The following is a 115,343-nucleotide window of genomic DNA, read 5'->3' on the forward strand; positions in this document are numbered from 1 at the left end:
GCTATAAACAGATGTTGAGCTGACAAAAAGAACCTTCTTAACCGTTGATTTTTCTATAAACGGAATCAGGGTTTTGATTTTTTCTACAAAAACTTTCTTTTCAGAATCAGGATTTACTGCTCTTAATTTTGGCGGAATATCGATGATTAAGATTTCGCTTTCTGCTAAAAAATCAATACTATTTTCAGAAATACTTTCGCTTTCCAGTATAACCAAAAACGGATGAATTCCTAAATCTTTTAAAACAGGAAGTTTAGTTTCTGAAGTTGTGGACCCGTTTACTGAATTTCCTTTTTCAATCAGCTTTTTGGCTAAAGGCAATCCGAGCCAGCCACAGCCCAATATGCTTATTTGTGTCATTTTTGTGAGGTGCAAAGTTTCTGAGATTCTGAGAAGCAAAGATACAAAGGTTCTGAGTTTTTGTTTTACACCGATTTTTTGAAATTTAAATGTGCCGAATCTGTCCGAAACAAAAAATCACTTAATATTCCATTGCAGGTTAATTTCGGTCTGCAGAAAATTGATAAAGTGATTAAAATACGCTGGATAGGTTTCATTGGCGCGTGTGGCGATGAAATGCTTTCGTTTCAAGCCGTTTTTACCCACTTTTACGGCTTTAACCGGATTGTTTTGTAAATAGGGCAGCAATGCCCATTTTGCCATCGACATAACGCCCATATCTGCTTTGACCATTTCAAGAGAAGCTTCGGTTAAAGGCATTGGTGTTATTTTCTTTGGAGATACTTTGGCCGGAGCCAACAGAAACTGATGAATCGTTACGGTTTCCATCGGAAGGGAATGAATGATCAAATGTTCTTCGGCAAAATCCTCTGCAATGACATATTTCTTTTCTGCCCACGGATGATTTTCGGAAACTACCATTACGACTTCATCCTGAAAAAGTTCGGTATATTTTATATGATTATCCTTAATTTGGTCGCTTACAATGGCAATATCAATGGTGTTGTCTAATAATTTCTGCAGCGGAATATGAGTGGCTTCGGTGATAATTTTAAGTTCAACATTTGGATACAAGAGATGAAATTGCTTTAAAACCGACGGAAGCCAGTGATAACTTGAGAAACATTCGGTACTGATTCTGATTTCGCCGTATTCGCCAAAAACCATTTGTTTGATTTGCGTTTGGGTTTCGGTGAGTTTGTTTAGGATTTCATTGGCGAGTTCGTAGATTTTTTCGCCCGCTTTTGTTAGTACCAGTTTTTTGTTGGTTCTTAAAAAAATCGCTGTACCTAATTGATATTCTGCCTCTTTAAGCTGATGGCTCAAAGCCGACTGTGTCAGATGAAGTTTGTCGATCGCTTTTGTAATGCTTCCTTCTTCGACAATTGCTTTTATCAGTTTTAAGTGGCGTATTTCCATTTTTGAATGTATTAATACACAAAGTAACAAAATTCCGGACTGGCTTTTGCATGAAAAAAAGTAATGCTCTGCATGAATTCTTTTCGTTTTTATGAGATTGTAAATCAATATACTTTTGGAAAAACAAAATCAGTAAAACAAGATACTATGGAAGCACAAATTAAACATTACGAGAACAAACTGGCATTTGAAATGGACCCGTCCGATTTGTTCGATGCTTTAAACGACGGGGAGAACATTATTGTAATTGATGCCCGAAAAGCTTTTGGTTACGATGAAGAACATATTCCGAATGCCATTAACATCCCGCACCGCGAAATGAATTTAGAAACCACAAAGCATTTAGATAAAGAAACTTTGTATGTTACGTATTGTACCGGAATTGGCTGCAACGCCTCTACAAAAGGAGCTTTAAATATGACGAGATTAGGATTTAAGGTAAAAGAATTAATGGGCGGACTGGAATGGTGGAAAATAGATGGTTTTGCAACCGATGGAACAAAAGGAAAGAACGAAGGATTAAAAATAGAATGCGCCTGTTAAATAAAAAAGGCAGACTTTTAAAAGTCTGCCTTATGTTTTTCTATTGTGGCTGAGCAGCCGGTTTTAAACTGTCATTTACAATAACCGTACTGTCTTTTACCGGAGCCGTTTCAATTGGCTTTATCGGTTCTGTATATCTTTTTATTTTCTGCCGAATCATAACGGCATCATTCAGTACAAAAGGCGTAGGCATCATCCAGTCGCTTCTTGGTTTTACATTAAGGAGCGGGTTGGTCATTAAATCGAAAGAGCTTTCGATTAAATCCATATCAAAAATTGATGATTTATTGATGATAAATTCCATTTCCAGCGGTTCGTTGCTTACTACATAATAGCATAAAATTTTAGCATCTTCTCTTTCGAGTTTATTCGATTTTTCGCCTGAGGTTGAAACTCCGTTTGCCTTGAAATTGTAAAACGTCATTTTTGGATTGGCATAAATGTCATAACGATTTACTTTTCTATTTGGTGTAATTCGTATTTTCATATACCTTTTACTGCCAATAACGCTGTCTCTTAAAAACGCAATTGTTGGTTTAGGAATATCTACAACCGGTGCAATAGCGCTATTGGTAAAAGTTGTATTGTATTTGCTTGCCAGAGGAAGACTGTTTAATCCAACAGCTTTCTGGTTTTTCTCTCCTAAATAGGTTTTGGTCCAGTCGTCGAGGTTTACATCGTAGGTTGCCCAGACTGCCGAATTTGTATTGGCGTTGTAGATATACAACAAACTGTTTGATTTTGCTTTTCCGTGTTCATAACCTGAATTAACACCGGCATAAATAAAAAATCCAATAGATGCTGTAAAGAATACTATAATCCAGGCTCCTTTTCTAAAGAAAGTGTTGAATATCGGGAGAAGCAGTCCAAAAAGAAGGACCGTTAAAACGGCGCTTCCAAAAAGTATCTTCAATCCTAAACCAATAGGAAACATAACAATAAAAGGCGCAACAATGGCAAGAGCCGGAATACTGAACAATAAATTCAGTCCCAGACTATAGTGCTGCGTAAGAACAAAAATCCCGAATAAAAGTATCCCGAAGTAAACCGGAATAATCAAAAATCCTGCTCCGGCTAAACTGTTTGCAATAAAAGCATTAATGATGATCCATAAAAGCAGCGGTGCTACAAAATGATTCATCGTTATTTTTGAATCTGAAAAATGATGGTAGAACGCAAAACAAATGGCAATGCTTAAAGTAACAAAAGCCCCAATATAAGCATGTCCGTTATAGGTAAATCCGTTTAAAAGATCAGAATACTGCGGGTAAATTTCTAGAATAATCTTCCAGCCCAAAAAGGTTACCAGACCTGATACGATGATAGATCCCAAAAGCGGTACAAATCCTTTGAAAATTTCTCTCAAAGAAATCATTCGTTTGGCTTTTCCAATAAACATAAACAGAATTAAAAGTCCCAGAGCGATCAGGGTCATAGGCATAACCCATGAAAAAGGATAATTTATAAAAGCAAAAGGAACATTAAAGTAAACATTGTCTTCTGTAGAATCTGTTTTAGTTAAATCTGTATTAGCGAAGTATTTTAAAAGAGGCATTAAGTATGAACCCTGGTGAGCCAGTGTCGTTTTACTTAAATGCTGTACATCGTCCTGCTGTGTGTGATAATTGTAATGACTGTCTATAAAAGCAAAATTAAAACCCTGAATATTGCCTTGTTCTCTAAAAACAGTTAAGTCGGTATCGTTAGGAAGCATTTTGTAAATACTGTACATAAGTGAGTTTGAAACCGGATACGCCGCTTTTGCATTTGTAAATTCTTTTACTAAAGCCTGATTTCCCTGATTGGTTTCCATCAGCATATAACTTGGTCCTGATGTTCCTCTGGCTTCAAAGTTTAAAACCAGTCCAACATCTTTTGCCCACGGATGCTGGTTTACAAAAAGTGCCGCGCCGTTTAAACCCAGTTCTTCTGCATCTGAAAAAAGAATAATAATGTCGTTTTTCTGCGGATGCTTAGAATATAAAAAAGCTCTGATTCCTTCAAGAATCGTCGCCACTCCCGATGCGTCATCACTTGCACCTTTTGAAAAAGAATGCGGTGCACTGTCGTAATGAGAAAGTAACAAAAGTGCTTTGGAATTATCAGTTCCTTTAATTCTTGCAAGAATATTTTTAGATTTTACAAGAAGACCTTTATCGTTTAATGTAAAACCTTCCTGAGTAGTTGTCTCTAATCCAATCCTGTTTAACTCAAGTTTTAAATAATTGGCTACCAATTCGTGATTGGTTGAACCAACATAATGTGGTTTTTGGGCGATTATTTCGACCTGATTTAAAGCTCTTTCAGTAGAAAAATCAGCGAGGGCCTCGTCGTTTTTAGAGATCCATTGTGGCATAGTCGTGGCATAAATAATGCCAAGGATCGCTAGTATACAAACGATTGCAAGAATTGAGGTTGGGTTTTTTCTCATTACAAATACAACTAAATTTCTTTTTTAACAAGCATATAATAATCATTGTCCAAAGACCGATATCCCTGGTCATACAGGAAATAGTAAGTATTACCCGTTTTGGTGTGCAATATATTAGTAAAGAAATCAAAATCAAAGCCTTTATTGATCATTTTCTCCCGTGTTGCTTTCGATTTTCCATCAACATTTAACTCTGACAAAATACGGTAATTTTTTCGTAATTTATTATTTACATTTCGCATGTAATTATTGCTGTCTTTGTTTATTTTGTTGTTGTACGCATTCCGGCAGTTATCTGAGCAGAACTTTTTATCTTCCCTGCCTACTAATTTTTCAGAACATTCGAGACACGTTCTCATTTGCTTGTTTTATTAATTTGATACAAATCTGTTCGTCTATCTTTTAAAATCCTTACGCTTCCGTGTTCATGAAGGTTTTTTAGTAAGTTTAGGTCGATATCTACAATTAAAGTCATTTCTGTGTTTGGCGTTGCTTCTGCTTTTATTCCGTTACTCGGGAAAGCAAAATCAGACGGTGTAAATACCGATGCCTGAGCATACTGAATATCCATGTTGTTTACTTTTGGAAGATTCCCCACGCATCCGGCGATGGCCACATAACATTCGTTTTCTATAGCACGTGCCTGCGAACAATGTTTTACACGGGTGTAAGCATTTTGTGTATCAGTTAAAAATGGCACAAAAAGAATATTCATTCCTTCATCTGCCAGTAATCTTGACAGTTCAGGGAATTCGACGTCATAACAAATTAAGATTCCAATTTTACCACAGTCGGTATCGTAGGTTTTAAACTCAGAGCCACCCTTCATTCCCCAATGATGAACTTCGTTTGGTGTGATATGGATCTTGTAATACATTTCAGAAGTTCCATCCCTTTTGCATAAAAATCCAACATTGTATAAAATCCCATTTTCGAGATGAGGCATGCTTCCGGTTATAATATTGATGTTGTAAGAGATGGCAAATTCCTGAAAACGCTTTCTGATAGGATCTGAATGTCGTGCCAGTTCCCTGATTGCTTCGGCTTCAGACAAATGATTAAAATCTGCCATTAACGGAGCGGTAAAAAGTTCCGGAAAAAGAGCGAAATCACTTCCATAACCCGAAACGACATCGATAAAAAACTCCGCCTGTTCAAAAAGTGCTTCGACATTGTTCAGCTGGCGCATCTGCCACTGGATAAGACCTAAACGAATAATACTTTTTTCAGAATTAATCAGTTTTGGATTTTCTTCGTAATACACATTGTTCCATTCCAGAAGAACCGCGAACTCTTTTGATTCTTCATCGCCTTCAAGATAATTTTTGATGACACGAAGAACGTGGAAATCATTGCTTAACTGAAAAGAAAGCACGGGATCATGAAGTTCCTTGTCTTTTACTTTTTCAATATAATTTCTGGGCGAAAGCTTTTTAGCATATTGATTGTAATTTGGGATTCGTCCGGCAAAAACAATGGCTTTTAAGTTCAGCTGTTCGCAAAGCTCTTTTCTGGCATCGTATAAACGCCGGCCTAAACGCAGACCGCGGTAATTAGGATGGATGAATACATCGATTCCGTATAAAATTTCACCATCAGGATTGTGGGTAGAGAAAGTATAATCGCCGATAATTTGTCGGTAATTGTGTCTTTTGTCAACTAATTTTTCATCGACAATCAGCGATAATGCCGATCCTACCACGACGCCGTCAACCAGGATTACCAATTGTCCTTCAGGAAAAATAGAAAGCAGTTTTTTTATATCATTAGATCTCCAGTAGGAGTTTGCCATTTCAGGATACGATTCAACCATTGAATTTTTCAATTGTTTGTAATCTTCAAACGCAAGGTTTCGTAACTCAACTTTTTTAATTTCTGTCTGCATATATGTACGATTTATCTCAAATATAGCGAAAATAATTTCCATTTACAAACGCTTACAAATAATTACAACCGAAAGTAATTAGTTTACAACCGAATAATTCTGAGGGATCAGCGCAATTTTGCAGTGTTGAATCTGATCAACGATTTTATATAAACATTTAAAATAATATACGCCATGAATGCAATGAAAAACAGAGTACAATTAATTGGTAATGCAGGAAACGATCCGGAAATTAAAACTTTAGAAAACGGAAAAAAACTCGCTCATTTTACGATCGCGACAAATGATTTTTACAAAAATGAAAGAGGAGAAAAAGTAGAGCAGACCGAATGGCACCGCTTAACTGCCTGGGGAAAAACAGCAGAAATTATCGAAAAGTATGTGGTAAAAGGTAAAGAGGTCGCAATAGACGGAAAATTAACACACAGAAGTTACGATGACAAAAATGGAGAGAAAAAGTACGTTACCGAAGTAGTTGTAAACGAAATTTTGCTGTTGAGTAAATAAGATTAAACGCCGCAAAAAATTGTTTATAAGTATCAAACCCGACAGGTTTTTAAAACCTGTCGGGTTTTGTTTTATGCTGAAACATATTTATAAAATCGAAACTCCGTTTGTATCGGTTGTAAGCACTTCGCTCATATAATCAAAAAATGGTCTCATGTTTTTGAATGTTTCCAGAGCCTGTCCTAAAAATTCATAGCTCAATACTTCATCATCTGTAAAGTGTTTCATGATCAAAAACTGTTTAAACCGGAGCAGATCAATTGCAGGATGATTAGGATCAAAACCTTTAGGCGTCGTTTTAAGCTGTTCACCTTGTAAAGTTCCAAAAGTGTTTTTAAAAGATTTTGAATTTAATATTTTCTGAAACGTTTCCGGATCAAGATCAAATTCAGCTCTAATGCGTTTTAAATCGGCTGCGTTGGGACCCCAGAAACCTCCGGCAAGAAAACTGTTTCCTTTTTCCAGATGAAAATAGTAACCGCCGCGTCTTGCTGCGGTTGCACGTGTGTAACTGCCTCCCCAAAAAGTTTTAAAAGGCGTTTTGTCTTTAGAAAAACGAATGTCACGATAAATGCGGTATACGCTTTTTTTGCCGGATGCATTTTCAAGTACATCCGTTTTAGAAAGCGCTTTCAGCAAAGCATCGGCAAAATTCTGAATATGATTTAATTCAATCAAATATTCAGGTTTATGTTCATCAAACCACGGTTTGTTGTTATTAAGTTTAAGTTGTTGTAAAAAATCAAGACTGGATTTAGGTATAGTAATTGGGTTTTCCATATAAAATTGAAATCTTTAAATTGAAAAGATGATGCAATTTAAAACTAAAAAACCCACCAAAGAAATCCGGTGGGTTTTTGTTATATTGTGTTAAGCCGTTTTTTTAAGTAAATCAAACATAGGACATCGTGAGCAGCGTTTCTTTTCACTTTTTTTGTATTTCTCACAACAAGAAGATTTACAATTTTCAATCTTCTTGATTTTGTCAAGGATATCTTTATTCTTTTGTTTCTTTTTATCCTTTTTTTTGTCCTTATCTTTTTCTTTCTTGCTCAATTTTCCTCTGGTATTATGTAAAAACAGAGACAAATATAAATGAAAAAAGTTATTTTTATGTGTTCTAAATAAACTTTAACTATTTTTATTTTGGATTAATAGCAATAGAACTTGTAACTGTTAACTGCTGAATATCACGGTCAAACAAATAAAGCCCGCCTTTGTCTTCACCAATCAGGTTAATTTTGTCCAGAATAGATTTAGCTGTAGCTTCTTCCTCGATTTGTTCAGAAACATACCATTGTAAGAAATTATGTGTTGCATAATCTTTTTCTTCAAAAGTAATGTGTACCAACTCGTTGATAGATTTCGAAACAAAAAGTTCATGATTGTAAAGCTCCTCAAACATTTCTTTGAAGGTGGAGTATGATATTCTAGGCGCTTTTAAATCTGTAATCTGAGCGTGTGCTCCACGTTCATTTACATATTTTACCAATTTAAGCATGTGCGCTCTTTCTTCGTCTGACTGTGTGTACATAAACTGAGCGATTCCCTCTAATCCGTGTACTTCAGCCCAACAAGCCATAGAAAGATAAGTTTGCGAAGATTCTGCTTCTATGCGGATTTGCTTGTTTAAAGCTGATTCAATATTTTTTGATAGCATAATTTGTGTCTTTTTGGTAAAATTAAAAAAAATAATCCGAACCATTTTTTCAAAGTCCGAAAACATGGCAGCATTTGAATTAAATCCAGATCATTTACGGCTGTTTAATATCCTCAAAAGATGCCGGTCTCGAAAATATTGACTTATTCATGATCGGGTTTCCGTTGTCTTCGTTCACAAAACCGTTTGTGAATTTCCTCATGATAAATTGTTTCGAAGCAATATCGTAATAACTTAAAATATAATAGTCTTTAAGCTTCAGGCTGTTTTGCAGCATCATGCCTTTGTTGACGTTTAAGTAATAAAACAAATTGTCTACCGCCAATGGTTCTGATTTTACATCTTTTACAAAATCGTAGTTTTCATTGAGCATTGCATCAAAATAGACCATTCTGCTAAGTGAACGCATACCTGAAAAATTAAAAATTTCATCAGTATTGTACATATAATCAGAATCGACATATTCTACAAAACCGCCAAAGGTTATAAAATTGTTTTTGTTGTTTTTAATAACCGAAATTCCGGCGCTCAAATCAGCTAAGTTCCTCAGGAATTTAGCTGTCGTTTTTAACTCCTGGGGCCTATTGTTGTTGTTTTGAATAAAAAACGGTGAGTTTTTAAACTGTATCGTATCATTTTTTGAAATAGAGCTGCTTTTAATTGTCTTTCCGGTATCATAATCTTTGATGGTAAACAAAAACTGATCTTTGTTCGCCGTCATTTGAAACAGTTTTTTATCGCTGTAAAATGAATTTGCAGTTCGGGATGGTTTTACAGAAACAGGAAGGTCGAACGTTTTTTCGGTAATTTCTGCCGTTTCCATGTTAAGATCAAAAACCTGTGTTTTTTTTGAATTATAATCCAATGTCAGGATAAGGCGATCATCCAAAACGTATAATTTGTTGATATTAGAAGTTTTGTCGATCGAATTAAAATCGTCTGACTCCATCATCTGAATTGGATAATAGCGTATCAGTGTGGTGAATGAAAAGCTTTGACCTCTTCCGTTCTGAAAGGTAAAAGGCGAGAAGTCGAACATTTTTATTTCGCAGTTTCCGTTTTCGAATTTATACAGAAGAAGGTGCTGTTGGGCTTTTTCTTTTGCCAAAATATAGAAAATATTGTTTTTTTGGAAAGAGGCAAGTATATAATCATGTGCTTCGGGGAAATCAAAATTTAGGGATCTTGTTGTTTTGGTTTCGGTAAAATATTTGATTATTCTGATGTTTCTCAAGTTAGACGAACTCCAGTACAACAACGGGGCCTTATCTGCTCCAATACTATAACCCAGCAAAACACGGTCTGCGGCATATCGTATAGAATCTGTAAACTGACTGGTGAGAAATAAGGATTGATTGTATTTTAAAATATTGATGTTCTTGTTGTCTGAGGCAAAAACATATACATCATGTGTTTTTACATCTTCGATATTCAAAAGCTGTGCTTCAGACAGATTGAGATTCAATGGAAATGAATTCAAAACGGTCTGACTAAACAGAATGGATTGAGAAGACAAAAGAAAAAATAGGAATAGTTTTTTCATGTTTTTACAGGCACAAATATTATTCCAAATTTAATGAAATAAAACCGGCAGAAATGTACGCAATAAAAAAAGTCCGCAAGAATTCATCTCGCGGACCTGTTTTTTGGTTTTAAAAGAAATTATTTCACTTTAAAAGTTACTCTTCTAGCCAGTCTTCTAGCTTCTTCAGAATCTTTTTGGATTGATGTGTCAGCACCACCGGCAACCACATTTAATCTTGAAGATGAAATTCCAGCTTTTTCAAGAATAGTTTTTACGTTTTGAGCTCTTTTGTTTGACAGTTTTTCGTTGTATTCAGAGCTTCCAACCTGATCTGCATATCCAATGATGTCAAGATTCGCAGATGGATTTTTTCTTAAATAAGTTAAAACTGCATCAATCGCAGCAGTTGAGTTTTCAATTGGCGTAGCTTTGTTGAAATCAAAGTAAACACTGTAATACTTGCTGTCGATCATTTCTCTTACGATATCTTTATCGCTTACGATAGTCGTTGTAACAGGTTTTTCAACAATCACTTTTTCAGGAACTTTTTTAACTTGTTCTTCAAGCTGTGCCACTTTATTTTCTAGCGCAGAAAGATCAGCGTTATTTGAATTGTTATCCATTACAACCCAGTCAGCATGTTTGCTGTGTTTTCCTAAATACACATTCAAACCTACAGTAGCGTTGAATAATACTCCTGAGAATCCTCTGTTGTCTGGAAGATAAACGCCGTCAAAAGAACGATCCTGAGATGCATTAAAAATTGCAGAGAAATCTCCGGTTAATGCAATTCTGTTTGACAGTTTGATTTGTCCCGTAACACCAGCAATAAAGTTAAGCATTTCGTCAGCTCCGCTAAAACTATCACTTCTTAATTGAGAGTAGCCAAAACCGGTATGTCCTAATAATCCGATTGTATTAGTCCAGGTTTCAAAATTCATAATGCGTCCTAAGTTTGCAACGGCTTGTAAGTCTGCTCTGTAGTATTTTGAATTAAATTCTAAAGAGTTTTTTTTGTTTGTTAAACTGTTGTAACCTACATCGGCTTTTAAACCAAATTTGTTGTTAAACATATAACGAATTCCAAAATCACCAACCCACGGACTTGGAGTACTTGTGTAGTAACCATCAGAAAAAGGTTTTTGAGGTTTATTTACCCCGCCGGCCAATTCAAGAGACCACTTATTAAAATTTTTCGAAGTATTACCTTCTGTCTGCGCATTCATACCTGTAAGGCCTAGAGCAAATGCAAGAATAATTACAGATTTTTTCATTGAAATTTGAGTTTTAAATTTTTCCTCAAACCAACGACATATTAGGGCTGGATTTGTACACTAAAAGTTATTAGAGTATCAAAATAAGACATTCGATGTGTTAAAGTTATTTTGTGTTCATCTGTTCCTGAAAACAGTCTGCTAACCTGCCCAGATGTAAACCGTCCATTAATCCATGATGAACGTGCACTGACATGTTCATAGTACGTTTTCCTGACTCGGAAGTCATCATTTTTCCAAAAGAAATCTTGGGGCAGCTGTCCGGAAAAGTAAAGCTTCGGGCATGAGAAAGCGAAGTAAAGTTTAACCACGGAATAGCCGAAAAGTGAATCAGATTATCATCATCAAAAGATCTGGTAAAAAGTCCGGTAGTGTTTTGAACGCGTTTGATTTCGGCTAAAGCATTTTTTTCAAAGATTTTATAATCGGGATTATATTCAATTAAAGAAAATCCAAAAGTGCCGTCTTCGCGGCCAATAGTGGCCGATGCATCGATACGATCGTTGATGTATATCTGGTTTTCTGAAATTCGGTACTTGAAATTCTCAATCGAATTTACAGCGGTTAAGGTTTTATGCAGATAGAAAATGAAGAAAGAAGTGTTCATTTCTTTGGCCGTTTGGTAAGCTTTAGTACAGTCAATTTCGACAGTGGCACCAAAAAATGGTTCTTCCATTTTGCTGAAATGGGCAAAATGTTCTTTTCTGTTCCAGTTTTCTAAGTCTAAAAGTGTTTTCATTATAGTAAATTGTGGACTACCTCGGTAATCTTTTCAAAGGAGCTGAAATGTTTATGCTCGACTTTATGGTTTATTTTTTCGTGTTCCCAAGTGGTGTGAAACGGAATATGAACGGCATATCCGCCAATACCCAAAACCGGAAGCACATCTGATTTTAATGAATTGCCTATCATTAAAAATTCATGTGCCTGAATATCCAAACGGCCAAGGAGTTTTTGATAGTCGATTTCCTGTTTGTCTGACATGACTTCGATGTGGTGAAAATAATGCCCTAAACCGGAACGGTGCAATTTACTGTGCTGATCTTTTAAATCGCCTTTTGTAGCCACAACCAGTTTGTATTTTCCGTGAAGTGCCTGCAGCGTTTCTTCGATTCCGTCCAAGAGTTCGATGGGTTTTTCAAGCAGTTCTTTTCCGTACTGAATGATTTTTTCAATGACTTCAACAGGAATGGTATTGTTCGAAATATTCATTGCAGCTTCGATCATCGAGAGGATGTAACCTTTGATTCCATAACCGTATAAAGGCAGATTGGCTATTTCAATTTTGAATAGTTCCTGCGAAATTCCCTGATGCGAAAGATAATCTTCCATCAAAGCGCAGAATTTATGTTCGGTTTCCTGAAAGTAGGGTTCGTTTACAAATAAAGTATCATCGGCATCAAAGGCGATTACTTTTAAGTTTGGTATTTTGCTTTTATGTAACATTGTTTTTTTGTTTCAAGTTTTTACTTGTTTCAAGTTTCAGGTTTTTTGCCACGACCCGAGCGATAGCGAACAGGCAAAGCAATTCACGAGTTTTTTAAATCTGCGTGAAACTTTTTAAGCTATATCTCACGAATTTGGACTAGTTTTTTTAAATTAAATTTACCCAAAAGGAGACAATATTTTAATTAGCTTTTAGAAAACAATCTTTTTAAAGAAATGGTTTTATCGTAAAAAGTAATTCGGATTCCGAAAAGTAATATGATACCGCCAAAAACCATTTGTAAAGTTATTTTTTCTTCTAAGAACATCCAAGCCAAAACAGACGTAATTACGGCCTGGCTTAATAAACTTAATGAAACTCTCGTGGCACGCATGTGCTGTGTGGCATAGCTGATAGAAAGCCAGGCACACAATTGACAAATTACAGCTTGTAAAAGAAGTACAAACCAGCCCGTATCTGAAAACCCGGTGAAAGGCTGATCCAGACTCAGGCACAAAATACCCAAATAAATACTTGAAGCTGTTAAACTGATGGTCATAAACGACAAGACATCAACTTGCGACAATACGTTTTTGCTGATTAAAAGGTAAATCGAATACAAGATTCCTGATAAAACTGCAAACAAAAACGCCTGATTAAAATTGAGTTCGATAAAAAAATCAAAACCAACCAAAGTGATCATTCCTAATAAGGCAAAAAGAGTCCCAATCCAGAAATTTACGGCAGGTTTTGTTTTTAAAAAGAAGAAAGACCCAATGCCAACCCAAACCGGAGATAAATTAGTCAGCAGCGAAGCCTGGGTCGCGCTTGATTCCTGAATGGCGATATTCCAAACTGCAACATCTGAAGCAAACAAAATACCGCAAAGTGCTGCCAAAAGTGTAAACTTTAAAGTCGGAATTTTAAAGCTTCTGCTGAAAAGCACATAGGGCAAAAGCAGTGTCACCGCAAATAACATTCGGTAAAAAGCCGAAATTAATCCGGGTGTTAAACGCAGTTTTACCAGTATCGGAAAAATCGAAATGCAGAGTATACCGCAGATTAATGCCAATCTAGGTTTGGTAATTTTCATTGTGAATTTATTCTTGTATTAATTTTCAAAGATAGTTGAGAAAACGAATACTTTGAAAGTAAAAAACGCGAATCAATTAAAAATGGTAATTGGTTCGCGTTTTGATTATAACATATATGCGTTTCTACTGATCAGTAAATTTTCTAATTGTATATTCTTTGGTTTTATTGTCATAATAACCAACGTAATAATTGTCATCCATTTTAAATAAAGTCTGCGAAGATATATCGGTGTTTTTCTCAAAAAAAGTTCGGATTTTATCGTAGGCTAATGTTGGGACATCTCCTGCGATATGATTATTATCTCTATCAAATAAAGCATCAATTTTAACTACTTTTCGGTTTGCATACGAATTAAAACTGTCCATTGTTGGGTTTGTAAGGGCAATATAAAGAAGAGCGCCAACAAGACCAAATTGACCAAGAACCGCTTGGGAACCACCGTTTCCTGCTTCAGAAACACTTCCAATTGTAATTAAAGTTTTGTCTCCTAACTGATAACAGGAAAGACCAGAGTTGAGGTTGTTTAGTTTTCTAATAAACTGAGAGCTGTTTTCCAGAACCCTTTTGCTTCCGCTGCTTTCCTGATTTATTTCTGAATTTTTAAACTCGATTGGTTTAGATGCGTAGGCTGTAAAATCTTTCAATACATTATCATCTAAATCTTTTATGCTGAAATAGAAACGGTCAGATGACGATTTAATCTGGTAGATTTTTTTGTCAAAATAAAAAGAATTTGAATTCAGATCTGTGCGGTAATCAGACTGGATTAGAGGTTTTTTTAGGAGTTTTTCTGTACCTGTAAAGTTTTTAAGATCTAAGATTATTACTTGTGTATAATCGATGTTTGTATCTATGGTAATTACAATCTCTTTGCCGTCAAAATAACATTTTCTTTTGAAAGCACCATCTGTTATTGATGTCAGGTTTTCCGGGGCAATGTATTTGAGTGAAAACGGCGCTTCAAACGGAAGAAATTTTTCTTCTAAAACACCGTAGAGATTGGTTCTTTTATACATGGCGTCAAAGAAATGAAAATCTTTTAATTCGATTGATTTTTCTTCATGTTTACCATTTTGGTCGAAAATATGTAATTTAAAAGTGTTACTTTTTTTAAGAACACTCAAAAGGTAGAACGTATCATCTTTACTGAATTTTTGCAGGACTTTCTCGTCTTTTAAAGGCAGTGTGTATTCCTGAGTGGTGATTTGGCGGGAAGTAAAGTCGAAATACTGAGAAAATATTTCGTCGAAATCTACAGATGACCAGTACAATCTTGAGTTAGTATTGTTTAGGTTGTAGCCAATCATGCGGACATATTTTTTGATATTTGGTCTTGGAGCCGAAATACTGTCTGCAATCTGCATTTGGCTGTTTAAGCGGATAGCCTTTACTTTTTCTTTATCACTGACAAATAAGGTTGTTTCTTTTGTCTGATTATTAACGATTTGAAAAACATCTCTGTTCTTCTTAAGGGCGACAGGAATAGAGTTTACAACGTCTTGGGAGAAGCCCATTATGCTGCTTAATACTAAACAGCTGGTTAGTAGTTTTTTTAACATTGGTTATGTTTTTGGTTTTCTGAAATTTTAAGCGAATATCTGACTTTTTTCTTTAACAGAAATAGATGCGAAAATATATTTTCAGTAAAAAAAACGCGAATCAATTAACAGGATTAATTGACTCGCGCTTTTTTATTTTAAGAAAGAAGTTTTACTCTTTCGTTTCTTCAACCTCAATAGTTGGAGGAACTTCCAGTGCATCTTCGCCTTTTAAATAACTTGGTAAATTTAAACCGGCCATATTGAATAAATCGTTTAATGGCGGAACGGTTTTCATCATGCCCGAAACAAAGTTGGCTGTGGAGCCGTTTTCGCCCTGACCATTTCCTGAATCCCAAACGGTGATTTTATCGATTTTGATATTTTTAACCGCTTCAACCTGAGTTTTAACCAGTTCAGGAAGTTTTTCCAATAATAAAAGCTGGAACGCTTTGCTTGGATCTCCGCCCGCCGCAGCCACAACATCTTTGTAACCTTCGGCTTGTTTGGTTAAGATTTCAAATAATCCTTTTGCTTCGGCTTCCATTTTTGCAAAAATAGCATCGGCTTCTCCTTTTGCATTTTCTCTAATAGTTTCGGCAGCGGCCTGTGCTTCGATAATTGCTCTTTGTTTAGCAATTTCGGCAGGAACCACAACGTTTGCAATTTGGGTAGAACGTTCTCTTTCAGAACGTGCCAGCTCAGCTTTCTGTTCAGCAATGTACGATTCTTCTAAAGCTTTTGCTTGTTGTACTTTTTCGGCCGCTATTGCGACACGCAATGATTCTGCTTCTTTTTCTCTACGAAGCGCCTCAGAATTGGCAATGGCAATTTTGGCCTCGTTTTCTCCCTGAATTGCAATCGCATTAGCTTCAGAAGTTTTTACCCTTGTATCTCTTTGTGCTTCTGCTTTTCCAATAGTTTCGTCTCTGGATGCTGTTGCAATACTAATTTCTTTATCTTTTTGGGTAATTGCGATTTTTACATCACGATCTCTGTGTGTTTCTGCAATTTGTGTATCTTTTTCTCTATCGGCAAGAGCCTTACCAATTTCCCCGATTTTTTCCTGCTCAGCCACACTGATTTTTGCTTCGTTGATCGCTTTTGCAGCAGCTTCTTTTCCTAAAGCTTCAATATAACCTGATTCGTCTCTAATATCGGTAACGTTTACGTTGATTAATTTTAAACCAATTTTTTTAAGCTCACTGTCAACGTTTTTCGAAATATTGTCAAGGAATTTATCACGGTCTGAGTTGATTTCTTCGATAGTCATGGTTGCGATAACCAAACGCAGCTGACCAAACAGGATATCTTTTGCCAGTTCCTGAACCTGCTCTGATGATAAGCCTAATAATCTTTCGGCGGCAGTGTTCATACTGTCTGATTCTGTCGAAATTGCAATGGTAAATCGGCACGGAACATCGACTCTAATATTTTGTCGGCTCAATGCATTGGTTAAGTTGGCTTCGATCGAAAGCGGTTTTAAATCCAGAAATGAATAATCCTGAATAACCGGCCAGATAAAAGCACCGCCGCCGTGTACACATCGTGCAGAGGTACCGCCGGTGCGCCCGTAAATAACTAAGATTTTATCTGAAGGACAACGTTTGTACCTCGATATTAATGCCGAAATTGTTACGAATAATACGATTGCCGCAACTGCAATTAAAATAATTGGGTTCATGCTATTTATGTTAAATGGTTTCTACAATTAAAATGTTGTTTTCGATTTTGATCACTTTTACTGCTGCGCCGGACGGAATTCTTTCGTTTTCGGTCATGGCTTCCAATTCATGATAGGCACCGTTTACGCTGATCATGATTTTACCTTTTCCGGTTTTGTGTTCTGGAATTGTTAAATAAACTTCGGCAGTTTTGTCTAAAGTACTGGTGATTTTAAAAGAATTGTCTTCGGCCAGTTTTTGCACTTGTTTGATTACGAAGAAAAACAAAAGCACAAACAAAACGCCTACAACAAGAGATAAAACAATAAGAAACCAAGGCTTTTCGCCAATTGTTGAATAAAATGAAATTCCGGTCCAGCTGAAACCTAAAAGAAAGTTGACGAGGTTTCGCAGCGAGAAGACCTGAAAATCCATATCTCCATCATGAAAATGCCCGTCAAAATCGGTATCGAGACCATCCGAAATATCGAGACCCGAAAAGGTAATGATGGTTTGAATAAGAAAGATTAAACTTGTTGGAATAGCGATATACCAAAAGGATTTAAGTAAGGCGGGCAAACTTTCTAACAGCTCCATAATTATCGGGTTTTTCGAATAACATTTGGTTGCTAATATCTTACTTTTTATGAAAGAAAACTAATTTATGTTAAAAATCGATTTTCTGTGTGTTTCTTCTTTTTTATGAGACAGAAAAGTTAAACCATAAAACAAACAAACCCCCTGCTTTAGATGTATGAGAAATATCCAAAATGAATTTTTTTCCCTAGTTTCCATAGGACATCATGGCAGGGGAAATGTTGTTTTTATTATGAAAAAAGAGGGATTAAATTTGTTTTTGAGTGGTATTATGCGGTGAGCATTTTTTGGTAAGCTTTCCTGATTTCCAGATCCGAAAAAGGTTCAAGTGCTTTTACCAGTGTTTTGATCGTGTTACTGCAGTTGATCATTTTGATACGAAGATCTTGATAATCGCCAACTTCAGTTACCAGAATGGCGTCGAAAATTTCGGCCATTTGTTCCGGTTGATCTCTAATTTCATCTTCAAACCAAATGTCTGATAGAAATTGTGCCATTGCTGTCATTACAGCCGTTTCTGTTGTTTTTTCATTTTCTTTTTGCATATCGAAAATATTAAACGCACGAAACCCTCGCTTTAGATGTGCAAAAATACCCAGAAGGATAGATTTCCCGAGTTTCCATAGGGGCATCATGGCGAGGGTTCGCTTATTTTGACTTTAATTAAGTTCAGAATTACTTCTGGTATTTTTGCAAGACAAACATACAATTATAAACTTATATAAAAGTAAAAAACATGAGAAATTTCTCATGTTTTTAATATTTCGATTCTAGAAAGAACTTCTTAGTTCACTGTAGCACCATTTGGCGCATCAGCATCCGGGTTTACAAAAACCAGTTTTCCTTCTGCATTGGTTGTCATCAGGATCATTCCCTGACTTTCAACACCGCGTAAAGCTCTTGGAGCTAAGTTTGCTAAAACAGAAACTCGTTTTCCGATGATTTCTTCAGGAGAAAAACTTTCGGCAATTCCTGAAACAATCGTACGAACATCGATTCCCGTATCTACTTTAAGAACTAAGAGTTTGTTTGCTTTTGGCATTTTTTCTGCCTCAAGAATAGTTCCGATACGAATATCCATTTTCGCAAAATCCTCAAACTGAATTAAATCTTTTTGCGGTTCAGCTTGTTTGTTTTCGGCAAGATTTGCTGTTTTTGTTGCTTCCAATTTATCTATTTGTTTTTGTATTTCTTCGTCTTCGATTTTAGCGAAAAGTAATTCTGCTTCGCCAATTTTATGTCCAGATGCAATTAATTCTGAATTATCTGTAACATCAGACCATTTCAGGTTTCCTTCATTTTTAAGGATTCTTGAAAGTTTAGCAGCTGTAAAAGGTAAAAACGGTTCTGCTAAAACGCTCAAAGCGGCAGCAATTTGCAAGGCCACATACATTTGAGTTTTTACACGCTCCGGATTGTCTTTCATCACTTTCCAAGGCTCTTCGTCTGCCAGATATTTATTTCCTAAACGGGCAACATTCATTAATTCGCCAAGAGCTTCGCGGAATCTGTAACGCTCAACCGAACTTGAAATCACGGCCGGATATGCTTTTAATTCAGCTAAAGCTGCTTCATCAATTTCAGTCAATTCGTTTGGAGTCGGGATAACACCATCGTAATATTTGTTGGTTAAAACCACAACACGATTTACAAAGTTTCCGAAAACAGCAACCAATTCGTTGTTATTTCTCGCCTGGAAATCTTTCCATGTAAAATCGTTATCTTTTGTTTCCGGCGCGTTTGATGTTAAAGCATAACGCAGAACATCCTGCTTGTCCGGGAACTCTTCTAAATATTCGTGTAACCAAACGGCCCAGTTTTTAGAAGTCGAAAGTTTGTTTCCTTCTAAATTCAGGAACTCATTTGCCGGAACGTTGTCTGGTAAAATGTAGCTTCCTTCGGCTTTTAACATTGCCGGGAAAATAATACAATGGAAAACAATATTGTCTTTTCCGATAAAGTGAACCAATTTCGTTTCTTCATCTTTCCAATACGGTTCCCAGTCTTTTCCTTCGCGCGCTGCCCATTCTTTTGTAGAAGAAATATAGCCAATTGGGGCATCAAACCAAACATAAAGTTTTTTTCCTTCGGCACCTTCAACCGGAACGTCAATTCCCCAGTCAAGGTCACGTGTTACGGCGCGAGGCTCAAGTCCTGCGTCGATCCATGATTTTACTTGTCCGTAAACATTGGTTTTCCAGTCGTTTTTATGTCCGACCAAAATCCATTCGGTTAAAAAATCAGTATATCTATCTAAAGGTAAAAACCAGTGTTTTGTTTCTTTTAAAATTGGAGTTTCTCCGGTAATAGTCGATTTTGGATTGATCAAATCGGTTGCGTTCAGGGTAGATCCGCATTTTTCGCACTGATCTCCGTAAGCTTCCGGATTATCACATTTAGGGCAAGTTCCCACAACAAAACGGTCTGCCAAAAACTGATTTGCTTTTGCATCGTATAATTGTTCTGTAACTTCTTCAATAAAATCTCCTTTATCATACAATGTTCTAAAGAATTCCGAAGCCGTTTCGTGATGGATTTTTGCAGAAGTTCTTGAATAATTGTTGAATGAAATTCCGAAATCTGAGAATGATTTACGGATAATTCCATCGTATTTATCTATAACTTCCTGTGGTGTAACTCCTTCTTTTTTGGCTTTCATCGAGATTGCAACCCCGTGTTCATCGCTTCCGCAGATAAATGCTACATCTTTTCCCTGCAATCTTAAATATCTCGAATATATATCTGCCGGCACGTAAACCCCCGCCAAATGTCCAATATGGATTGGTCCATTTGTATAAGGCAAAGCAGCCGTAATGGTATATCTTTTTGGATTCTGTGTCATTATATGAATTTTATTGAGTGCAAAAATAAGCAATAGAATTGAGATTTTATTGACATGAATATTTTTACCGTTGAGATTGGCAAAGTTTTTCGCATTTTTTACCACAGAGATGCGCAGAGGTTTTTCGCGGAGTTTCGCAAAGAGATTTTATTTGAGAGAAGAAATAATCTCTCAGAGCCGCAAAGGCGCAGAGTTGCAAAGGAATTTTTCAGCCGGCTTTAGCCAAAAAATAAGTTTGGCTAAAGCCTTTTTAAAAATTAATTTCTATGATAACCTCCAGCTAAAACTGGAGGCAATTGAAAATCTCTTTGAGGATCTCTGTGGTAAAAACGAATAGCAGAACCAAAACATAAAATAGAACCAGTTTAAACTAGCCCATCATATAAAATCTTCAAAATATATTTCGCAATCTTTGCCATCCAAAAAAACAGCAAAAACAAATTTTATGAGCAAGACAAAATTAATAATCAACAAAAACGGGTCGATAAAAATCGAAGGCGATTTTGAAATCATGGACCCTGAAGGAGCACTTTACGGTTTACAGGGAAGATCTGCACTTGGTCTTTGCCGCTGCGGATTATCTGCAAACAAACCATTTTGCGATGGCGGACACAGAAATAACTTCGAACACGATTCTGTTGCGTTTGATTTACCGCCAATGAAAACGAATTAAGTGTTTTTAGTTTCGATATAAAAAAACTGCATTTTCAGGATGCAGTTTTTTTTTGTTTTATAAATAAAGTTCCCCTTTCATGGTTATAATCGAAGAACCTCCAACCAAGATATCATTTTCACGGTTCATGACTTCGATAATTGAGGGCTGATTTAACTTAACGCCTTGGAGAATTTTATATTCCTGATTTAGTTTTGTGTATTTTTTTTGGGTTAGAAATCCAATCAGTGGACCTGCTGCAGTTCCGGTTGCGGGATCTTCATTGATTCCTATTATGGGATTGAAAAATCGGGCTTCGGCAATGTTGCCCTGATTTTGGTCTGAAATAGTAAAACAATAAAAACCTTCAGACTGGTATTCTTTCGAAATTTCAATCAGCAGTTTGTTATCGGGAACGAAATCGTTCAGGATACTGCTGTTTTTAATAGGAACCATCATGTGTGCCGCTTCGGTTTTTACAATTGTGGGCACAAAGTCGCTGCTGTCTAAGTCTTCAATTTTAAGACCCAGTGCTACAGCCAGTTTATAAGTTGGGATTTCTTGTTTGATAACAGCTGTTTTTTGATGCATTTGTACAACCGGATATTGTGTAACGGGATCAAAACTAACCGTTACCGGAATTGGCGAATGGTTCATTATTACAAAAGTGCTGTCCTTGGATTGTTCGTCAAAAATGGGCATTTTTTTTAGCAGTGCGCCGCAAACAGCCCCCAGTAAATTGTGTCCTGCGCCGTCGATTTCGATTCCGGTTGGGGTAAACGAACGTACTTTTAAAGCTTTTTGTTCTTTTGAGTAGTAAATGAAAGAAGTTTCGGAATAGCCAAATTCTTTTGAGATGTCCTGATAGATTTCTAAATCCAGGTTACCATCTGTAAAAACTACAGACAAAGGGTTGCCTTTGTAACTTTCGTTTGAGAAGACGTCTAAAACGTAATATTCTAATGCTTTTCTTTCCTTCATTCTTTCCTGTTTTGGCGCTAAACACTTTTTGAAGGAATAAAATTACGGTTTATTCTTGTATTTACTTGTAGGATTTATTTTTTATAGGTTATTTTAGTATTACTTTATGATTAAAAGCAGGCTTTCAGAATCAAAGGTTTCAGGATCAGTGGTTTTTAAAATAAGTTTTTCGCCACTCTCAAATGCAATGGTTATTCTGCTGTTGTTTTGCTCGGGTTCGCACCAGATTTTGGCGATTGTTCTTTCGAAAAGATTAAACTCGGAGGTTTTGTCGATATAACTAAAACTGTCATCTTCTTCAATTTCAAGTTCGTCAAAATTCCAGTCTTCCCAAAAACCAATACCGATATCAAGAAAATACTGATGCCAGTTATGATTCTCAACTTTTAAATAAACAATAACGGGTTCTTTGGTTTCCGGATTTTCACAAACGACCAGTTTCTGTAATTTTAGACCGTCAAATTCAGTAAATAAGAAAGTATCATCCTGAAAAATTCTTCCTCGTTCTTCTTCCATATTTATACTATTCGTTTTTGTTCTGCGCTGAACTTTATTACTTTCTCTAATCTCGAAATTCTGGTTTTTTCCTGTTTGGCACTCATAATAATATGAATTACTACTTTTCTGTAGGATGGTGCCTGATTACTAAAATATTCCCACGCTGTTTTATTGGCTTTAAATTGTTTTTCGAGTTCCGGATCAAGAATATAAGCTTCGTTTTCGTGCGAATAAATTTTGGATCTTTCTTCAGATCTTAATTCGAAAGCCTTTATACCTTCGGGTTTCATTAATCCGGCTTTGGTAAGATTTTCGATTTTTTTGATATTGATGGCACTCCAGATGCTGGTTTTTTTTCTGGGAGTAAACCTGATAGAATAACTTTCTTCATCAATAGATCTTCGGATACCATCGATCCAGCCAAAACAAAGTGCCTGATCTACAGATTCTGACCACGACATAGATGGTTTTTTGCTCTTCACTTTATAAAACCCCACTAAAAGTTCGGTTTCGTTTTGGTGATGCTTTTCTAACCATGCTCTGAACTTTTCCTGGTTTGAGAAGAAAGTTGGATTCATTAATAATGACGTTTCGATTTCATTGTATAAAAATATAATAAAACAGCAGTAAACAAAAGTGTACTGCTGTTTTTTACGACTTTATATATTTTGACATTCTATTCGAAAACCACTTTTTTATTGCTTTTGGGCATTTGAACAATATGATACGGCTGTGTAATTACAGTTCCTAAACCTCCGGGTTTTAATTGTTTTACTTGAACAAATATGCGGTTATTGGTTTGAGTAATTTTGGTAATATCTATAGAATAACCACTATAGTTTCTCACCTGATCAATAACAGCAATAATTTGATATTTTTTAAAATCAATATTTAGAGGCATACTGTTTTCCCAAGATTTAGGCTCCAGCTTGTATTTTTCCATTAAAATATCCAATTGTTTTTGGTTTTTAACGACAAGATTTGCTTTTTGATTAGTGTAATCTCCGCTGAAATGATCCCCATAAAAAACACTTGAAAATTCTACGTTTAATGGTTCTGATTCATCACTGCTGCAACCCGTAAGGATAAATAAAATCGTGAAAATAAATAAAATCTGTTTCATGGTTTTTGGTTTTTTAGTAATTAGCCTTAATTGTAAAATGCTATTTATTAAATAGATGTGATTTTTTTTAAAAGTTGCGTGCTATTTTAAAATATTAATATTTGATAAAACTATTCTCCATCATTATCTGAATTTTCAATTAATGCTTTTTGAGCTTCTAATATTTCTTGATATTTTAAAAAATGTGCTTCTTTGGTTTCTTCGTAGATGCCTTTTATAAAATCAAAACAAATTCTATCTCGAAGTCTTCGTAATTCAAACAGCAGCAGGTTATTACTTTTACCCTTTTCTTTAAAACTAAATAATCCCTCCATTGCCGCTAAGACTGAAATTGAGGCACTAATTATTAAAATACAATTTTCGCTGTCAAATGGAAGATCGTTTTTCCAGCCAGTTAGAATTGTAATTACTGCTCCAGCAATAAAAACAACGACTCTTGTTGTTCGAAAAAGGGTAATGTTAATGTTTTTTTTTGCTTTAATGCTGTCAATTCTGTTTTCAATATCAGAATATAGGATGTCTTTATTTAATTGTTCTATTTTCATAGTTTTTAGTTTTGATGTTTTTTAACTGTCAAATAGTTTATTTTCAAGCAAGTATATTGATAATTTGAATTTTTTAAACAAGTATTTGTACGCAATTTTTTGGAACAGAAAGCAATTAGTTTTTCATCATTACAACTTTTAATAAGTTTGTTATGAGTATTTCACAAGGCTTTGGTTCTTAGACAGAAACAGCTAAGAAAAACTTTAACAATAGAATGTGTTCGAAATCAAAAGATAAATCGTCGTTTTTTTACAACTTTGCACATTAAATCTGTAAACAAAACAAAATGGAGGAATTCGGCAGAATATTAGTTTCAGAAACGGCATTGAATAGCGAAAATCTTCAAGATGTTATTCATTCCAATATTTCGATTATCAATTTAATGCGCGAAGAAGGTGTCGATGATGAATTGATTCACGAAGATGCCCTTACGAGTTATTATCTTGATTATTATTTTTCGCAGTATACCGAGGGGAATTTTTCGCAGTTTGTTTACAACTCAGGCTGGAATAAGGAATTAAACGAACTTATCGAAGAAGGCTTGGCGCTGATTGGTGCCGAAAAACATCTGGAATTGTTTCAGGAACAAAGCAAAAAAGTAAGGATAATGAGTAATATTAAACTGGGGAAATTTCTAAAAGGGAAATTAGATGGCGTAAACCCGGTTCGTGATGCATTAAACAACAATGCTTTTTTTGAATTAGAAGAAAACCTGATGGAACTTAATGCGGCTTTCTTAAAAAACCATCCCGATTTTCAGGCGCTTCCGGTAGAAGAAATCTTCAGGACATTAGAAGAATTTACCGGACATGAAATAAAAAGGGGATAGTTTCGCTGTGAAAATTGTGCGGAATTAGAGTATAATTGAATATGTTTTAATGAATTATCCGGCAGTATAATTATTTTGGATTTTTAAATAAAACTTTGCGAATCTCCCTGCGTTTTTGTGAATCTTTGCGAAACAACTCTCACAACTTTCTGATTTTTTTGATTTTATTTAAAAAGCTTAGACAGAATATTTTATATTTGGATGCCCCTAATTATAAAATATAAACCCAATGAAAATTAAATCCTACTTAATTATCAGCGGCATTTTTCTTTTTTTCAGCTCCTGCGGAAAGAATGAAAAACAAAGTTCTGATGAAATAACTCCAACGCTGGCAGTTCAAACCGACTCCAAACCCAAAGCTGTCGAAAAACTGATTTTCAAAAAAAGCGAAGACATTGTTCCTTCGGATTTATTGAATCTGAGTCTGCTGCGAAAAACCGCCGAAAACTTAAAAATCAAATATTCCAGTATTAAAACAGAAGATGTCAGTTCTGTCAATTACAATGATAAAGTGACTTTTTTTGTAATCTGCACCATCAATAAAACCGAAAAAGCAAAAAAAGGTGAAGAGAATCTGGGCAATTTTTATGAAAGAAGATACGTTTTTGTAAATAATGAAGACGGTAAAATACTGGCCGAAGAAATCGATGATAATTTAGGTTATTATGAAAATGAAGGCCTTAGGGTTTCCAAATCTCATATTCTGAAAGATTTATTGCAGCTTAATGAAACTACATCAGCCATTGCTATCAGTACCGAAGTGTATTCGAACAGCAGGGTAGTAATGTATTCCGAAGAAAAATTTACAATCGTGACTTTTGACGGAAAGCAGATAAAAAAAGTCTTATACGAATACCCAATACGAATGGCGAATGGCGATTCAAACGGAAGCGGAACCTATCAGATTGAAACTCTGGAAACAGGAATCAGCGTTTCGGATACTCAAACAAATGGGTTTTATGATTTGCTTGTTTCTAAGGTTTTTACCTATGAGGAAGCGGCAGAAGCAGATCCGGAACATGAGATAGAACAAAAGAACGATTTGAAATTTAAAAAAGAATTTCAAAGATTAAAATACGACGGGAACTCATATTCCTTTAAAAAAGATCATGAAAACCGGTTTTTGTAATCCAGAAACCGGTTTAAATTAAAATTACAAATGTTTAGAATAACGGCTTTTATGGTTTTTCTTTTTCCTGTTTTCCTTACAGCGCAGGAAAAAGAAGAAACAGCCTCTGAAAATGTTACACGCTATTTTTATGATCACAAAGCGGTTTCGGTTGCGATTTGGTTCGGTGAAGACAAAAAGCCGGACAGCTCGAAAACGTATTATTCTAACGGAAAACTAAATGAAGTTTTTTATTTTGATAAAGACGGATTAAAAGACGGCGATTGTTTTCAGTACAATCCTCAGGGTGAAAAACTCGTTACGTGGAATTTCCTCCACGGAAAAATGACCGGCAGGACAGATCATAAACTTCCTTTTAATAAAGACAGGGAAGAATCGGTTAAAAAAGCTTTAAAGCTTTTGCGGGACATTAATACCAAAACCAATTTTAATCCAGCCAGCATTAATGATCTTTACAATCGTGGTGTTCTGGGGGTGAGTCTGGGAAATAATACACTTGCAATTGAAGATTTAAAGAAGGTTGAATTTGCGATAGACAAAGATCCTGAAAACAAAAAAATGGTTTTGTCTGATTCGGCTCAAAAGAAAACTGCTGCTTTTAGGAGTAAGCTTTATGACCGTATGGCAAGTGTATATGCTGTACTCGAAATGGAAGGCTCTGCTTTTCACTATTATTACAAAGCCATATCGAATGCGCCCAATGATTACCGCATTTTATACAATTTTGCAACATTATTGCAACAAAGAAAATCCTATGATTTAGCGCGTTATTATCTGGAAAAAATTGTAATCGAAAACCCAGATCATGCTCATGCTTATTGGGCATTGGCCAGATTGTACAGCGACACGGGCGAATATCAAAAAGCATTCGAAAATATCGAAAAAGCATTTAAGTATGAAAAGTCGATTAAGGAAAGAACATCTGCAAATGGCGGCAGGGATTTACGAACAACCCGTGGTCTGATTTATCATAAACTGGGCGAATCTAAAAAAGGGATTGCTGATTTGAAAGCAGCATTAGAAACAGATAAAAATAATTCGTTTGCTATGAAAAATCTCGGAATCATTTATCTCGATCAAAAGAAATATGATGATGCCTGCGCCTTATTCCAAAAAGCAAAAGAACTCCATTATACTTTAGTTTACGATCAGTTTGACTTAGAGAATCTTCTTGAAAGCGCCTGCAATAAACGACAGCTGGAAAAACAAGCCGAAACGAAGGCTTTTGTTTCTCCAAATCCGGCAAAGACTCAGATTTCGGTTGAAAATTTTATTTCCAAAACCTTCGACTTTGAGTTTTTCGATTTCGAATCCAAATCGGTTTTAAAAGGAAAATCAAGTGATGGATCAATAAACGTCATCGGATTAAATTCCGGATTTTATGTTTTGAAAGTAACTTCAGGTGAAAAAAACGCTGTTTTTAAATTGATAAAAGAATAGGATTCTACATAATTTGAATATAGTTTGTTCTAAAATAATTCTTTGTGAATCTTGGTGTATTCTTAGAGAATCTCTGCGAAATAACTTTAAGAATAAACTTTGTCTCAATCTTCTAAAACATTTCCTTAAATTTGCTTCCGTTATAAAAAAATACAATAGTTATAAAAATCAAGCTATGTTACAAATTGCATTTATTAGAGAAAATCAGGAGAAAGTAATCAAGGCTTTAGCAAAACGAAATATCGATGCTAAAAGCGTTGTTGAAGAGGTGGTTAAATTAGACGAAAATCGTCGTGCAGCACAAGTAGAGCTGGACAACACTTTGTCTGAATCTAATAAATTGTCCAAAGATATTGGCGAATTGATGAAAGCAGGCGAAAAAGCCAAAGCCGAAATCTTAAAAGAAAAAACAGCTTCATTAAAAGAAAAAAGTAAAGAACTTAACGAAAAAGCAGAAGCTCTGGCAGTTGAGTTAACCAATAAATTATACACTTTGCCAAATCTTCCGGCAGATATTGTTCCTGAAGGAAAAACTCCGGATGATAACCTGAATGTTTTTCAGGAAGGCGATATTCCGGTTCTGAACGAAGACGCACAGCCTCACTGGGAATTGGTAAAAAAATACGATATTATCGATTTTGAACTGGGTGTAAAAATAACAGGTGCAGGATTTCCTGTTTATAAAGGAAAAGGAGCCCGTTTACAGCGTGCTTTAATCAATTACTTTTTAGATAAAAATACTGCTGCCGGATACAACGAAGTTCAGGTGCCGCATTTGGTAAACGAAGCTTCAGGTTACGGAACAGGACAATTGCCGGATAAAGAAGGGCAGATGTACCACGCAGGTCTTGACGATTTATATTTAATTCCAACAGCTGAGGTTCCGGTTACGAATTTATTCCGTGACGTTATTTTAAACGAAAGTGAACTTCCTGTTTTGCAAACTGCTTATACGCCATGTTTCCGTCGTGAAGCGGGTTCATACGGAGCACACGTTCGCGGGTTAAACCGTCTGCACCAGTTTGATAAAGTAGAAATCGTTCGTATCGAGCATCCGGATAATTCTTATGCAGCATTAGACGGAATGGTAGAACACGTAAAAAACATTCTTCAGGAATTGAAATTACCATACAGAATATTACGTCTTTGCGGCGGCGATATGGGATTCACTTCGGCTTTAACTTATGACTTCGAAGTGTTTTCAACAGCTCAGGACCGCTGGTTAGAAATTAGTTCTGTTTCTAACTTCGAAACTTTCCAGGCAAACCGTTTAAAATTGCGTTTCAAAGACAAAGACGGAAAAAACCAATTGGCACATACGCTAAACGGAAGTTCATTGGCACTGCCACGTGTTCTGGCAGGAATTTTAGAAAACTACCAGACTCCGGAAGGAATCGTAATCCCGGAAGTTTTACGTCCTTATTGCGGATTTGATATTATAAACTAGTTTTTAGTTCCAGTCACAGTTTTCAGTTTTCAGTCTCGGTTCAAAGACTAACTGAAAACTGAGACTGAACTGAAAACCGAAAACTGTTACAAATGAAGAATGGAGTAGTATATTGGAACGTTGATCCTGTAATTTTTTGGATCACAAATAGTTTTCCTCTCAAGTATTATGGGGCACTTTTTGCCTGCGGACTTCTTCTTGGGTTTTATATCGTCAGAAATATTTACAAAAAAGAAAATCTTTCCTTAGACAATCTCGATACATTACTTATTTATGTAATTGTTGGAACCGTTTTAGGTGCCAGACTCGGACATTGTATCTTTTATGAACCGGGTTATTTTTTACAGCATCCTGTAGAAATCCTTTTACCCATTCAGAAAATAAATGGTGCTTACGAATTTGTAGGGTATCAGGGACTCGCAAGTCACGGCGGATCGATTGGTGTTTTAACGGCTATGATTTTGTACTGCCGTAAATACAAAGTGAAATTCTTTTCACTTCTGGATAAAATGTCAGTTGCCGTTCCGGTTACGGGAGCTTTTATCAGATTTGGGAATTTTATGAATTCTGAAATCTACGGAAAACCGACTAACGGAAGCTGGGGAGTTGTTTTTGAAAGAGACGATTTAATCCCGAGACATCCCACTCAATTATACGAAGCCTTTGCGTATTTATTGATCTTCGGAATATTATTTTACATGTATAAATCAGAAACTATTCGTAAAGCACACGGATTAATCTTTGGAAGTTTCTTAACTTTATTGTTCCTTGCCCGGTTTATAATTGAATTTTTCAAAGAAAATCAGGAAGCTTTCGAGAATAATATGCTGATTAATATGGGGCAAATCCTGAGTATTCCGTTTATCATTATTGGATTGATTTTGATTATCTGGAAATCAAAAAAAGAAGTAACAATTTAAGTTCCGGTTTTCATTGACCGTTTTTAAGATCAGATTCTGACTGAAAACAACAGCTGAAACCGAAAATTAATTGAAAGACTGAAATATGAAAAATATCTTTAGCTATATCATTTTGTTGTGGGCCGGTTTTGCATTTTCGCAGAACGAACAATTAGCGAACAATTATTATGATAAAGGTGATTTTGAGAAAGCCAAAATTATCTACGAAGACCTTCTAAAAAGTTCGCCGTCTAATACACAGTATTTTTTAAGAACGATCGATTGTTATCAGCAGTTACAGCAATTTGATATTGCCGAAAAAACAATTCAGGAACGGTACAATAGATACAAACAAGGAGTTTTTCTGGTTGAATTAGGGTATAATTACCAATTGCAGAAAAACGAATCCAAAGCAAGGAACTATTACGAACAGGCTATAGAAAAAATAAAAACCAATCCGAATGATGTTTACGGAGTTGGAAATGCTTTCGAAAAAAAGGTTTTGCTGGAATATGCTTTAAAGGCATATCAAACTGCAATGCAGGTACAGCCCAATTACAATTTCAATTTTCAGATTGGGATGCTGTACGGGCAGTTGGGTAAAACCGATTTAATGATTGATCTTCTGCTTACAGAATCATATACAAATCAGCAGAATGCCAATTTGATCCAGACGCAGTTATCCCGTTTTATGAACGGTGAAACCGATAACACGACTTTTAAAGATGCCATGAGAAAAGCGCTGATCCTGAAAACACAAAAAGATCAGGACGTTTTCTGGAATCGTTACTTAAGCTGGTTTTATGTACAGCAGAAAGAGTTTGGAAAAGCCTTTATTCAGGAAAAAGCGATTTACAAACGCGAACCCGAATCTTTAATGAGTATTGTAAATTTGAGTCAGTTTGCACTCAATGAAGATGATACCGAAACGGCTTCGGAGATTTTGAATTTTATTCTTCAAAATACAAAAGACCGTGATCTGCTCATTAAAACAAATGCGAGTTTAATGCAGATAAAGATCGATAAGGCGCAAGAAAAAGATTATCCTGCCATTACAGCCGAATTACAGCAATTACTGGCAACGTATGAAATAAATCCTTTTACCTTATCTTTACAGTTAATTCAGGCGCATTTTCTGGGCTTTAATTTAAAAAAGACTGAAGAGGCCAAAACGATAGTTAAAAAGGCTTTAGAATTAAATTTAAATGCCTATCAGCAGGCAGATGCCAAAATGGAACTGGCGGATATTCTGCTTCTGGAAGAAAAGTTCAATCAGGCGTTAATTTATTATTCGCAGATTCAGCTGGATTTAAAAAATGATGTCATGTCCCACGAAGCCAGTTTAAAAGCAGCGAAGACGAGTTATTTCAAAACTGATTTTGAATGGGCTTTAAAACAATTTAAAGAATTAAAATCGGCGAACACACAATTAATTGCCAATGACGCTCTTGAATATTTTCTGTTGATTAATGATAACACCGCCGCCGATTCGACACAAACGGCTCTGAAACAGTTTGCCAAAGGTGACTTTTTACTCTATCAGAATAAAAAACCGGAGGCGATAACGCAGTTTCAAAATATTCTAAAGAACTTTAAAGGACAGGAAATTGAAGCGGTAACTTTGCTGCGATTAGGTAAAATTTATGAAGGACAGAAGGATTTTACTTCGGCTTTAACCCAATACCAGCAGATCATTGACAATCACAGTGACGGAATTTATGTAGATGAAGCGTTATTCTTTTCGGCAGAAATTTACAATGATGAACTAAAAGATACAGAAAAGGCCAAGCCATTATACGAAAAGGTAATTTTTAACCATCAGGACAGTATTTACTTTGTCGATGCCAGAAAAAAATACCGCGAACTGAGAGGAGATAAGAATTTGTAGTTTGGTTTAAGCGGTTAATCGATTAACCGCTTAACCGAAAAACGATTAAACAAGAAAACATGATTATTTACAACGTTACCACTAATATACACGAAAGCGTTCATGACCAATGGCTAAAATGGATGCAGGAAAAACATATTCCTGAAATTCTGGCAACAGAAAAATTCTCTTCGGCACGAATCGTAAAAGTTTTGATTGAAGAAGAAATGGGAGGCGTAACATATTCGGTTCAATATACAACCGACAGCAAAGAGACTCTGGAAAAATATTATCTGGAAGATCAGCCAAAATTTGACAAGGAAGCTCTGGAATTATTTGCAGATAAGATGCTTTCTTTCAGAACAGAACTGGAGGTAATTTCGGAACACTAGTTTTTAGTTGTGTTTTTAATTAGAAAAGAATAGAATCTGTTGCAAGGATAACTTTTACAAGACAGGGATATCTGCTTAATACCTAAAAAGGGTATATTTGCAAAAAAATAATTTCTAACTAAAAATTGTGCTTATCCACTCATCTTGTTTATGAAAAACCTGCAAATGAAACTTGTTTTATTTTTATTACTAAGTCTTAATGTTTGTTGTCAAATTAAAAACGAGGTGCTGAATCAAGAAGAAACGACAAAACCTATTGTTTTACAGCTTAATGAGTTTAGGGAAATTGAAGGTGTTTCGAAAGAAATCTTGCAAAATGTAGTCTTTTCTAAATATGAAGTGTTAAAAATAAAAAATGAAGAGTCGCCTAAATCATTTGGAGAAATGACAGGATTTGCAACGCAGATTTATTCTACGGGTAATGAAATTAATGACTACATTAATGAAATTAAAGCTGAAATTTCTGAAGAGGACTGTTTTGTAACAAACGAAACAATACTTTATGATGCATTTGTTAAGCAAGAATATGCTGTTTTAAAAAACAAAATAGACAAGTTTTACAAACAAAATAAAGTAATTATAGCGTCTTCAAGAGTTTATGATTCTTTGAAAGAAAACAATGAAAAAGCGTTTAATACTAATAAAACCTTCACAAATAAAGAAAATAAAAGTGTAGATTTTTTAAACTATAAATTCGGTTATAAAGCCAATATTGGACTGCTGACAAGTTTAGAAAAAATTCAATTTGAAATTGTTCATTTTCAATATATGTTCATGAATACGATTATGGGGTCTGCTCATTAAAAATTACATCAGTAAATTAATAAAAGCAGAAAGCAAACAACAAATATGGAAAAAGTAAAAGCCAAAAAACATTTAGGGCAGCATTTTCTTAAAGACGAAAGTATCGCAAAAGCAATTGCCGATACTTTGAGCCTGAAAGGATACGAGGAGGTTTTAGAAATAGGACCGGGGATGGGTGTGCTTACTAAATATTTACTTGACAAGCCGATTATAACCCGAGTAATCGAGATTGATACGGAATCTGTTGCGTATTTGGATGCCAACTATCCAAAATTAAAAGACAAAATTATTTCAGAAGACTTCCTGAAATACAATATAAACAAGGTTTACGAAAACAAACAATTTGCCATAATTGGCAACTTCCCTTATAACATTTCATCTCAAATTGTATTTAGAACATTAGAGTTTAGAGATCAGATCCCGGAATTCTCCGGAATGTTCCAAAAGGAAGTAGCAGAGCGAATTTGTGAAAAAAAAGGATCAAAAACCTACGGAATCCTGTCTGTCCTGGCACAGGCTTTCTATGATACTGAGTATTTGTTTACTGTAGACGAAAATGTTTTTATTCCTCCGCCCAAGGTTAAATCGGGTGTGATGAAAATGACCCGAAAGGAAGATTACAGCCTTCCTTGTGGTGAAAAGTTATTTTTTACGGTTGTAAAAACGGCTTTTCAGCAGAGACGAAAAACATTACGTAACAGTTTGAAAACATTAAATTTATCTGATAAACTGCGAGAAGACACTATCTTTGATAAACGTCCCGAACAGCTTAGCGTTGACGAATTTATCGTTTTGACTCAAAAAATAGAAGCCGATGGAGTTCAAAGTTAGCAGAGAATTTATACAGCAGTTAGAGGAGCTGATCGTTAAGAAAAATGATAATGAACTTGAAATTTTACTTAATGATCTTCACCATGCCGATATCGCCGAAATTCTTGAAGAATTAGATTTTGACGAAGCAACTTACATTTTTAAGGTTTTAGATAGTGATAAAACCGCAGAAATCCTTCTTGAATTAGAAGATGACCTGCGCGAAAATATCTTAAGCCGACTTTCGCCAAAGGAAATCGCGGAAGAGCTTGACGAGCTTGAAACAAATGACGCCGCCGATATTATCGCTGAACTTTCGCAGGAAATCAAAGAAGAGGTAATTTCTGAGTTAGTCGATGTTGAACACGCAAAAGACATTGTCGAATTATTGCGCTATGACGAAAACACGGCGGGTGGTTTGATGGGTAAAGAGCTTGTAAAAGTAAACGAAAACTGGAATGTTCTGACCTGTGTAAAAGAAATGCGGATTCAGGCCGAAAATGTTTCAAGAGTACACTCCATTTATGTTGTCGATGATGAAAACCGATTAAAGGGGCGTTTGTCTTTAAAAGATTTACTGACTTCATCGACCAAAACCCAGATTGGGGATGTCTATATCCGAAAATTAAATTTTGTAAAGGTAGATACCGAAGATGTCGAAGTCGCACGTATCATGCAAAAGTACGACTTAGAGGCAATTCCGGTTGTAGATGAGCTGGGTCGTTTGGTAGGAAGAATTACGATCGACGATATCGTAGACGTAATCAAGGAAGAAGCCGATAAAGATTACCAGTTAGCGGCGGGTATTACACAAGACGTTGAGTCGAATGACAGTGTTCTCGAGCTCACAAAAGCCCGTATACCATGGCTGTTGATTGGAATGGTGATTGAAATTGTAGCTTCTTTTGTTTTGAAAGATAATGAAACCGCTTTTCAGAAATATTCAACTTTAATTATTTTCGTACCCTTACTTTCGGCTACAGCAGGAAATATTGGAGTTCAGGCATCGGCAATCGTAGTTCAGGGTCTGGCAAACGGAACACTGAAAGAATTCAGCCGAAGTTATTTCAGCAAAGAAATTACCGTTTCGATGATTTCAGGAAGTATTATTTCGTTGCTGCTTTTGGGGTATCATTCACTTATGTATCAACAGTATCTGGTGGGAGTGGCTATTTCAATTTCGATGATTGTGGTTATTATGTTTGCAGCGACTTTGGGAACTTTAGTACCGCTTTTTCTTCATAAAAATAAAATCGATCCGGCAATTGCCACAGGACCGTTTATCACAACAACCAATGATGTATTTGGAATTATGCTTTATTTTGGCGTAGCCAAAATGATTCTTGGGTTTTAAATTTTTGCCACAAAATAATAGATTACAGTGATTTAAAATCTCCAAAATCTGTGTAATTTGTGAGGCGAAAAATCTACTGTAAAACAGCTGCTATAAATTAAAACCAGGAAGAATGAAAGTACATATTATTGGAGGAGGAAACCTTGGCGTTTCTATTGCCCTGGGAATTGCTAAATTCTCAAAAAACAATCAGGTAACCGTTACAAGAAGAAATACAGCCTCGATTCAGTATTTGTCAGAATACGGAATTACGGTTTCTAATGATAACAAACATAATATTCAGGAAGCCGATGTGGTGATTCTTACTATAAAACCGTATCAGGTTGATACTGTTTTAGGCGAAATACTTCCGGTTATTCAAAATAAAACCATTGCTTCGGCTGTAAGCGGTTTGTCGCTTGACATGCTTAAGTCCAAAACAAACAATGCGTATCCGGTTGTGCGTATTATGCCCAATATTGCAGCACAGTTTGGAGAATCGGCAACTTGTATTTCTTTTCCTGAAAAATATAAAGAAAATGCTGCGCCAATTGTAGACTTGTTTCAGGATTTAGGAACAGCTCCTGTAATCGACGAAAAGTTAATGGATGCGGCGACTGTTTTAGGCGCATGCGGAACAGCTTATGCATTACGCTATATTCGTGCTTCTATGCAGGCCGGAATCGAAATAGGATTCGATTCTAATACCGCTCTTGCCATTGCGGCGCAAACAGTAAAAGGGGCAGCAAAAATGCTGTTGGAAGAACGAGTGCACCCGGAACAGTTAATTGATCGTGTAACAACGCCTCAAGGCTGTACAATTGTTGGTTTAAATGAAATGGAACACAATGGTTTCAGTTCATCTTTAATAAAAGGGATAAAGACTTCTTTGAAACAAATCAAAGGTTAAGATTATAAATTTCAATATTTAAATTCCAAATTCCAATTCTTATTGGGCTTTGGAATTTTTTTGTTTAAAGATTTGTGACCGAGTTATTTTTATTAATTAGAATTCGATATTTGGAATTTAAATATTGAGATTTTACAACTTAACCATTTTCTTAGATAAAATAAACTTTAAGTAAACGAATCCAATAATTCCGGAAATCAAAGACGCAATTAGAATGGCAATTTTAGAGTACAGAATAATCTCAGGAGTTTTAAATGCCAGAAGCGTTATAAAAATCGACATAGTAAAACCAATACCCGCCAGCATTCCGGCGCCAAGAATATGTGCCCACCTTAAGTTTTTTGGCAATGCGCATAATCCCGCACTTACCCCGATAGATGAAAACAGAATAATTCCTAAAGGTTTGCCTACAACGAGACCTAAAAAAATGCCGTAAACATTTGTATTGTTTAACCCCGAGTACCAGTCAGAATCAATTGCAATGCAGGTGTTAGCTATGGCAAACAGCGGGAGAATAAAAAAAGCAGCGGGCTGATGTAAAAAATGCTGCAGCCTGTATGATGATGTTTTTTCGCCTCCATCACCAAACGGAATCACAAATGCCAGGATTACTCCTGTTATGGTAGCATGAACACCCGAATTCAGCATAAAATACCACATAATAATCCCCCCAATTAAATACGGAATGAGATTATGAATTTTCATTCGGTTTAAAATAAAAAGCAGAATCCAGATTCCTAAAGCGATTCCGAGATTTAGAAAAGAAATAGAAGTAGTATAAAAAATGGCAATTACAATTATGGCGCCCAAATCATCAATGACAGCCAGTGCGGTTAAGAATACTTTGAGAGATGCCGGGACTTTATTTCCTAAAAGCGATAATATTCCAATTGCAAAAGCAATGTCCGTTGCCATAGGAATTCCTGCTCCGTTTTGAGTTCCTGTACCAAAGTTTAAAGCCAGAAAGAACCCCGCCGGTACCAGCATACCTCCAAATGCGGCTATAATAGGAAGTGATGCATTTTTGATATTCGACAATTCACCGTGGTATATTTCGCGTTCCAGTTCCAGACCAATCAGTAAAAAGAAAATAGTCATTAAACCATCGTTTATCCAGTGCGTAATCGAATGTCCGGCGATGTCTTTTTGCCAAAAAGCAATATAAGGATCTGCGATAGAAGAGTTCGCCAGATATAATGAGATAATCGTAACAAATAATAAGAGTAATCCCCCTGATTTTTCGTTTTCAAAAAAGGCTTTAAAAGTCTTGGTTAGTTTCATTTTGGAGGGTTATGAAGATTTAATACAGAGTTACATAATTCCTTGCACTTTCAAAGTTAAAAAAAATCTGACCAATAAAAAATTTTGACTTGTTGGAGGTTGTTTGCTGCTAAACCGGAAAGACATGAGGTTTTTGTTTTTTGAGTCTGATTCACCAAAATGTGATTTGAGTTTGAGGAGTTTCTTTTTTTAACGATTATTTAGCCCGCCGGTGTGTTTTTTAAAAACTTTTAATGAAGAATATGATGTATTTTTGTTTGATATTAAACACAATAAAAATGAGCATAAAAATTCTTCATATCGACAGCAATCATCCGGTTCTTTGGAATCAGCTTGAAGAAGCCGGTTTTGAAAACCACGCCGATTTTAAATCTTCTAAAGAAGAAATAGAAGCCAAAATTCAGGACTATAACGGAATCGTAATTCGCAGCCGTTTCAAAATCGACAAGACTTTTTTAGATAAAGCTGTAAATCTGCAGTTTATTGCAAGAGTAGGTGCAGGTCTCGAAAGTATTGATTGCGACTATGCTTCGGCAAAAGGAATTCATTTAATTGCGGCGCCTGAAGGAAACCGAAATGCAGTTGCAGAACATTCGCTTGGCGTAATCCTGTCGCTTTTTAATAATCTGAATAAGGCAGATATGGAGGTAAAAGCAGGACAGTGGAACCGCGAAAGCAACCGTGGTCATGAGCTGGACGGGAAAACGGTTGGAATAATTGGTTACGGAAATATGGGGAAAGCCTTTGCTAAAAAACTCCGTGGTTTTGATGTTGAGGTTTTGTTTCACGATATTTTGGATGGAATAGGAGATGAAAATGCCAGACAGGTTCCGCTTAGTGAATTACAAAAGAAAGCAGATGTTTTAAGTCTGCATCTTCCATGGACGCCGGAGACCGATAAAATGGTAAATGTCGATTTTATCAATGCATTTGAAAAACCATTCTGGATTATAAATACTTCGCGAGGTAAAAATATCGTAACAGCCGATCTAGTTGAAGCGATGAAATCAAAAAAGGTTTTAGGTGCAGGTCTTGATGTTTTGGAATACGAAAAACTATCATTTGAGACACTTTTTCAGGATAAAAACACACCCGAAGCATTTCAGTATTTATTAGAAGCGGATAATGCTTTACTAACACCTCATATTGCAGGCTGGACTTTCGAAAGTCATGAACGTCTTGCGCAGGTAATAGTCGATAAAATCAAGGCTGTGTATGCTTCAAACTAGGTTTTAGCCTTCAATTTTAAATAACGAGTCTTTTCCTGTAAATTTTTCGTTACCGATTAGTTTTATTTGTTAATTTTTAATAATATTGTTGCCGTTTTAAAAGAATTGGTCTAAATAAAGCAATTTTTTTAAACGGGGAGAAACCGAAAATCCTTTTAAAGAGTAGGTATTTTAACAAATTTAATTTTAACGATTATGATTGAATGGTACAAAAAAGTAGTTTTTCAAAACTATGCGAATTTTAATGGAAGAGCCAGAAGAAAAGAATATTGGATGTTTGTTTTGGTTAATATGATCATTAGCATTCCTTTAAATTATATCCTTCCTTTGGCAGTAACTCCTTCACTTGCTTTTCTTGGAACAATTTACAGTTTAGCAGTATTAGTACCTTCTATCGCTGTTGGTGTACGAAGAATGCATGATGTGGGTAAAAGCGGATGGTTTATTCTAATTCCTATCTACAACTTAATATTAGCTTGTACAGAAGGAGAAAGAGGAGCAAATGCTTATGGTCCGGATCCTAAAAATGAGTTTGAAGAAATGAACGAAATTGGTAAAGCTGAATTATAATCTTTATTAAAATGGAAACTACAAAACAAGAAAGCTGGAATACACCATCTCAGCCATCACAAGAAAATAAAAAAGTACTTGCAGGAGTACTTGGAATCTTATTCGGAGGATTTGGAGTGCACAAATTTGTATTAGGATACACACAGGAAGGAATTATTCAGTTAGTTATTTCTGTTGTTACCTGCGGAATAGGAAGTTTCATAGGTCTTATTGAAGGAATTATTTACCTGACAAAATCAGATGAAGAATTCTATCAGACTTACCAGGTAGGTAAAAAAGGCTGGTTCTAAAAAACGTATAAATCCCATTTGTTATTCAAATGGGATTTTTTGATTATACATACATACAGATTTTAAACTATTACTAATTTTTAAAGGAAAAGCTATGAGTGCAGAATCAGAATTTGGAAGTTCAAAACCAGAAAACAAAAAAGTGACAGCCGGAATTCTTGCCATCCTGTTAGGAGGATTTGGAGTTCATAAGTTTTATTTAGGATACAGCAAAGAAGGTATTATTCAGCTTATTCTGGGGCTTTTGTGCGGAGTAGGTGCTGTTATCGCCCTGATCGAAGGAATCATCTATCTGACTAAATCAGATGAAGATTTTTATCAAACATATCAGGTTGGCCAGAAAGGCTGGTTCTAATGTAGGAATCAAATTAGGTTTAAAAAAAATTGTAATGAAAAAGTCCCGCTTGTTCTTCATGCGGGATTTTGTTTTTTAAGATTAATACCAGTAAAAATTAGGTAAAGCTAAGGAGAGAAAAAGTAAAAGTTAATAGAATTTTGTTTTTAAAATCGGATTTTATCCCGAATTTAGTAAAAGAATTAACAGTACTTCGAAATAGCTAACGATTTCAGATGTGCAAAAAATATGATTTGTGGGATTTTTTAAAAGTAACAAAAGTAAAATTGAAGAGCCAAAGGTTCTTTTAACAGTAAGAAGCCATAGCTGTCCGATTACTGCATTCGTAGAACAGGATAACAGAACAGCATATTTCTATCTCCAGGGAGACCATGAAGATTTTGGTGTCAAAAGCTGCTGGATTAGAAATCTTTCCGAAGCACCGCAGGAAATAGAAGAAAAATTGATGGAGCAAGGTGTCGCGCCTATGTTAACCAGAGAGTTTTGTAAATTTCCGGAAGGACAGGAAGCTCTTAATGAAGATAATCTTGAAATTATCTGGCTGGAAGAAGGCGATGGAGCTGCATTGCTGGAAAACGGAGAAATCTTGTGTGTAATACCGAGCTGGAGTGGTAGCGAAGGTTTTCACGGATATGCCCGCGATTGTATTGGAACAGGTTATTTTGCATGGGAACTTTCGGAAGAAAATGAAATGCGTAAGCGTGTTGCTGATACTGCCGCATTTTTTGAAGCATGGACTAAAGAACCGAATCCTTTTGGATTGCAGCAGCCAGAAATTTTAAATTATTATGACGAAATATTCGGGCAAAGCGATAAGTACTTCGCAATCGATGAACCAGACGGTATTCCAAAAGGTTTATATGTGCTTGAAGGAAGCGAAAAATGCGTCTTTGCAACTGTGGCAGTATCCTTGCGTCCGCAGCCAAAAGTAGAAATGTATTATGAAAATCCTGCTCAGGCTAATCGAATTGAACTTGGGACTATTTTAAAATCAGGATTAACAAATGAACAGGTAAACAATGTTGCGAGTCTTATAAGCGGGATTACAGCAATTCCCTGGGAGTATATTACTTTTTTGGCAGAAGGGCATACGGTAGAATTTCAAACTAATATTAGCGAGAAATATAAATATGCAGTTCTAACAAGTAAATTAAAAGTGCTGCCAAAAATGAGCCTGACTGGTTTTAATAATACAAATGTCTGCTTTCTATGGATTGTTCCTGTTTCAGAAAGAGAATGGGAAGTCATGAAAGAATCCGGTTCGCAGGCTATTCTGGGTAAATTAGACGATATAGGAGAAGAAATCTTCAATTTGGACAGGGAAGAAGTTGTTTAAAAAAAGCAAGCTAAAACAAGCTGGTTTCGAACATAAAAAAAACTCATAAGTTTTAAGCTTATGAGTTTTTGATTTTATATAGAAACGGAGATTGTTAATCTTCTTTTTCAGAAAGTTTTCTTTCCAGTTCAATCTGAAATTCTTCAATAACCGGTTTCATAGTGCTTTCCGGAATATCGGCTATTCTAATGTACATCAAACCGTCGATTGCATTGTTGAATAGCGGGTCAACATTAAAAGCAACTACACGCGCATTCTGTTTGATGTATTTCTTAATTAAAACCGGAAGGCGTAAGTTTCCTGGTTCCAGTTCGTCGATGATTTTGTCAAACTTGTTTAAATCAGATTCGGCTTCATCAAAAATAAAGTCTTTATCAGCATCTTTCAGTTTTACTTTATATGCTTTTTTTGGATGAATGTACTGTGCAATATACGGATCGTAATAGTTTGATTTCATAAACTCAATCATCAATGATTTAGAGAAATCAGAGAACTGGTTACTGATACTTACACCGCCTACCAGATATTTATGCTCAGGATGGCGTAAAGTAGTATGAATAATCCCTTTCCATAACAAAAATAACGGCATTGGTTTTTGCTGATATTCACGAGTGATAAAAGCTCGTCCCATTTCGATAGATTTGTGCATCATATCGTGAAGTTCCGGTTCAAATCTGAATAAATCTGTCAGATAAAAACCTTCAATGCCATATTTCGGATAAATCTCAGAACCTAACCCCATACGGTAAGCTCCGGCGATTCTTTTGGTTTCATCATCCCATAAAAACATGTGGTGATAATATTGGTCGTATTCGTCTATATCAATAGATTCATTGGTTCCTTCGCCCACTTCACGGAAAGTAATTTCGCGAAGGCGCCCGATTTCATGAAGGATATTCGGAATTGATTTTGCTCTGGCAAAGAAAACTTCATAATTTTTACTCTGAAGGAATCTGCAGTCGCTGTTTCGTAACGCCTGAACTTCATCAATCATTTTTGATTCGTTTGCCGGTGTAACGATTTTTTTTGGTGTTTTTGTAATTTTAAGACTTGCCGTATCAATCAGTTTTGTGTCTTTTTCAAACGGATTGGCCAGCATATAGGTTTTTCTTCGTAAGAATTCTGAGTATTCTTCAAACGATTCGATTTCGTTTTGCTCACTTACAGAAATTGGTTTTCCAATACGAACTTTAATAACACGGTCTTTCTGTGTAAGCAGTTCAGAAGGCAGTTTTGCTGTACGCAGTGTATCATCTATTTTAGAAAGCCAGTAAAAAAGTTTACTGTTCTTGGCATGAAAATAAATAGGCACAACCGGTACTTTGGCTTTTCGGATCAGTTTAATGGCACCTTCTTCCCAAGGTTTGTCTACTACTAATTTTCCGTCTTTATAAGTAGAAACTTCACCGGCAGGGAAAATTCCCAACGGTTTTCCATCGCTCAAATGACGAAGCGTTTCTTTAATTCCCACCACGCTTGATTTGGCATCCTTATGATTTTCAAAAGGATTAACCGGCATGATGTATTTTTTAAGCGGCACGATTCTGTGCAGTAAAAAATTAGCAATGATTTTGAAATTCGGCTCTCTTTCAAGCATTAATTTCAATAATAAAATCCCATCAATTCCCCCAAGCGGGTGATTTGAAATGGTAATGTAAGCGCCATCTTTAGGCAGACGTTTTAAATCTTCTTCCGGAATTTCAAATTTGATTTCCATCTCATCCAAAATTCCATTCAAAAACGCAACATCTTCCAGATGTTTATTATGATCGTAAATTTTATTAAGGGTAGAGATCTTAAGGACCTTCATAAGAATCCAGCCGGAAAATGTACCGAAAACTCCGTACTTCTCAACATTTATTGCTTTTGCAACTTCTTTCGCGGTAACTAAACCCATGTACTATTTTTAATTTATTAGAGCAGCGAACAAAGATAACAAAAAACTCTACTTTTCGTAGATTCAATCATAAACTTTCCACTTTTTTATTACATTTGGAATCCTAAAAAAATTACCCAAATGAAAATTATTTCTTATAATGTAAACGGAATTCGTGCTGCAATTACTAAAGGTTTTATCGAATGGCTGGAGGCGGCAAGCCCTGATGTGATATGTCTTCAGGAGATTAAAGCCACTCAGGATCAAATTCCTGTAGAAGATATTAAGGCAGCGGGCTACCCATATCAGTATTACTATCCGGCTACAAAAAAAGGATACAGCGGGGTTGCCATATTATCTAAAATTGAACCTAAAACGGTAGTATACGGAACCGGAATTCACCATATGGATTTTGAAGGAAGAAACCTTAGAGTCGATTTTGAAGATGTTTCGGTAATGAGTTTATACCTTCCTTCTGGGACCAATATCGAAAGATTAGACCATAAATTTATGTTTATGGACGATTTTCAGAACTACATTAATGAATTAAAAATAGCGATTCCCAACCTTATCATCTGCGGCGATTATAATATTTGTCATGAAGCAATTGATATTCACGATCCGGTTCGCAACAAAACCGTTTCGGGATTTTTACCTGCTGAACGTGCCTGGCTTGATGCTTTTATGAAATCAGGATTTATCGACAGTTTCCGTCATTTCAATAAAGATCCCCATCATTATTCGTGGTGGAGTTATCGCGCCGGAGCAAGAGGAAACAATAAAGGCTGGCGTATCGATTATAATCTGGTAAGTAATGTAATGGAGCATCGTTTAAAGCGTGCAGTTATTCTTCCGGATGCCGTTCATTCAGACCATTGTCCGGTTTTAGTCGAAATCGAATAAAGTTTGGTATTGTTCTTGTTGAAGGAAATGCTGTTTGAATTTTTAGAATTCAGATTTCTGGAATTTTAGATTTTAGTCATCAGGATTGGAATTTTGAATAATTGAATTATTAATACGCCCCTTATAAAACCCAAAAGAAATGATTAAAAAAGCCTCTATCGGATTAGTAGTTTTAGCATTGTCTGCAACTTCATGTGTATCCAAAAAGATTTACAATGATCTTGAAACAAAGTATTCAGATCTAAAAAAAGAAAACCGCTCAATTGCAGACGAAAATGCTGATTTGAAAAAAGCGAAAAACCAATTAGAGTTAGATCGTGATAAATTAACAAAAGACCTTGCGAGTACAAAAGACGATTTAGCAAAACAAAAAGCCGATCTTGCCGCAGAGCAGAAAAAATACAAAGTATTACAGGATTCTTATAATGCATTAGAGAAAAACAGCAACGATGCATTAGAGAAAAACATGGCTAAAAACCGTGAATTGCTGGCACAGTTAGAAGCAAAAGGAAAAGCTCTTGCCGATGAACAAGCCCGTTTAGACAAAACTGCAGGCCGTTTGAAAGAACTTGAAGATATGATTGCGGCTAAAGAAGAAGCAATGCGAAAACTGAAAGAAACGTTATCTAAAGCCTTAACAGGTTTTGAAGGCAAAGGTTTAACAGTTGAACACAAAAACGGAAAAGTATATGTTTCTATGGAGAACAAATTACTTTTTAACTCAGGAAGCTGGGCTGTTGGTTCAGAAGGAAGAAGAGCCGTTGTAGAACTTGGAAAAGTTTTAGGTGATAATCCGGATCTTTCTGTTCTTATCGAAGGTCATACAGATGATGATCCATATGCAGGTTCAGGTCCTATTGCCAACAACTGGGATTTATCGACTAAAAGAGCAACTGCAATTGTGGCTATTTTAATTGAAAACAGTAAAATTGACAAACAAAAATTAACAGCAGCAGGAAGAAGCGAATTCTCTCCTTTGGCAAGTAACGCAACTCCAGAAGGAAAAGCCAAAAACCGAAGAATCGAAATTATCTTAACTCCAAGATTGGATGAGATTGCTGAGATGTTGAATAGCATAAACTAAGGGACAAAGGTTCTAAGGTGCAAAGGCTCAAAGGTTTTTACTTTTGAGCCTTTTTTTTAATTTCAATTCTCAAGTTCCAAATTCCAATTTTGAAAGTACTTGGAATTTTGGATTTTATTATTGGAATTTAAAATTTTGTAACTTTGGTTTCTATAAATTAAAAATTATGGGACTTCCAGAATTAAAAGAGAAAATAAAAAATCAATTAGATTTAGCTGATGAAAGAGTTCTTCGAATTGTTTCTTCCGTATTTGATAATTATTTAAATGAAGTAGTTTCGTATGATGCGAAAGGAAATCCTGTGACATTAACTAATTATCATAACAAAGTAGAAGAAGGTTTAGACGATATTAAATACAATCGAATAATTTCAAGTGAAGATTTGTCGAGAGAAATGAAAGATTGGGATAATGAATAAACTAACAGTTTTTTGGACAGAAAATGCAAAATTGGATTTGAAGGAAATTTATTTTGAGCTTAAAAATAAATATTCGAAAGAAACCGCTTTAAAAGTTAGAGATGAATTGTTTAATAGTGCAAATAATATCGTTTTTGCTGAACAATTTCAGCTTGATGAATATAGAATTGATTGTCGTCGAATTGTGGTAAGAAATTTTAAAATTCTATATCAAATCAAAGATGATTCTGTTTTCATTGTTAGGATTTTTAATACGTTTCAAAATCCATTAAAAAGCTTAAAATGAACTAAGGGACAAAGGTTCTAAGGTGCAAAGGCTCAAAGGTTTTTACTTTTGAGCCTTTTTTATTCTGCAAGGTTTGACAAACCTTGCAGAAGACGTAAAAATCTTGTACTTTTTTTAACCTTTCTCATTTTTCTATTTGAAAAATCACTTTGTACCTTTGCCTCTTTGCAACTTTGAACCTAAAGAAAAAAATGAAATACACTACATTACCTAATACCGATATAAAAGTTAGTAAAATTTGTCTTGGAACGATGACTTTCGGGCAGCAGAATACAGAAGACGAAGGGCATGAACAAATGGATTATGCTCTTGATAGAGGAGTAAATTTCTTCGATACAGCCGAAATGTATTCAGTTCCTGCGAGCGAAGCAACTTACGGAAGTACAGAAAAAATTATAGGAACCTGGTTTAAGAAATCAGGAAACAGAGATAAAGTTATTTTAGCTTCAAAAATTGCGGGCCCAAATCCGAATTTTGGATACATGCGCGAAAAACTGGATTTTTCTCCTGCAAGTATTAAATATGCTGTTGAAAATAGTTTAAAAAGACTTCAGACTGATTATATCGATTTGTACCAAATGCATTGGCCGGAAAGAAAAACCAATAATTTTGGACAGCGCGCTTTTCATGGGCATGATGATGTTTGGGAAGATAATTTTAGAGAAATCTTAGAAACTTTCGACGGATTAATAAAAGAAGGGAAAATCAAGCACATTGGAGTTTCAAATGAAAATGCTTGGGGAATGATGCGCCTTTTAGAAGAAAGTAAATACAACAATCTGCCAAGAATCAAAACCGTTCAAAATCCGTATTCTTTATTGAACCGTTTGTTTGAAGTGAATTCTGCCGAAGTTTCAAAATACGAAAATGTTGGTTTGTTAGGATATTCGCCTTTAGCGTTTGGAGTTTTGACTGGAAAATTCTTAACTGGCGAAAGTCATCCGAAAGCCAGAGTAAACCTTTTTCCGCAATATAAACGTTACAATAGTGACCAATGTACCCAAGCTACAAAATTGTATCAGGAAATTGCTAAAAAACACGGTTTAACGCTAACGCAGCTAGCAATGGGATTTGTACTGCAGCAACCATTTTTGACAAGTTCTATTATTGGCGCAACCACTTTGGAACAATTAAAAGAAAACATAGACACAATTGATGTGGTTCTTTCGAAACAAATTTTAGCCGAAATTGATGCGGTTCAGGCTATAATTCCTGATCCGGCACCTTAAAAAGTAAAAGAAACCTAACAGGTTTTTAAAACCTGTTAGGTTTCTTTCACGTCAAACACTTCAAAAAACAAATCCCGATAGCTTTAAAACTATCGGGATTTGTTTTTTGAAAGACTTTATAAATTCAAAACCTGATCTTTAGGATATTTTACTCGGTAACTTATTCTGATTTTCTTGGTTTCATTTGGCTTTAGTTTTAACTGCCAGGTCAAAATTCCTGTTTCTGAATTTACTTTTGCGCTGTCACTTTGCAGTAATTCAACCTCAATATCTTTATTGGTTGTCAACGGATATTGATCTTTCAGCAAAAGTTCGACCAATTCTTTTTTGTTATTTCGAACGGTAATGTCGTACGTAAAAGTCTGTTCTTTTTTAGAAGATAAAAACTTAGTTCCGGATTTATCTGCTGCTTTTTCGCGTTTGATAGAAACCTTTTTATCGCGTCCCATACTTAAGTTCAAAGTATCGCTGGTTTGATTTGGTTCAATAAATGTTTTCCCTACATACATACCTTCAAAAATAATATTTGCTTCGCCTTGTAATAAATTGAATTTGCTGTAATCGGCAATTTCGGCAAGAAGGAAAGCATCACTTTCTACCTTTGGAACGGCATAATATTTATACGTTGCCGGAAGTTTAATTTCCTTTAATGAAACACTGTGTATTTTTCCATTAGAAAGAATATCATACGGGATATCAATGTCAAAAGCAATATTAAGCTGGTTTTCTGCAACAGTTGTAAAATCAGAAATTGTAGATTCGGCCATAACTGGCGCCGCAACTTCCATCTCGTTACTACTTTTCTTGCTCTTCATGGTTCCATAAGCACTTTGTAACTGGTTCATTGCGGCTCTTTGGTTATAGCCATAATTAGCATTGTTTCTCAAAAACCAAGAACTTAATATCGGTGCCTGATTGTTTTGGTTTGGATAACCGCTGGACAAAGTCAGTTTTACTTTTTTCCAATCAACTCCCGTGTTTTGAATGACCTGCGCTTTGTATACCATATTGATTGGTTCATTTACGCTTTCGGTCCTTAAATCGTAAAAAGGCGTCCATGATGCACTTTGTGTTAAATACGAAACCTCTAAAGGAACCAAACCTGCGGCACTATTCATAACCTGAACAATTAATTTTCCGGATGAAGTTCGTTCTTCTTTATTTGTATCAACTTCAAGTTTATTATTTAATTTCTGGAGTGTTTCGTTTAGTTTTTTCTGTTTATCGGTTAATGCATTGATATTATTGGCAATTTCGATTTGTTTGCTCTTGTAATAATCCACCATTTTTATCAATTCGGCTACATTCAATCCTGAATTTGCTCCGGAAATCTGCTGATTTTTATCGAGCAATTGCATGGTTTTGTTTTCAGAATTAATGGTATTGGTTACTTTTTGGATTTCTTTCTGTACCAAAACAATACTATCATTCACTCTTTTGATTAAAGGCGATTTTGAATCTGTTTCGTATTCAGAAATATAATTATTCGTAAACTGAACCGAAAGAACCGTCACATTTGCCGGCGCGCCAATCTGAACTGAGCTTTCATTTAAATTAGACGCCACATTTTTTATCACAATTTCGCTTGTACCTGCCGGCATGGTTATACTGGCTGTCTGGGAAATTTCTGCAGCGTTAAAATATACGGTTGCGGCTTTTACTTTTGCAGTTGTAAATATTGGTTTTTGTGCATTTGCAAAAGCGCAGATAAAAAATACGATGAATAGAATTGCTTTTTTATTCATGAGATTGAATTTAAATTATTGGGAAAGATACCGATTATTACTGTTAAAAAAAGAGCGAATCAATAATACATAACCAAAATGATTTTCTTTTTAGATTTATCGATTAGTTTTTCAAGTACACCAAAAAATTTGTCGTTTACCATAGGGCATCCAAGACTGTTGCAGATTGGATAAGGCTGTTCGTCAAACGGAACTTCGGAGTATTTATGAAGGACTATATTTCGGTCAAAAGCATTACTGTTTGTTTTGTCCAGTCCGTATAATTTGTAAGCTTTTCCAAATGTTCCAAAATAAGAACCTCCAACAGCATATCTGCCCAACGAACTGCAATTTGAATTTTTGACATTGCTAAATTTCAGTTTTCCCTGAATTCCTGTTTCGGATCCAGAACCATGCCCGACTAAGCCTTTGTTTAAAAGCTTATTATGTTTTAAATCATAAACAAAAAACCGATTTTTTCCAGAATCCATTTTCATATCTAAAAATAACGCAACATCTGAATTGTATTTTGGAGATTTCCCCAAGAATCTCCTGATTTCAGTGATTTCGCTTTTTAGTTTCTCTTCATAGGAATAAATCGGTTTTGAGGTTTTAGTTTTTATCGTTTTCTCTTTTTTATTTTCGCAGCTTAAGCAGATAAGCGGAATCGCAGTAAACAGCAGAAAGAAGATTTTCTTTTTCATTTAGATTCTTATTTTTCAACAGTATAACCTTTCACTTTTGCAAAAGCCATAATCGAAGAATTGATCGTGTTTCCTAAATCGTCCTGAGTTTTGGTTTTTTTAGCTTCGGTATCAATATATTGCTGACGTTTTTTTGCCAAAACGCTGATTTCTTTCTGAATCGTTTCTCTTTCTTTTTTCTTTTCAGTTACAATTGCCTGAATTTCGGCTGTAGATTTATCTTTAAGTTCTGCAGGTAATTCTTCTTTTTGAATTTTTGCAATTGCATTGGCATCATTTTTTACTTTATCGACCAAGTCCCAGCTTTCGTTTTTGTAAACAGCTTTCGATTTACTCACGGCGCGATCTGTATAATTAGAAGCCGAAACTCTTTTGGCATTTTGATCCTGTACAGCCTGATTTCTTTTCTTTTCCAAACCTTTTGAGCCGTAATTTATGTACGTTTTGTTTATTTTTTCATCGCATTTAGCGATTTCATCGTCATATGGCGTTGCGATATATTGGACAGCTCGGTCAGAATCAATATTGAAATATTTACCTTTTCCACGATCAGCGCCATCTTTCCAGAAAATATTAATTCCTTCAGTTTTGTTGCCGCAGAAAATAGTATTGACATAAATATCATTTTTAAGGGCATCGCTGATGGCTTCTTTGTAATTAATTTTTCCCTGATTGAATCCTTCATTTTCGGCAATGTAAATCAGTTTCATACTATTGTTTTCTGATGACCATTTTAATTCTTTGGTCGCATCCTGAATTACAGCGCCGCAATATTCGCTTCCGCCGTTGGTTCTAAGGGCAAATAATTTCTCTGATATCAAATCGAGATCTTGCGATAATGCCGTTACCTGTCTGATGTAATTGGATTTTTCAGATAAACCGTCATTTCCGTATTCGTACAAAGAAATTTCGATGTCCGGCGTTTTTCCATCGTATTTTAAAGTAGTCAAAGTATTGACAATATTCCACAATCTCGATTTTGCCTGATCGATTAATCCGTCCATACTATTGGAAGTATCCAGCAAAAGTGCCACCTGAATTTTGGTTGTGGCAGCAGAATCTGGTTTTTCGGTCTCCACTTTTTTTTGAGGTTTTGCATTCGATGAATTACAACTTGCCAATGATATTGTAAGGGCAAAAAGTGCTGAGATAAAAAGATTTGATTTCATAATTCTAGTTTTTAATTGGTGATTACAGATCAAACTTAAAAACTAAAAAAGCTCGTTTTTTGGACAAATGGTGAAACGGTCTTTTGACTTGGTGAAACAGTTCCCGGATTAACTAGTTGGGCTTGTTATTTGTAAAAATCTATAGAACATTGATGAAACGGATTTACTATCGCAAAAACGCAGATAAAAACTGATTTAAAGAATCTGTATAAATCCGCGTCTTCGTGATAACGAATCTGATTTATCTGCGTCAAAATATTGTGTTTTTAATCATGCCCAAGAGATAAGATTAATAGGTTGGCTTTGGTGAGTTGATATTTAACGGTTTCAGATCACCATTTGGCGTTATCAAAATATACTCTCTATCAGTTTTTGCACCTTGTTTCTTTTCTTTTTGTCTGTTAATGAAAATCTTAACTTCATACTGCACCTGAATAACGGGCTCTAAAACAGCGGGATTAATAATAAAATCAAATTCTTTGTTGAATATTGGCTGGTAATAAAGCGTAGTCGATTTGCTGACCTGATTAACATTAGCTGATTTTTTTAAGTTTAAAGAAGAGCTGTTGTAAGCTTCATACGATTTGTACATCTCTACAGGAAGGTTTACAATGTAATCGTCGGCAATTCTTTTTTCGGCGTTTGTAAATGTTTCGCCCAAAAGAACTTCATAATTTTTAATTTTTTCCTGAATGAGCAGTCTGGCTTTGTTCATCATTTCTTTTTTGATGGTTTCCAGTGCATTAGAGAAATAATCAACACGAACTAAATCGTAAATTTCATTGTTGCTTAAAATCGAAATAAAGTCATTCAGCTGGTTAGGATCAGTGAATTTTATATGAATGTTTTTCTTTAGTTCAAATCCTGCGGGAACTTCATTATAGGTTTTTCGGCTGAAAACTTTTTTCTCAGCTTCATATTCATAAACCGGAACAAACGAAATCATATCGACAAAAGTTTCAACGCCTTTTTTAAGTTTAATTTCACTAAGAACTTTATCTATCCTCTGATCTAGTAATTCATTAACTTCTTTGGTTGTTTTACCGGTTTGTGTTGTACTGAAAATGGCGGTATAGGTATCTGCTTTTACATTGGCAAGTCCTTTCACACTTGCTAGAATACCTTCTTCAGACGGAAAATTGACGTTGATTGTGTTTTTGGCATAATACGGCTGATTCTGATAATTGACATTTCCCGAAGCTTGTGCCATTATAAATTGAGAAAACATCAGGATTAAAAATGAGAAGGATAATTTTTTCATGATTTTGGTTTTTAAGATTATGAGGCAAATGTATCGATCGAAAAAACGTATTTTTGAGAGAATGGGTCAACGGGCTGTTTGACTTGGTGAAAGATATAGGATAGGAATCTGAAATTAAGTTACTTTACACTTTCTAAATAACAGAGTTGTGAAACATTATTTATCAATTATTTTCGGTTTGGTTTTTTTAGCGTTTTTGTCTCCGCAGAGAATAACTGCGCAGGCATTGCCGGAAAAAAGCGAAAAAAAGAGTAACGCCAAAATCAGTAAAGCGGCTGATGAATTGTCGAAATCATTAAATGAAAATGATGAAAGCCAAATTGCACGAAACTATGAAAAGCTGGCAAATGAATTTTTGAATAAAGGAGAGAATGCAAAAGCCGAAGAATATTATAAAAGGGCTTTAAATAGTTACACCAAATTAAAACTAACCGAAGATAAAACCCGTGTAACGCGAAGTTTGGCGCAAGCGCAGGAAAATCAGAAAAAGTTTGACTCGGCGATTTCTAATTATGAAACGGCGGGTTCATTGACAAAAGATGCTGTTGAAGAAAAAATAAATCTGAACGACGCAAACCGACTTAAGAATCAAGCCAATCCGGCGAGTCAGACCAATTATGTCGATTCGAATATTGAATTACTCAAAAAAGAAAAGAAATCCGAAGAAATAAGCAAAGCATATGTACAAAAAGCACAAAATTCTTTGGACTTAAAAGACAAAGAAGTCGCGATAGAAAGCTATAAAAAAGCGCTAAAATATTCGAAAGACAAACCGGAAGAAGTCATAAAAATCAAAAATGAAATCGCAAAAGTTTACGTTGAAGACAATCAGTTTGATAAAGCACTTGCGATTAACGAAAAACTACTTGCCGAAGCGAAAACAAATAATGATTATACAACCGAAATAAAACAGCTTCAGTCTTTGGCTTCGCTTTATTTTGAAAAAAAAGAAGCCGAAAAAGCCATTTCATCTCTAAAAGAAGCGTACGATTTATCATTTCAAAAAGGAAATTCGGCAGAAGCCAAAAAGAGTTTGTCTTCCTTGATTAAATATTATAAAACTAAAGGCGAAGACAAAGAAAGCATGGCTTTGTACGAACAGTTTTTTGATAATTTTGAAAAGTTAATCAAATCTGACACGACTTTGATTGATGCCAAAACGTTCCAAATTACCGAAGATAAAATTCGTCAGCTTGAAAAAGAAAAAGATCTGAAAGACGAATTGATCTCAAAGAAAAACTCATTTAATTATTTTCTTTTAGGATCAATTGGTTTGTTGCTGCTTTTGTTTTTCTTTATTGTGAAGGCGTTGTATTCTATCAGAATCAAAAACAAAGAAATCGCTTTGCAGTCTTTGCGTCGTGAAATGAATCCGCATTTTATTTTTAATAGTTTAAACAGCGTCAATCAGTTTATTGCAGAAAATAAAGAACTCGAAGCCAATAAATATCTGACTTCATATTCGAATTTGATGCGAAATATGATGGAAAACTCCAATAAAGATTTTATTTCGCTCGATAAAGAAGTAGAACAATTAAAAAAATATCTTGATTTGGAACATCTTCGCTTTCAGGATAAATTCGACTTTGAAATTGTCGTCGATGAGGTTCTTGATACTGAAAGAGTTTTTGTTCCGAATATGATTATGCAGCCGCACTTGGAAAACTCAATTTGGCACGGACTGCGTTATCTGGACAAAAAAGGATTTTTATCTTTAAGATTCGAATACAAAAACGGAAAAATAAACGTCGTTATCGAAGACAACGGAATTGGTTTGACCAAAAGCCGTGAGCTTAAAACCGCAAATCAAAAAATCTACGAATCACGCGGTTTGAACAATACAAAAGAACGAATTGATCTTTTGAACGAATTGTATAAAAAAGAAATCTCATTTACAATTTCAGAAAAAGAAGTACCGGAATCCGGTACAATTGTTCAAATTGTTTTTCCATTAATTGATACAATATGATGACTTTACAGAAAATAAAAAGCGTAATTGTCGAAGACGAATTGGCCGCGCGCGAAGTGCTTAAAAATTATTTGAGCAAATATTGTCCGCAGGTTGAGGTTGTGGGCGAGGCGCAAAACATTAAAGAAGCCGTTCCGTTGTTGCACGAAATTAAACCGCAATTGGTTTTTCTGGATGTCGAAATGCCTTTTGGGAATGCTTTTGATGTTCTCGAAGCTTGCAAAGATTTGCAATTTGAAACCATTTTTGTAACCGCTTTTTCTGAATATTCGCTTCGGGCTTTAAACCAGAGTGCGGCGTATTATCTTTTAAAACCAATAAGTATAGAAGAATTGATTATTGCGGTAAATAAGGTGCAGCACCAGATTATGAATCATGAAATCTTTAACCGAAATAAAATCATCGTCGAAAATTTTCATGAACAAAAACCAGAAAAACAAAAGGTGATTCTGCCCACTTTGGAAGGTTTTGAAGTTGTAAAAATGGAAGATATTGTACGCTTGCGCGGAAACGGGAATTTTACTGATTTATATCTGAATAATGGAAACAAAAAAATGGTCTGTCGATTTTTAAAACACTTTTCAGAAATTCTGCCATTGCCTTTTATTCGGGTTCATAAATCGCATATCATTAATTTGAATTGCGTAAAAGCGTATAACAAAGGCGGCATCGTTACACTAAATGACGGAATTGAAATTGAAGTCTCTCCAACTTATAAAGAAGAGTTTTTGAAGAATTTTAAATAATGTTTTTTAACCGCAAAGGACGCAAGGTTTTACGCAAGGCACGCTAAAGATTTTTCTCAAATAAAAAACTTTGCGCCCTTTGCGTAAAACCTTGCGTCCTTTGCGGTTAAGCGTAATTATTTACAAATCAAATTCATCATCAACTGCCAAAGAATCCGCTTTGATTGCTGTAGAATCCGGAACTTTAATTCGTAATAACGAACGCGCGTTTCCAGAAATATAAACCGGAAGTTGTCCAATTGTATCTTCAGGAACTAAAAGTCCTCTTCTAAACATTAAATTCTTTAAAAATTTCTGATTCCTGATGGCATAATCTTTCAAATTTCCTTGATCATTAAACTGATACATAAATTTTCTTGGTTTCGGGATAATTGTCGCCAAATACAAGCATTCATCGACATTTAGCGATGATGGACTTTTCTGGAAATAAAAGTGACTTGCTTCGCCAATTCCGTATACATTTGGTCCCCATTCGATAATATTGAAATAAACCTCCAGCATTCTTTCTTTGCTTACAATTCGGTTATTTTCAAGAATATAAACCAATAAGATTTCTTCCAGCTTTCGCGAAAGCGTTTTTTCTCTGGTTAGAAAAACATTTTTAATCAACTGCATGCTGATTGTACTTGCACCGCGGGAGAATTTTTTAGTTCGAATGTTTTTAAGGATAGATTGTTTGAAAGCTTCATTTATAAATCCGCGATGCGAAAAGAACGACGGATCTTCGGTAGTAAGCACAGATTTTCTTAAAAATGGAGACATTTGATCCAAAGACGTATAATTTGGATTGGCATTTCCAACTAAAACCGGACGCTGCAATACATTCTGAATAATCGCACGATAGACAAATTCGCCGTTAAGTTTATTTAAATCGGCTTCGCCGTATTTTGTAATTCGTAAATCCTCTTTTTTTAGTTTGCTGTCAAAAACAAGTGTATTAGGTTTGTTTTTGTTGAATTTGAAATCAAGTTTATAATCAAAATTTCCCGTTGCCTGCATTCCCTGAAAATGCGTAAACAAACCATCAGGAAGCGAAACAATAAAATCCTGTGCCTGCATTTTCGGGATATCCACTTTTAGTGTATAAATCGTATCTTTTTCGGTATCATACGAAACATACGGACGTACTTTTATTTTATTTAGCTGCATGGTTGAAGTGCTGTCGATAGAGATAAAACTGTCGCCCAGTAAAAACCGGTAATCAAAACGGGCATTTTTGATTACAACATCTTTACTCGCAATTTTGGGATGATTAAGTTTTAAGTTCACGATCGAAGTATAACCATCAATATGAAGTTCACTGCCGCTTTTGTCGATATTTTCAACATTTAAACGAATAGAATCAAAACTGGCTTTAAGATTGTAGCGCTCGTCAAGATAAGGAACGCGGATGGCTCCGGTGTCTAAATTAAAAAAACGAATATCGGCTTTTTGATTTCTTGGGTCGGCAAGTCCTTTTAGGTTCCAGCGCTGATCAAAGTCTTTGCTGACAACATGAATACTTGTTTCGAGCTGTTTGTTGCTTAAAACTAATTTATTTACCGCAATTGAGGTCTTTTTTCCGTTGTCGTCAATCCTAAACTGAAAATTCTCCAGATTCATGTCTGTCGGAACCAGATTGAGCAGTTTAGAAATGATTCGATAAGCAAAAGCGCCGTATTTGCGTTTTTCACTTTTTCCAGAATCATCGCGGTCTCTTTTCAGAAAAGCATCAAAATTTCTGATTTTCCCTTTTTTTACAAGCTGAATATAACCGTTATCAACTTTTAAAGTGCCAACCTGAACATCACCAATAAGTAAACTGCTTAAACTTACGCTGGTTTCAAGGTTTTTGATTCTTAAAAGCGTATCGGCATTTTTTGGAACCAGAACAACATCCGTCAGTTTAATTTTTGATAAACCTTCAAACGATGCGTCTTTAACAGAAAAATCACTGTTGTAACTAACGGCCATTTTGTGGGTTACTTTGGCAATAGCCTGATTAAGAAGTGAATTTCTGAAAAAATACAATCCAATGGCGAGTAAAACCACCAAAACGGTCAGTACTTTTAAAGCTGTGAATATTTTTTGTTTTGGAAAATTCATAGAATTGAATTTACAGTATTTAATGTTTTGAGGATAGTTTTTCCGTCACGAATTCACGAATTATATTTAATGTATAAATTTGTGTAATTGCTTCGCCCCTTTGCTGTCGCCCGAGTCATGGCGGAAAAAATCAGCCAAAAAGAATACTCGCAACATCTTCAATTTTTGCTACAAGCTCAATTTTGATTCCGGTATTTTTTAAAGCAATTTTATTGTATTTTGAAACAAAAATCGTGTCGAAACCTAATTTTTCGGCTTCCTGAATGCGCTGGTCTACACGGTTTACCGGACGAATTTCGCCTGAAAGTCCAACTTCGCCGGCAAAACAAAAACCTTTTCCAACCGGAATATCTTCGTTTGATGATAAAATAGCGGCCACAACAGCAAGGTCAATGGCAGGATCATCCACAGAAATTCCTCCCGTTACGTTTAGAAAGACGTCTTTGGCTCCTAAGCGGAATCCGGCTCTTTTTTCCAAAACAGCCAAAATCATGTTTAACCTTTTGGCATTGTAACCTGTGGTGCTTCTTTGCGGTGTTCCGTAAACTGCTGTGCTTACCAAAGACTGGATTTCAATCATCAGCGGGCGCATGCCTTCCAGCGTAGTCGCAATGGCAGTTCCGGATAATTCTTCGTCTTTGTGTGAGATCAATATTTCTGACGGATTGCTGACTTCGCGCAAACCGCTTCCGAGCATTTCGTAAATTCCAAGTTCAGATGTGGATCCGAAACGGTTTTTAAGCGAACGTAAAATTCGGTAAATATGATTTCTATCGCCTTCAAACTGAAGAACGGTATCGACCATGTGTTCCAGAATTTTTGGCCCGGCGATGTTTCCGTCTTTTGTAATATGTCCGATTAAAATAACCGGAATATTGGTTTCTTTGGCGAATTTAATCAACTCGGCGGTTGTTTCCCTGATTTGAGAAATACTTCCGGCTGTAGATTCGATGTAATCCGTATGAAGGGTCTGAATCGAATCGATGATTACGATTTCAGGCTGGATAGTTTCAATTTGTTTAAAGATATTTTGCGTTTTAGTTTCCGTCAAAATATAGCAGTTATCGCTATTTGGGGTTATTCTTTCGGCACGCATTTTTATTTGTTTCTGACTTTCTTCTCCAGAAACGTATAAAGTTTTATAAGGTAATTTTAATGAGATTTGAAGTAAAAGCGTACTTTTTCCGATTCCCGGTTCACCGCCCAAAAGCGTAAGCGACCCCGGAACGATGCCACCTCCTAAAACGCGGTTCAACTCACCGTCGGTAGTGTCCATTCGGATTTCTTGTGCCGAATCGATTTCGTTGATTTTTAAAGGTCTTGGCGCCTTGTTTGCTGGAGTTGGTTCGCTTTTCCAGGCTGTTTTTTCCGGTTTCTGAATAATTTCTTCCGCAATTGTATTCCATTCTTTGCACGCGTTGCACTGTCCCTGCCATTTAGAATACTGGGTACCGCAGTTTTGACAAAAAAAGGAAGTTTTAACTTTTGACATTATTTACTTTTTTTAGCAAGCGTATTCATTTCGTCAATTTTCTCATACATCAAATCCTTATTCAAATCGCCGATAGGTTCCATCTGCGAAGCATTTTGGTATTTTTTTGCTGCATGTTTAGGATCGCCCATTTTTTCATACATCAAGCCTAATTCATATTCACCCAGCATGGCTTTTGGATAATGTACATTTCCAATCTCGGCCATTTTGCCTAATTCATCGTAAGCATTTCTTTTTAAGATAAGATTTTCAACTACCTTAAAATCGTTCATTCGAACAGGAATCTGAACGCCTAAAATTTCAGACATAATGCTGTATTTTTTCTCAAGATAATCCGCATAACCAGTTTCAAGCACTGCAATTTTATCATTGTACTCCGCAGAATTTATTGGTCGGTAAGCTTCAAAAATCTGGTACAATGCACCCGGAATTGAGTGCAGTACTTCTGTATAATGCGTTGCGCCTTTAAATACTTCGTATTTATAATTCACTAACGGATTATTTGCGATTTTAATATTACTGTTCAATTTTTCTATCGGCTCTTTTATTTTCTTAATATCACCTTCTCCGGCTGAAAGGTAATAGTATATCGGTTTTTGAATTTTGGCAAACTTTTCAGCAACACGAACTTCCATTTTTGGGGCAAGTTCCGGACTTAAGCAGATGTAAGCGCTAAAAAGCGGATTTTCTTTATAAAGATAGAAATTTGCAAAACTTGCTGTTACATCATGACCGGCAATAATTCTGAAAGGGGACGTTCTGTATTTTTTTTCTACATACGGAATTAATTCTGAACCAATAAATTCGAAAAACTTCGCTCCTTTTTCAAAAGGCAAACCTTCGTTTTGATCAATAGTGGTGTCGTCATAACGTTCTTCGTCTTTATTTTGATGAACGCCAATGATAATCATTTCCGGAATATCATCCCAGTATGATCCATAACTTACCGCTCCGGAAAAAGGATCGAATAAATAATCGCCGTCCAGTAAATAGAGAACAGGATATTTTTTATCGGATTTTGCATCGTATGAAGGCGGAAGTCCGATTGTGATTCTTCTTTCTTCTCCCAGTTTTTCAGATTTGATGTTGTCGAATTTTTTCTGAGAAAAAACAGAAATAGAAAATAAGGTAAGCAGCAGGTAAACTTTTTTCATGATTTGTGGCATTTCAGTGAATTAAAAAGTATTGAAAATTGTGCAGCAATATAATACTTTATTTGCTTTTTGTTATTGGGATTCAAAAAAAGCAATGATTTCTTACGCTGACTGTTTTTCGATTTAGACAAAAGAAAATCTGTTTGTCAAAAATAGTTCTGACAAATAGATTTAAAAGTAAAACTTAAAATAAGATTATGTTAACGAATTGTCGTTTTCATTTGGGAAAATGATCCATGGTTTGAAGGTCTTTGCCTCTTCAAAATCCAGGGTCGCATACGAAATGATAATGATAATATCATCTTTTTGAACTTTCCTTGCCGCAGGACCGTTCAGGGTTATTTCGCCTGAATTTTTTTCGCCTTTAATGGCGTAAGTTTCAAAACGTTCTCCATTATTAATGTTAACGATAGATACTTTTTCGCCTTCAATAATATTGGAGGCTTCCAGTAAAGTTTCATCGATAGTAATGCTGCCAATATAATTTAAATCGGCTCCGGTTACTTTAACTCGATGAATTTTTGATTTTATAACTTGAATTTGCATGATGCAAAGGTAATTTAATTTAATGAAATGGTGTCGATTAACCTTATAGAATTAACAAATACGGCTATAAAGGCACGGTACTTTTTATCTTTAATTTTATGATCAGCCGATAATAATGTAGATTCGTCAGCAATTACGAAATATTCAAGCTCAAATCGCGCATTGTCTTTAAAAGCATCTTCGACAAATTTTATAGTTTCTGCCGGAGTGCTGTCTTTAAAAATTTCTTTGGCTTCGGTTAAAACCTTATATATAATCGAAGCTTCTTTTCTTTCTTCGGGAGTAAGGCGTTCGTTTCTTGAGCTCATTGCCAGAAAATTGTCTTCCCTGAAAATAGGACAGCCGATAATGTTTACAGGTAAATCGTTCTTTTCGACCAGTTTTTTTACTATTTGCAGCTGCTGGAAATCTTTTTCGCCAAAATAAGCATTTGTTGGTGTTACAATTTCGAATAATCGTTTTACAATTGTTCCAACGCCGTTAAAGTGACCCGGCCTGAATTTTCCTTCCATCTGATTTTCGAGGCCGTCAAAATCAAATGCTTGCGAAACGGTGTTTCCTTCGTAAATATCGTCTACAGAAGGGGCATAAACTATTATTTTATCGCTTAGACCTCTCATTTTCTTTACATCTTCTTCAAGAGTCCGAGGGTATTTTTCAAGATCTTCAGGATTGTTAAACTGTGTTGGATTAACAAAAATACTCACAACGGTATCGTCGTTTTCTTTAAGTGATCGCTGCATTAGGGCTAGGTGTCCCTGGTGTAAAGCTCCCATGGTTGGGACAAATCCGATGGTTGAATTTGCTGTTTTGATAGTTTTTAAATAGGCTATCAGAGCTACTTTACCGTAGAAAATATGCATGGCGGTATTATTAAAATTTACTGCAAACATAATATATTAGTTATAAACTGCATAAAATTTTGTAATTTTGCAACGTTTTTATTACCAAAAATTAAGTAAAATACTATTATGAAAGATAAGAGGATATTATATGTATCATCTGAAGTCGTGCCTTATTTGGCTGAAAACGAGGTTTCTTTAATGTCTTATGACGTTCCCAAAATGATTAACGATCAGGGTGGACAGATAAGAATTTTCATGCCTAGATATGGGAATATCAATGAGAGAAGACATCAATTACATGAGGTAATCAGGCTTTCAGGAATGAATTTGGTAGTGAATGATTTAGATATGCCGTTGATTATCAAGGTTGCTTCGATTCCTAAAGAAAGAATTCAGGTTTATTTTATTGATAATGATGAATATTTTAAACGTAAAGCCACTTTTGCAGACGAAGAAGGGGCTTTATATCCTGACAATGACGAGCGAGCGATATTTTTTGCAAAAGGCGTTGTTGAAACTGTAAAAAAATTAAACTGGGTTCCGGATATTATACATGTTCACGGGTGGCTTGCTGCTATGCTTCCAGTTTATATGAAGCATTATTATAAAAATGAAGCCTTGTTTAACGATACTAAAATTATCACTTCAGTTTATGGCCAGTCTTTCGATGAAAATCTGGACATGGAAATGATTAACAAAGTGAAATTTGACGGTGTTCCTCATGACTCAGTAGCTGATCTGGAGACTCCAAATTATGAAAATATCTTAAAAGCGAGTATATTGCATTCAGACGGTGTTATCATAGCATCGCCGCATGTTTCTTCAAGTTTAACAAAATTTATAGAATCTTCGGGAAAACCTTTTTTACCTTTCGCCACGAAAGATGCATTCGCAGAGGCGTATACAAATTTCTACAGAACGTTTGGACTTTAAAAATTAACTTTATTATTAAATATGTATAATACTTCTTTTATTAAGAAAACTCTATTAGCGGCAACTGTTGTTCTTTTCTGTTCATGCGACAAAGATTTTAATGCGATTGGTGATGATTTGATAAGTGATGATCATTTTGGGCTTGACAGTACATACTATGATGTAGTAGCTTATAATCAAGAAGTAACTCCGGTACAGTCGAATCTTCTGCCAATTAATGCATTAGGTATTTATGACAGCCCTGTTTTTGGTTCTACAAAAGCTGATTTTGTGACGCAGCTTTCACTGGAAAGTTATGCACCTACTATTGGTGAAGAACCGGAAATTGTAGAGGTTCAGCTTTCTGTTCCTTATTTTAGCCATATAATCAGCAGTAAGACAGATGGCGGAAATTATAATTATGCATTAGATTCAATCTATGGGCCTAAGGATGGCAGGATAAAGTTGAGTGTTTATGAGTCTAATTATCAAATGCGTACTTCTTATCCGAGTAATGGGACTCAGTTGCCTCAATACTATTATACAGATGAAGGTTCTGCTTTTCTTGCGAATCTGCAGGGAGACCGATTAAATAATGGAATTGAATCAGAAAATATAAGATTCTTTTTTAGCTCAGATGAGAAAAAAAATGAAACAAGAGATGCTGCCGGGGTAGTAACAGGAACAACTTATGTGGCTCCAGAGATGCGTTTAAATTTGGATAAAGCTTTTTTTGAAACTAAAATATTAAAAGCGGCTGCTTCAAAATTATCAACACCGGATGTTTTTCAGGAATATTTTAGGGGCTTATATTTTAAGGTTGAAAAAGCAGATGGATTTCCTAATAGTCAAATAGGACTGCTTGATTTTTCTAAAGGGAAAATAACTATTACGTATAAAGCAAAAGCAACAAGTAGCGCCACTACAAAAGATCAAAAAACACTTGTTATCAATTTTGTGTCTCCAGCCAGTTCAGGTGGAACGGCAAATTTATTAACAGATGTTAAAGAAACTAACTATGAAAACGCTATTAAATCGCCTAACAGAGCAACAGGTGATGAAAAATTGTATGTAAGAGGAGGTCAGGGATCTGTTGCTGTTATAGAACTTAAAGATTTTGCTTCTAAATTACAAAGTGTTAAAGATAGCGGCTGGAAAGTAAATGAAGCCAATTTGGTTTTTCATATTGATGCACAACAGATGGCTTCAAAATTGTCAGACGGCGATTATATTAAAGAACCAAAAAGAGTGTATTTGTATGATCTAGATAATAACACACCTTTGTTAGATTATAGTGCTGATGGAACTGCAAGTGTAACTTCGGATGCCAGAATGTCTAAATTAGTTTTTGGAGGTATTATTAATTTAGATGCAACTACGAAAAGAGGAAGTACTTATAAAATAAGAATTACAAGTCACATTCGTAATCTTATAAAAAATGCAAGTGCAAAGAATGTGAGATTAGGTTTGGTTGTTACAGATAATGTAAGTATTGCAACATCAAACCAGCTGAAAAATAGATTTCCATTTCCCGGAACCAGCCCGGTTGAATATTTTTCAGCAGTACCAAGAGTGTCAGTTATGAATCCGTTGGGAACAGTATTATATGGAGGAGCAGCTTCAGTTCCCGAGGCTAACCGTTTAAGACTCGAGGTTTACTACACGAAACCAAATAAATAATAAATATATGTGTGGAATTGTTGGGTATATCGGTCATCGAGAGGCCTATCCTATTGTTATTAAAGGGTTAAAACGACTCGAATACAGAGGATACGATAGTGCCGGCGTTATGTTGTATGATGACGAATCTGGTATAAAACTTTGTAAAACCAAAGGAAAAGTTTCTGATCTAGAAGCTAAAGCTCAGGAAGGCTTTACAACAAATGGGAATATAGGAATTGGGCACACGCGTTGGGCAACGCACGGTGTTCCAAACGATGTAAACTCGCACCCCCATCTTTCTAATTCAGGTGATTTGGTAATTATCCATAACGGAATTATCGAAAACTACGCACCGCTTAAGGAAGAATTGATTAAAAGAGGCTATACTTTTAAATCTGATACAGATACAGAAGTTTTGGTTAATTTAATTGAAGAGGTTCAAAAGAAAGAAAACATTAAGTTAGGTAAAGCGGTTCAGGTTGCTTTAAACCAGGTTGTAGGGGCATACGCAATCGCGGTTTTTGACAAAAAGAACCCTAACGAAATTGTAGCGGCAAGATTAGGAAGTCCGTTGGCAATTGGTGTAGGTGAAGGTGAGTACTTCATTGCATCTGATGCGTCTCCGTTTATTGAGTATACTTCAAATGCGGTGTATCTTGAAGATGGTGAAATGGCTAATATCAGGCTGCACAAGCCTCTTAAGATCAGAAAAATTAAAGATGACTCTTTAGTAGATCCTTATATTCAGGAACTTCAAATGAATTTGGAGCAGATTGAAAAAGGAGGTTACGACCACTTCATGCTAAAGGAAATCTACGAGCAGCCAAGTGTAATTAAAGACACCTACAGAGGAAGACTTCATGCAAATGAAGGAATCGTTCAGATGGCAGGAGTTGAGGATAATATCGAAAAATTCTTAAACGCTCACAGAATCTTAATCGTAGCCTGTGGTACTTCATGGCATGCAGGATTAGTAGCCGAGTATATTTTTGAAGAGTTTACCCGTATTCCGGTTGAAGTAGAATATGCTTCGGAATTTAGATACAGAAACCCGATCATCAATAAAAATGATGTTGTAATTGCGATTTCACAGTCAGGAGAAACAGCAGACACAATGGCGGCTATTAAACTGGCAAAAGAAAACGGTGCTTTTGTTTTTGGAGTTTGTAATGTGGTAGGATCTTCTATTTCAAGAGAAAGCCATGCGGGTGCTTATACACATGCAGGTCCGGAAATTGGAGTGGCGTCTACAAAAGCATTTACAACGCAGATCACAGTTTTAACCATGATTGCGTTGCGATTAGGAAAAGCAAAAGGGACGTTATCTAATACAGATTATCATACATATCTGCAAGAGCTGGAAATAATCCCGGAGAAAGTATCTGAAGCTCTTGAAACAAATGACAGAGCAAAAGAAATTGCTGCGGCTTTTAAAGATGCGCCAAACTGTCTTTACTTAGGACGCGGATACAATTTCCCGGTTGCTTTAGAAGGAGCTTTAAAATTAAAAGAGATCTCGTATATTCACGCTGAAGGATATCCTGCAGCTGAGATGAAACACGGTCCGATCGCTTTAATCGACGAACACATGCCGGTTATTGTAATTGCTCCTAAGCAAGGTCATTATGATAAAATTGTAAGTAACATTCAGGAAATCAAATCACGAAGCGGTAAAATTATCGCCGTTGTGACAAAAGGAGATATTCAGGTTCGTGAATTAGCCGATTATGTTATCGAAATTCCGGAAACATCTGATGCTTTATCACCGCTTATTACGACAATTCCGTTACAATTACTTTCGTACTATATTGCAGTTATGAGAGGTTGTAATGTAGATCAGCCGCGTAATTTGGCAAAATCTGTTACGGTGGAATAGTACATAAAACTATATAAATTACTGAAAGCGAGACGAAAGTCTCGCTTTTTTTTTACAAAAAATGTAATTTCTGCAGAAACGGGTATCGATAAAATAAGTTTTACATACAACGACAAAAACCAGCGCGGTACCATGTAGTACAGCATCCTCGATGATAAACTGCTTCGCCCTGTGCGAAAGCATTATTCTATGGATGGCACGATGGAAATTAAAGAAAAGCTCACGACAGGAAAGATAGAATTTATAACCTATATCGGCAGCGATGGTTACTCGGCACCAGTAGTGTTGAAAAGCGATGTGGTAAACACGCCAAATTACTTATATTTACATCGCGACTATCAGGAAACTATTCTTGCCATAACAGATGCCAATCGAAAAACGATTATTTGATGCCTGGGGGCAGCATTATAAAAGTGCAGGACGGAGCTGGCAGAACACTCGCAGGATTAAATAATGTTTTTAATTTAGTTAAATAATCTAAATATTTTAATAATGAATAGAATTGTAATTTTAGTAGTTTTTTTAATTACACAGTCAAATTTTGCACAAAATAAATTCGAGAGCAGCGGCAACGCAGGTATTGGAATAACTTCTCCAATTTCGCCATTACATATTAAAAGTCCTAATGATGTTATTCTGGCATTACAAACTACAGATGACAGATGGTTGTATACTTCGTATTTTAATAGTACATCAGTTAGAAAAGCCTGGGTTGGTTTGGGATATGATTTAAATAGCTTTAATATTACAGTAGAAAATGGTGCAGACAAAATTCTGTTTAAAGGAGGTAAAGTAGGAATAGGTACTGCAGTTCCTAGTGCAGATCTTGAAGTTATGAGTCCTGCTGTAACAGGTGCTGAAACAGTATTGAAGTTAAGTGTTAGTGACGCTGCCCAAGATTATCTGAAAATTGCCAACGGTACAAACACAGACGGACAATTTATTCCAACTGTTGAAGGATATCGTACAACAGACAACAGAGCAGCTCTTTATTTAACCGGAAGTATCGATGCAAAAAGTGATAATGGAACGAATCCAATCGTTGTGTTTGATTCCAGAATTGGTACTTCTGCAGTTACAACCAGACCTTTGTTTTCATGGGACTCATACGGCAGCAGAAAAATGCTGCTTACTTCTAATGGCAGTTTAGGTATTGGTACCAATACAACAGGAACTCACAAACTCGCTGTTGAAGGATCAATTGGAGCAAGGGAAATAAAAGTGATGGCAACAGGCTGGGCTGATTTTGTATTTAAAAACGATTACAATCTGCCAACGCTGCAAGAGGTCGAAAAACATATAAAAGAGAATGGACATTTAGCCAATATACCAAGTGAAAAAGAAGTGTTAGAAAACGGAGTTAATCTGGGAGAGATGAATGCCAAGTTACTCCAGAAAATAGAAGAGATGACTTTGTATATGATTGAGCAGAATAAAGAGATAATAGATTTAAAAAACAGACTTAATAAGGTCGAGTTAAATGCTAAATAAATCGAACTGAATAGTTTAAAAAAAGCGGGACATTTTATGTCCCGCTTTTTTTTTGTTTAGAACTTTTTTCTTACAACTTGCATTTTTATTGAATCCGTAAAAAGTTGAAAATAATTATATGTATGCATAGTATTGTTGTGAATATTTTATTAATATACTGATTTTAATCTAATAAATTTAATTACATAATAATTCTATAACTTCGAAAAATTATAATAAATATTAGTTTTTTTTAACGTTTTTTTATTGATATTAAAAATATTTGTACTTTGGCTATAGAAACTAGTAATAAACTAACCAAAAACTAACCCTAATGAGAGTCTATGTGCTAATTATGTTGTTTTTCAGCGGAATATCGTTTGCGCAGAATACAATTACAGGTTCTGTTACCGATGGTAACAAACAATCTATTCCAGGTGCCAATGTTGTTGTGCTCGGCAGCAACAGCGGTGTGTCTACAGATTTTGATGGTACATTTAAATTAACCACAAATGCTAAACTTCCTTTTTCGGTTAAAGTTTCAGCAGTGGGATTTGAATCCAAAACAATCAGTATTACATCGGCGAATCAAAAAGTTAATGTGATTTTAAAAGATGAAGAAACGAAATTGGATGAAATAGTGGTTTCGGCTTCCAGAACTCCGGAAAGGGTAATTGAATCTCCCGTTACCATTGAGAGAATGGGTATTCAGGAAATTAAGAATACCACAGCGCCGTCTTTTTATGACGGATTGGAAAATTTAAAAGAAGTGCATTTTAATACAAGCAGTATTTCTTTTAAATCCATTAACACCCGTGGTTTTGCTACTGTTGCCAATACCCGTTTTATGCAGCTGGTAGACGGGATGGATAATTCCTCTCCGGCGCTGAATTTCGTTTTAGGAAACCTGATTGGGGTTTCGGATATAGACGTGGCCAGCGTGGAGCTTTTGCCTGGGGCGTCTTCTGCGCTTTACGGAGCGAACGCTTTTAACGGTATTATGTTTATGAATAGTAAAAGTCCTTTTACAAATGAAGGAATTAGTGTTTACTACAAATACGGGCAGACCTCACAAGATGTTGCCGGAACAAATGATTACAATGATTTCGGGATTAGAGCGGCAAAAGCTTTTACACAGCATTTTGCAATGAAAGCCAATTTTACGTACATGACAGCAACCGAGTGGATTGCAGCTGATACCAGAAGTATGACCGGAGGTTCTGTAGGGCATGCGATGAATCAAAATTATGATGGATTAAATCTTTATGGTGACGAGGTGACCACTTTTATTCCGAATGTGGGGCAGGTGAGCAGAACGGGTTACCGCGAACAGGATTTAACAGATAATAAGGTTAAAAGTATGAAAGCCGACTTTAGTGCGCATATTAAGCCATGGGCAGATGATACGGAATTTATACTGCAATACAAAGTAGGTACAGGAAGTACCATTTATCAGGGAGCAAACCGATATGCTTTAAAAGATTTCTTAATGCAGCAAGGTAAGTTTGAGGTAAAGGGGAAAAACTTCTTTGCGCGTGTTTATTTTACCAGTGAAGACGCCGGAGATTCTTATGATATGAGATTTGCTGCATGGAATGTTAACAGAGCCGCAAAGTCCGATCAGGAATGGTTTACGAACTATGCAACAGCGTATCAGTTGTCAGGAGCTGTTATGGGAACAAATGCGGCAGAATCTGCTGCAATTGCTAGAAATTTTGCTGATTATAATGTGCTGCCTGCTGCAATTTCTTTTATTCCAAAACCAACAGGTTCTGCTAGATTTGAACCAGGTTCTTCTCAATTCAAAAACGCGTTGAATACCGTTATTGCAAATCCAGATTTAACTCAGGGAGCTAAATTCATTGATCATTCAAAATTATATCATTCAGATGTCAATTATAACTTTAAAGATATGATCGACTGGGCTGAAATTCAGGTTGGGGGTTCATGGAGAAAATACATTATGAATTCTGAGGGTTCTATCTTTACAGATTACGATGGGCCTATAGAGTATAAAGAATATGGTGCTTATGCACAGTTACAGAAAAAATTCCTGGATGACAGACTGAAATTTACAGGTTCATTGCGTTATGACAAAAGTCAAAACTTTGATGGAAATGTTTCGCCAAGAATTTCATTTGTATATTCTGCAGGAGAATCTAAGAGACATAACTTCAGAGTGTCTTATCAAACCGGTTTCCGTAACCCTACTACACAAGATCAGTACATTGGTTTAGATTTAGGGCCTTTTGCTTTAATTGGTTCTGCGGCTGAAAATCTGGATCGTTTTAGAGAAATAGTAAATGTCAGTACAGCGGGGCAGACAATTGCGGGCCAGCCGGCAACAAAAGAATTGACCGGGCAAAGTGCGTATCATAATGCGTATACAGTAGCTTCTGTTCAGGCATTCGGAGCTTCTGGTAATGTGGCAGATCTTCAGGTTGCTAATATCGGATTGGTTAAACCGGAACAGGTGCAGGCTTTTGAGGCCGGTTATCGTACAGTGGTTCAGAATGATTTGTCTATTGATATTAACGGATATTACAATATTTATAATGATTTCATGAACACGGCGAGAGTTATATCTCCTTATTATGGAACGGTAGGAACAGATCCTGCTAATGGTGCTGTGCAGTTAAGTTATCAGGCTTTGGCTTTTGGAGACAGAAGAGTGTATCAGGTGTATACCAATACAACGGCTCAGATCTCTTCTTTAGGATTTGGTGTTGGTTTGTCTAAAAAAGTATATAAAGATTTTGAATTAGGAGCAAATTACAACTATGCTCAGTTTAATTTTGATCAGCAGGATGATCCGGATTTCGTGGCCGGATTTAATACTCCAAAACACAGAATTAAGGCTTCTTTAGGGAATTCAAAAGTGACCAAGAATTTAGGATTTAATGTGAATGTAAGATGGAACAGCGAATATTTATGGGAATCTTCATTTGGAGATGGAATGATTCCTGAAAATACAGTTGTTGATGCTCAGATAAATTACGCACTGCCAAAACTAAAATCGGTTATTAAACTAGGGGCAACAAACCTTTTTGGTTCTGACTATCTTCAGGTAATTGGTGCCGGTATGATCGGACAGCAGTGGTTTGCTTCGTTAACTATTAATCCTTAAATGATCTTGTTGGTGAAAATTGAAGAGGTACTAATTTAAAAATGATTAAAAATGAAAAAAAATATAAAATGGCTGTTTTTGGTTTCTTTAACTTTTATGGCCGCGTGTAACAGTGATGATAATAACGATACTCCCGAAGAGGTTCCGGTAACTCCCGGTTCAGCGGTTTTTACAAAGTATATAGCTCTTGGAGATTCTTTTGCAGCGGGTTATAGCGATAACGCGTTGTTTAAAAAAGGGCAGGAAAATGCCTATCCGAATATCTTGGCACAGCAGTTTGCGGCAGCCGGAGGAGGAAGTTTTGCAACTCCCTTTATGAATGATAATGTTGGAGGTCTTTTATTGGGAGGTAATGTTATTTTTGGCGGAAGATTGTATTTTAATGGTAAAGCACCAGTAAGTATAACCGGAAAACCAACAACCGAAGTTACGTCGCATCTTAACGGCTCATTTAATAATTTAGGAATACCGGGGGCTAAAAGTTATCATTTAGCGGCTCCTGGTTACGGAAATGTTGCTGGTGTTGCAACAGGTCAGGCGAATCCATATTTTGCCAGATTTGCCAGCTCGCCTTCTACATCGGTTATTGCTGATGCGGTAGGACAGGCTCCAACATTTTTCTCTTTATTTATTGGTGGGAATGATGTATTGGGTTATGCTATTTCTGGCGGTGTTGGAAAAGATCAGACTGGAAATATGAATCCGGCAACCTATGGCAGTAGTGACATTACAGATCCAACTGTTTTTAAAACGGTTTATTCCAGTTTGATTACAGCTCTTACTGCTAATGGGGCGAAAGGAGTTGTGGCCAATCTGCCTTTTATAACTACGCTTCCTTATTTTACAACAGTTCCTTATAATCCTGTTGCTTTAACAAAAGAAGCTGCGGATCAATTAAATGCTGGATATGCTGTTTATAATGGAGGATTGAAAAAACTGGTTGAGGCTCAGATGTTGACTCAGGCAGAGGCTGACAAAAGAAAAATCGAATTTAAAGCAGGAAATAATGCTGTGGTTATTGTAGATAGTTATTTGACTAACCTGTCTGCGGCGGGTCTTCCTTCTTATCGCCATGCAACCAAAGATGATTTAATTGTTTTGACAGCGAGTAGCTTTATAGGAACTAAAATAGGAGATGATCCAACAAAAGTAAATGGTGTTTCTGTTCCGCTGGCTGATAATTGGGTTTTAAGTAAAGATGAAGTAGATGAAGTTAAAAAAGCTACAGTTGCTTACAATGCAGTCATTTCGGCAATTGCAGAAGAAAAAGGACTTGCATTTGTAGATACAGGAGCAATAATGACGCAGTTGTCAAGCGGTGGTGTTCGTTTTGGTAATTATGTAATGTCGTCTACTTTTGTAACAGGCGGTGCTTTTTCTTTAGACGGAGTTCATCCAAGTGCAAGGGGATATGGTTTAATTGCAAATATTTTTATAGATGCAATCAATAAAAAGTACGGATCTACACTTCGACATGTCGATTTAGGTGCATATCCTATACAATATCCTGCCTCATTATGATAAAAATCATTTTTTAAGAGTTATAAAAGCCGCTAATTTGCATAAAAATAGCGGCTTTATTGTTTTATTGTAAAATGCGTTTTTTGTTATTTAAGAGTTCAGTTTTATGAATCAAACAAAATGGTGCTATTTTTTATGAAAAAAAAATTGATTTTATATTTTAAAAATTTATCTTTGCGCTCTGAAAAAAGAGGTATTTTCGATAAACCTAAATAGCTATTTAATAAATACATAAGTAATGTCAAAAGTAATAGGAAAAGTTGCTCAAATCATTGGACCAGTAGTTGACGTAGTTTTCAACGGTAAGGATGTTGAACTTCCAAAAATTTATGATTCACTAGAAGTCACTAAAAAAGACGGGACTTTATTAGTTCTAGAAGTACAATCTCATATCGGTGAAAACACTGTTCGTACCATTTCTATGGATTCAACAGATGGTTTAAGCAGAGGATATGAAGTAGTTGGAACTGGAAATCCAATCCAGATGCCAATTGGTCCAGATGTATATGGACGATTATTTAATGTTGTTGGAGATGCCATTGACGGTTTAGGTAATTTACCAAAAACTGGAGAAAACGGTCTGCCAATTCACAGACAAGCTCCAAAATTCGAAGATCTATCAACTTCATCTGAAGTTTTATTTACAGGTATCAAAGTAATCGATTTGATCGAGCCTTATGCAAAAGGAGGTAAAATTGGATTGTTTGGTGGTGCTGGTGTTGGTAAAACAGTATTAATTCAGGAGTTGATCAACAATATTGCAAAAGGTCACGGTGGACTTTCAGTATTCGCTGGAGTAGGTGAAAGAACACGTGAAGGAAATGACTTGCTTCGTGAGATGTTAGAGTCAGGAATTATTAAATACGGTGATGATTTCATGCACTCTATGGAAAATGGAGGATGGGATTTATCTAAAGTAGATATGCCAGGAATGAGAGAGTCTAAAGCTACTTTCGTTTTCGGACAAATGAATGAGCCACCTGGAGCTCGTGCACGTGTGGCACTTTCAGGATTATCTATCGCTGAGTATTTCCGTGATGGAGCTGGGTCTGATCAAGGGAAAGACGTATTATTCTTCGTAGATAATATCTTCCGTTTTACACAAGCGGGTTCTGAGGTATCGGCACTTTTAGGACGTATGCCATCTGCGGTAGGTTACCAACCAACATTGGCAACTGAGATGGGTGCGATGCAAGAGCGTATTACTTCTACAAACAAAGGTTCTATTACATCTGTACAGGCGGTTTACGTTCCTGCGGATGACTTAACTGACCCGGCGCCGGCTACAACTTTCGCTCACTTAGATGCAACAACAGTATTGTCTCGTAAAATTGCTGAGTTAGGTATCTACCCTGCGGTTGATCCGTTAGATTCTACTTCAAGAATTTTAACTCCACACATCTTAGGTGATGAGCACTACAACTGTGCACAAAGAGTAAAAGAAATTCTTCAAAAATACAAACAACTTCAGGATATCATTGCGATCTTAGGTATGGAAGAATTATCAGAAGATGATAAATTAGCAGTATCAAGAGCTCGTCGTGTACAGCGTTTCTTGTCTCAGCCGTTCCACGTAGCAGAGCAGTTTACAGGTATTCCGGGAGTATTAGTAGATATTAAAGATACTATCAAAGGCTTCAACATGATTATCGATGGTGAATTAGATCACCTTCCAGAAGCAGCTTTCAACTTGAAAGGTTCTATTCAGGATGCTATCGAAGCTGGAGAGAAAATGTTAGCTGAAGCATAAAAATAAAGTTAAAAGTTAGAAGTTAAAGGTTGTTCGTTTCGTAACTTTTAACTTTTAACAAATAACTTCTAACTTAAAAAATATGATTTTAGAAATAGTATCACCAGAAGCAAAATTATTTTCAGGAGAAGTAACATCTGTTACATTGCCTGGAGTTGATGGAAGCTTTCAAATTTTGAATAATCACGCTCCTATTGTTTCTATTCTAGAGAAAGGAACTGTAAAAATTGCAGCGCCAAGCTTTAATTTTTCTAAAGAAGTAGCGGATAAATTTACGAGAGTTAACGACCAAAACTATACATTAGAGATTACGTCAGGTACAATCGAAATGAAAGACAATAAAGTAATTGTTTTAGTTGACTAAAATAATTTCAGAATAAAGAAAAGCCAAACAGAAATGTTTGGCTTTTTGTTTTTTAGTCTTTTGCAGCTTATAAAAGTGTTATTCTTAATTTTATTGAGAAGAACTATCATCCTCTACATATTCCATAATATCACCCGGCTGGCATTCCAGAATTTGGCAGATCAATTCTAACGTAGAAAACCGGATTGCCTTTGCTTTTCCTGTTTTTAGAATCGAAAGGTTTGCTGTAGTAATGCCAATTCGTTCTGCCAGTTCATTAGAACGCATTTTTCTTTTTGCAAGCATTACGTCAAGATTTACAATTATTGGCATAAGTTATATAGTTAGTTCGTTTTCGTTTTGAAGATCAGATCCGTATTTTAATAGTCTGGCCAAAACCAGACAGCACAATCCGAGAAAAAGAATGGTGATGTTGTATTCTGGAGTGCTGGTTAAGTTCATGAAATTAAACGTTGAATATGCAATATTAGGTAAGTAATGATAATATTTAATGATGGATAAATATTGCATAGTAATTAAACTTGCGATAAAGTTTACAATCTGATAAGCTATTAGAGAATAGCCAATGTTTTTAATTCTCTTTTTTAATAAATCATTAAAAACAAAGTTAGTTCTTAATTCTTTAAATAAGCGCATAAATTGCAAGCTGACAAACATTATAAGAATTAATGAAAGATAATTTTTTAGTATTAGAATACATTTGAAGAACGAGTCTTTAGGATTTAAAATTATTTCAATTTCTGAATTTTTGTATTGTACCGTGGGTCTAACTATTTCTTTTTTGATTTCATGATATTTATTGTCGTAAACCTCGAAACGATTTATCTGAAAAGTTTTGGAATATAAGGTGTCTGTTTTGATTTTATTAAAACGTTCTTGTAAGTCTTGGTTATTGGATTTTATTATTAATCCGTTTTCGTTATTGTTTCTATAATTAATTAATGTATCGGGAATGTTTAATTGAATTTTAACATCAACTGGATAGCCTTTTGAATGATGCATAGTGGAAGAGAAATGGCCTAAACCGCCTTTTGGCGTAAATTCGAAGAATACAGCTAATAAAAAAATTAGCTGAGTTATGCGTAAACTTATTCGAGAAATAATGTAGAGAGTTGTTAGTAGTCTTTTATTGGTTTTCATGGTTTTGGAATTTAGTTTAAGCAAATATATTAAAATTATCGAAAAACAATAATTAATAATTTAAAAACAATATTTATCTGTTGTTTTATTTTGTTTTGATTTTTTAATTTGAATCTTTTTTTGCATTTTAAGTTAAATCCGGTATTAAGCTCTTGTTTTTATCAGAAACATGTTCTTGTATTCTTTTTTAGGTTTTGTTGTTTTAATGGGGTGTAAATGATGTTATCAGCTTTGTTTGTAGATGTTTCAATAAAAAAATCCATCTGCTTGTATTAAAACAGATGGATTTTATATGTATTGAAAATACAATTTTCTAATTGAAAATGATTTTTCGTGTTACCTGAGCATCATTCTCCAGTGTTACTTTTACCAGAAGCACCTGATTGCTGGACTGCAGGTTTGAAATTGATAATTCGGCTGAATCTACTTTGTTCTTGCTGTAAAGCAGTCTTCCTGAAATATCATAAATGTTCACTTCTTTTATATTCTCTTTTGCAGAAGTTACGCCGATAACTTTGTTTTTCACAGAAACTAAAAGTCCTCCTTCGATAGTTTCAAAATCATCGTTTCCTAATGTTTTATTGGTGTATCGAATTGTAAAACGATCTGAGAAAGTTCCGATTACGGTACTGAAGGTATAATTTCCGGCTTTCAGATCCTGAATTTTTCCCGTTAGTTTGTCTTCCAGATAAACATTTTGATCGTTGAATATTCCGTCAACGTGATCAATTGCTATGGTAAATTCTCCGGTAATTGTGGTTCTGTATCCAAGAGGTACGATATCACTTTCTTCAAACGGAAGGGCGCGTCCCTGAATGGTTAGTTTTTTAGCTTCGTTAATACTATAGAAATCTATAAAGTTGTTTCCGTTTAGCGTAACTGCATCGTAATTAACGTCCCAGCTGTCTGAAGCTCCTTCGATATACCCAACTAATGCCTGTTTGAAAGCCCCTTCGGTGTTGGTAAAGTTCAGCCATAAACGGTTTCTTTCAAGTTCTGCTGTCTGTGCTGTTTTGTAAAAATTAGAATTGCTTCCTGCAACTCTCATATCATTTGTAAATACGATAGGGTTTCCTGAAGGTGATTTTACAAAAAATCCCTGTCCGGCACCAATGTTTCCTGTTGGGGTAACAGATCCCGGGAAGTCCGGTCCTGCAGTTCCTGTCAGGTTAAAAGTGGTATAATCTGTAGTAGCATATTTGTAAGTGTTACTGTCTGGATTATAAACCGGTTTATTGGCGTGTGTCCAGAAATATACCGCTCCGACATCAGTGTTTTGTATAAACTTCACCCCATCGATTGCCGAAGGATAAGGATTTCCAACTATATTCCATTTGCCTCCCACAGGATTAACCGTAACGTTTCCGTTAGTAGGAACTCCCACAAAAGATGCCTGATAAATTGCTGTTGAATTGATATCAAAAGTCTGAGGCGCTCTTACATTATAACCTTCTCCCGGTACCATTTTTGTTGATGTACCGCCATAATCAATTACCCATCCTGAAGAAGGATTGTAGATAAAGTATTTATCTGCTAATGTATCCGGAGATAAATCATGCAGTGTAAAGTTAGACGCCAAAGTTACAGGCGATGACCAGAATGTAAAATCATAACGGTTTACAGGGGTGGTGTTTCTTTTGTAAGTTATATTTCCTGTATTTGTAGCAAGAGGGTTAGATTGGTACAAGCTTGAGTTGTTTTCGAAAGTGAGCTGGCCGTCAGTATGAACACTGACTTCATTTGTTACATTTAAAGTATTTGTTCCATTTACAGTCAGTTCACCTCTATCCCCAACTGAAAGAGTATAGGCGTTAAAACTGTTATTAGTTCCTGAAATAACAGGTTTGTTAGTTGTGTTTGGTATTTCTACACAATCTGCGGCTGTTGGTACCAGATTAGAAGACCAGTTTGCGGCTGTGTTCCAGTTAGTGTTTACAGATCCATTCCATACTACTGATACCGCAGGGTTAATTACTATTGTTGCTGCCGGAGATATACATCCGGTACTGTTATTTCTAACCGTTATAGTGTACGATGCAGGGGCAAGTCCTGAGAAAACTCCGGAAGTATTAGTATAAGCTGATCCGTTGATGCTGTAATTATACCCGCTTGCCGGTGCCGGATTTGAAACCGTGATGGTTCCGGTGTTAACTGCACATGTTGCTGGTGTGGTTACAGAGGCTATTGGTGCAGCTGGAGCAGGTGTTACTGTTAATTGAACGGCATCTGATGCAGTGCTGCAAGTATTGCTCGTGACAACGCAATGAACATAATATCCGGAATAACCGGCTGGTACATTAGTAATATCTAATCTTGATGTATTATCCCCGCTTACTCCCGTTGTTCCATTTGTTACAATCCATGGTCCTGCAGGATTTGTTGAATACTCCCACTGATAAGATGGACTTGCTGCAGATGTGGCAACTGTAAAGCTAGCATTCAGACCTTCGCAGATAGATACAGGTTGCGGCTGTGTTGTTATTGTTGGTGATGTGCTAACCGTAATTGCTGCATTTCCGGTCATGTTAACTGCCTGAGCGGTACAATTAGCATCGCTTAAGGCAGTTATTGTATAAGTTCTTGTTGAAGCCGGAGACACTGTAAATGTGTACGGACTTGAAGTAATATTAGTGCTAATTGTACTTGTTGTTCCATCAGTATAGGTTAAATTCCATGGACTTGTTCCTGTTAATGCAATCGAAATTGTTGTTCCATTTCCTGCGCAGATAGAAGTTGTTCCGCTAATAACTGAAGTCGGTTTTGGATTCACTTTAATTAAAACAACAGCAGATGTATTCGAGCACGTTCCTGGACCAGAAGTAACAATTCTTCTAAACCATGTATTTCGTGTTAACTCTGTTGTTGGAATATAGTTTATCATGTTATTTGTCCCAGGCGCATTTGTAAAGCCAGCAGTACTGCTTGTTGAGCTCATTTGCCATAAGTAAGTGTAATTTCCATTTCCGCTAGGGGGCGATCCCGTAATTGTACCGGGAATGGTTCCTTCGCAAATTGCCTGAGAGTAAGATGCTGTTACATATAATCGCTTTTGAATTGTACTGCATGGATCTCCGAAAATTGCATTACTTGCATCAATTGTTATTGTATTTGAATTTCCTAAAAGCGCATTTTCAACAGCTGACTGGCTGGTGGATGAATGGCAAGAAGGGTTTATGGCAAAGGTGCCGCAATTTCCCGTAGGAGTTCCGTAGCTGGCAAAACTTACATTATTGAAGTATGTGCCTGCAGGTGCTGTAAGACTTCCTGTTGTATATTCTTCCGGATTCATACAGATTGTTCCTGATGTTCCGTTAGTGTAGGTTATAACATTGTTTCCAATTCCGACATAAATGATGCCGCTTGTAGTTGCAGCAGTGCAAGTATTTCCTGTTGTGGTAACCGTGTAATTGAATTGTCCGGTAACAATTGGTGTACCGCTAATTCTTAGAGTATTTCCGGTAACTGAACTGGTAACGCCATCCGGTAAACCGGTAACATTTGCTCCTGTTGCGCCGCCGCCTAAAGTCATTGTAATATTGGTCATTGCAGTATTTTGACAGGCGTTTTGATTGCTTGCGGCAGTAATAGTATGTGACGGATTAACTGTTATTGCTTGTTGTGCAGAAGCAGTTCCTCCGCAACCTCCGCTGATGGTATAAATAATATTAGCAGTACCGGCTGAAACAGCTGTTACTACACCAGATGCATTTACGGTTGCAATATTTGTATTACTGCTGCTCCATGCTCCTGTGCCATTGCCTAAAACAACTCCATTAGCAGAATATGTTGTTGTGTTTCCAATGCATATCGGAGAAGATCCTGTAACAGAAGTAACAGATGAGCGAACGCAGCCACTAATAACAACGCGCCCATTAGCTCCGTTTCCTCCAGATGTAGCATATCCTCCCCACCACCAAACATATCCGTATTCGCCTCCTCCTCCGCCTCCGCCAGGACTATTTCCTGGATTGCCATCATCGCTTAGCTGTCCTGCTCCTCCAGTGTTTAGAGTATTACCTGCATTACCTCCATTACCTCCTCTTGTTCCTCCGTTAACCCCTGAGTCTCCCGTTATATTTGGTGAGCCATTAGAAGCTGTGCCTCCAGCACCTCCTAGCGCAGCATTGTTTCCGTTTCCATTTCCTCTCCTCATATTACCGCCAGAACCGCCATTGGCTGTTATATTTATTCCTGATTGTGTGTGTCTCAAAGCAGATGCTGTTCCGTCTCCGCCGTCACCAGTACTTCCGGTACCGCCTCTTCCAACTGAATAAGTGATATTTTGACCAGGTAAAACAGAAAATGTAGTGTATGAATATCCGCCGCCGCCGCCACCGCCGCCGCCTCGGGTATCTGTTTGTGAACCGCCTCCTGCACCACCCGCTCCCCATATCTCGACAGTAACAGCAGTTACACCAGCAGGAACTGTCCAGGTTTTGTTATTTCCAGCAGTATTATCTGTTAATAATGTCTGTGCAAAAGAAAATGTAGAGAATAGAAATAAGAAGACAGATGTTAAGAGTAGTTTTTTAATCATTTGGCTTTGGGGTATTTGTTTTAATTTTGTTTTTGGATTTATATTCGCACAATTAATTCTGCTTTTGCAAGCCAAAAAAAATGAATATGCGAACATAGAGTTGTTAAATATCTAGTTAAGAATTGTTTAATGAATGGTAAAATTTAACTAACAGATTTTCCGCACAATATTATTACAATTTGGAATAAAAAACAACTTGATAAAATACGGTTTTTAAGAAAAGTGGATTAATTAACTTAAAATTTAACAGTTAATTGTTTATTTTTCGCATTAATAGTTAAAAAGAAAGAAAATACATATGAGTTCAATTTACACACCACAACAAGCCTTACAGAAATTGGAGCACTTTTGTGCCTATCAAGAGCGTTGTCATGACGAAGTTGTAGCTAAACTCTACAGCTTAAAAATGACTTCTGATGAAATTGATTCAATTGTGGTTCAGTTAATTGAAGGTAATTTTTTGAACGAAACGAGATTTGCCTGCAGCTTTGCCAGGGGCAAACACCGAATCAAAAATTGGGGAAAAATAAGGATTACAAATGAGCTTAAACTCAGAAACATTTCTTCGACCAATATAAACCTGGCACTCAAAGAGATTTCACCCGAAGAATATTTTGAGACTTTTGAAAATCTTTCAGAAAAATGCTGGAATAATCTTCAAGAAAGCAATATTATCAAAAAATGTAAAAAATTTTGCGATTTTATGCTTCGAAGAGGATTTGAAAGCAATTTGGTTTATGAAAAAGTTAAACAATTAGAAAAACAATAAATCTCTCTTTTTAGGACAAAACAATCATTTTTATGTTTACAAAAAATACTGAAAATATCCTATATTCCTTACGTATTAAAAAACAACACTAGGTTGTGAAATATTACTTTTCTGCTGATTTTTCAGTAAATCTGACGTTTTTTGGATTATTTGCTTAAAAAAATAGACGAAAAACACCTTACATTACCGATTTTTCTTATTTTTAACACTCTTGTTTTATAAGAAATTCCATTGGTTACCCATTTTTACTATGCATTTCATCGATTATTTTATCGGTTTGTCGATTATATGCCTGTTCTGAAAACCTCTTCAAAAACCAAAACGTAGATGTATCTATATTTGCTCGGTTCGAAAATTATGCCAGCATAACAACCTGATAGAAAAACATCTACTATGAAAAAAACTTTACTTTTAGTTTTAGTATTATTGCCTTTTTTGGGGATTTCGCAGAACGTTGATTTTGTTCAATGGAATGGATCTACAGATTTAGTTCCCACCGTTTTGAATAATTATGTGGAAGCAAGTAACGTGACTGGAGCAGGATTTTCGAATGGCAACCCAACTCCAACTTATGATGGAATTGAAGGAACAAACTGGTCTTCATCTTCTACTATTGATGTAAACAGATATTTCCAGATAACTTTAAATCCAATTTTAAACGGCCGAATTCTTTTAAACGAAATTCAATTTACATACAAAGGGAATGCATCATCTTATGAGGTTAGATATTCTAAACAGGCGAATTTTTCTTCTCCAGTTACTTTGACAACTGTTACTAATGCTGCAACTAATAACACACCTACATCCGGAAATTTATCAGGTTTAAATATTGCAGTTAATGCCGGCGAAAAAATTTACATCCGTTTTTATGCATACAATGGAACAACCTGGAAATTAATGAACAATAATCTTCTAAAATTAAGAGGCTCATTTGTTCAAAATCCATCTCCAATGAATGGCACTTACATTATTGGAAGTGCTGCAGGAGCAAGTTTTGCAACTTTAACCAGTGCGGTTAGAGCATTAAACTCAGTAGGTGTATCCGGAGCAGTAAATCTAATGTTGGATAATACTACATACAACGTATCAACGGGAGAAACTTTTCCATTGGTGATTAATCCTTATACAGGAAATACTTCTTATAAAGTAACTTTTAAACCAAATACAGGAAGAACTGTAACGATAGAATCAAGTAATTCTAACAACAGTACAGAAGCTGTTTTTAAATTAAATGGTGTAGACAATGTAGTTTTCGATGGAAGTAATACAACAAATGGTACAACAAAAAATTTAACTATTTACAACAATAACCAATCAAACAATAATAGATCAGTTATTTGGATCGCAAGTCAAAACAATAGTAATGGAGCTAATAGTAATGAAATTAAGAATTTGATTTTAAGACAATATGCTCGCGGAACTTACGATTATTCTGTTGGAATATTTGCAGGAGGAACCAGTAGTGTTACAAGTACAGCGGAGACCGCGAACTCTTCTAATATTATAAACAATGTCACTTTTACAGGTGCTGGATTACCAATTTACTTAGAAGGAAATTCCAATTCCTTATCAACAGGCTGGAAAATCCAAAATAATACAATTGGAGGAACTACAAATACAAATAAACCTCATGTTGGTATTCGTTTAAATAATGCTAAAGATTATGAAGTTTCTCAAAATACAATTTCAGGTATTTTAAGATCAAATTCAAATGGTCCTACTGATCATAATGCCGGTATTTCGATATATGGAACAAGTAATGGAGCTATTTTTGGCAATAAGATAAGTGATGTTTATGAAACAGTTGGAAATACAGCATATTGTGCCGGGATTTATGTTGACAGTGGAAATAACAGTATTTACAACAATTTTATAAATAACATCAGGACTAGCGCAGCTGATGATAATAATTATAATTTTCAGTACAAAGGACATGGTATATATATCAACAGCGGATCTTCTAATAAAATCTATCACAATACTATTGTGATGGATAATACATCTGCAGGTGGAAGATCGTCATGTTTATATATTGCAAATGGAAGTAATATTGGTATCAAAAACAACATATTTTATAGTTCTCAAACTATCGGAACACAATATCTGATTTTTTCAAATACTGCTCATACAGCGATAACAGAATTTGATAATAATGATTATTTCTTAAAAAGCTCAGGTACTTTATCAAATAGATTATCAAGTGGAACCTATACAACTCTTGCCCAATGGAAAGCAGTAAGTTCTGCAAAAGAACAAAATTCTATCAATGTTGAGCCAAAGTTTATTTCAACAATAGATTTCCATTTAGAACAGAATACAAACAGCTCGGCACTTCATGCAAAAGGGGCTCCTATTGCAAGTATTACTACAGATATAGATAATGAAGTAAGAAGCACAACTGCACCGGACATGGGAGCTGATGAAATTATTGTCTGCGAGCAGGGTGATCAGACAGCTTTTGGTATCAACAGCTGGATTGGGTATGTATATAAATGGACAGGAACAGTTCCAAATCCGGCAGTTACAGCAGGACCGGCTACAGCAACAAATGTATTTATAGGAAACGTAACCGAACCAAGAATTTTTGACCGAAATATTGGGACTGGCACCGTTAGAGGTGTTACTACAAATATATGCGGAAGTGCTCCGGCGGACAATTTTTTTGTACGTTATAAAATGCAAACTACAACAACAGCAGGAACTTATAATTTCACAATAGGAGGAGATGACGGTGTAAGACTATATATTGATGGTGTTTTGATAAATGTTGCTCCGGCTAACTCATATGCTATTCATAGTTATACGACCTATGCTGCGCAAGTAACACTTACTGCGGGAACACATAGTTTTATTTTAGAATATTTTGAAAATGCCCAGGATTCCAGAGTTTCTTTTTCATATGGAGAAATTAAAGGTGATGTTGCACTTCCATACGGAGAAAATAAATGGAATGTATATGGTTTCTCTACAGCAGATATCAACTTACCAGCGTATTCATATGCAGGAATGTATGTTGACAACAGTTTGAATGTTAATACACAAACATCTTGGAACAAGAACAGTTCGCCTTCAACTTATTCCGGATGGCAGGGAGCACCTATCGGAGTAGATCAGTTTACTATCACTTATAAACGTCATGGATTTACTTGTGGAAGCTACCAGATACAATTAGTAAATTGTGATGACGTTGGGGAAATTTATATTGATGAAGTTAAAGTGTATACCCAAAATGGTTATACAAATACTTCAACTCCTATCAGAACAGCTCCTTACGCACTAAATAAAGATTCTAAGGTAGAAATTCGTTTAAGAGAAGATGGAGGCGATGCGAATATAGCAGTAAGCTTTGTGCCAGTTCCAAATGTATATGACGGAACAACAGCTCCTGCTTCTGGCTCACCTATTACTATAACCTCAAATACAACTATAAGTACCGACCTTAATGTATGTTCTTGTACGATCAATGCAGGAGTAATACTTACAGTACCAAAAGGCAGAACTTTAAATGTTGAAGAAACAACAATTGTTGGTACTGGAGGAAAACTTCTTATTGAAGACGGAGGTTCTTTCCTTCAAAAAAGCACAGCTTCAGATGCATATCAGGGAGCTATGAATTCATTTGAACTTAAAAGGAAAACTACTCCTATAAGTCGTTATGATTTTACATTCTGGTCATCGCCTGTAACTTTGGCGTCTAACTTTACACTGCATGATTTATCTCCGGATACATTGGCAGATAAATACTATATCTATAATCCTTCTTCAGGATGGGTAATTGATTATGGCGGTACATCAACAAAAATGGTACCGGGAGAAGGTTACAATGTAAGAGCGCCTCAGACTTTTGATATAAATCTAAACGCAATTTATGAAACTACTTTTAAAGGACTTCCAAATAACGGAAACGTTACGGTTAATCCTGTGGGAGGCAAATGGAATATAGTTGGAAATCCTTATCCTTCGGCAATCGATGGTGTGAAGTTTATACAAAACACTGATGTGGGGGCGGTATATTTCTGGACACACGCCAACAAACCGGTTTATAATTCAGGCAGTAACACTTACAAATATGCCACTACAGATTATACCACTTTTAACCTTACAGGAACTGCAGGACCGGACTTCCCGGGATCTGTTACCTCAACAGGAAACATTGGTGCCGGACAGGGATTTTTTGTAAAATCACCTTCAGGAAACCCTATCGTATTTACAAACGATATGAGAGTTGCAGGAAACAATTCTAATTTTTACAAAACAGCACAGACAGCAGAACTTGAAAGAAACCGTTTATGGCTGAACTTTACCAACACCGAAGGTGCTTTCAAACAGGCGCTGGTTGGTTATGTCGAAGGAGCTTCAGACAGCTGGGACGTTAATTACGATGCAGTTACGCTAAACGGAAACAACTTTATAGATTTCTATAGTATCAACGAAGCTAAAAAACTAACCATTCAGGGACGCGCCCTTCCGTTTGAAGAAAGTGATATCGTGCCTCTTGGATACAGAACCACAATTACCGGAGAATTTACCATAGCAATTGATCATGTTGACGGAATATTCACGAATCAGAATGTTTATCTGGAAGATAAAGTAACCGGAAAAATTCAGGATTTGAAAGTTGGAAATTATACCTTCAGTACCGCAATCGGAACTTTCTCAGATCGTTTTACAATTCGATACACTAATAAAACACTTGGAAACGATGATTTTGAAACTATCGAAGGAGGACTTTTAGTTTCTGTGAAAAACAAAGTTATCGGCGTGACTTCTGCAAAAGAGAATATAAAAGAAGTGAACATTTATGATATTTCAGGAAGACTGCTTTACAGCAAGAACAAAGTAGATTCAGCCGAATTATCAATTTCAAACCTGCAGTCCAGCAATCAGGTGCTTCTGGTAAAAGTAACACTGGAGAATGATGCTCAGGTAACCAAAAAAATCATTTTCAACTAAATAAAATATTAAATCATTAAAATCCGACAGTCCAGGCTGTCGGATTTTATACGTTATAAACCTTTACAAACAAAAGCATAAAAAGAGCTCCTGTTAAAGAGCAAAGAAAAAACAACCAAATCAAACCAAAACTAACAACTTGTATGTATCCAAAATTATTTTTGTTTACCCGTTCTTTACTTTTAAAAAATTTAACTTTACTATTCTTTTTACTATCCTTAACAATGTCGGGGCAGACTGCCGTGACCGGAATTTATACAGACTGGAAAGGGTATTGGCATTCTACCGGAACTACCGGAGTAGGAAATCGTCCAGACAGAGAAAACAATTTGCTTGCTTTTAGATGGAAAGGCACAACGTATTCTACCGGAGTCAATAATGCTATTCTTGATGCTAATACTGTTGGTTACAATGCTCAAAAATTCAGAGCTTTAAAAATTCAAACGGTAGGAATTGGTGCTAGTATGTACTTTCTGCAGGGTTCGATGATTGACGGATCAGCTTCTACAGCTGTATTACAGCCTGCATTGGCAGGATCAACAGCAACCGGAGCAGAACTTGCTTCCCGATTAACAGACGGGTTAAACGGATTAGCTCTGGGAACCGGAGTAGCTAATATAAAAGCCGGAACAGCAGAATTCAAAGTAGGAACAAACAACTTGAATCTTAGCGGTATTGGCGACGGAATTCCGGATTTAATTGTAACACAGGTTGCAGATCCGGGAGGAACAGCTGATACATTTAAATTCATTGATGCTTCGGGAAATTTAGTTGGAAAAGAGCTTTCTATAAAATTTGACGCTGTAAATGCGGTAGGAACCTACAGTCTTGATTTGTTTAATATGAACGGAACAGTTGGTTTTTCACCTGCTTCAACAAGAGATATTCGATTGTTAGGAATTGAAACCAGCGAATTTGAAATCACAAGTACCAATGCGCCGTTGGTTGATCGGTTTGTGGTAACTTTCTCGGGAAATTCAGATTGTGCTTTTATTGCTTTCAATACTAATTCATTAAAGATCGCAGAATTAAGTCTTGTGAATACTGCTTCGTTAACGACTTGCGGAAAAGCCGGCGTTCAGATAAATTATACTTTTGATATTAAAAATACAGGAGAAGTTCCTATTACAAATATTCATTTAACAGATCTAATGCCAGGTCTGACTGTTACCGGGAATTCTATTGCCAGTCTCGCAGCCGGAGCAACAGAAACGATCCACGGAACGTATACAATTACAGCTGCTGATGTCACTGCCGGAAGAGTAACTTCTTCTATAAAAGTTACAGGAACAGATCCTTCATTAAACGTTGTAGAAGATATTTCTGGAAATACTTTTACCGATAATATCCCAACAACTATTGATTTATTGACTCCTCCAACAATTTCTATAGTTAATAATACAACATGTACATCTTTAGGAAGTGTGGTTCTGACAAATTTACCAGCATCCGGGAACTGGGTAATAGAGAGAAGTCCGGGGAATGTTTTAACAAACGGATCAGGATCAAGCACAACGATTGGAAATCTTGCAGGAGGAACAACTTATACTTTTAGAGTAACAAATGCAGACGGCTGTAAATCACCATCAAGTGCGGGAGCAGCTATAGCAAACGATTCTTCAACAACATGGAATGGGACAGCATGGAGCAACAGCACGCCTACAGCTACTAAATCAGTTGTGTTTTCTGGAGCTTTTACTTTTACAAGCGATCTTACCGCTTGTTCTTGTACTATTAATTCGGGTGTAAACTTAACGATTCCGTCTGGTATAAGTTTGATCCTTACCAATGGTTTAACCGTTAATTCCGGAGGATCATTAACTTTCGAAAACAACTCAAGCTTGTACCAATCTAACCCTCTTGCTACAAATACAGGAAATATAACTTACAAAAGAAACACCACACCTGTAAACCGTTATGACTTTACATTCTGGTCATCGCCTGTAACTTTAGCGTCTAACTTTACACTGCATGATTTATCTCCGGATACATTAGCAGATAAATACTATATCTATAATCCCTCTTCAGGATGGGTAATTGATTATGGCGGTACATCAACAAAAATGGTACCGGGAGAAGGTTATAATGTAAGAGCACCTCAGACTTTTGATCCCAATTCAACAGCAATTTATCAGGCATCTTTTGTGGGAGTTCCTACTAACGGAAACGTTACGGTTAATCCTGTGGGAGGCAAATGGAATATAGTTGGAAATCCTTATCCTTCGGCAATCGATGGGGTGAAGTTTATACAAAATACTGATGTGGGGGCGGTATATTTCTGGACACACGCCAACAAACCGGTTTATAATCCAGGCAGTAACACTTACAAATATGCTACTACAGATTATACCACTTTTAACCTGACAGGAACTGCAGGACCGGACTTCCCGGGATCTGTTACTCCAACAGGAAACATTGGTGCCGGACAGGGATTTTTTGTAAAATCACCTTCAGGAAACCCTATCGTATTTACAAATGATATGAGAGTTGCAGGAAACAATTCTAATTTTTACAAAACAGCACAGACAGCAGAACTTGAAAGAAACCGTTTATGGCTGAACTTTACCAACACCGAAGGGGCTTTCAAACAGGCGCTGGTAGGTTATATCGAAGGAGCTTCAGACAGCTGGGACGTTAATTACGATGCAGTTACGCTAAACGGAAACAACTTTATAGATTTCTATAGTATCAACGAAGCTAAAAAACTAACCATTCAGGGACGCGCCCTTCCGTTTGAAGAAAGCGATATTGTGCCTCTTGGATACAGAACCACGATTACCGGAGAATTTACCATAGCAATTGATCACGTTGACGGAATATTCACGAATCAAAATGTTTATCTGGAAGACAAACTAACGGGAAAAATTCAGGATTTGAAATCCGGAAATTACACCTTCAGTACCGCAATAGGAACTTTCTCAGATCGTTTTACAATTCGATACACTAATAAAACACTAGGAACTGGTGATTTTGAAACTATCGAAGGAGGACTTTTAGTTTCTGTGAAAAACAAAGTTATCGGCGTGACTTCTGCAAAAGAGAATATAAAAGAAGTGAACATTTATGATATTTCAGGAAGACTGCTTTACAGCAGGAACAAAGTAGATTCAGCCGAATTATCAATTTCAAACCTGCAGTCCAGCAATCAGGTGCTTCTGGTAAAAGTAACACTGGAGAATGATGCTCAGGTAACACGAAAAATCATTTTTAATTAGAAAATTTATTTTCAATACATATAAAATCCATCTGTTTTTAATACAAGCAGATGGATTTTTTTTATTGAAAAAAAATCACCAAAACAGGGTATTGCATCTTTTGAAAAAGGTAATTAATTTCGGTTTATTCTTACTTTTTAAATATTCCGGGTTTTGATAAAAAATTTACTTTACGCTGTATTATTGTTTTTTCTTCCTTTTGTTATTCCTGTATCTGCCCAGCAAGGGAAGGTCGATGTTACTTTTAATACTGTTGATGATGGTTTGAAAGGAGATGGCTTTGATGGTACAGTGCGAACAATTTCTCTGCAGGCCGATAATAAATTGATTGTTGGTGGAGACTATTCCAGTCTTAACGGAATTATAACCTCCAGCTTAAGCCGTTTGAATCCCGATGGAACAATCGATGAAGGTTTCGATACCGGAACAGGTTTTACAGGTAAAATTTATTCTTCGCTTATACAGCAAGGGGGAAAAATAGTATTAGGAGGCAGTTTTACATCTTATAAAGGAATAAATTCAGGAAGACTTATTCGTTTAAATTCAGACGGATCACAAGATCTATCATTTAATTCATCTATCGGAGCCTTGACCGGTATTATCTACAACATGGCATTGCAGCCAGACGGAAAAATTATTATTGTTGGAAGCTTTACTAAATACAATAATATAACCGTAAATCGTATAGCCCGTATAAATTCTGATGGTTCTTTGGATAATTCTTTTATAACCGGATCAGGTTCCCCATTGCTTATTTCGGATGTCAAAGTTTTGTCTAACGGAAAAATTCTGGCAGCTGGAAACTTCATATCATTTAATAAAATTACTGCAAACCGAATTATCTGCCTGAATTCTGATGGAAGTATTGACAATAGTTTTAATACAGGGACTGGTTTTGATGATGATGTAAATACGATAGCCCTGCAGCAAGATGGAAAAATTCTTCTTGGAGGAAATTTTACATCTTATAATGGCTATACAGCCAACAGAATCATTAGACTTAATGAAAACGGGTCTGTTGATGAAACCTTTACGGGATCTGGTTTTAATAATGGATCTGTTGAAATTATAAAAATAGGCAGATCCGGAAATATCATGATTGGAGGGTCATTTACAAACCACTATAATAACGAAGATGTAAACAGACTCGTGTTTTTGAATACAGATGGAACGGTTAAAAATGACTTCGATATAGGTTCCGGTCCGGGATCACTTTCTGTTTTAGCCCTGGCAGAAGATCCTGATGAATCCTGGTTTATTGGCGGTTCATTTTCTGTTTTTGATGGACAAAATCAGGGACGACTGGCAAAAATCAGTTTTGAGGGAGAACTCGACAGCAGTTATTTATCATCGGGGATTGGTTTTGATAATTCGGTTTTAAAAATGATTTCACTTGAAGATAATAAAACGATAGTAACCGGAAGTTTTACAAAATTTAATAATCAGCCTGTATTTCGTATAACGAGGCTTCTTGAAGATGGTTCAAATGATCAGGAATTTAACAAAGGACAGTCAGGGGCTAATAACCTTATCAAAACAGCTGTCCTTCAAACAGATGGTAAGATTGTCCTTGGAGGTAATTTTTCAAAGTATAATGAAGTAAATTGTACCCGGATCGCCAGAATTTTTTCAGATGGAACACTTGATAGTACCTACAATACCGGATCTGGATTTAACGGTCAGGTATATGCAATGGCCATTCAGGAGGATAATAAAATAATTGTCGGCGGAAGTTTTACCCGTTATAATAATGATCCGTCTGCAATCAGAATAGTGAGGCTTCTTCCGGATGGTTCGCGCGATATATCATTTAAGACAGGACTTGGTGCAGATGCTGTTATTGAAGAAATTTTAATACAGCCCGATGGAAAAATACTTGTTGGAGGAAGATTTACCACTTTTAACGGAGAGTCTTCCCCGCATTTGGTCCGCTTAAATAATGATGGAAGTATTGATAAAAGTTTCAATATAGGATCCGGTTTTGACAAATATGTTTACGCCATCGCATTACAATCTGATCATAAAATAATTGTAGGAGGCTCTTTTTTAAGTTATAACGGAATTTCACAAAAAAGAATTCTTCGTCTAAATCCAGATGGCATTCTCGATACAACTTTTAATTCTGAAACTGGTTTTAATAAAGGAGATGTGCGTGCCATTCTGGTTCAGCCGGACGATCGTATTATAGTTGGCGGCACTTTCTCCGGAACCTATAAAAATAATGCCTCTTTAAGATTAATCAGATTATTAAAGTCCGGTGACTTCGATTCTTCATTTGAAGCCCGTCTCAATAATAAGCTTTTTGCCTTAAGCTTTACTTCGAATTTCAGGCTGTTAATCGGTGGAAATTTTAATTCCGTTTCGGGAATTTCAAAACATAGGATTTCAAGATTAAAACTTTGTCTGGATTCTACAATCTGGGACGGAAATGACTGGTCAAATGGCTACCCTTCCGGTGGAAAAGAAGTTCTTTTTAAAGAAGATTTTTCGAATTTAATTTCTTCAAATGTTTGCAGCTGCAATATTGAGAAAGGAAAAACAGTTTCACTCTTAAAAGGCAGCACATTAGGAATTGAATTTGATTATTCAGGTTCAGGTACTTTAGTTTTAGAAGATACCGCGAGTTTATATCAGTCAGATGATGATATTGTAAATACAGGAACAATCCATCTTAAAAGAAAAACGAACCCAATATTACGATATGATTTTACATTTTGGTCTTCTCCTGTCGGAAGTCATTCTTTGAAAGATGTTTCTCCTACGACCTTGTCTGATAAATATTATTCATACATTCCCGGATCCGGCTGGAAAATAGAATCACCTTCTACTACTATGATTTTAGGAAAAGGTTATATGATTAGAGCACCTCAGGAATATTCAATTACTTCAAGAGATACATACGAAGCGGTTTTTAAAGGCATACCAAATAATGGCAAAATAGAAATTACTTTGGGTGACCCAAGAACTTTTAGTTTAATTGGAAATCCCTATCCGTCTGCAATAGATGCCGATGTATTTTTAGAAGAAAATAAATCGAAGACCGCAGGCGCACTTTATTTCTGGACACATAATACCGCTGTAACGAATTTGAAATACAACTCAGATGATTATGCAGCTTACAATTTGGTTGGAGGCATAGGAGTTCAGGCAAAATCCAGCGGGGTTAATGAATTAGTTCCCAATGGCAAGATTGCGGCGGGGCAGTCGTTTTTTCTCAAAAGTACTGTATCTGGAAATCTTGAATTTAACAACAGCATGCGGATAAAAGGAAACAATAATTTCTTTTTTAAACATAATGAAATAATAAGTACTGACAAACCGAAGAAACATCGTTTTTGGCTGAACTTTTCAAATGACGAAGGAGCTTTTAAACAGATCCTAATTGGATATCTTGATGGAGCGTCGAATTCTTTTGACAGTAAATATGATGCGGAATCATTTAATGGTAATTCATTTGTTGATTTTTATTCTGTTGTTGATACAAAAAAATTAGTTATTCAAGGAAGAGCATTACCCATTGAAGATTCTGATGAAATTGTTTTAGGTTACAAAACCACGGCTGCCGGAAATTTCATAATATCGATTGACCATGCTGATGGTGATTTCACAAATAAAAAAATCTATCTTGAAGATAAATCGCTCAATACAATATTTGATTTAACTTCCAAAAATTATCTTTTTGAGAGCGAAGCAGGATCTTTTGCAGATCGGTTTGCAATACGATTTTTTGATACCACATTAAGTATACCTGAACATGACTGCGCAGATAATCTTATAGTATCAGTAAACAATAAAATTATAAAGATTAACAGCCTTCAGGAGGAACTAAAAAATGTTTTTGTATACGATATTGGAGGTAAATTATTGTATGAAAAACTAAAAGTTGACACTACTGAATTAGAAATAAAAAACCTTAACCGCAGCACTCAGGTTTTGGTAGTTAAAATAGAATTAAGAAAAGGTAAATTTTATTCAAAAAAGATCATTTTTTAACAGAAATTATAATAGAAAACCGAATCCATTTGCTTTTTTCAAATGGATTTTTTTTTGAAAAAAACGAAATACAATGGAATGATTTTTCTTTCAAAACGCTTGATTTTACTATGGATTGAAGGAATTAACATATGTTTTTAGTTTTTGTAGTTGATAAGATTAAAGTGTTAAAGTTCTAATTTTTAACACATTGCAATTATTGCGTTGTAAATAAAATCGTACCTTGTAGTTGTAATTCGTCAATTTTCGTATTTATAAGCCATTTTGAAATTCGCTTTTACTCTCTTTTTTAAGATGAATTTCTAATTTTTATCTGCCAAAAATATATTGATTGCTTTTTTAAATACCACACAAAAAACAGCATTAATACTATTTTACTGCCTTGACTTTTTGAAGCAGATTTTTTTCTGTTTTTAGAGTTTATTTTTTGAGGTATTTGAAATTATAATCTATCGGTATCATCTGATTTTGAGTTTTTTCTTTTAATTAAAAAATATAGCGCGATGAAAAAAAAATTACCTGCCTTATTTAATTACCCCCAAATTTTAAACCTTTGTTTTTCTTTATCGAATCATTCTAAGAATTCGCTTTCAAAAGTCAAATTATCCATTCTCTTCTCATTTTTTTGCGTTTCAATGTGGGCGCAGCTTCCCCCTCATACATTTGATGCCAATGGAACTGTAGTTGTCCCGGCGGGTATCATATCTATGGAAGTTGAGGGCTGGGGTGCCGGTGGTGCCGGTGGTGGAGCAAATAATTCCGTAGCATTAACTGGACGAGGAGGAGCCGGTGGTGGCGGCGGCGCGTATGCACATGGCTTTATAGGAGTTACTGCCGGAAATACTTTAAATGTTAGAGTAGCGGGAGCTACTACAGGTACAACCGGCTCAGGAGTTAATGGCGGAAATTCTTATATTGAAGGATTTGAGCTAGCGTTTTTAGCAGCTGGTGGTTTAGGCGGAATTGCTAACACAACAGGAACATCTGGAGGGGGTACAGGAGGCTCAGCCTCAACATCAAAAGGTTCAATTACAACAGTAGGTGGTAATGATGGAGGTGCCGGTGGAAATTTCCTTTTAAATTTAGGAGGTGCTTCCGGAGCAGGAGGAAAAGCCGGAGGTGCAGCCGGAGGTGCGGGTGGTGCATCCCGTACAAGTGCACTATTAGGTGTTGGTCCGGGAATTGCTGGTACACCTCCTGGAGGTGGTGGCAGTGGAGGACTGCATCTGGCAGGATCTGCCGCGCAGGCAGGTGGAGATGGTGCTGCCGGGAGAGTAATTGTAAGATATACATGTCCCACTTATGGAATAGGTACTCTTCAATCGGTACCCACATGTGTTTCAACGGCAACTTCTAATATAACATTTACCTCTACCGCAGCTTTACTGCCAACGGGAGTATATAATGTTACTTATAATCGCAGCTTGCCCTCTGGTACAGCATTAACAGCAACAATGACTGTTAGTACGGCCGGAACAGGATTTTTTACAGCTTCAGGACTTACAACTGCAGGAACCAGTGTAATAACCGTTACAAATATAAGTTCGGGTGTTTGTTCAACTCCTGTATCATCAGCTAATACTATTAATGTAACTGTTTCTCCTTCTACTGTTGGAGGAACTGTAGCGGGAGGAACTACCATATGTTCCGGATCAACAAGTGCTGCATTATCTTTGACAGGTCAGGTGGGTTCAATTATTCGTTGGGAATCTTCAGTATCTCCATTTTCTACATGGAATCCAATTTCAAATACAACAGCATCATATACATCAGGGGCTCTTACTCAGACTACTCAATTTCGAGCTGTAATCCAAAGCGGAACATGTTCTGTTGTTAATTCAGGAGCAACCACAGTTACAGTTAATCCACTTCCACAAGGAAGTTTAAGCGCAAATGGCCCATTCTGTGTTACCGGTGCAGGACAGCTTACATTTAATGCTACAGCCGGAACAGGTCCTTACACAATAGTTTATACAGAAAACGGTGGCACAAACCGTACAGTAACAGGTGTTACGAGTGGAACTCCTTTTAATGTATTTACTACTCCGGTCACGACTACCACTAATTATGCTATTGTTTCCGTTACCGATGCCAACTGTACACGCAGTACAGGTTTTACAGGAGGAGGTACAGCTGCTATTACAGTTAATCCATTACCTCAAGGAAGCTTAAGTGCTGTCAGTCCGCTTTGCGGCTCCGGTGCAGGTCAGTTAACATTTACAGCTTCCGCAGGAACCGGACCTTACACGATAGTGTATACAGAAAATGGCGGTACAAACCGTACAGCGACAGGAGTGGTGAGCGGTACTGCTTTTACACCTTTTACGACTCCGGTTACGGGGTCAACTACTTATGCTTTGGTTTCGGTTACCGGAGCAAACAGCTGTGTTCGAAGCTCAGGTTTTACCGGTTCGACAGCAGCTATAACAGTTAATCCGCTTCCTCAGGGAAGTTTAACTGCCTTGAGTCCTCTTTGCGGCTCGGGTGCTGGTCAGCTGACATTTACAGCTTCCGCGGGAACGGGACCTTACACGATAGTCTACACAGAAAACGGCGGTACAAACCGTACAGCAACGGGAGTGGTGAGCGGTACTGCTTTTGCGCCTTTTACTACTCCGGTTACGGCAACTACTAATTATGCTATTGTTTCAGTTACAGATGCGAATTGTACCAGAAGTACAGGTTTTACAGGAGGCGGAGCCACTATTACAGTTAATCCATTGCCTCAAGGAAGCTTAACTGCTGTGAGTCCGCTTTGTGGCTCCGGTGCTGGTCAGCTGACATTTACAGCTTCCTCAGGAACGGGACCTTACACGATAGTGTATACAGAAAACGGCGGTACAAACCGTACAGCAACGGGAGTGGTGAGCGGTACTGCATTTACACCTTTTACCACTCCGGTTACGGCAACTACTAATTATGCTATTGTTTCTATTACAGATGCGAATTGTACCAGAAGTACAGGTTTTACAGGAGGCGGAGCTACTATTACAGTTAATCCATTACCTCAAGGAAGTTTAAGTGCTGTGAGTCCGCTTTGCGGTTCTGGTGCAGGTCAGTTAACATTTACAGCTTCCGCAGGAACCGGACCTTACACGATAGTGTATACAGAAAATGGCGGTACAAACCGTACAGCAACAGGAGTGGTGAGCGGTACTGCTTTTACACCTTTTACGACTCCGGTTACAGGGTCAACCACTTATGCTTTGGTTTCGGTTACCGGAGCAAACAGCTGTGTTCGAAGTTCAGGTTTTACCAGTGCGACAGCAGCCATAACAGTTAATCCGGTACCAGTTCCAACTTTTACAGCCTCACCTCCTGCTTCAGTTTGTGTCAGTACAGATGTAACGTATACAACACAAGCTGGACAGACAAATTATCTCTGGACGATCCCGGGAACTTCGGGAACAGATTATACCATTACAGCCGGAGCAGCCTCTGCCACAAGTAATACAGTAACTTTGCAATGGCTTACAACGGGTAACAAAACGGTAACTGTTGGTTATTCTTCCAGCGGTTGTCCTTCAACTGTTAATGCAAGCAATACAACGGCGGCGATACAAACTGTAAAAGGTGCCGTAAATGGCGGGCAGCATATCTGTATTGGAAGTTCAAGTCCTTTGTTAACTCTAAGCGGCTACACAGGAACAATAGTCAGATGGGAATATGCAGAAGCAATACCGTATGTCTGGCAGTCAATTGCTCACACAGGAAGTACGTATCAGCCGGGAATATTAACCACTAGTACGAGCTACAGAGCAGTTGTGAAAAATGGAACATGCCCTGAAGATTACGCAGTAGAAACCAGAATAGATGTTGACCCAAGACCATCAACGCCAACCGTTGGAACTATTACACAGCCAAGTTGTGTTGTCCCAGGCGGAAGTGTAATTTTAAATGGTTTGATATCACCTGGCAGCTGGACAATTAATCAGTCAGGAACTGCAGTACAGACCTATTCGTCATCAGGAACAACTTATACAGTTTCAAATCTGGCTCCGGGAAATTATACTTTTACCATTCAGGAAACAGGAGGCTGTCAATCTTTACCAACAGTTAATGTAGAGATTATTGCGCCGGTAACCAATATCTGGAACGGAACAAGCTGGTCTAAAGGAACACCGCCTGTGGCGAGTGATGCTATCGAATTTGCAGGTAATTATTCGACTACGGGAGATTTGTCAGGATGTTCTTGTAAAGTTGATTCTGGGGTTACAGTTATAGTAAATTCAAATCACACCTTAACAATTACAAATGCTGTAACTAATAATGGCGGAACATTGCAGTTTGAAAATAATGCAAGTTTGCTGCAGGTTAATAATTCTGTAAATTCAGGAAACATAATTTACAAACGTAAAACAGCACCGATTCGTAGATATGATATGACATTCTGGTCTTCGCCTATAGTTCGTACTCCGGCATATACGCTGCACGATTTATCACCTGAAACACTAGCAGATAAATATTACGCTTATGACGTTTCGTTAGGCTGGGCAATAAGTTATGGAGGAACTGTAGAAATGATCCCGGGACACGGGTATCTGGTAAGAGCGCCACAGACTTTTGATATTGTAAATTATGCCGAATATGTTGCTTCATTTATTGGAGTGCCAAATAATGGCACAATTCCGATTCCTTTATTAGCATCAGAAAGATATCATATGGTAGGAAATCCATATCCTTCGGCAGTATATGCAGATCAGTTTATTTTTGATAATCAGTCAAATTTATACGGTAGTCTTTATTTTTGGACACACAATACAGCACCAATTGCTAATCCGGGTGGAGGCGGTTCTAAATATACTAATGACGATTATGCGGTTTATAATCTGGCAGGTAGTGTAACGGTAGGAGCAATGCAGGGTACAGGAGCGGGCTCACCTGGTAATCAGGATCCTCCTTCAGGATATATAGCCGCTGGTCAGTCATTTTTTGTTAAAGCTAAAAGTGTCGGAACAGCTAACTTTACCAATACCATGCGTGTTGCAGGCAATAATAATCAGTTTTTCAAGACAGATCAAAGCAATAAATCTGCTTTAGAGAGACATAGAGTCTGGCTTAATCTAACGAATACCGAAGGAGCTTTTAAACAATTATTAATTGGTTATATCGAAGGAGCAACTAATTCATGGGATAATAATTATGATGCAGTTACATTAAACGGAAATAAATTTCTTGATTTTTACAGTGTTAACGAGAATAGAAAACTGGTTATCCAGGGACGTGCGCTGCCTTTTGATGATTCAGATGTTATCCAGCTGGGTTATAGTACCACTATCGAAGGCGAGTTTTCAATATCTATTGATCGTGCTGATGGTGACTTAACAAATCAGAATATTTATCTGGAAGATAAGCTTACAAATTCCATGCACAATTTAACAGCAAGTAATTACACCTTTAGCACAACTATAGGAACGTTTTTAAATCGTTTCCTTGTGCGATACAAAACAAATACTTTGGGTGTTGGGGATTTTGAAAATCAGAACAGCGGTCTGTTGATTTCTGTGAAAGATAAAATCATAAGTTTAAACGCATCCAATGATTTAATTCAGGAAGTTTCGATTTACGATGTCTCCGGAAAATTAATTTATAATACTAAGAAAGTAGAAGCTCCGGAATTGCAGATATCCGATTTTAAATCTGCAGATCAGGTCTTATTGGTAAAAGTAACGTTGAACAACGGAAATACCACAACCAGAAAAATTGTCTTTTACTAACCAGAAATAAAAAAACCAGTTATAAATTTATAACTGGTTTTTTTATTGTTTTTAAGCGCTCTTTCGAAGATTTTCATTGGTGTTCTGAATCGCTTTTTCATTTTTGTAATCAATCCATTTCTGGCCTTTAAACTTTCGCATCATAATATCAAAATAGCGCATTACTAAAATGTTGTATGCTGCCTTTGATAAATTAGTAATGCTTTTAGGAAATGAACGCAGACTCATCGAAAATCCCGGTGTCAGATATTTCATGTAATGCCAGTAACCTTCAGGCATATACAGCATTTCTCCGTGTTTAAGATTGGTAATATACCCTTCTGCATTTTGTAAAGCAGGGAATTTTTCATAATCCGGATTATCAAAGTCAATGTCTTCCCTTGAAATTAAAGCATGCGGTACTTTATACATATATTTGGACTGATCGGGTGCAAAAAGCATGCATTGCTTTTCACCATGAAAATGAAAATGCAGGATATTCGAATAATCGATATCAAAATGCATAAAGACCCTTGCGTTTTCTCCTCCAAAAAACAGCATAGGCAATTGCTTGACTAATTTAAGACCTATATCCGGCCATAAAAAGTCCTCTCGTAATACAGGCACATCTTTCATTAAATTATAAAGAAAGATGCGATAGTTGGTAGGTTTTGATTCTAATAAACTGATGTAATCGCTCATCTTCATTTTTGTATGAGCTTCATTAAATCCTTCTTCATGATTTACAGGTCTGTCATCATATAAAGGAACGGTAATATTGCCGGCAATTTTGTTGATATAGGATAATTTCCATTTTTGATACGCGGGCCAGTCTTCGGTCAGCTCTTCAATAACAACAGGAATCTGCTTCTTTACATATTGGGAAATAAAATCTTTTTTTGAGATTTTTTGAACCCTTTCTATTTGTTTTAATTTCATTTTTATAATAAAAAAAATTGCTTATAACTCTGTGTCACAAGCAATTTACTAATTATTATTAAAATGGATTAACTCATTTGCTTAAATTTTTGATTTGATCGATGCTTCAATATTTCTTTCAATATTATGTCCAGGCCTTGACCATTTTGGCTTTTCTCCTAATGATGTGAATTTAGAATCGGCAGCTTCGACCGTTTCCGGCTGCATGAGTTTGATAAATGGTTTTTGCGGGATCAGGCCTAACATATCGAACATTTTCATATCATCATTTACATCAGGATTTGGAGTAGTCAGTAATTTGTCTCCGGCAAATATTGAATTAGCTCCGGCAAAAAAGCACATTGCCTGGCCTTCACGGCTCATGTTGGTTCTTCCGGCAGATAATCGAACCTGTGTTTCGGGCATAACAATTCGGGTTGTGGCTACCATACGAATCATTTCCCAGATCTCAACCGGTTTTTCTTCTTCCATCGGCGTTCCTTCAACAGCAACTAGTGCATTAATTGGAACTGATTCCGGCTGCGGATTAAGTGTTGAAAGTGCAACCAGCATTCCGGCTCTGTCTTCGATACTTTCTCCCATTCCAATAATACCGCCGCTGCAAACTGTTACATTTGTTTTGCGGACATTTTCGATGGTTTTTAACCGATCTTCAAAACCACGTGTAGAAATGACATCTTTGTAATATTCTTCAGAAGTGTCCAGATTATGATTGTAGGCATACAATCCTGCTTCGGCCAGACGTTGTGCCTGATTCTCTGTCAGCATGCCTAAGGTGCAGCAAACCTCCATGTCCAGTTTGTTAATGGTACGAACCATTTCAAGAACCTGATCAAATTCGTCGCCGTCTTTTACATTTCTCCATGCAGCTCCCATACACACGCGTGACGAACCGCTTGCTTTGGCTCTAAGTGCCTGAGCTTTTACATGACTTACAGTCATTAAATCATTTCCTTCAACCCCGGTATTATATCTTGCAGCCTGAGGACAGTAACCACAGTCTTCAGGACATCCTCCGGTTTTTATAGATAATAATGTCGAAACCTGAACCACATTTGGATCATGCTGCTGCCTGTGAATGGTTGCCGCTTCATACAATAGATCCATTAAAGGCTTATTGTAAATGGCGATTATTTCATCTTTAGTCCAATTGTGTTTTGTCATACTTATTGATATATTTGTTTTGGAGAAATAAAAGTAAGTAAATTATGATAACCAATACGCTCTGAACTTAAAAATGAATATTTACTGTCTTTTAAAAAAAAGAAACACTCTAAAATCAATATAAATCTTAATTATATGATTTTAGAGTGCCTGAAAGTTATTTTTATTCCGAAAAAATTAATCGGCTGCGTATTTGTTATTCCAGTAAAGCATCATTAGTAAAGTTACAATAACAGATGAAGCCAGTCCTTCAAAAAGAAGACAGATGCAATATGTTGGTACAGAAGGATTTCCTCCAAACATAAACGTTTCAGATAAGGTGCGTACATACGCATCGCCTCCTCTGGCGTAACTGTAAACCAGCAAACCCAGAACACTCAGCGATATACCAACAACAGAAGTTGTCATAGCAGAAACTGCGTTTGACACAAAATTGGTTTCTCCTTCATGAAGATTCATAGTCATCGTTCTGTTGACACCATAGAATATGAAAAAGACATTCAGAACACGGAGATAAAATAAATCTGCCAGACCAAAAAGATTCATTAGTAAGAAATAAATCCCAATTCCGAGGAAAATTAAAAACCCGTTTAGTATTTCTTTTGGTAGTTTCATAATAATTATTTTTAGAGGTTAGTGATATAATTATTTGATAAGCAGGTAAGTATATCAAATTTACTAAAAAAATAACTACGATGGTTTAAAAAACACCAAAAGTAATAAGGGATTATTGCTGTAAGCGGCTCACAAAAGCCAAGGCATTTTGTTTGTCCTGATTTAATTGTGTTTTAAGGAGATCGACAGAACCAAATTTTTGTTCATCACGAAGATACTGCAACAGAGAAACCTCAATTTTTTTACCATAAATATCAGTATCAAAATCAAAAAGGTTTACTTCGATAGTTTGTTTCTGTCCGTTAACAGTAGGGTTAAACCCAATATTCATCATCCCGAAAACTTCCTGATTGTCAATTAAAGCGCGGACTACATAAACACCGGTTTTTGGTATCAGTTTATACTCTTCATTAATTTGAATATTTGCGGTAGGAAAACCAATTGTTCTTCCTAATTGTTTTCCTTTTACAACTTCACCGGTCAGAAAATATTCATAGCCTAAATAATCATTGGCCAGAGTCATGTTCCCTTCGTTTAAAGCGTTTCTGATTTTGGTAGAACTTACTGACACATCCTGAATTTCCTGAGCTGTTATCTGTTCAACTTCAAACCCGTACTCGGTACCAAATGCAATTAAGTGGTCAATATTAGCAGTTCTGTTTCTTCCAAAACGATGATCGTGTCCAATAATTATTTTGTGAATTTGAAACTGATCTACTAAAATAGAATGTACAAACTCTTCAGCAGTAAGTCTTGAAAAATTTTCGTCGAAAGGATGAATGATGAGGTTTTCGATTCTGGTTGCTTCTAAAAGTTTTGTTTTTTCAGAAATCGTGTTTAAAAGTTTAATTTCTGATTTTTCCTGTAGAACCATTCTCGGATGCGGAAAAAAGGTAAGAACCAGACTTTCGTATTTTCCATTTTCAGTGTTTTGAGTAATCCGTTCCAGAATTTTTTTGTGACCAATATGTACGCCGTCAAAAGTACCAAGAGTCAGAATCGTTTTCTTGGTCGAATGGAAATCGTTTATAGAATGAAAGAGCTTCAAAACAAATTATTTAAGATGCTGCAAATTTATACTATCTATTTGGAATTTTGTACTAAGACGAATTGATTTTTTAGGAAGATAATCTTTCTTTTGTCAAAAAAAACGGGGCTGGTCGACTAAAATAAGTTAAATGTCGTTTAAATGTAAGAATTCAGTTTAAAACCATTAATTTTGATTATCCAAAAATATTTAGAATGAAGAAACCATTACTTTTTTTCTTGATTGTATTTTCTATAGTAAATATACACGCACAAAATGATGATTTGTGGCAGAAAGCCGGCTCAGCTTCAACTCTTAAAAAAAGCATGCCATCAGGTACTGCAAAGTTATACTATAAACTAAATACTGATGCACTTAAAGCAAAGCTTGAGAAAACAACAGCAAAAGCAGTTTCGGGAAATACATCAGAAATTACAATTCCAAATTCTAACGGTACATTAGAAAAGTTTGAGGTTTGGGAATCTTCAAATTTTGAACCTGAATTACAGGCAAAATATCCTGAAATCAGATCGTATGAAGGAAGAGGTATAAACGATAAGTCGGCAAAAATTCACTTTAGTCTTTCCCCAAAAGGAATTCAGACAATGGTTTTCAGGGCAGACAAACCAACCGAGTTTATTGAAGAAAATAAAGAAAGTACAAACGAATACGTATTGTTTGCTTCTGATTCGGAATTGTTAAAAACAAAATTGGAATGTAAAACTTTAGGCGCAATTGCCCAAAACGATAATACATCTAAAACGGCGAAGACTACAGCAAACAATAAAATTTTTAAAACACTGCGTCTGGCTTTATCCTGTACAGGAGAATATGCAGCGTATTTTGGAGGAACAAAAGTTGCCGCACTGCAAGGGATGAATGCAACAATGACCAGAGTAAATGGTGTTTTAAATAGGGATTTAGCAGTAAAGCTGGTTATGATAGCCAATACTGATGCAGTGATTTACACCAATGCAGCGACAGATCCGTATTCAGATGCCGGCAAAGGTATTACTGCAGATTCAGATGATAATGATTTTTGGAGCAAAGAAGTACAAAAGACACTTACAAGTGTAATTGGGGAAGCAAATTATGACATTGGGCATTTATTTGGTGCTTCTGGCGGGGGCGGTAATGCAGGCTGTATTGGGTGTGTATGTGTAAGCCCTACTACATCGAATGTTATTGGAAAAGGAAGTGCTTATACTTCGCCTTCAGACCAAAGACCTGAAGGAGATACTTTTGATATTGATTTTGTAGTACATGAATTTGGACATCAGTTAGGCGCAAACCATACTTTTTCATATGCTGTCGAAGGAACTGGCGTAAATGTTGAACCCGGAAGCGGTACTTCAATCATGGGATATGCCGGTGTAACGGGTGATTATGATGTACAAAACAATTCTGATGATTATTTTACCTATGCAAGTATCTTTCAGATTCAAAGCAATCTGAGCCGAAAAAGCTGTCCTGTAAGCACAGCCATAACCAATAATCCGCCGGTAATTAATGCAGGAGCTGATTATACAATTCCTGTCAGTACACCATTTGTTTTAAAAGGAACAGGATCAGATTCTGAGGGAGATGCTATAACCTATACATGGGAGCAGTACGACAGCGCCACTTCAACATCGGGTTCAAACAGTATTGCTTACCCGACAAAACCAAACGGACCATTATTTAGATCTGTGGTGCCAGGCAGTTCACCGGTTCGTTATATGCCTAGTTATGCCACTGTCCTGGAAGGGAAATTAACCACAACATGGGAATCAGTATCTTCTGTTCCGAGAACTTTGAATTTTACCTTGACAGGAAGAGATAATGCTGCACAGGGAGCAGCACAAACCAATACAGATTCGATGGTTGTAACTGTAGTTTCGACAGCAGGACCTTTTGCGGTAACCTCTCATGCAGCCGAAGATATAAGCTGGCAGCAGGGAGCAGCACAGACTATTACATGGAGTGTTAATAATACTAATAACATACAAGGTTCGTCAACGGTGAATATAAAATTATCGACAGACGGAGGTTTAACTTTCCCGATCACTCTGGCATCCAACACTGCCAACGATGGTTCCGAAATTATAACACTTCCGGTAAGTATACCGTCTTCGACCAACTGCCGAATTTTGATAGAACCAACTGCCAATATTTATTATGCGTTGAATGCAAAACCATTTGCAATTGGCTATACATCTCAAACAAATTGTGATACGTACAGTTTTGGAAACTCTTTCAGTATTCCTTACAGTACAAACTATACAACAAGAACAATAAGTGTTCCGGCATCAAGCGGAAATATAACAGACGTAAATGTTGCGGTTAATGTGACTCATGAGCGTATGTCGGATCTTGAAATACAAATTATAAATCCGCAGGGAACAATAGTAAGTTTATTCGATAAAGCCTGCTCAAGTTTAAATTCTACTCTGAATTTGAGATACGATGATGCAGGAAATTCATTAGACTGTACCACAACAACCGAGCAGATTGTGATTCCGGTTACTAAATTAAACGTCTTTAACGATCAGAATCCTGAAGGAACCTGGACTTTGAGAGTTCGTGATGCCGTAGTAGGGCGTTTTGGTACAATAAACTCGGCATCAGTAAATATCTGTACCAAGACATTTACGCTGGGATCAGAAGATTTTGAAATTATAGATTTTGCCCTTTATCCAAATCCAAACAAAGGAAATTTTACCTTACAGTTTCAAAGTGAATCGAATGCTGTAGAAGTTTTTGTGCATGACATTTTAGGAAAGAAAGTATATACAAATACATTCCAAAGTTCAGGAGACTTTAACCAAAACATCCAGCTTCAAAACATAACAGCCGGAATGTACCTTGTAACGGTTATTGACGGAAACAGAAGAACTGTAAAGAAAATAGTGATTAATTAAAAATTCTATTTTTTACTTTCAAATTCCAAACTGAAAAGGAAAATCCAATATAAAAATCCCAAATTTCAAGAGCATTGAAATTTGGGATTTGTTTTTGTTTTAAAATCAAAGATTTTGGAATTGAGCCTGAGTGACAGTGAACGGGCGAAGGAATTTTAGTATTGGAATTTCACACTATGAGTTGGCCATTGCCATACAGACAATACTGATTTTTGTTCCGGGAATTTTCAGCAACGCTCTTGAACACGCTTCGAGTGTAGCTCCGGTTGTGAGAACATCATCTACGATTAAAAAATGTTTGTTCTGGTTTTCTTCGGTAGAAGTTACATCAAAAATAGTTTCAATGTTTTCAGATCTTCCAAGCAGATTCTTCTTTGACTGGGTTTTCGAATATTTCTTTCGGTATAAAATCGAATCGTTGTATGGGATTTTTAATCCTTCAGAAAGCGCTTTTCCAAAAGTAGTAACCTGATTATAACCTCTTTCTTTGTATTTTTTAGGATGAAGTGGCACCGGAATAATCATATCAAAAGGAAAGTCCGGTTTTAGTTCTTTAAGATCTTCAACATACCAGTTTCCTAAAACAGAACCAATTTCTTCGTGGCCCTTGTATTTAAGATTGTGAATGAGCTCCTGAACAATCCCTTTTTTATTGAAATAAACAAAAGCAGAAACATGCTCAGTTTCAATTTTTCCGTAAAACTTTTTTACTGCCTGATTATCCTTATCAAGATGATATTGCGTGAGAGGCATTTCATGACGACAGTTTGTACATAAAACCGTTTCATTTGTCATTAAAACCGAACGGCATCCGGAGCAGACTTTGGGAAAAAACAGATCAATAATAAAATTAAACACAAACAGAAAGAATTTAGTTACAAAAATAACCAAATTCAGTCTTCAATCTTTATTATTTTTCTTTTTTTTATAAGTACTTTTTATATTTTTGCATTACTATGGCAAAACAAGAAGATATATTTAAGAATGTGGTTTCGCACGCAAAAGAGTACGGATTTATTTTTCCGTCAAGCGAAGTTTACGATGGTTTAAGTGCAGTTTACGATTATGCACAAAACGGTGTCGAATTAAAAAAGAATATCCGCGAATATTGGTGGAAATCAATGGTGCAGATGAATGAAAATATTGTCGGTCTTGACGCTGCAATATTGATGCATCCAACAACCTGGAAAGCTTCAGGCCACGTTGATGCGTTCAATGACCCGTTAATTGATAATAAAGATTCTAAAAAAAGATATAGAGCTGACGTTTTAGTTGAAGATTATGCTGAAAAAATCAATCTGAAAGCTAAAAAAGAAATCGAAAAAGCAAAAGCTCGTTTTGGCGATGCCTTCAACGAACAGGAATTTATAACAACAAATGCCCGTGTAATTGAATATTTAGCCAGAGAAAAAGAAATTAGAGAGCGTTTAGGACGTTCTTTAGGAAACGGAGATTTAGATGATGTAAAAGCTTTGATCGAAGAGCTTGAAATCGCTGATCCTGAAACCGGTTCTAAAAACTGGACAGATGTAAAACAATTCAACCTGATGTTTGGTACTAAATTAGGAGCTTCTGCAGAAAATGCAATGGATCTTTATTTACGTCCGGAAACAGCTCAGGGTATTTTTGTGAACTTCTTAAACGTTCAGAAATCGGGTCGTATGAAAGTTCCTTTTGGAATTGCTCAGACTGGTAAAGCGTTCAGAAATGAGATTGTAGCAAGACAATTCATTTTTCGTATGCGTGAATTCGAACAAATGGAAATGCAGTTTTTCGTTCGTCCGGGTGATGAAATGAGATGGTATGAGCACTGGAAAGAAACACGTTTAAAATGGCACCTGTCTTTAGGATTAGGAAAAGAAAACTATCGTTTTCACGATCACGAAAAATTAGCACATTACGCAAATGCAGCGGCAGATATCGAGTTTAATTTTCCTTTTGGTTTCAAAGAATTAGAAGGAATCCACTCTCGTACTGATTTCGATTTAAAAGCCCACGAAGAATATTCAGGAAGAAAACTTCAGTATTTTGATCCTGAATTAAATGAAAACTATGTGCCATACGTAGTAGAAACTTCTGTAGGTTTAGATCGTATGTTTCTTGCTGTTTTCGCAACATCATTGCAAGAAGAAACTTTAGAAGACGGTTCAGAAAGAACAGTGCTAAAACTTCCTGCAGTTTTAGCGCCAACAAAAGCGGCTGTATTACCATTAATTAAAAGAGACGGATTACCGGAAGTTTCAAGAAAAATCATTGAAGATTTAAAATGGGATTTCAATGTAGCGTATGATGAGAAAGATGCTGTTGGACGTCGTTACAGAAGACAAGATGCTCTTGGAACACCATTCTGTATCACGGTAGATCACCAGACACTTGAAGACGAAACCGTAACCATTCGTCATAGAGATACAATGAAACAAGATCGTGTAAAAATCTCTGAATTAAGAGGTATTATCGAAAACGAAGTATCGATGAAAAACTGGTTAATGAAAATGTAAATTTCTTTACCTGCAAATTATATAAATCCCAAACTCCTCTGTAAAAGGAGTTTGGGATTTTTTTTGGCTTTAAAAAATGGCAGTTAATAAAAATGTCAATAAAGTGTTTGAAAAGTATTTCTTTCAAAAACGAATTATTTAAAATGGTTTTTTAAATTCACAAAAAAAAGCAGCTAAATTTCATACCAGTTAAATTTAATTTTGGAAAAGTACTCGTACATAATTATTGATGATGATGAAGAAAGCATTTCAAAAACCAAAAGAATAGCAGATGGTTTTTCGGAATTGTATTTTCTTGGTTCGGCATCAAATAATCAGGATGGGCTGAATTTGGTTCTGGAATTTAAACCCGAAGTTGTTTTTCTGGAAATAAAACCCAAAAGTACTTCCAGTAATTTATCGCTTAATTTTATAAACGAACTTCATCATTTCTTAACTGTACTGCCGCATATAGTGGTCATTACCAGTGGTAAAGATCTGGCATTTGATGCCATAAAGCAGGGTGTCTTCGATTACATACTAAAACCGCTTGTAACTGCCGAATTGCTAAAAACAATTTTAAGACTTAATAAATGGGCCGACGAAATGAATTCGGCTGATTTAAGAGACGAAATTTCCTTTCTTGTAACCTCTGACTCAAAAGAACGTCAAAGTATAAACAAATCGCTTATAATCTGCATTAAATCATATGGCGATCACAGATATATAAATGCTGATGATATTTGTTATTTTAAAGCCGATAATAATTCGACAGATATTTATCTGAATTCGGGAGAAATGATAACTGCTTTTAAAACCCTCAAACATTTTGAACTTGTTTTGACTTATCCTTTTTTCAGAATTCATAACAGTTACATCATCAACAAAAACTATATTGCACGTATTCATAGCGGAAACTCAGTTTGTTACATAAAAAATACTTCCAAGAAAATTCCGTTTTCCAGAACCTACAAAGCAAACGTTGATCTCATTATAGGTGATTTTTTTACAGGAAATTACTTAGAGGTGTAGTAATTAGGTAATTACGCTAATTTGATGCCTGTTGACTAGCAATTGGGCATGATCTACCATAAAGCCTGTTTTTCATATAAATTTTTTTTGATTCCGGTGTTAGTTTTACACCATGATTAGCACTAACGCAGTCATTTATCCCCAAATAAGAATTAAAAATAAATAAACATTAGTTATGAAAAAGACAGCTTTAACATTCGGATTATTATCAGTAGCAATAGCAGCAACTTCATTTGCAAACCCAACAACTCCTGCAGCGGTTTCTAATGAAAACGTAAGTATTATACCTCCGATTGATGGAAATGGAACGAGAGATGGAAGACACAAAGCCGATTTTGCAGGAACAACAATTAATTCAGATGTAAATTATGGTGTTTTAAGCAGTTTTAATGCTGATAGTCAGTCAACAAGAATAAACGTGAAGTTAGACTAACACAAAACAAAATATTAAGAAAAGGCTGTCAATTTTTTTGACAGCTTTTTTTTTCGTCTGTAGTTTTTAGTTACTTTTGGTGAAACTCCGAAACACTATTGAAAAGCAAATTCATAATATTATTTTTTTTACTTATTTTTTTTTCTGGCTGCACTAAGAAAATAAAAGATAAAAATATTGGTTTGGCCAAAGACAGTCTGTCTACTTATCTCTCATTAGCCAATGATATTAATCTGCCGTTTAAATACAGACAGCAATACAACAAAAAAGCATTTGCCATTATTACAGAGCAGAAAGATGACTCGGTCAATAAAGTAAATCTTTTTAAAGTTGCCAACCGTTATTTCAATATGAACGACTGGAAATCGTATCTGGAAACCACAGAACTGATTTTAGAAAGAGCAAAAAAATCCAAAGATTCGGTTCATATTGCCAAAGCCTATGTGTATCTGGGCGATTATTATGGTATTCAGTCAATATCTGACAGTGCTTTCCTGAATTATTTTAAAGCAGAAAAAGTGTATCTGAAAATTAATGATAAATACAATCTGGCCAAGACTTTTTTAGATAAAGCGAATCTGCAGTACAACGAAGGCGATTATTTTGAAAGTGAAATCAGTATTTTTAAAGCACTTCGAATATTAAAACGCGAAAAGAACGTAAATGATCAGCTTTACGACTGTTACAATTTGTTGGGAATCTTGTACAACGAACAGGAAGATTTTGATAAGGCACTCGAATTTCATCAAAACGCATTAAAAACGCTTGAAGATAAATCGATTCCGTTAGAATTTCAGTTAAAAGCAACCTCTTTAAACAATATCGGATTCGTAAATCTTCGAATGCGAAACTATTCTAAAGCAAAATTATACTTTCAGCGAAGCCTTGAAGAAAAAAATCTCTATGAAGAAAATACAACATTGTATGCTATTGTACTGGATAATTTAGCTTATTCGAAATTAAAGTTAAATGAATCTGACGGACTTCCTGAACAGTTTTACAGAGCATTGAAAATCCGGGACAGCCTTGGTCTGAAATCGGGAGTGGTATTAAACAAAATACATCTCTCAGAATATTATGCTTTTAAAAGGGATACATTTAAGGCTATTCAGTATTCAAAACAAGCCTTGGTTTTATCCCGAAATTCCAATAAAATCAGAAATATATTAGATGCACTTAAACAAATTGCAAGTGTTGATCCTAAAAATGCATCTTCTTATTCGAAAGAATACATTCAGCTTAACGACAAAATGCTGAAAGCTGAACGTAAAATGGGCGAAAAATTCTCGCGGATCGAATATGAAACCAGCGAGATTAAAGACCAAAATTCAACATTACAGGAAAAAAACAAAACACTTATATACGTTTTCAGCATCTGTACCCTAATTGGTTTGTTTTTCTATGTTTATAAAACCCAGCAGGCCAGAACAAGGGAATTACTTTTTAAACAGCAGCAGCAGATTGCTAACGAAGATATTTACAATCTCATGATTTCGCAGCAAAATGAAATAGAGTCTACCCGAATAAAAGAAAAGAAAAGAGTGGCCCAGGAACTGCATGATGGTGTTTTGGGGAGAATGTTTGGCGTGAGGATTAGTTTGGACAGCCTTGATAAAATTGATGAAGAAGAGGCTGCGGTAAAAAGAAAAAAGTATCTGGCCGAACTCAAAAATATTGAAGAAGATATACGGGAGATTTCGCATGATTTGAACCGTGAAAAATCAGAGTTAATTAATAATTTTATTCTAATTTTAAATAAATTATTTGAAAATCAGAGAAATACTTATCCGTCAGAACTTGAAACCTCTTTTGATCCGCATATAAAATGGGAACTTGTAAACAACATGGTCAAAATCAATTTGTACCGTATTGTTCAGGAAGCGTTGCAAAACTGTAATAAATATTCTCAGGCAAAAAATATAAAAGTAGAGTTTAAAAGTGAAATCGACCACCTTGTTGTATCTATTATGGACGATGGCGTGGGGTTTGATATGAAACGTACAAAAAATGGGATAGGTCTGCATAATATAGAATATCGTGCTGCCGAATGTAATGGTACCGTAATCATAAAATCTTTTAAAGGAGAAGGAACACTTCTGGTAGTTAAAGTCCCTATTGATCAAAAAATTAACCTGCAAAAAAATGACACCTAATTTCAAAGCCCCCAATTCGGAATTAAGAAGACCCAATATTTTAATTGTCGACGATCATCCTTTTATCATTGAAGGATATAAAAATGCCATAACCCGCTACAAACCCAAAGAATTTGAATTTGCTATTGAACAGGCTCACGACTGCAAATCGGCGTATGATTTACTGGAGCAAAAAGACGTATCCCGGTTCGAAGTTGCATTTTTAGATATCAGTATGCCCGCGTATGAAGAAAAAGATCTTTTTTCCGGAGAAGACTTGGCCAAGCTGATTATGAAAAAAATACCGGAATGCAAGATTATTTTGCTGACCATGTATACCGAACTGCTAAAAATTAAAACAATTATAAGAACCATTAACCCAAACGGACTTATAATTAAAAACGATCTTACTTTTGATGAACTGCTTCTGGCTTTTGATAAAGTAATGAAAAACGAAAAATATTACAGCCAGTCGGTTGTAAAAATGCTTAATCAGTCATCTCACAATTCAATAGAAATCGATGAATTTGATAAGCAGATTCTGTTTCATTTGTCTAAGGGAACCCCAATAAACGAAATGCCGCATTATATTCCGATTTCTTTTAACGAAATCGAGAAAAGGAGAGCAAGCCTCAAAGAATTACTAAAAGTGCGATCAGGATTAGATGCTGATTTGGTAAAAGAAGCAAAAAACAAAGCGCTTTTTTAAAGATTTTAAAATGTAGATTTAAGATTGAATCAGACTATAAAAAAATCCTAACAGGTTTTTAAAACCTGTTAGGATCTAGACTGAACACCCAATGCTGATGACTGAGCCTGGATATCAAAAAACTATTCACTCAAAGCATCCCATCCGCGGGCTTTTAAAGCAATTTTAGTATTGGCTCGTGTAACTAGATGAACTCCTTCGCTTTCGTCGGCCATGTGACCAATTATAGAAAAATTTGGATTCCCTTTAATTTTATCAAAATCGTTGATGTCGATTGTAAACAAAAGTTCATAATCTTCACCGCCATTAATGGCAACCGTTGTACTGTCGATATTAAACTCTTCACAGGTCGAAATAAACTGCGGATCCAGCGGTAATTTATCTTCATATAAATTACAACCCACTTTTGACTGTTTGCATAAATGAATAATTTCTGAAGATAAACCGTCAGAAATATCGATCATCGAAGTTGGTTTAATTTCAAGAGCATGTAAAAGCGTGCGGACATCTTTGCGTGCCTCAGGCTTTAATTGTCTTTCGACCAAATATGTATAAGGATCTAAATCAGGCTGATTGTTTGGGTTTACCTGAAAAACCTGTTTTTCACGTTCCAAAACCTGCAATCCCATATAAGCAGCACCAATATCTCCAGTTACAACCAGTAAATCGGTTTGTTTAGCACCGTTTCTGTACGTAATTTCATTTTCATCTGCTTCACCAATTGCGGTAATGCTGATAATTAGTCCTTTTTGAGATGAGGTCGTGTCGCCGCCAATAACGTCTACTTTATATTCTTTCGCCGCGTGCGTAATTCCTTCAAATAATTCTTCTAAAGCTTCAAGCGGAAAACGATTTGAAACAGCAACCGAAACCGTAATTTGTGTCGGTTTGGCATTCATTGCGCAAATATCAGATATATTTACTACTACTGCCTTGTAACCCAAATGTTTCAGGGGCATGTAAGCCAGGTCAAAATGAACACCTTCAATTAATAAATCGGTAGAAACAACGGCTTTTTTATCTTTAAAATCAAGAACGGCAGCATCGTCTCCAATACTTTTTAAAGTAGATTCCTGAGTAACATCAAAGTTTCGGGTTAAGTGGTCAATCAGGCCAAACTCACCTAATTGTGATATACTGGTTCGCTGCGGATTTTTATCTTCGATCATTTTTTTGAGGTACAAAGTTATTAAGGGGCAAAGGTACAAAGGTTTTTTCTTTTTAAGGTACAAAGAGGCAAAGGTTCAGAGGTGCAAAGTTTTTTGTTTTTTCTTCTGTAGAGGCGTACTGCAGCGCGTCTACGTACAGTATTTCTATATAGATTATTAAAAGAAGAAAAATATTTTAAATTATTTTTTTTCCTGCTGACAAACTGTTGTCACCGGCCCATTTTACTTTTGGACTATTAAAAATTTAAAACCTTACAATCATGAAAACATTAGAAGCACAAGTAATCAGTTCAGAAGATTTATTAAAACACTGGCAGGGACACAGAGCGTTAACACGTCGTTTAATCGAACTTTTTCCGGAGAAGGATTTCTTTGAATTTTCAATAGGAGGGATGCGTCCGTTTGCAAAATTAGTTGACGAACTTTTAAGCATCGCAGTTCCGGGACTTAAAGGAATTGTAGAGCGTGATGCACAGCCTTATACAGAAGGTGAGGAGAAATTGATTTTTAAAGCACAGTATCTGGAAAAATGGGATGCAGCTACAGAAGAAATCAATAAATACTGGGAGAAGCTGTCTGTTGAAGATTTCAACGAAACGTTTAAACTGTTCGGGCAATATGAATTCCCTATTATTCAGAACATTTTGTATTTTATTGATAATGAAGTACACCACCGCGGACAAGCTTATGTATATTTAAGAGCTTTAAATATTGAACCGCCGTTTTTCTGGGAAAGATAAAAACCTGAAAAATTGAATAAAAAAACTCCCAAAGACAGAATCGAATTCTCTTTGGGAGTTTTTTTATAAAAGCCTTTTTTTGTTGAGTTCCAATAATTCTAAAGTCCTTACTTTTAAACTTGCGGGTTCAAGAATGGTTGCATAATCACCAAACATTAAAAACCAGCGCGGAAAACCGTTTTCTGTATCACGGCTCATAAAAGTCATTTCGACATGTTTTTCATCTATTTCTTTTTCAGAAACAAAACCATGATATTTCCTTTCGAAACATAAATATCTCGATATTTTCTTTTCAACTAAAAGACGGACTTTTGTTGCGGGGATAGTTTCTGTTTTATTAAGATATGTCTCTAAAGAATCGTGTTCTAAGGTAAAATCCAGATCCGTTTTTTGCAGGTTTTGAATCCGGTCTGTTCTAAATTGTCTGTAATCGTTTCGTAAATGACAATATCCTAAAAAATACCAACTGTTGTTATCGTGAAAAACGCCCACAGGTTCCAGATTGCGCTGCGTTAATTCATCTTTTCCAAAAGTTTTGTACGAGAGTAAAATCTGTTTCTTTTCGGCTATGCTTTCAAACAAAACTGCCAGTGTATTAGGAGAATTATCATTGAACATGGGTTCTGCTGTCTGCATTACAACCCGCGATTCAATATTAGAAAGATAATCTTTATCACCGCTCCGTAAAACAGATTTCAGTTTAAACATTGCCGATGCATAATGTGTGCCCAAAGATGGATCCGTAAATTTCTGCATCAGTTTTTCGGCTGCAATAAAACTGCTTACTTCTTCTCGTGTAAACATCACCGGAGGAAGTCTGTAACCTTCCATTAAAGCATAACCCACACCGGCTTCGCTGTAAATGGGAACACCGGATGCTTCCAAAGTTCGAATATCTCGGTAAATAGTTCTCAAACTGCACTCAAAACGATCGGCTAATTCCTGTGCTTTTACAATTTTTTTAGACTGCAATTGAATCAGAATAGCCACAATCCGGTCAAATCGTTTTGGAGTTTCGTCGAGCATTTTTCTTTTTAGGTTTCAAAGGTTAAGAGGTTCAAAGTTACAAAGGTTAAATCTTTAAAGAAACAAAAAAGCTGTCCCAAATTGAGACAGCTTTTAGTTATAAATTGAAGAAAAGGATTAAAATCTGTACAATAATCCAAATTTAGGCTGATCAAAAATATTCTCGAATAAATTGATATTCAATTTAAAAGTGTCAGATGAAGGTCCGTCTTCAGGTGAAACACTATTGTACGATAAGATATTGGCTAAAGTAAAAGTAACTGCTATGTTTTTGGTTAAGAAATAATTCAGGCCTACATTAATATTAGCAGTTAAGCTGTTGGTATCATTAGAACCTGTATCGTTTTCAACCTTATTTCGGCCATAACCTAACCCAACTTCGCCATACGCTTTAAAACGTTTTTGATCCAGTTCTAAAGCATAATATCTTGCAAATGCACCAACACCAAAAATCTCTGTTTTAATATTTGTTGCTTCTTCTTTGTCGCTGGAAAAACTTACCTGTCCTCCTACAGCAAATTTATCATTCAGGAAATATCCAAATTTTGGGTTAACAGCGTAATAATCGCTTTCTCCTCCTGTATTTATTTGTATTGATCCTTCAAGAAACATATCGCCATTACTAAAAGTAATACCTTTTGCAGAATTCATCTCGGTTTCAGCCTGTTGGTCTTGCTGCGCGTTTGCAAAATAAAATGTAAAGAGTACTAAAAAAATAGAAAATTTGGTTTTCATAATATCTGTATTTAAAATTTGTAAGATTAAAAATACGTTTCCTTATTTTAAAAGGCCTGAAGTTTGATCGTATGCGTTAAAATTCAATTTATGAAGTTAAAAATTCTGTAATTTTGTAGGTTTTGCCTTTTTAATTTTTGTGCCTAAAACAACAAAACCCAACAACTTTCGTCATTGGGTTTAGTCTATATTTTTTGTTCTTTATTCTGTTTTCTAAAAAAAGGAACTAGTCATTCAATTTCAAAACAGCCATAAAAGCTTCTTGTGGAATTTCAACGTTTCCTACCTGACGCATACGTTTTTTACCTTTTTTCTGTTTTTCAAGAAGTTTACGCTTACGCGAAATATCTCCACCATAACATTTTGCGGTAACGTCTTTACGAAGTGCTTTTATAGTTTCACGAGCGATGATTTTTGCTCCGATTGCAGCCTGAATCGGAATGTCAAACTGTTGCCTTGGGATTAATTCGCGTAATTTTTCGGTCATTTTTTTACCAATATTGTAAGCGTTATCTTCGTGAATCAATGCAGAAAGTGCATCAACTGTCTGCGCATTCAAAAGAACGTCAAGTTTTACCAATTTCGAAGTTCTCATTCCGATAGGAGAATAATCGAAAGAAGCATAACCTTTAGAAACTGTTTTTAAACGATCGTAGAAATCGAATACAATTTCAGCCAAAG

94 protein-coding genes (2 of these 94 running past the window's edge) are annotated in these 115,343 nt (G+C 36.0%); 48 read left to right on the top strand and 46 right to left on the bottom strand.

What is annotated here, in order from left to right; all coding sequences use genetic code 11:
- A protein-coding gene (locus OZP11_RS15165; protein ID WP_281231397.1) for a Rossmann-fold NAD(P)-binding domain-containing protein crosses the window boundary here: on the bottom strand, positions 1–360 show its beginning. Its footprint begins 456 nt before the window's first position; only the first 360 of its 816 coding nucleotides appear in the window; its start codon is at positions 358–360; the stop codon falls past the left edge of the window.
- A gap of 117 nt (positions 361–477) precedes the next feature.
- Positions 478–1,380 carry a LysR family transcriptional regulator gene (locus tag OZP11_RS15170; protein WP_281231399.1) on the bottom strand — a complete coding sequence of 301 codons (903 nt, stop codon included), beginning with the start codon at positions 1,378–1,380 and terminating at the stop codon, positions 478–480.
- A gap of 147 nt (positions 1,381–1,527) precedes the next feature.
- Here OZP11_RS15170 and OZP11_RS15175 point away from each other — a divergent pair, with 147 nt between their 5' ends.
- Positions 1,528–1,923, top strand: coding sequence for a rhodanese-like domain-containing protein (locus tag OZP11_RS15175; protein WP_281231400.1), 396 nt, complete (start codon positions 1,528–1,530; stop codon positions 1,921–1,923).
- Between the two features lie 40 nt (positions 1,924–1,963).
- Here the strand turns inward: OZP11_RS15175 and OZP11_RS15180 are convergent, their stop codons facing one another.
- From OZP11_RS15180 to OZP11_RS15190, 3 genes are read right to left on the bottom strand one after another with little or no spacing between them, the layout of a single operon-like run.
- Positions 1,964–4,354, bottom strand: coding sequence for a M28 family peptidase (locus OZP11_RS15180; protein WP_281231401.1), 2,391 nt, complete (start codon positions 4,352–4,354; stop codon positions 1,964–1,966).
- 11 nt (positions 4,355–4,365) lie between these two features.
- A complete protein-coding gene (locus OZP11_RS15185) occupies positions 4,366–4,713 on the bottom strand; it encodes a hypothetical protein (protein WP_281231402.1) in 348 nt (115 codons plus the stop codon).
- Positions 4,710–6,239, bottom strand: coding sequence for a carbon-nitrogen hydrolase family protein (locus tag OZP11_RS15190; RefSeq protein WP_281231403.1), 1,530 nt, complete (start codon positions 6,237–6,239; stop codon positions 4,710–4,712). Before OZP11_RS15190 ends, OZP11_RS15185 begins: the two co-directional genes overlap by 4 nt.
- A 174-nt stretch (positions 6,240–6,413) precedes the next feature.
- Between OZP11_RS15190 and OZP11_RS15195 the strand changes: the two genes are divergently transcribed.
- Entirely contained in the window at positions 6,414–6,746 is a 333-nt protein-coding gene (locus OZP11_RS15195) for a single-stranded DNA-binding protein (protein ID WP_281231404.1), read from the top strand.
- A gap of 87 nt (positions 6,747–6,833) precedes the next feature.
- On the opposite strand, the gene OZP11_RS15200 is transcribed toward OZP11_RS15195, so the two are convergent.
- From OZP11_RS15200 to metG, 13 genes are all read right to left on the bottom strand, one after another.
- Positions 6,834–7,526, bottom strand: coding sequence for a DUF2461 domain-containing protein (locus OZP11_RS15200; RefSeq protein WP_281231405.1), 693 nt, complete (start codon positions 7,524–7,526; stop codon positions 6,834–6,836).
- Positions 7,527–7,616: 90 nt separating this feature from the next.
- Positions 7,617–7,802, bottom strand: a complete 186-nt coding sequence (locus OZP11_RS15205) for a hypothetical protein (protein ID WP_281231406.1) — start codon at positions 7,800–7,802, stop codon at positions 7,617–7,619.
- A gap of 85 nt (positions 7,803–7,887) precedes the next feature.
- Positions 7,888–8,406: a ferritin gene (locus OZP11_RS15210; RefSeq protein WP_281231407.1), complete on the bottom strand. Its 519-nt coding sequence runs from the start codon at positions 8,404–8,406 to the stop codon at positions 7,888–7,890.
- A gap of 94 nt (positions 8,407–8,500) precedes the next feature.
- A complete protein-coding gene (locus OZP11_RS15215) occupies positions 8,501–9,949 on the bottom strand; it encodes a hypothetical protein (protein ID WP_281231408.1) in 1,449 nt (482 codons plus the stop codon).
- Positions 9,950–10,068: 119 nt separating this feature from the next.
- Positions 10,069–11,205 (bottom strand): OmpA family protein, encoded by a 1,137-nt coding sequence (locus OZP11_RS15220; protein ID WP_281231409.1) that lies wholly within the window; start codon positions 11,203–11,205, stop codon positions 10,069–10,071.
- 106 nt (positions 11,206–11,311) lie between these two features.
- On the bottom strand, positions 11,312–11,944 hold the full coding sequence (locus OZP11_RS15225; RefSeq protein ID WP_281231410.1) for a chloramphenicol acetyltransferase: 633 nt from the start codon (positions 11,942–11,944) through the stop codon (positions 11,312–11,314).
- Positions 11,944–12,651, bottom strand: coding sequence for an HAD family hydrolase (locus OZP11_RS15230; protein ID WP_281231411.1), 708 nt, complete (start codon positions 12,649–12,651; stop codon positions 11,944–11,946). Before OZP11_RS15230 ends, OZP11_RS15225 begins: the two co-directional genes overlap by 1 nt.
- Before the next feature lie 185 nt (positions 12,652–12,836).
- The gene (locus OZP11_RS15235) at positions 12,837–13,724 is read right to left on the bottom strand and encodes a DMT family transporter (RefSeq protein ID WP_281231412.1); all 888 of its coding nucleotides are present in this window, start codon (positions 13,722–13,724) and stop codon (positions 12,837–12,839) included.
- A 124-nt stretch (positions 13,725–13,848) separates the two neighbouring features.
- Positions 13,849–15,285, bottom strand: coding sequence for a hypothetical protein (locus tag OZP11_RS15240; protein WP_281231413.1), 1,437 nt, complete (start codon positions 15,283–15,285; stop codon positions 13,849–13,851).
- A gap of 151 nt (positions 15,286–15,436) precedes the next feature.
- On the bottom strand, positions 15,437–16,948 hold the full coding sequence (locus tag OZP11_RS15245; protein ID WP_281231414.1) for a flotillin family protein: 1,512 nt from the start codon (positions 16,946–16,948) through the stop codon (positions 15,437–15,439).
- Between the two features lie 10 nt (positions 16,949–16,958).
- The gene (locus OZP11_RS15250; protein WP_281231415.1) at positions 16,959–17,525 is read right to left on the bottom strand and encodes an NfeD family protein; all 567 of its coding nucleotides are present in this window, start codon (positions 17,523–17,525) and stop codon (positions 16,959–16,961) included.
- A gap of 269 nt (positions 17,526–17,794) precedes the next feature.
- A complete protein-coding gene (locus OZP11_RS15255) occupies positions 17,795–18,070 on the bottom strand; it encodes a hypothetical protein (RefSeq protein ID WP_281231416.1) in 276 nt (91 codons plus the stop codon).
- Between the two features lie 239 nt (positions 18,071–18,309).
- Positions 18,310–20,367, bottom strand: coding sequence for a methionine--tRNA ligase (gene metG / locus OZP11_RS15260; protein ID WP_281231417.1), 2,058 nt, complete (start codon positions 20,365–20,367; stop codon positions 18,310–18,312).
- A 151-nt stretch (positions 20,368–20,518) separates the two neighbouring features.
- Between metG and OZP11_RS15265 the strand changes: the two genes are divergently transcribed.
- Complete coding sequence (locus OZP11_RS15265; RefSeq protein ID WP_281231418.1) at positions 20,519–20,704, top strand: hypothetical protein; 186 nt, start codon at positions 20,519–20,521, stop codon at positions 20,702–20,704.
- Positions 20,705–20,812: 108 nt separating this feature from the next.
- Positions 20,813–21,040 (top strand): CDGSH iron-sulfur domain-containing protein, encoded by a 228-nt coding sequence (locus OZP11_RS15270; RefSeq protein ID WP_012022943.1) that lies wholly within the window; start codon positions 20,813–20,815, stop codon positions 21,038–21,040.
- 57 nt (positions 21,041–21,097) lie between these two features.
- Here the strand turns inward: OZP11_RS15270 and OZP11_RS15275 are convergent, their stop codons facing one another.
- The 5 genes from OZP11_RS15275 to OZP11_RS15295 form a co-directional block, all read right to left on the bottom strand.
- Positions 21,098–22,000 (bottom strand): PhzF family phenazine biosynthesis protein, encoded by a 903-nt coding sequence (locus tag OZP11_RS15275; protein WP_281231419.1) that lies wholly within the window; start codon positions 21,998–22,000, stop codon positions 21,098–21,100.
- 99 nt (positions 22,001–22,099) lie between these two features.
- Complete coding sequence (locus OZP11_RS15280) at positions 22,100–22,516, bottom strand: hypothetical protein (protein ID WP_281231420.1); 417 nt, start codon at positions 22,514–22,516, stop codon at positions 22,100–22,102.
- A gap of 2 nt (positions 22,517–22,518) precedes the next feature.
- Complete coding sequence (locus OZP11_RS15285) at positions 22,519–23,076, bottom strand: YdeI/OmpD-associated family protein (protein ID WP_281231421.1); 558 nt, start codon at positions 23,074–23,076, stop codon at positions 22,519–22,521.
- 98 nt (positions 23,077–23,174) lie between these two features.
- Positions 23,175–23,621 (bottom strand): protease complex subunit PrcB family protein, encoded by a 447-nt coding sequence (locus OZP11_RS15290; RefSeq protein WP_281231422.1) that lies wholly within the window; start codon positions 23,619–23,621, stop codon positions 23,175–23,177.
- 110 nt (positions 23,622–23,731) lie between these two features.
- Entirely contained in the window at positions 23,732–24,166 is a 435-nt protein-coding gene (locus OZP11_RS15295; protein WP_281231423.1) for a DUF4231 domain-containing protein, read from the bottom strand.
- Between the two features lie 287 nt (positions 24,167–24,453).
- On the opposite strand from OZP11_RS15295, the gene OZP11_RS15300 reads away from it, so the two are divergent.
- From OZP11_RS15300 to proC, 11 genes are all read left to right on the top strand, one after another.
- Positions 24,454–24,996, top strand: coding sequence for a DMP19 family protein (locus OZP11_RS15300; RefSeq protein ID WP_281231424.1), 543 nt, complete (start codon positions 24,454–24,456; stop codon positions 24,994–24,996).
- A 229-nt stretch (positions 24,997–25,225) separates the two neighbouring features.
- Positions 25,226–26,125 carry a PA3715 family protein gene (locus OZP11_RS15305; protein ID WP_281231425.1) on the top strand — a complete coding sequence of 300 codons (900 nt, stop codon included), beginning with the start codon at positions 25,226–25,228 and terminating at the stop codon, positions 26,123–26,125.
- A gap of 30 nt (positions 26,126–26,155) precedes the next feature.
- Entirely contained in the window at positions 26,156–27,565 is a 1,410-nt protein-coding gene (locus OZP11_RS15310) for a tetratricopeptide repeat protein (protein WP_281231426.1), read from the top strand.
- Positions 27,566–27,740: 175 nt separating this feature from the next.
- Positions 27,741–29,012: a serine--tRNA ligase gene (gene serS, locus OZP11_RS15315; protein ID WP_281231427.1), complete on the top strand. Its 1,272-nt coding sequence runs from the start codon at positions 27,741–27,743 to the stop codon at positions 29,010–29,012.
- A 92-nt stretch (positions 29,013–29,104) separates the two neighbouring features.
- A complete protein-coding gene (lgt, locus tag OZP11_RS15320) occupies positions 29,105–29,932 on the top strand; it encodes a prolipoprotein diacylglyceryl transferase (RefSeq protein WP_281231428.1) in 828 nt (275 codons plus the stop codon).
- Between the two features lie 85 nt (positions 29,933–30,017).
- A complete protein-coding gene (locus OZP11_RS15325) occupies positions 30,018–31,799 on the top strand; it encodes a tetratricopeptide repeat protein (RefSeq protein WP_281231429.1) in 1,782 nt (593 codons plus the stop codon).
- Between the two features lie 59 nt (positions 31,800–31,858).
- Entirely contained in the window at positions 31,859–32,170 is a 312-nt protein-coding gene (locus OZP11_RS15330; RefSeq protein ID WP_281231430.1) for a DUF4286 family protein, read from the top strand.
- Positions 32,171–32,335: 165 nt separating this feature from the next.
- On the top strand, positions 32,336–32,974 hold the full coding sequence (locus OZP11_RS15335; protein WP_281231431.1) for a hypothetical protein: 639 nt from the start codon (positions 32,336–32,338) through the stop codon (positions 32,972–32,974).
- A 45-nt stretch (positions 32,975–33,019) separates the two neighbouring features.
- Positions 33,020–33,805 (top strand): 16S rRNA (adenine(1518)-N(6)/adenine(1519)-N(6))-dimethyltransferase RsmA, encoded by a 786-nt coding sequence (gene rsmA, locus OZP11_RS15340; RefSeq protein WP_281231432.1) that lies wholly within the window; start codon positions 33,020–33,022, stop codon positions 33,803–33,805.
- On the top strand, positions 33,789–35,138 hold the full coding sequence (gene mgtE / locus OZP11_RS15345; protein WP_281231433.1) for a magnesium transporter: 1,350 nt from the start codon (positions 33,789–33,791) through the stop codon (positions 35,136–35,138). Before rsmA ends, mgtE begins: the two co-directional genes overlap by 17 nt.
- 112 nt (positions 35,139–35,250) lie before the next feature.
- The gene (proC, locus tag OZP11_RS15350) at positions 35,251–36,027 is read left to right on the top strand and encodes a pyrroline-5-carboxylate reductase (RefSeq protein WP_281231434.1); all 777 of its coding nucleotides are present in this window, start codon (positions 35,251–35,253) and stop codon (positions 36,025–36,027) included.
- Positions 36,028–36,159: 132 nt separating this feature from the next.
- On the opposite strand, the gene nhaA is transcribed toward proC, so the two are convergent.
- Positions 36,160–37,308, bottom strand: a complete 1,149-nt coding sequence (gene nhaA, locus OZP11_RS15355) for a Na+/H+ antiporter NhaA (protein WP_281231435.1) — start codon at positions 37,306–37,308, stop codon at positions 36,160–36,162.
- Between the two features lie 278 nt (positions 37,309–37,586).
- Here nhaA and OZP11_RS15360 point away from each other — a divergent pair, with 278 nt between their 5' ends.
- The 5 genes from OZP11_RS15360 to OZP11_RS15380 all read left to right on the top strand — a co-directional run bounded on the left by OZP11_RS15360 (position 37,587) and on the right by OZP11_RS15380 (position 41,088).
- Positions 37,587–38,537 carry a 2-hydroxyacid dehydrogenase gene (locus OZP11_RS15360; protein WP_281231436.1) on the top strand — a complete coding sequence of 317 codons (951 nt, stop codon included), beginning with the start codon at positions 37,587–37,589 and terminating at the stop codon, positions 38,535–38,537.
- 195 nt (positions 38,538–38,732) lie between these two features.
- Positions 38,733–39,107: a DUF805 domain-containing protein gene (locus OZP11_RS15365; protein ID WP_281231437.1), complete on the top strand. Its 375-nt coding sequence runs from the start codon at positions 38,733–38,735 to the stop codon at positions 39,105–39,107.
- An 11-nt stretch (positions 39,108–39,118) separates the two neighbouring features.
- Entirely contained in the window at positions 39,119–39,397 is a 279-nt protein-coding gene (locus OZP11_RS15370) for a TM2 domain-containing protein (protein WP_281231438.1), read from the top strand.
- A 94-nt stretch (positions 39,398–39,491) separates the two neighbouring features.
- Positions 39,492–39,752, top strand: coding sequence for a TM2 domain-containing protein (locus tag OZP11_RS15375; protein WP_281231439.1), 261 nt, complete (start codon positions 39,492–39,494; stop codon positions 39,750–39,752).
- Between the two features lie 235 nt (positions 39,753–39,987).
- A complete protein-coding gene (locus OZP11_RS15380; RefSeq protein ID WP_281231440.1) occupies positions 39,988–41,088 on the top strand; it encodes a suppressor of fused domain protein in 1,101 nt (366 codons plus the stop codon).
- A gap of 94 nt (positions 41,089–41,182) precedes the next feature.
- Here OZP11_RS15380 and OZP11_RS15385 read toward each other — a convergent pair whose 3' ends face one another.
- Positions 41,183–42,985 (bottom strand): GNAT family N-acyltransferase, encoded by a 1,803-nt coding sequence (locus OZP11_RS15385; protein WP_281231441.1) that lies wholly within the window; start codon positions 42,983–42,985, stop codon positions 41,183–41,185.
- Positions 42,986–43,105: 120 nt separating this feature from the next.
- Between OZP11_RS15385 and OZP11_RS15390 the strand changes: the two genes are divergently transcribed.
- The 5 genes from OZP11_RS15390 to OZP11_RS15410 all read left to right on the top strand — a co-directional run bounded on the left by OZP11_RS15390 (position 43,106) and on the right by OZP11_RS15410 (position 46,884).
- Positions 43,106–43,867 carry an exodeoxyribonuclease III gene (locus OZP11_RS15390; RefSeq protein WP_281231442.1) on the top strand — a complete coding sequence of 254 codons (762 nt, stop codon included), beginning with the start codon at positions 43,106–43,108 and terminating at the stop codon, positions 43,865–43,867.
- Between the two features lie 139 nt (positions 43,868–44,006).
- A complete protein-coding gene (locus OZP11_RS15395) occupies positions 44,007–44,951 on the top strand; it encodes an OmpA family protein (protein ID WP_281231443.1) in 945 nt (314 codons plus the stop codon).
- A 166-nt stretch (positions 44,952–45,117) separates the two neighbouring features.
- Positions 45,118–45,369 carry a hypothetical protein gene (locus OZP11_RS15400; RefSeq protein WP_281231445.1) on the top strand — a complete coding sequence of 84 codons (252 nt, stop codon included), beginning with the start codon at positions 45,118–45,120 and terminating at the stop codon, positions 45,367–45,369.
- The gene (locus tag OZP11_RS15405; RefSeq protein ID WP_281231446.1) at positions 45,362–45,655 is read left to right on the top strand and encodes a type II toxin-antitoxin system RelE/ParE family toxin; all 294 of its coding nucleotides are present in this window, start codon (positions 45,362–45,364) and stop codon (positions 45,653–45,655) included. Before OZP11_RS15400 ends, OZP11_RS15405 begins: the two co-directional genes overlap by 8 nt.
- A gap of 191 nt (positions 45,656–45,846) precedes the next feature.
- Positions 45,847–46,884 carry an aldo/keto reductase gene (locus tag OZP11_RS15410; RefSeq protein ID WP_281231447.1) on the top strand — a complete coding sequence of 346 codons (1,038 nt, stop codon included), beginning with the start codon at positions 45,847–45,849 and terminating at the stop codon, positions 46,882–46,884.
- A 116-nt stretch (positions 46,885–47,000) separates the two neighbouring features.
- Here OZP11_RS15410 and OZP11_RS15415 read toward each other — a convergent pair whose 3' ends face one another.
- The 4 genes from OZP11_RS15415 to OZP11_RS15430 form a co-directional block, all read right to left on the bottom strand.
- The gene (locus tag OZP11_RS15415; RefSeq protein ID WP_281231448.1) at positions 47,001–48,629 is read right to left on the bottom strand and encodes a DUF4139 domain-containing protein; all 1,629 of its coding nucleotides are present in this window, start codon (positions 48,627–48,629) and stop codon (positions 47,001–47,003) included.
- 59 nt (positions 48,630–48,688) lie between these two features.
- Positions 48,689–49,312 carry a murein L,D-transpeptidase catalytic domain-containing protein gene (locus tag OZP11_RS15420; protein ID WP_281231449.1) on the bottom strand — a complete coding sequence of 208 codons (624 nt, stop codon included), beginning with the start codon at positions 49,310–49,312 and terminating at the stop codon, positions 48,689–48,691.
- 8 nt (positions 49,313–49,320) lie between these two features.
- Positions 49,321–50,481 (bottom strand): vWA domain-containing protein, encoded by a 1,161-nt coding sequence (locus OZP11_RS15425; RefSeq protein ID WP_281231450.1) that lies wholly within the window; start codon positions 50,479–50,481, stop codon positions 49,321–49,323.
- A 289-nt stretch (positions 50,482–50,770) separates the two neighbouring features.
- Positions 50,771–51,742, bottom strand: coding sequence for an SIMPL domain-containing protein (locus OZP11_RS15430; RefSeq protein ID WP_281231451.1), 972 nt, complete (start codon positions 51,740–51,742; stop codon positions 50,771–50,773).
- 148 nt (positions 51,743–51,890) lie between these two features.
- On the opposite strand from OZP11_RS15430, the gene OZP11_RS15435 reads away from it, so the two are divergent.
- Together OZP11_RS15435 and OZP11_RS15440 are read left to right on the top strand one after the other, a co-directional pair.
- Entirely contained in the window at positions 51,891–53,711 is a 1,821-nt protein-coding gene (locus OZP11_RS15435; protein ID WP_281231452.1) for a tetratricopeptide repeat-containing sensor histidine kinase, read from the top strand.
- Positions 53,708–54,457 carry a LytR/AlgR family response regulator transcription factor gene (locus OZP11_RS15440; RefSeq protein WP_281231453.1) on the top strand — a complete coding sequence of 250 codons (750 nt, stop codon included), beginning with the start codon at positions 53,708–53,710 and terminating at the stop codon, positions 54,455–54,457. Before OZP11_RS15435 ends, OZP11_RS15440 begins: the two co-directional genes overlap by 4 nt.
- A 120-nt stretch (positions 54,458–54,577) precedes the next feature.
- On the opposite strand, the gene OZP11_RS15445 is transcribed toward OZP11_RS15440, so the two are convergent.
- The 5 genes from OZP11_RS15445 to panC form a co-directional block, all read right to left on the bottom strand.
- Entirely contained in the window at positions 54,578–56,542 is a 1,965-nt protein-coding gene (locus OZP11_RS15445; protein WP_281231454.1) for a transglycosylase domain-containing protein, read from the bottom strand.
- Between the two features lie 130 nt (positions 56,543–56,672).
- Positions 56,673–58,034 (bottom strand): DNA repair protein RadA, encoded by a 1,362-nt coding sequence (gene radA, locus OZP11_RS15450; protein ID WP_281231455.1) that lies wholly within the window; start codon positions 58,032–58,034, stop codon positions 56,673–56,675.
- On the bottom strand, positions 58,034–59,188 hold the full coding sequence (locus OZP11_RS15455) for an alpha/beta hydrolase (protein WP_281231456.1): 1,155 nt from the start codon (positions 59,186–59,188) through the stop codon (positions 58,034–58,036). The genes radA and OZP11_RS15455 overlap by 1 nt, the downstream gene beginning before the upstream one ends.
- 195 nt (positions 59,189–59,383) lie before the next feature.
- Positions 59,384–59,734 (bottom strand): aspartate 1-decarboxylase, encoded by a 351-nt coding sequence (gene panD / locus OZP11_RS15460; RefSeq protein ID WP_008465481.1) that lies wholly within the window; start codon positions 59,732–59,734, stop codon positions 59,384–59,386.
- A 14-nt stretch (positions 59,735–59,748) separates the two neighbouring features.
- Positions 59,749–60,627: a pantoate--beta-alanine ligase gene (panC, locus tag OZP11_RS15465; RefSeq protein ID WP_281231457.1), complete on the bottom strand. Its 879-nt coding sequence runs from the start codon at positions 60,625–60,627 to the stop codon at positions 59,749–59,751.
- A 78-nt stretch (positions 60,628–60,705) separates the two neighbouring features.
- On the opposite strand from panC, the gene OZP11_RS15470 reads away from it, so the two are divergent.
- The 9 genes from OZP11_RS15470 to OZP11_RS15510 all read left to right on the top strand — a co-directional run bounded on the left by OZP11_RS15470 (position 60,706) and on the right by OZP11_RS15510 (position 73,261).
- Positions 60,706–61,512 carry a glycogen/starch synthase gene (locus OZP11_RS15470; RefSeq protein WP_281231458.1) on the top strand — a complete coding sequence of 269 codons (807 nt, stop codon included), beginning with the start codon at positions 60,706–60,708 and terminating at the stop codon, positions 61,510–61,512.
- Positions 61,513–61,533: 21 nt separating this feature from the next.
- A complete protein-coding gene (bamH, locus tag OZP11_RS15475) occupies positions 61,534–63,171 on the top strand; it encodes a BamH family beta-barrel-assembly machinery protein (RefSeq protein ID WP_281231459.1) in 1,638 nt (545 codons plus the stop codon).
- 7 nt (positions 63,172–63,178) lie between these two features.
- Positions 63,179–65,029 carry a glutamine--fructose-6-phosphate transaminase (isomerizing) gene (glmS, locus tag OZP11_RS15480; RefSeq protein WP_281231460.1) on the top strand — a complete coding sequence of 617 codons (1,851 nt, stop codon included), beginning with the start codon at positions 63,179–63,181 and terminating at the stop codon, positions 65,027–65,029.
- Positions 65,030–65,200: 171 nt separating this feature from the next.
- Positions 65,201–65,419 (top strand): hypothetical protein, encoded by a 219-nt coding sequence (locus OZP11_RS15485; RefSeq protein ID WP_281231461.1) that lies wholly within the window; start codon positions 65,201–65,203, stop codon positions 65,417–65,419.
- Between the two features lie 102 nt (positions 65,420–65,521).
- A complete protein-coding gene (locus OZP11_RS15490; RefSeq protein WP_281231462.1) occupies positions 65,522–66,520 on the top strand; it encodes a hypothetical protein in 999 nt (332 codons plus the stop codon).
- 313 nt (positions 66,521–66,833) lie between these two features.
- Positions 66,834–69,626, top strand: a complete 2,793-nt coding sequence (locus OZP11_RS15495) for a TonB-dependent receptor domain-containing protein (protein WP_281231463.1) — start codon at positions 66,834–66,836, stop codon at positions 69,624–69,626.
- A 51-nt stretch (positions 69,627–69,677) separates the two neighbouring features.
- On the top strand, positions 69,678–71,147 hold the full coding sequence (locus OZP11_RS15500) for an SGNH/GDSL hydrolase family protein (RefSeq protein ID WP_281231464.1): 1,470 nt from the start codon (positions 69,678–69,680) through the stop codon (positions 71,145–71,147).
- A 238-nt stretch (positions 71,148–71,385) separates the two neighbouring features.
- A complete protein-coding gene (gene atpD, locus OZP11_RS15505) occupies positions 71,386–72,897 on the top strand; it encodes a F0F1 ATP synthase subunit beta (RefSeq protein ID WP_281231465.1) in 1,512 nt (503 codons plus the stop codon).
- An 82-nt stretch (positions 72,898–72,979) separates the two neighbouring features.
- Positions 72,980–73,261 (top strand): F0F1 ATP synthase subunit delta/epsilon, encoded by a 282-nt coding sequence (locus OZP11_RS15510; RefSeq protein ID WP_281231466.1) that lies wholly within the window; start codon positions 72,980–72,982, stop codon positions 73,259–73,261.
- Positions 73,262–73,351: 90 nt separating this feature from the next.
- Here OZP11_RS15510 and OZP11_RS15515 read toward each other — a convergent pair whose 3' ends face one another.
- The 3 genes from OZP11_RS15515 to OZP11_RS15525 all read right to left on the bottom strand — a co-directional run bounded on the left by OZP11_RS15515 (position 73,352) and on the right by OZP11_RS15525 (position 78,938).
- Positions 73,352–73,573, bottom strand: coding sequence for a helix-turn-helix domain-containing protein (locus tag OZP11_RS15515; RefSeq protein WP_281231467.1), 222 nt, complete (start codon positions 73,571–73,573; stop codon positions 73,352–73,354).
- A 3-nt stretch (positions 73,574–73,576) separates the two neighbouring features.
- A complete protein-coding gene (locus OZP11_RS15520) occupies positions 73,577–74,401 on the bottom strand; it encodes a DUF2975 domain-containing protein (RefSeq protein WP_281231468.1) in 825 nt (274 codons plus the stop codon).
- A 313-nt stretch (positions 74,402–74,714) separates the two neighbouring features.
- Positions 74,715–78,938 carry a DUF8693 domain-containing protein gene (locus tag OZP11_RS15525; protein WP_281231469.1) on the bottom strand — a complete coding sequence of 1,408 codons (4,224 nt, stop codon included), beginning with the start codon at positions 78,936–78,938 and terminating at the stop codon, positions 74,715–74,717.
- A 298-nt stretch (positions 78,939–79,236) separates the two neighbouring features.
- Between OZP11_RS15525 and OZP11_RS15530 the strand changes: the two genes are divergently transcribed.
- The 5 genes from OZP11_RS15530 to OZP11_RS15550 all read left to right on the top strand — a co-directional run bounded on the left by OZP11_RS15530 (position 79,237) and on the right by OZP11_RS15550 (position 97,585).
- The gene (locus OZP11_RS15530; protein ID WP_281231470.1) at positions 79,237–79,707 is read left to right on the top strand and encodes a regulatory protein RecX; all 471 of its coding nucleotides are present in this window, start codon (positions 79,237–79,239) and stop codon (positions 79,705–79,707) included.
- A gap of 393 nt (positions 79,708–80,100) precedes the next feature.
- A complete protein-coding gene (locus OZP11_RS15535; RefSeq protein ID WP_281231471.1) occupies positions 80,101–84,660 on the top strand; it encodes a DUF8693 domain-containing protein in 4,560 nt (1,519 codons plus the stop codon).
- A 143-nt stretch (positions 84,661–84,803) separates the two neighbouring features.
- Positions 84,804–87,875 carry a DUF8693 domain-containing protein gene (locus OZP11_RS15540; protein ID WP_281231472.1) on the top strand — a complete coding sequence of 1,024 codons (3,072 nt, stop codon included), beginning with the start codon at positions 84,804–84,806 and terminating at the stop codon, positions 87,873–87,875.
- Positions 87,876–88,028: 153 nt separating this feature from the next.
- The gene (locus tag OZP11_RS15545; RefSeq protein WP_281231473.1) at positions 88,029–91,868 is read left to right on the top strand and encodes a DUF8693 domain-containing protein; all 3,840 of its coding nucleotides are present in this window, start codon (positions 88,029–88,031) and stop codon (positions 91,866–91,868) included.
- 503 nt (positions 91,869–92,371) lie between these two features.
- The gene (locus OZP11_RS15550; protein WP_281231474.1) at positions 92,372–97,585 is read left to right on the top strand and encodes a DUF8693 domain-containing protein; all 5,214 of its coding nucleotides are present in this window, start codon (positions 92,372–92,374) and stop codon (positions 97,583–97,585) included.
- Positions 97,586–97,636: 51 nt separating this feature from the next.
- Here the strand turns inward: OZP11_RS15550 and OZP11_RS15555 are convergent, their stop codons facing one another.
- The 4 genes from OZP11_RS15555 to OZP11_RS15570 form a co-directional block, all read right to left on the bottom strand.
- Positions 97,637–98,503: a cupin-like domain-containing protein gene (locus OZP11_RS15555; protein ID WP_281231475.1), complete on the bottom strand. Its 867-nt coding sequence runs from the start codon at positions 98,501–98,503 to the stop codon at positions 97,637–97,639.
- Positions 98,504–98,584: 81 nt separating this feature from the next.
- Entirely contained in the window at positions 98,585–99,673 is a 1,089-nt protein-coding gene (bioB, locus tag OZP11_RS15560; RefSeq protein ID WP_281235534.1) for a biotin synthase BioB, read from the bottom strand.
- 171 nt (positions 99,674–99,844) lie between these two features.
- A complete protein-coding gene (locus tag OZP11_RS15565) occupies positions 99,845–100,282 on the bottom strand; it encodes a hypothetical protein (RefSeq protein WP_281231476.1) in 438 nt (145 codons plus the stop codon).
- A 112-nt stretch (positions 100,283–100,394) separates the two neighbouring features.
- Positions 100,395–101,330, bottom strand: coding sequence for a bifunctional riboflavin kinase/FAD synthetase (locus OZP11_RS15570; RefSeq protein ID WP_281231477.1), 936 nt, complete (start codon positions 101,328–101,330; stop codon positions 100,395–100,397).
- Positions 101,331–101,524: 194 nt separating this feature from the next.
- Here OZP11_RS15570 and OZP11_RS15575 point away from each other — a divergent pair, with 194 nt between their 5' ends.
- Positions 101,525–104,209, top strand: a complete 2,685-nt coding sequence (locus tag OZP11_RS15575; RefSeq protein WP_281231478.1) for a zinc-dependent metalloprotease — start codon at positions 101,525–101,527, stop codon at positions 104,207–104,209.
- Between the two features lie 174 nt (positions 104,210–104,383).
- Here OZP11_RS15575 and OZP11_RS15580 read toward each other — a convergent pair whose 3' ends face one another.
- A complete protein-coding gene (locus tag OZP11_RS15580) occupies positions 104,384–105,004 on the bottom strand; it encodes a ComF family protein (protein WP_432419663.1) in 621 nt (206 codons plus the stop codon).
- 161 nt (positions 105,005–105,165) lie between these two features.
- Between OZP11_RS15580 and OZP11_RS15585 the strand changes: the two genes are divergently transcribed.
- From OZP11_RS15585 to OZP11_RS15605, 5 genes are all read left to right on the top strand, one after another.
- A complete protein-coding gene (locus tag OZP11_RS15585) occupies positions 105,166–106,707 on the top strand; it encodes a glycine--tRNA ligase (RefSeq protein ID WP_281231480.1) in 1,542 nt (513 codons plus the stop codon).
- A gap of 201 nt (positions 106,708–106,908) precedes the next feature.
- Positions 106,909–107,718 (top strand): LytR/AlgR family response regulator transcription factor, encoded by an 810-nt coding sequence (locus OZP11_RS15590; protein WP_281231481.1) that lies wholly within the window; start codon positions 106,909–106,911, stop codon positions 107,716–107,718.
- 175 nt (positions 107,719–107,893) lie between these two features.
- Positions 107,894–108,151: a hypothetical protein gene (locus tag OZP11_RS15595; protein WP_281231482.1), complete on the top strand. Its 258-nt coding sequence runs from the start codon at positions 107,894–107,896 to the stop codon at positions 108,149–108,151.
- 182 nt (positions 108,152–108,333) lie between these two features.
- On the top strand, positions 108,334–110,304 hold the full coding sequence (locus OZP11_RS15600; RefSeq protein WP_349293764.1) for a tetratricopeptide repeat-containing sensor histidine kinase: 1,971 nt from the start codon (positions 108,334–108,336) through the stop codon (positions 110,302–110,304).
- The gene (locus OZP11_RS15605; protein ID WP_281231483.1) at positions 110,294–110,992 is read left to right on the top strand and encodes a response regulator; all 699 of its coding nucleotides are present in this window, start codon (positions 110,294–110,296) and stop codon (positions 110,990–110,992) included. The genes OZP11_RS15600 and OZP11_RS15605 overlap by 11 nt, the downstream gene beginning before the upstream one ends.
- A 122-nt stretch (positions 110,993–111,114) precedes the next feature.
- On the opposite strand, the gene thiL is transcribed toward OZP11_RS15605, so the two are convergent.
- On the bottom strand, positions 111,115–112,161 hold the full coding sequence (thiL, locus tag OZP11_RS15610; RefSeq protein WP_281231484.1) for a thiamine-phosphate kinase: 1,047 nt from the start codon (positions 112,159–112,161) through the stop codon (positions 111,115–111,117).
- A 260-nt stretch (positions 112,162–112,421) separates the two neighbouring features.
- On the opposite strand from thiL, the gene OZP11_RS15615 reads away from it, so the two are divergent.
- Positions 112,422–112,901, top strand: a complete 480-nt coding sequence (locus OZP11_RS15615) for a DinB family protein (RefSeq protein WP_281231485.1) — start codon at positions 112,422–112,424, stop codon at positions 112,899–112,901.
- A gap of 63 nt (positions 112,902–112,964) precedes the next feature.
- On the opposite strand, the gene OZP11_RS15620 is transcribed toward OZP11_RS15615, so the two are convergent.
- From OZP11_RS15620 to lepA, 3 genes are all read right to left on the bottom strand, one after another.
- Complete coding sequence (locus OZP11_RS15620; protein ID WP_281231486.1) at positions 112,965–113,927, bottom strand: helix-turn-helix transcriptional regulator; 963 nt, start codon at positions 113,925–113,927, stop codon at positions 112,965–112,967.
- A 117-nt stretch (positions 113,928–114,044) separates the two neighbouring features.
- Complete coding sequence (locus tag OZP11_RS15625) at positions 114,045–114,662, bottom strand: outer membrane beta-barrel protein (RefSeq protein WP_281231487.1); 618 nt, start codon at positions 114,660–114,662, stop codon at positions 114,045–114,047.
- Between the two features lie 226 nt (positions 114,663–114,888).
- Positions 114,889–115,343, bottom strand: partial view of a translation elongation factor 4 gene (lepA, locus tag OZP11_RS15630; protein WP_281231488.1) — the final stretch only. 1,342 nt of this gene lie beyond the right edge of the window; the window shows 455 of its 1,797 coding nt (coding positions 1,343–1,797); the start codon falls outside the window, past its right edge; the stop codon is at positions 114,889–114,891.

The sequence above is a fragment of the Flavobacterium gelatinilyticum genome (assembly GCF_027111295.1).
Lineage (GTDB): Bacteria > Bacteroidota > Bacteroidia > Flavobacteriales > Flavobacteriaceae > Flavobacterium > Flavobacterium gelatinilyticum.

Coding starts and splice junctions, on each gene's coding strand:
- OZP11_RS15170 (WP_281231399.1), bottom strand. CDS start 1,380: ATGGAAATACGCCACTTAAAACTGATAAAAGCAATTGTCGAAGAAGGA.
- OZP11_RS15175 (WP_281231400.1), top strand. CDS start 1,528: ATGGAAGCACAAATTAAACATTACGAGAACAAACTGGCATTTGAAATG.
- OZP11_RS15180 (WP_281231401.1), bottom strand. CDS start 4,354: ATGAGAAAAAACCCAACCTCAATTCTTGCAATCGTTTGTATACTAGCG.
- OZP11_RS15185 (WP_281231402.1), bottom strand. CDS start 4,713: ATGAGAACGTGTCTCGAATGTTCTGAAAAATTAGTAGGCAGGGAAGAT.
- OZP11_RS15190 (WP_281231403.1), bottom strand. CDS start 6,239: ATGCAGACAGAAATTAAAAAAGTTGAGTTACGAAACCTTGCGTTTGAA.
- OZP11_RS15195 (WP_281231404.1), top strand. CDS start 6,414: ATGAATGCAATGAAAAACAGAGTACAATTAATTGGTAATGCAGGAAAC.
- OZP11_RS15200 (WP_281231405.1), bottom strand. CDS start 7,526: ATGGAAAACCCAATTACTATACCTAAATCCAGTCTTGATTTTTTACAA.
- OZP11_RS15210 (WP_281231407.1), bottom strand. CDS start 8,406: ATGCTATCAAAAAATATTGAATCAGCTTTAAACAAGCAAATCCGCATA.
- OZP11_RS15215 (WP_281231408.1), bottom strand. CDS start 9,949: ATGAAAAAACTATTCCTATTTTTTCTTTTGTCTTCTCAATCCATTCTG.
- OZP11_RS15220 (WP_281231409.1), bottom strand. CDS start 11,205: ATGAAAAAATCTGTAATTATTCTTGCATTTGCTCTAGGCCTTACAGGT.
- OZP11_RS15225 (WP_281231410.1), bottom strand. CDS start 11,944: ATGAAAACACTTTTAGACTTAGAAAACTGGAACAGAAAAGAACATTTT.
- OZP11_RS15230 (WP_281231411.1), bottom strand. CDS start 12,651: ATGTTACATAAAAGCAAAATACCAAACTTAAAAGTAATCGCCTTTGAT.
- OZP11_RS15235 (WP_281231412.1), bottom strand. CDS start 13,724: ATGAAAATTACCAAACCTAGATTGGCATTAATCTGCGGTATACTCTGC.
- OZP11_RS15240 (WP_281231413.1), bottom strand. CDS start 15,285: ATGTTAAAAAAACTACTAACCAGCTGTTTAGTATTAAGCAGCATAATG.
- OZP11_RS15245 (WP_281231414.1), bottom strand. CDS start 16,948: ATGAACCCAATTATTTTAATTGCAGTTGCGGCAATCGTATTATTCGTA.
- OZP11_RS15250 (WP_281231415.1), bottom strand. CDS start 17,525: ATGGAGCTGTTAGAAAGTTTGCCCGCCTTACTTAAATCCTTTTGGTAT.
- OZP11_RS15255 (WP_281231416.1), bottom strand. CDS start 18,070: ATGCAAAAAGAAAATGAAAAAACAACAGAAACGGCTGTAATGACAGCA.
- metG (WP_281231417.1), bottom strand. CDS start 20,367: ATGACACAGAATCCAAAAAGATATACCATTACGGCTGCTTTGCCTTAT.
- OZP11_RS15270 (WP_012022943.1), top strand. CDS start 20,813: ATGAGCAAGACAAAATTAATAATCAACAAAAACGGGTCGATAAAAATC.
- OZP11_RS15275 (WP_281231419.1), bottom strand. CDS start 22,000: ATGAAGGAAAGAAAAGCATTAGAATATTACGTTTTAGACGTCTTCTCA.
- OZP11_RS15280 (WP_281231420.1), bottom strand. CDS start 22,516: ATGGAAGAAGAACGAGGAAGAATTTTTCAGGATGATACTTTCTTATTT.
- OZP11_RS15285 (WP_281231421.1), bottom strand. CDS start 23,076: ATGAATCCAACTTTCTTCTCAAACCAGGAAAAGTTCAGAGCATGGTTA.
- OZP11_RS15290 (WP_281231422.1), bottom strand. CDS start 23,621: ATGAAACAGATTTTATTTATTTTCACGATTTTATTTATCCTTACGGGT.
- OZP11_RS15295 (WP_281231423.1), bottom strand. CDS start 24,166: ATGAAAATAGAACAATTAAATAAAGACATCCTATATTCTGATATTGAA.
- OZP11_RS15300 (WP_281231424.1), top strand. CDS start 24,454: ATGGAGGAATTCGGCAGAATATTAGTTTCAGAAACGGCATTGAATAGC.
- OZP11_RS15305 (WP_281231425.1), top strand. CDS start 25,226: ATGAAAATTAAATCCTACTTAATTATCAGCGGCATTTTTCTTTTTTTC.
- OZP11_RS15310 (WP_281231426.1), top strand. CDS start 26,156: ATGTTTAGAATAACGGCTTTTATGGTTTTTCTTTTTCCTGTTTTCCTT.
- serS (WP_281231427.1), top strand. CDS start 27,741: ATGTTACAAATTGCATTTATTAGAGAAAATCAGGAGAAAGTAATCAAG.
- lgt (WP_281231428.1), top strand. CDS start 29,105: ATGAAGAATGGAGTAGTATATTGGAACGTTGATCCTGTAATTTTTTGG.
- OZP11_RS15325 (WP_281231429.1), top strand. CDS start 30,018: ATGAAAAATATCTTTAGCTATATCATTTTGTTGTGGGCCGGTTTTGCA.
- OZP11_RS15330 (WP_281231430.1), top strand. CDS start 31,859: ATGATTATTTACAACGTTACCACTAATATACACGAAAGCGTTCATGAC.
- OZP11_RS15335 (WP_281231431.1), top strand. CDS start 32,336: ATGAAACTTGTTTTATTTTTATTACTAAGTCTTAATGTTTGTTGTCAA.
- rsmA (WP_281231432.1), top strand. CDS start 33,020: ATGGAAAAAGTAAAAGCCAAAAAACATTTAGGGCAGCATTTTCTTAAA.
- mgtE (WP_281231433.1), top strand. CDS start 33,789: ATGGAGTTCAAAGTTAGCAGAGAATTTATACAGCAGTTAGAGGAGCTG.
- proC (WP_281231434.1), top strand. CDS start 35,251: ATGAAAGTACATATTATTGGAGGAGGAAACCTTGGCGTTTCTATTGCC.
- nhaA (WP_281231435.1), bottom strand. CDS start 37,308: ATGAAACTAACCAAGACTTTTAAAGCCTTTTTTGAAAACGAAAAATCA.
- OZP11_RS15360 (WP_281231436.1), top strand. CDS start 37,587: ATGAGCATAAAAATTCTTCATATCGACAGCAATCATCCGGTTCTTTGG.
- OZP11_RS15365 (WP_281231437.1), top strand. CDS start 38,733: ATGATTGAATGGTACAAAAAAGTAGTTTTTCAAAACTATGCGAATTTT.
- OZP11_RS15370 (WP_281231438.1), top strand. CDS start 39,119: ATGGAAACTACAAAACAAGAAAGCTGGAATACACCATCTCAGCCATCA.
- OZP11_RS15375 (WP_281231439.1), top strand. CDS start 39,492: ATGAGTGCAGAATCAGAATTTGGAAGTTCAAAACCAGAAAACAAAAAA.
- OZP11_RS15385 (WP_281231441.1), bottom strand. CDS start 42,985: ATGGGTTTAGTTACCGCGAAAGAAGTTGCAAAAGCAATAAATGTTGAG.
- OZP11_RS15390 (WP_281231442.1), top strand. CDS start 43,106: ATGAAAATTATTTCTTATAATGTAAACGGAATTCGTGCTGCAATTACT.
- OZP11_RS15395 (WP_281231443.1), top strand. CDS start 44,007: ATGATTAAAAAAGCCTCTATCGGATTAGTAGTTTTAGCATTGTCTGCA.
- OZP11_RS15400 (WP_281231445.1), top strand. CDS start 45,118: ATGGGACTTCCAGAATTAAAAGAGAAAATAAAAAATCAATTAGATTTA.
- OZP11_RS15405 (WP_281231446.1), top strand. CDS start 45,362: ATGAATAAACTAACAGTTTTTTGGACAGAAAATGCAAAATTGGATTTG.
- OZP11_RS15410 (WP_281231447.1), top strand. CDS start 45,847: ATGAAATACACTACATTACCTAATACCGATATAAAAGTTAGTAAAATT.
- OZP11_RS15415 (WP_281231448.1), bottom strand. CDS start 48,629: ATGAATAAAAAAGCAATTCTATTCATCGTATTTTTTATCTGCGCTTTT.
- OZP11_RS15420 (WP_281231449.1), bottom strand. CDS start 49,312: ATGAAAAAGAAAATCTTCTTTCTGCTGTTTACTGCGATTCCGCTTATC.
- OZP11_RS15425 (WP_281231450.1), bottom strand. CDS start 50,481: ATGAAATCAAATCTTTTTATCTCAGCACTTTTTGCCCTTACAATATCA.
- OZP11_RS15430 (WP_281231451.1), bottom strand. CDS start 51,742: ATGAAAAAATTATCCTTCTCATTTTTAATCCTGATGTTTTCTCAATTT.
- OZP11_RS15440 (WP_281231453.1), top strand. CDS start 53,708: ATGATGACTTTACAGAAAATAAAAAGCGTAATTGTCGAAGACGAATTG.
- OZP11_RS15445 (WP_281231454.1), bottom strand. CDS start 56,542: ATGAATTTTCCAAAACAAAAAATATTCACAGCTTTAAAAGTACTGACC.
- radA (WP_281231455.1), bottom strand. CDS start 58,034: ATGTCAAAAGTTAAAACTTCCTTTTTTTGTCAAAACTGCGGTACCCAG.
- OZP11_RS15455 (WP_281231456.1), bottom strand. CDS start 59,188: ATGAAAAAAGTTTACCTGCTGCTTACCTTATTTTCTATTTCTGTTTTT.
- panD (WP_008465481.1), bottom strand. CDS start 59,734: ATGCAAATTCAAGTTATAAAATCAAAAATTCATCGAGTTAAAGTAACC.
- panC (WP_281231457.1), bottom strand. CDS start 60,627: ATGTTTGCAGTAAATTTTAATAATACCGCCATGCATATTTTCTACGGT.
- OZP11_RS15470 (WP_281231458.1), top strand. CDS start 60,706: ATGAAAGATAAGAGGATATTATATGTATCATCTGAAGTCGTGCCTTAT.
- bamH (WP_281231459.1), top strand. CDS start 61,534: ATGTATAATACTTCTTTTATTAAGAAAACTCTATTAGCGGCAACTGTT.
- glmS (WP_281231460.1), top strand. CDS start 63,179: ATGTGTGGAATTGTTGGGTATATCGGTCATCGAGAGGCCTATCCTATT.
- OZP11_RS15490 (WP_281231462.1), top strand. CDS start 65,522: ATGAATAGAATTGTAATTTTAGTAGTTTTTTTAATTACACAGTCAAAT.
- OZP11_RS15495 (WP_281231463.1), top strand. CDS start 66,834: ATGAGAGTCTATGTGCTAATTATGTTGTTTTTCAGCGGAATATCGTTT.
- OZP11_RS15500 (WP_281231464.1), top strand. CDS start 69,678: ATGAAAAAAAATATAAAATGGCTGTTTTTGGTTTCTTTAACTTTTATG.
- atpD (WP_281231465.1), top strand. CDS start 71,386: ATGTCAAAAGTAATAGGAAAAGTTGCTCAAATCATTGGACCAGTAGTT.
- OZP11_RS15510 (WP_281231466.1), top strand. CDS start 72,980: ATGATTTTAGAAATAGTATCACCAGAAGCAAAATTATTTTCAGGAGAA.
- OZP11_RS15515 (WP_281231467.1), bottom strand. CDS start 73,573: ATGCCAATAATTGTAAATCTTGACGTAATGCTTGCAAAAAGAAAAATG.
- OZP11_RS15520 (WP_281231468.1), bottom strand. CDS start 74,401: ATGAAAACCAATAAAAGACTACTAACAACTCTCTACATTATTTCTCGA.
- OZP11_RS15525 (WP_281231469.1), bottom strand. CDS start 78,938: ATGATTAAAAAACTACTCTTAACATCTGTCTTCTTATTTCTATTCTCT.
- OZP11_RS15530 (WP_281231470.1), top strand. CDS start 79,237: ATGAGTTCAATTTACACACCACAACAAGCCTTACAGAAATTGGAGCAC.
- OZP11_RS15535 (WP_281231471.1), top strand. CDS start 80,101: ATGAAAAAAACTTTACTTTTAGTTTTAGTATTATTGCCTTTTTTGGGG.
- OZP11_RS15540 (WP_281231472.1), top strand. CDS start 84,804: ATGTATCCAAAATTATTTTTGTTTACCCGTTCTTTACTTTTAAAAAAT.
- OZP11_RS15550 (WP_281231474.1), top strand. CDS start 92,372: ATGAAAAAAAAATTACCTGCCTTATTTAATTACCCCCAAATTTTAAAC.
- OZP11_RS15555 (WP_281231475.1), bottom strand. CDS start 98,503: ATGAAATTAAAACAAATAGAAAGGGTTCAAAAAATCTCAAAAAAAGAT.
- OZP11_RS15565 (WP_281231476.1), bottom strand. CDS start 100,282: ATGAAACTACCAAAAGAAATACTAAACGGGTTTTTAATTTTCCTCGGA.
- OZP11_RS15575 (WP_281231478.1), top strand. CDS start 101,525: ATGAAGAAACCATTACTTTTTTTCTTGATTGTATTTTCTATAGTAAAT.
- OZP11_RS15580 (WP_432419663.1), bottom strand. CDS start 105,004: ATGACAAATGAAACGGTTTTATGTACAAACTGTCGTCATGAAATGCCT.
- OZP11_RS15585 (WP_281231480.1), top strand. CDS start 105,166: ATGGCAAAACAAGAAGATATATTTAAGAATGTGGTTTCGCACGCAAAA.
- OZP11_RS15595 (WP_281231482.1), top strand. CDS start 107,894: ATGAAAAAGACAGCTTTAACATTCGGATTATTATCAGTAGCAATAGCA.
- OZP11_RS15605 (WP_281231483.1), top strand. CDS start 110,294: ATGACACCTAATTTCAAAGCCCCCAATTCGGAATTAAGAAGACCCAAT.
- thiL (WP_281231484.1), bottom strand. CDS start 112,161: ATGATCGAAGATAAAAATCCGCAGCGAACCAGTATATCACAATTAGGT.
- OZP11_RS15615 (WP_281231485.1), top strand. CDS start 112,422: ATGAAAACATTAGAAGCACAAGTAATCAGTTCAGAAGATTTATTAAAA.
- OZP11_RS15620 (WP_281231486.1), bottom strand. CDS start 113,927: ATGCTCGACGAAACTCCAAAACGATTTGACCGGATTGTGGCTATTCTG.
- OZP11_RS15625 (WP_281231487.1), bottom strand. CDS start 114,662: ATGAAAACCAAATTTTCTATTTTTTTAGTACTCTTTACATTTTATTTT.